Genomic DNA, 115,343 nt, shown 5'->3' with positions numbered 1-115,343 from the left:
GCCGTGGTGCGGGTGCGGCTGGTGCCCGGCACCGGCAAGTTCGACCTGGACGGTCGCACCCTGGAGAACTACTTCCCCAACAAGGTGCACCAACAGCTGATCAAGGCGCCGCTGGTGCTGGTGGACCGGCTGGAGAGCTTCGACATCTTCGCCCACCTCGACGGCGGTGGCCCCTCCGGGCAGGCCGGCGCGCTGCGTCTGGCGATCGCGCGGGCGTTGATCGTCGCGCAGCCCGAGGACCGGCCGCCGCTGAAGAAGGCGGGCTTCTTGACCCGTGACCCGCGTGCGACCGAGCGCAAGAAGTACGGTCTGAAGAAGGCCCGCAAGGCGCCGCAGTACAGCAAGCGCTGATCGGCGGTTACGTTCTGGCCGCGAGCGTGCACCGTTGTGCGCATCGTCCGGCGTGTCGGCGTATCAACGCGCACGCTCGCGGCAGATAAAGGATTGTTATGGGTCGACTTTTCGGCACCGACGGTGTGCGTGGGGTGGCGAACCGCGAACTGACCGCGGAACTGGCGCTCGCGCTGGGGGCGGCGGCCGCGGCTTGCCTCACCTACACCGGCCGGACCGGTCGACGCATCGCCGTGGTGGGCCGCGATCCGCGGGCCAGCAGCGAGATGCTGGAAGCGGCGGTGATCGCCGGGCTGACCAGCGCCGGCATCGACGCGCTGCGGGTCGGTGTCCTGCCTACCCCGGCGGTCGCCCACCTGACCAGCGCGTATGACGCTGACTTCGGGGTGATGATCTCCGCGTCGCACAACCCGATGCCCGACAACGGCATCAAGATCTTCGGGCCGGGCGGGCACAAGCTCGACGACGCCACCGAGGACCAGATCGAAGACCTGGTCGCCGCCGGACCCGGGCTGCGGCCCGTCGGAGCCGAGATCGGGCGCGTCGTCGACGCACCCGACGCCCTGGACCGCTATCTGAGCCAGGTCGCGAAGGCCACCACGGCGCGGCTGGACGGCCTGACCGTGGTGGTCGACTGCGCCCACGGTGCCGCATCGGCGGCTGCGCCGCGCGCCTACGAAGCAGCCGGGGCGCGGGTCATCACGCTCAACGCCGACCCGGACGGGCTCAACATCAACGACGGCTGCGGCTCGACCCACCTGGAACCGCTGCGGGCCGCGGTGCTTGCCCACGGCGCGGACCTGGGCCTGGCGCACGACGGTGACGCCGACCGGTGCCTGGCCGTCGACGCCGACGGTGGCGTCATCGACGGCGACGCCATCATGGTGGTGCTGGCGCTGGCCATGAAGGAGTCCGGTGAGCTCGCCGACAACACCCTGGTGGCCACCGTGATGAGCAATCTCGGACTGCATCTGGCGATGCGCGCGGCCGGGGTCACGGTGCGCACCACGGGAGTCGGTGACCGTTACGTGCTCGAGGAGCTGCGATCCGGCGGCTACGCGCTGGGCGGCGAGCAATCCGGCCACATCGTGCTGCCGGAGCTGGCCACCACCGGCGACGGAGTCATCACCGGTCTGCGGCTGATGGCGCGCATGGCGCAGACCGGTCAGTCGTTGGCCGGTCTGGCGTCGGCGATGCGCACCCTGCCGCAGGTACTGATCAACGTTGAAGTCGCCGACAAAGCCACCGTCGCCGAGGCGCCGGCGGTGCGTGCCGCGGTCGCCGAGGCTGAGGCCGAGCTCGGAGACACCGGCCGAATCCTGCTGCGTCCCTCCGGGACTGAACAGATGGTCCGCGTCATGGTGGAAGCCGCCGATGAGGACACCGCGCGTCAGCTGGCGGCGCGGGTGGCGGACTCGGTCAGCACCGCGGACTAAAAACCTTCTCGCCCCGGATTTCCAGCCGCGACCGTGCACACAATGCCAGTCTTCTGGCCGTAAATGCGTACATTTGCGCACCCTCGCGGGGTGATTGGGGACGCCGCGGGAACCGTGCGGTGCGCCACCGCGTCGAAGTGGGTGTGGGACAAGACGACGTCACCCGGATAAACATGGCGGCGATGCGGACGGCCGCCGACCAATTCGACGCCGGTAGCGACATCCTGGACAACGCGGTACGTGCGCAGCTGGCCCGGCTGGAGTTCGACGGGGCCAGCGCCGGACGTGACCATGTCGCCGACGGCGACGCGGTGCGCCACACGCTGGACCGGCTGGCGGGGGAGCTGACCCGGTGGGCACGTGCCAGCGCCGAAATCGCCGCCGCGTTGCGGGCCGGCGCGCAGCGCTACGCCGACGCCGAGATGTGCGGCGCCACCCGGATCGGCTGACCTGTGGCGGTCCGCCTCGATGTGCCCGCCCGGTTCGATGAAGGCCGAGAAGCCCTGCGGCACATCCAGACCTACGTGTCGGCGTGCCGGATGCTGGGCTATCGGCATCCCGACCTGACGTCGTATGACAGGCAGGTCGACGACGCCTATGACCGGGAAGCCGGACTGGACCTGCGGATGCTTGACGAGGACTGCGGGCGGCTGCGGGCCGGGCTGGCCGCGGCCGAGGAAGCGCTGCGGATGCAGCGCGGGCAGATCGGCGAGCTTGCAGCGGCCTGGACCGGACCGGGAGCCGACCGCGCGGTCGGGTTCATCCAGCGGCACTGCGATTCGGCGGCCACCACCGTCGCCGCGGTCCGTACGGCCGTCGAACGGTGCGCGACCCTCACCGACGCGCTGTGGCAGCTCATCGACGAGAAGGTCGCCGCGACCGTCGATATCGATGACCGTGTGGCTGCACCGCGCGATCAGTGGCTGGCCGCCGCGCGGACCGTGACGGCCGGTCTGGGGGACCGGGCAACCGCCGCGGATATCGTCGAACAGCAGATAACGCCGTACGTGGACAACGACATCCGCACCGATTGGCTCGCCGTGATCCACTCCACCCGCAGCGCAGTGGCCGCCGCCTACGCCGCGGCAACCGATGGGTGGGCGCCCACTGCGCGTTTCGAGATACCCGGGGAATTCGGTGTGCGCTACCAGTCCTTCGCGCCGGCCCCGGTGCCGGAGATCCCGGCTGCCCCGATCGCCGCACACCGGGAAAAGGCGGCGGGCGAGCCACCGTTGGGTGCCGGCCCCGCACCGGAGACGCCGGTCGCACCGGTCGATGCACCGCTGCCGGTCGGCGCGCCGGAACCGGCACTCGGTGCCGCGCCCGCAGGATCGCCCATCGATACCGGATCGTCCACCGACGCCGGTGATCTCAGCGGACTGCTGCACCAGTTCGTCGAGGCGATCGACGGTTTGCGGGGCGTCCCAGAGGATGAACTCGACGACGCTGAACTCGACCCGGAACCCGACGATGAGGAACCCGGAGACGACGGGTCGCTCACCGCGATCCCCGATCCGCAGCCACCCCCAGACACGGCAGCCGACCCCGACGCCGAACCGGTCTCGGAGCCCGAGACGCCGGCCGCCCAGCCGGCTGAGCAGCCCGAACCACAAGACGCTGCCCCCGCGCCCAGCCCGTGTGAGATCGCAGCGGATGAACTACCGCAGGTCGGGGAGTGATCAGCGGGCTCAGACTTGGCGGGATCCCCAGGCCTGCAACGCCGCGACGACCTTGGCTGCGGCCTCCAGCTGCTCCAACGACAACTCGTCGGCGGGTGCGCGCCATTCAGCGACCACGGCAAGAGAGCCGTCGACGAACTGCTGGCGGGTTTGGCCGCGCTGAATCTTGCCGCTCGAGGTGGTGGGCATCGACACATGGTGCACCAGGACCACGGCGTCGGCAGCGATCCCGTGGTGCGTGGCGACCGCGGTCCGGATCTTGTCGATGACCTCCTCCAGGTCGGTGTCCCCGGCGCGTGCGCCGTCCACCTCGTGGACGACAACCAACTGCTCGATGCCACCGGGCGGTGCGTCCGTCGCGAAGACCGCGCCCCGGCCCGACACCAGCACCGGATCGCACTGCTGCACGGTGAACTCGATGTCGTTGGGGTAGTAGCGGTGGCCGTCGACCACCACGAGGTCCTTGCAGCGTCCGGTGACGTACAGCTCACCGGCACACAGGAACCCGAGGTCGCCGGTGCGCAGGAACGGCCCCCGGTTCGGGTCGCCCGGCTCCGCCAAGACCGCCCCGAACGTCTGGGCGGTTTCCTCGGGCCGTCGCCAATAGCCTGGGGCGACATTGGGTCCGGCGACCCAGATCTCACCGATCTCATCGGTGCCGCAGGGCTGACGGGTCACCGGGTCGACGATGGCGACATCTGTTTCACGGGGCTGACCGCAACCCACGAACGTCGCGGCGGCGGGATCCTCCGGCGCGACGTCGACGGCGCGGTCCTCGGCCAGGGCGACACGATCGAGGTAGCGCACCCCCGGCATGCCCTCCACGCATCCGGCCGACACACACAGCGTGGCCTCGGCCAGCCCGTACACCGGATAGCAGGACGAAATCTGGAAGCCCGCCGGGGCAAAGGCATCAGCGAAGGCGGCCAGGCTGGTGGCGCGGATCGCCTCGGCGCCGTTCATGGCGACGGTCAGGCAGGACAGATCCAGCGCGGCGCGCTCGGCCGGTGTGCTGGTTTCCACGCACCGGTCGTAGGCGAAGTTCGGCGCGGCGGTGATCACCCCGCGGTGCCGGGACACCAGTTCCAGCCAGCGCATCGGGCGCTTGATGAACGCGGTCGGTGACATCAGCGCCGTGCTGGCCCCGATGTAGACCATGGACAGGATGCCGCCGATGAGACCCAGGTCGTGATGCGGTGGCAGCCAGAAGACCCCCTTGGCGTTCTCGTCGCCGTTCCACGCCTGCCGGATGGCGTCCACGTTGTGCAGCACATTGCCGTGGGACAGCAGCACGCCCTTGGGTGAGCGGGTCGATCCCGAGGTGTACTGGATGGCGGCCGGGGAGTCGGTGTCGATGTCGGGGGCCACCCAGGTGTCCGGGTCGGCACCGGCGTCGGTGAAGAACCAATGCTCGGGTTCCCCGGGGATCCTGGCGACCGCGGATCGGGTGGCCTGTTGGGATTCCATGGCGGTGAGCGCGAACCGGGCTTGCGCGTCCGGGACGACCACCGCCAGGCGCGGTGCCAGCTTCTGGTGTACCGGGACGGCGATGGCACCGGCGTAAAGGCAGCCGAAGAATCCCGCGATGAAGTCCAGACCTGGGCGCACCAGAACCAGGACTCGCTCGCCGGCGACGTCTCGGCGCTGCAGATCCGCCGCGATCGCGCGAGCCCGCCGGTCCAACTCGCGGAAACTCAGTTCACTACGGCCTTCGTCGTCCCCGTTGTAGGAGAAGCTGAATGCCACCTTGTCGCAATACCGTTCGGCTTGCCGTTGCAGCAGGTCTACCAGGGTTTGCGCGGTGGGCACTGTCGTCGTGGGGGTGAAGGCCATGGCCCTATCTTGGCCCCCGCCGTGTCGTGGATCACAATCGGGTCCCGCTGATGTCAGGCGGGCAGCAGGCCGCGCAATTCCTCGACGTAGCGCAACGCTTCGCCGGGATCGGTGGCCAGCGGGCCGACCAACAGCGTGGTCACCCCGGCCTGCGAAAACGCGGCCAGCCGTTCGGCGACCAACCCGCGCGGGCCGATCAGCGATACCTGGCGCACCAACTCGTCGGGAACGGCGTTGATCGCCTCGGCTTTTCGGCCGGACAGGTACAGCTCCTGGATGTGGTTGGCGACATCGCCGAACCCGTACCGGGTGGCCAGGTTGTGGTAGAAGTTGCGGCCCTTGGCGCCCATTCCGCCGATGTACAGCGCCAATTGCGGTTTGACCCACCCCAACCGGTCGTCGACGTCGTCGCCGATCGCCAGCGACGCACCCACCATCACGTCCAGCGGACCCAGTGCCGGATCCCGTTTGGCCGCACCGGCGTCCAGCGCCGCCCCCCACACGTCAGCGGCCTTCTCCGGATAGAAGAACACCGGCTGCCAGCCGTCGGCGATCTCCGCGGTCAGTTCCACGTTCTTGGGCCCCAGTGCCGCAATCGAAATCGGAATGCGTTCGCGGACCGGGTGATTGATCAACTGCAGCGGCTTGCCCAGACCGGTGCCGCGGTCCGCCGGCAGCGGCAGCTGATAGTGCTTGCCATCATAGCTGACCCGCTCGCGTCGCCACACCTGCCGGCAGATCTCCACCACCTCGCGGGTCCGGCCCATCGGGGCGTCGAACGCCACACCGTGAAAGCCCTCCACCACCTGGGGGCCCGAGGTGCCCAGGCCCAGGATGAACCGTCCGTCGGACACGTAGTCCAGACCCGCGGCGGTCATGGCCAGCAAGGCCGGGGTCCGGGTGTAGATCGGCAGGATCCCGGTCGCCAGCTCGATGGTCGAGGTCTTGGCGGCCAGGTAGCCGAGCTGGCTAACTGCGTCGAACGAGTACGCCTCGGCGACGACCGCGACGTCGACGCCGACCTTCTCGAACTCGACGACCTGCTCAACGGCCTCTTTGAACCCGCCTGAATACGCCAGTTGCACGCCGATTCGCATAGACGACAGATACCACGTCGGGCCGGCCGCGGAAGGGTCGGGGAACGGCCGGATTAGAGGAACGCGTGCGGCTACTAAATTTTCGTTTCCGCAGAAGACTCAGGGTTAACACATAGAAAATTGCATAACGGGCTGGTTACGGCCTTCTGGCCTGTGGGATCGGGAAAGAATTATTTGACGTGAGTGCTTGTATCTCAGGTGACTCTCAAGTAGTGTTACAGATCACAGCGGTGTGTAAGGAATGTCACAGTCGCAGCACGGTGGCCTCCGAACCGCTTCAGCACAGGGCAGCACCGAAAACGAGGAGATGGCTGTGCAGCAAACCCTTCGCCCCTACGTCACCGCTGGCATCGCGATTGTCGGGTCCGGCGTCATCGCCGTCACCCCGGTGGCGGCACCGCTGCCCGAGCTGCCCGTCCTCCGCGACGTCGCGCTCACCGCGGGCGGCACGTTGCCCGATGCGCTGGCGCCGTGGACCGATGTGTTCAACACCGCCTCGGACAACGCCACGCAGCTCGCCAACAACTTCTTCCTGGCACCCGGCGTGGGGCTGCAGCAGTTCCTCGCCAATCAAAGTCAGTTCTGGACGCAGATTCTCAACGACCCGTCGTCCATTCCCACCGTGATGAACGAGTTCCAGGAGCATCTCAAAGCGGTCAACGACGCCTACACACTGCTCAACGCGGATCCCGACGTCATCGCGGCGACCACGCTGCACACGCTCAACCCCGGATTCGACACCGTCTTGAACCCTGACGGAAGTATCGGCATCGACGCCGGCCACGCCGCGCTGTTCCAGCTGCTGCCGAACTTCCTGCCGGCCGATCAAGCCGACACGCTGACCCCGATCATCAATTTCTTGGCGTCGCCGGCGAGCGCCATTATGATCGGCGGGCTGGGGCCGCTCATCAGCCCGTTGGTCGCGATGATGAACAGCATCACCGACCACGACAGCTTCGGCGACACCATCGCAAACATGTACGGCGCCTTCTTGAATGGTGCCACCTTGAACCTCGACGGGTTGATCCCGATGATCGAGCAATCGGGCCTGCTGCCGTTGCCGGCCGGCACCACCCTGAACAGTCTGAGCTTCGCGTTCGGCGGGCTGCTCAGCGGCGGCGAGGTCAGTGCCGGCCCGTACAACCTCTACGACGGTGCCGGCGACATCACGACCTCGATCCCCGCCGTCGGCGGCTCGATCTTCAACAGCCTCGGGCTGAACATCACGGCGAACCTGTTGGGGCAGCAACTGCCGCTCAACGTCGACCCGGTCGCGGTCGGCCCGATCGGTGCCTGGGAAGCCTGGTCGCAGACCGTCGCCGGACTGCTGGGCGCGCCCGCCTGGGGCTGGGACGCCAAGAGCAACCCGGGCGACTCACCCCCCGCGGACCCGCCGTTGGGTGGGTTCAGCTTCCCGACCATTCCGGACGACTTCTTCGACGACGGCGGCAGCAGCAGCGCAGCCGCAGACGCCCTGGGTGCGACGGCCGGAGCGGCCGACCTCAGCTGGCTGACCGACATTCTCGCCTCGCTGGGCGCCTGAACCACCATCACATCCAGTTCCATCGGCAAATTTCCACTCCGCAGCAAGGCTGTTCACAGGGAAGGTGTTCGCAAATGAGCCGTCGTCACACCAGCAGCCAAGGTGGCCGTCACGGTACGAACGGATCTCGGCGCCGTCGGCGGGTAGTCGGCGCCGGTAGTGCGGCGGCCGCGTTCCTCGCGTTCGGGATGACTCCGCTGACGGCCGCGCCGCCGGCGCATGCCGACGACCTCGGACTCGGTGATCTGCTTGCCGACCTGCTCGGCAGTGTGACCGCAAGCGCCGGTGATGCGGGCACGCTGGCCGCCCTGGATGCGGGCAGCCAAGGCTTCGATGGCGCGCTGGACGGGTTGTCCACCGCTCCGCTGCTGGCGGCCGGAGACCCGAGCGACTTCTGGACCGGGCTGATCGACCAGTGGTTCTACGAGCCGCTGCATGCCGGGCTGCAGGCGTGGATCACCAGCCCGTTCGGTGAACAGATCGACGACATGATCAACCAGATGTCCGGGCTGTATCTGATCGGCAACGGTGTCGACGGAACTGCGCTCGATCCCGACGGCGGCAACGGTGGGCTCTGGTTCGGCGATGGCGGGGACGGCTGGGACAGCGACGCGGCCGGCGTTAACGGCGGTGACGGCGGCGACGCGCTCGGCATGTTCGGTAACGGCGGGGCGGGCGGCGACGGCGGCGCCGGTGCCGACGGCGGCGCCGGTGGGGCCAGCGCCTGGTGGATGGGCAACGGCGGTGAGGGCGGCGCCGGCGGGGCCGGCTTGGGCCCGGGCCTGACCGGCGGCGACGGCGGTGACGGCGGTGCCTCGGTTGCGCTGTTCTTCGGCAACGGCGGGGCCGGTGGGGTCGGCGGCGCCGGCGTCAACGGTGCGGCCGGCAGCTTCGCCTCGGGAGGCACGGGTATCGGCGGCTCCGGCAGCGCCGGCGGCACCGGCGGCGACGGTGGCCGCAGCGGCTACACCTTCGGAAACGGCGGCAACGGCGGTGCCGGAGGCGCAGCAGGCACTGGCGGCGCGGGCGCGGCGGGTGACGCCGCCAACGTCGACGGTGGTAATGGCGGCCAAGGCGGTAGTGGCGGTGGCGGCGGTAACGGCGGCGTGAAGTTCAACGGCACCTTTGGGTCGGCCGGCCAGGACGGCGTCGGCGCCGCTGGCGGGGTCGGTGGCGTCGGTGGCGACGCGGCCACCGACGCCAACGGCGACTTCCTCGGCGACGGCGGCAACGGCGGCTTGGGTGGGTCCGGCGGCGGATACCTGAACGCCAGTGCCATCGGGGGTGCAGGCGGCGCCGGAGGCGACGGCGGCGACGGCATCAACGGCGGCCTCGGTGCTTACGGAGGCCACGGCGGCAACTCCACCGGCGACGCCACCGGTGGTGTCGGTGGCGCCGGCGGTGGAGGCGGTGACGCCACCGGTGCTGCTGGCGTCACGGGCACCGCCGGCAACGGTGGTCTCGGCGGCCAGGGCGGCAGCAGCCAGACCGGTACCGGCGGCGCCGGTGGTGCAGGTGGTAACGGCGGCAACGGCGCCACCGATGACGACACCATCCAGACCATCGGCGGCCACGGTGGCTACGGCGGCACCGGTGGCACCAGCAACGGCACCGGGACGGCTACCGCCGGGGCAGGCGGCGTGGGTGGTAACGGCGGGACCGGGACCTACACCGGTGGCGGCGGCGGTTTCGGTGGCGACGGCGGATTCAACTTCAACACCGGAATCGGTGGCGCCGGCGGCAACGGCGGTACCGGCGGCGACGCCACCGGCTGGGTGGTCAGTGGCACCGGCGGTCCGCTGGACGGCCAGACCGTCAGCATCGGCGGCGCCGGTGGTGACGGTGGCGGCGGCGGTGAAGGTGTCGCCCAAGGCGGTGTCGGCGGGGTTGGCGGGGCCGGCGGCAACGGCGCCGCGACCGGTATCAGCGTGGGCGGTGACGGCGGCAACGGTGGCGCCGGCTCCGAGACCGTCAACAACTTGTTCGGCCCGGGCAACGGTGGTGCCGGCGGTGTCGGCGGTGTCGGCGGCAACGGAACGGCCTCCGGTGGTGACGGTGGCGCCGGTGGTGCCGGTGGCCAGGGTGGCGGCGGCGGTGCCGGCGGTAATGGTGCTGCCGGCGGTGCCGGCGGCAACAGCGGCGGAGCGGTGATTCCGGCAGCCAACGACCTCGGTCTGGCGCCGAGCCATGCCGGCGCGGGCGGCGCCGGCGGCATCGGCGGTGCGAGCAACGGCGGGGCCGGTGTCGGCGGGAACGGTGGAGCCGGTGGTGCCGGCGGCACCGGTGCCGGGGCGGTCGACGGTGGTGCGGGTGGCGCGGGTGGCGACGGCGGCCTCGGCACGCCGGCCGGAACCGGCGGCGTCGGCGGTGTCGGTGGCGCGGCAACCGGCAGCGGTAACGGCGGTGCTGGCGGCGACGGTGGCGCCGGAGGGGCCGGTGGTACCGGCAGCGCCGGCAGCCACTCCGCAACTGCAGCCGGTGGCACCGGCGGCAACGGCGCCGTCGGTGGCACCGGCGGGCAAGGCGGGGCTGGGGGCGCCGCGAACACCGGCACCGGTGGAGTCGGCGGTAGCGGCGGCGTCGGTGGCGGTGGCGGCGACGGCGGTGTCGGCGGCAAGGGCGGCACCGACGCGACCGGCAACGGCTTGGCTGGCGGTAACGGCGGCACCGGCGGCGCCGGTGGCACTGGCGGGGCGGCCGGCGCCGGTGGTGCGAGCACCAGCGGAACCGCGGGCGGTGCCGGCACCGCTGGACTCGACGGTGACGGCGGCGACGGCGGGGCTGGCGGCGCCGGTGGAATCGGGGCCGCCGGGACGGCGGGCGCGGACTCGGCGACGGCGGCCGGCGGCAACGGGACCGATGGCGGCAACGGCGGGCTCGGCGGCAACGGCGGCGCCGGTGGCACCTCCGGTACCGGGGCTGCCGGCAACGGCGGTGTCGGCGGAATGGGCGGGTCTGGTGGCGGCGGTGGCGTCGGCGGCAATGGCGGCACCAATGCGGCCGGCGTCGGTCAGAGCGGTGGCAACGGTGGCAACGGCGGCACCGGTGGCGCGGCCGGCACCGGTGGCGCGGCCGGTACCAGCACCAGCGGTGCTGCCGGCACGGTCGGCGCCGACGGCAATGGCGGCGCCGGTGGCGCGGCCGGCAATGGCGGCAACGGCGGCAACGGAACCAACGGCACCAGCCCGGCGAACGCGGCCGGCGGCAACGGCAATGCCGGCGGGAACGCGGGCAGCGGCGGTAACGGCGGCGCCGGCGGCACCTCGGTCGGCGGCACCGGTGGAACCGGCGGGGCCGGCGGCGTCGGTGGACAAGGCGGGACCGGCGGCAACGGCGGGACCGGCGGAACCAATGCCACCGGCGATGGCTTCGACGGCGGGAACGGCGCGATCGGCGGTAACGGTGGTGCCGGCGGCACCGCCGGTGCCGGCGGCACGAGCACCAGTGGCACCGCCGGCACTGCGGGCGCCGATGGCGCCGGCGGAGACGGTGGCGCCGGCGGCAACGGTGGCAGCGGCGGCACCGCGCAGGGAGCTGGAAACACCGGTGGCGATGGCGGCGACGGCGCCGACGGCGGCAACGGCGGCGACGGCACGGGCACCGCGACCGGTGGCGACGGCGGAGCCGGTGGACAAGCCGGGCCCGGCGGCATCGGCACCGGTGGTGCCACCAATGGCAGCCCCGGCGCTCCTGGGAACGACGGCCAGCCGGGAACCTAAACCCGACCGGTTCATTCAGATCGCGGTCGCCGGGGACAAACGGACCCGGCGACCGCGATCTATGGTCGGCGGGCCGGGTAACCGGGTATCTGAGCAAACCTGGCGGCGGTGCCGCCGGTGGGCGCGGCGCCGCTGGCAGCGACCGGGCCGACAGCCGCCAGAACCACTGGTCGGCGGACGACCGAAGGCTCAAACCCAGCGGAAAAGCCGCGGCGGCTAAATTTGCGTTCCCGCAGAAGGCTCAGGGTAAGCACATGGTAAGCCGCATAACGGCCAGATAACAGCACCCTGGCCTGCGGGCCCGCATGAGAATTATTTGACGTACATGCTTGTGTCTTAGCTGACTCTCAAGTAGTGTCCAGAATCACAGCGGTGTGTAAGGAACGCCACAGTCACTGCACAGTGGATTTGCAGCCGCTTCAGCACAGGGCAGCACCGACAACGAGGAGATCGCTGTGCAGCAAACCCTTCGTCCCTATATCACCGCCGGCGTTGCGCTCGTCGGGTCGAGCCTCATCGCCGTCACTCCGGTCTCGGCGCCGCTGGCGGGTCTCCCGAGAATCAGCGACATCGCGCTAACCGCGACCGACACCTTGCCCGAGCTGATGGCGCCGTGGACCGAGGTGTTCAACCAGGCGTCGGCCAACCTCACCACGCTGACCCAGAACTTCTTGCTGGCGCCCGGGGTCGGCTTGCAGCAGATGCTGGCCAACCAGTCCCAGTTCTGGCAGGAGATCCTCGACGACCCGTCGAAGTTCCCGGAAGTGATGCAGCAGATCCAGCACAACCTGGACTCCGTGCTGACCGGGTACACGCTGCAAAACGCCACCGGCAGCCTCGGGCTGGATGGCTTGGTCGGCACCATCGGCACCGTGGGGGTACATACCCTCAGCGGATCGGACCTGAGCACTTTCGCCCTGGGCCATGACGCGCTGTTCGGGCTGCTGCCGTCGTTCTTGCCGGCCGATCAGGCTGACCTGGCGACACCGATCGTCAACTTCCTGGCCTCGCCGATGAGCGCCATCATCATCGGCCAGTTGGGCCCGATGTTCAGCCCATTGGTGGCGCTGATGAACAGCATCAGCGACGGTGACGACTTCAACACCATGATGGCCAACATGGTCGACGGCTACCTCAACGGCGCCACCCTGAACCTGGACGGCCTGATACCGCTGATCGCCAGCACCGGCTTGTTGCCGGAGGGCACCAACATCACCCACCTGGAGTTCGCGCTGGGCGGTCTGCTGACTCCCGGCGACGTGGCCGTCGGCCCTTACCAGGTGACGGACGCCGCCGGCAACCTCATCGAGGTCCCCGCGGTTGGTGGGTCGATCTTCAACAGCCTCGGCATCACCCTGGAGACCGGCATCCTGCCCGGGGTGCCGATCGCGATCGAAGGCCAGGGCGTCGGCCCGATCGCGGCGATGGAGGCCTGGGGACAGACCGTCGGGGCGTTGCTCGGCTCCGGCTGGACCGGCAAGGACCCGATCGAAGTCACCCCGCCGTGGCCTGGGATCGATTTCCCGACCATCCCCACGGACTTGTTCGACGACGGCGGCACAGCACCGGCCGCAGCCGACGCTACGGCCGAGGCGCTGCAAGCCCTCCTCGGGGCGTTGGGCTGAGCAGGCCCGCCCGCTGACCCGCTGATCCCTGACAACCTGCAACTTTCATAGAACCGCTTCACAGGAGAGGTGTTCGCAAATGAGTCGTCGCCACAGCAGCAGCCAGCCTGGCAACTCCGGGGCCCGGCGCCGCAACCGGGTGATCGGCGCCACCACTGCGGTGGGCGCGTTCCTGGCTTTCGGGATGACCCCGTTGTCGGCTGCGCCGCCCGCGCGCGCCGACGCTGAGTTCGACTGGATCCTCGACATGATCACCCCGCTGTTCGGGGTGGACGCCGGCGATGCCACGGCAGGGCTGGACCTGGGCGCCCTGCTGGACGCCCCGGCGGCAAGTGCGCTGGATGCGTCGGCGCTGGCCGGTGACCCGAGCGACATCTGGACCGGCCTGCTCGACCAGTGGTTCTACGAGCCGATGCACGCCGGCATGCAGGCGTGGATCACCAGCCCGTTCGGCGAGCAGGTGGATGGCTGGATCAACGATTGGTCGGGTCTGTACCTGATCGGCAACGGCGTTGCGGGCACCGCTGACAACCCCGACGGCGGCGACGGCGGGCTGTGGTTTGGTGACGGTGGCGCCGGCTGGGACAGCGACGTGGCCGGTACGGCCGGCGGCAATGGCGGCGACGCGATCGGCATGTTCGGCAACGGCGGTGCCGGCGGTGACGGCGGGGCCGGCGCGGACGGAGGTGCTGGCGGCACCGGTGCCTGGGTGATGGGTATCGGCGGCGCGGGCGGTGCCGGTGGTGCCGCGACCGTGGCCGGCGGGGCCGGCGGCGACGGGGGCGAAGGCGGCGCGGCCGCCGCCTGGTTCTTCGGTAACGGCGGCGCCGGCGGGGTGGGCGGTGCCGGAATGAGCGGCGCCGCGGGCACCGCGGTTTCAGCCGGCGGCACGGGTGCCGGTGGTGCCGGCGGATCCGGCGGCAATGGTGGCGCCGGCGGACGCAGCGGCTTCATGTTCGGCGACGGCGGTAAGGGCGGCGACGGCGGGGCGGCCGGCGACGGCGGCAACAGCGCGCAGAGCGACGCGACCGGCGTGACCGGTGGCGCCGGCGGCAACGGCGGTAACGGTGGCGCCGGTGGCGCTCGCGGATCCGCCTACTACGCCGGCTCGTTCTACGGCAGCGCCGGGCAGGCTGGCGACGGCGCGGACGGCGGCAACGGCGGCGCCGGCGGCGACGCGGTCAAGGACGCGGCCGGCGACTACATCGGCCAGGGCGGAGTTGGTGGCGCGGGCGGCGCGGGCGGTAGCGGCGAGCACGGCGGCAACGGCGGCACCGGTGGCAACGGCGGCGACGGAACCGGCGTCAGCACGACCGGTCCGACCTACCCCTGGAACTCCGGCGGCAATGGCGGCACCGGCGGCGGGGGCGGCGCTTCGCTGGGCGCCAACACCGGCGGCGCCGGCGGTGACGGCGGCCAGGGTGGTCTGGGCACCCTGGGCTTCGGCGGCCAGGGCGGCATGGGCGGCCAGGGCGGCAACAGCGACAGCGGCACCGGCGGCACCGGCGGCAACGGCGGTGTGGCCGGTAACGGTGCCACCGACGACAACACCGTCGCGACCAGCGGCGGCCAGGGCGGCTACGGCGGCCAGGGTGGCAACAGCAACAGCGGTACCAGTGGCGCCGGCGGCAACGGCGCGGCCGGTGGCGACGGCACGCTGCGCGGCGGCACCGGCGGCGGCGGCGGTCAGGGCGGCTACAGCACCACCGGCGACGGCGGCGCCGGAGGCAATGGTGGCGCCGCCGGCAAGGGTGTGGGCTGGAACGACGGCACCACCACCTGGAGCGCGGGCGGTTACGGCGGCGCCGGCGGCATCGGCGGATCCAGCGGAGGCGGCGGTACCGGTGGCGACGGCGGTGTCGGTGCCGCGGGCGCCGACGGCGCGACCGGCGACAACGTCGTCAGCATCGGCGGCAACGGCGGCGCCGGCGGCCAGGGCGGCACCAGCAGCGGCGGGGCCACCGGTACGGGCGGCAACGGTGGCACCGGTGGCAATGGCACCGCGTCCGGCGGCGACGGAGGCCAGGGCGGCAAGGGTGGCGACGGCTTCTCGGGCCTGTCCACCAGGAGTGACGGCGGTGCCGGTGGCAACGGCGGTGCCGGTGGTGCCAGCGGTGGCGTCGCGACGCCGACCACTGGCGCCCCCGACGGCTTCGGTACCAGCCACGCCGGCACCGGCGGCGCCGGCGGTGACGGCGGCCACGCCTACGGTGCCGGGGCTGCCGGCGGCAACGGCGGTGCCGGCGGTGTCGGTGGTGACGCAACGGGCACCGTCGACGGCGGCACCGGTGGGGCGGGTGGCGCCGGCGGTGGCGGTAGCACCGCGGGTAACGGCGGCACCGGCGGCGCCGGCGGCACCGCGACGGCGGGTGATGGCGGCGACGGTGGGGCCGGCGGTGCCGGTGGCACGGCCGAACAAGGTGCCGCCGGCACCAGCGGAATCCCGTTGCTCCCAGGCGGAGCCAACACCGCGGGCGGCGACGGCGGTAACGGAAACGCCGGTGGTACGGGCGGCAACGGTGGCATCGGCGGTGCCTCCCAGACCGGGACCGGTGGTGACGGTGGTGCCGGTGGTGCCGGTGGCGACGGCGGCCACGGCGGCGGCGGTGGTGCCGGTGGCACCGACCCCGTCACCGGCAACGGCTTCGACGGCGGCAACGGTGGCAACGGCGGTAACGGCGGGACCGGCGGCAATGGCGGCAACCACGGTGTGGGCGGTGCCGGCAACGGCACCGGCGGTGCCGGCGGCGCCGCGGGCAACGCCGGTGCGGCCGGCGCGGCTGGCACCGGAGGTGCCGCGACCGGTACCGGCACGCCTGGTACCGACGGCACCGCGGGCGAGGCCGGTGGGCCTGGAACTGCCGGCCAGCCGGGTACCTAGCCGACGGCTGCAAACGACCACGGCCGCCGCGCCCCAATGGGGCACGGCGGCCGTGGTCGTTTTCAGCAAATAAGAGCCGGGCGCGTTCCGCGGCGCCGTCAGCAATCAACCTGAAACGTTCTCAAGGTCTCTCAGCTCGAACATAAGCGTTACATTCAATGTTCAACTGTAAAGTACCTGTGAGCTGGGGTTATGAGTCGTCGTTTACATAGCGGTAACGCTTGCGTCTAAGGTAAAACACAGTTAATGTTCGGGCTCACAGTTCAGGGTGAGCCACCGAAGTCCGCACCAACCACAGCACCAACCAAAGGAGATGGCCGTGCATCAAACCATCCGCCCCTACGCCACCGCAGGTGTCGCGATCGTGGGCGCCAGCCTGATCGCGGTCACTCCGGCAGTGACGCCGCTGCCCGCCTTCCCCGCTGTGCCCGACGTGGCGTTGACCGCCGACAGCAGTCCGTTGGGTGATCTGCTTGCGCCCTGGATCGACGCCTACAACCAAGCGGCCAACAACATCTCCAACATGCTCAACAGCTATTACGCGGCGCCCAACATCGGGTTCCAGCAGGGCGCGGATCGCCTGTCGGATTACCTGCAGAACATGATCAACGACCCGTCGACCATCCCGGCGATGACGACCGCCATCCAGACGGACTTCAAAAACGCCTGGTCGGCAATGACGCTGATGAATGCTGATGAGGACACCATCAACGACGTGGTGCGTCACACCATGGACAGCGCATACACGGTCGGCAACCTCAGCGGTGGGCACGAGATCCTCTTCAATCAGATTCCGGGCTTCCTGCCGGCGGATCAGGCCGACACGATCGGCCCGATCATCAACTTCCTGGGCTCGCCGATGAGCGCGATCATGCTGGCCTCGATCAGCCCGTTCATCGCCCCCGGGGTCGCGTTCGGCAACAGCCTGCAGGACGCGTTCGGCAACATGGAGAACGGTGACTGGTCGGCCGCATTCCAGGACTTCATGAACATGCCGGCGGCCATGTTCAACGCCTCTCTCAATGGCGCCACCCTCAACCTGGACAGCCTGCTGCCCGCGATCAACGGCTCCGGGCTCCTCCCGGCGCCGCTGGAGCTGACCCACCTGGACTTCGCCTTCGGCGGGTGGCTCAGCATGGGTGGGCACGTCACCTCCGGCCCGATGCACATCACGACCGACGGCACCGTAGATGGCACCGAGCTCGGCCTGGTGCCGGCTGTCGGCGGGTCGATCTTCAACAGCATCGGCCTCAACCTCAACACCGGTGTGGCGCTGTCGCCCACCATCGATGCACCCAGCGACGCGATCGGCCCGATCGGGGCCTGGCTGGGCCTCTCGCAGGTGATCGGTTCACAACTGGGTTGGGGTACGTGGGACGGGAAGACCCCGACGTTCTACATTCCGGCCGTCAACTCTGGGACCGACATCGAGATACCCACTATCCCCACCGACTTCTTCGACGACGGCGGCGCCAGCAGCACCGCAGCGGACAGCTGGGGCAGCCTTCTGGGAGACCTCTTCGGACTGGCCGGCTGATCCCACGCCCACCGACAACTTCCACTACTAGCCAAGCTTTTCATCAGGAGAGGTGTTCGCAATGAGTCGTCATCACAGCAGCAGCCAGCCCGGCAACCCCGGAGCGCGGCGGCGCAAGCGAGTGATCGGCGCCACCAGCGCGGTGGGCGCGTTCCTGGCCTTCGGGATGGCGCCGCTGGCAAGTGCGCCGCCGGCCCAGGCTGACGAGTTCAGTTGGTTGCTGGATCTGTTCGACCCCTCCACGTGGGCGGTCGCCGACCCCAGTGCCGATCTGGATGTCAGCCAATGGTTCGACCCGTCGGCATGGGATGCACTGCTGTCCGGTGCCGGTGACCACAGCACCGATGCGCTGCCGCTGAGCGCGGAGCCGCTGGCCGCCGGCGGGTTCGACATGACGAGCTTCATCGACCAATGGATCTACGCGCCCATGCACAGCGGGATGGAAGCCTGGATCAACAGCAGCTTCGGTCAGACGATCGACAACGCGATCAACGAGTGGTCCGGGCTCTACCTGATCGGCAACGGCGCCGACGGGACAGAGCTGAACCCCGACGGCGGCAACGGCGGCCTGTGGTTCGGCGACGGCGGCGACGGCTGGAGCAGCGATGTGGACGGCCAGGCCGGCGGTGACGGTGGCGATGCGCTCGGCTTCTTCGGTAACGGTGGCGACGGCGGAGCGGGTGGTCTCGGAGCCGACGGCGGCGCCGGCGGCGCCGGCGGCACCATGATGGGGCTCGGCGGCCTCGGTGGTGCCGGCGGTGCCAGCGACGGCGTCAACGTTGGTGCCGGTGGTGCCGGCGGTGACGGGGTGGGCTGGTTCTTCGGCAATGGGGGCGCCGGCGGCAACGGTGGCAACGGCCTCGCCGGTACCTGGGCCAACGGCGGCTCCGGCAACGGCAGCGCCGGGGGTAACGGCGGTGCGGGCGGCCGCGGCGGCTTCACCTACGGCAACGGGGGCGACGGCGGCCAGGCCGGTGCCGGCGGCAACGGCGCAGCCGGCACGGCAGATCACGTCAACGGCGGCAACGGCGCCGCTGGCGGCAGGGGCGGTGCGGCCGGAGCCAACTTCTGGGAGGGCGGCAGCGCCGGCACGGGCGCTAATGGTGGTGCGGCTGGCAACGGTGGTGACGCATTCAAGGACGACGACGGCAACTTCCTCGGTAATGGCGGCACCGGCGGTGCCGGTGGTGCCGGTGGTGGCGACGGTTCGCCCACCAGCAGCTCGTCGGGCGGAACCGCTGGCAGCGGTGCCGACGGTGGTTACGGCGGTGACGGCCTCAAGGGCGGTAACGGTGGTGTCGGTGGTGCCGGCGCCAACGCCGCGGACGGCACCGGTGGCACCGGAGGCGCCGGTGGCGCCGGTGGCGACGGTGTCACCAACGGCGGTAACGGTGGCGTCGGTGGTGCCGGTGGGTCCACCACGGGCTACAACGACGGCGCCGACGGCGGTGTCGGCGGTCGCGGCGGCGATGCCAGCGGCGCGGCGGGTGTCCAGGGTGTCGCCGGCAACGGCGGTAACGGCGGCACCGGTGGTGCCGGCGCCAGCGGACATGCCGGTAACGGTGGTGCCGGTGGCGCGGGCGGTAACGGCGCCACCGATGACGACACCATCCAGACCTTCGGCGGTAACGGCGGTAACGGCGGTACCGGCGGTACACCCGGCGCCGGTATCGGCGGCACCGGCGGTGACGGCGGTGCGGGCGGCAACGGCACCGTCGGCGCCGGCGGCGGACTACTTGCGGGCAACCATGCTCAAGGCGGTAACGGCGGCGGCGGTGGCGGCACCGGGCTGGCGGGCGCCGGAACTGCCGGTAACGGCGGTAACGGCGGCGACGGCGGCAGCGGCACCGGGTGGAGAGACGTGAACGGCACCGTCTTCACCAACAACCCGGGCACCGTCTACAGCGCAGGAGGCAACGGCGGAAACGGCGGTGCCGGACCCAGCTCGACGGCAGGAACCGGGGCCAGCGGCGGCAACGGCGGCGACGGCGGCGCCGGCGCCACCACCGGGGTCAGCGTCGGCGGCAACGGCGGCACCGGCGGCTCCAGCGCGCTCGGGGTCGGCGGTCACGGCGGCAACGGCGGCGACGGCACGGCCACCGGCGGCAATGGTGGCAACGGCGGTGGCGGCGGGTCCAAGGGTGACGGTGTCGGCGGCGCCGGCGGTGACGGCGGCGACAGCGCCGGCACCGCGATGCCCACCAACACCGCGGGAATCGCGGCCAGCCACGCCGGCAACGGTGGCAACGGCGGCCTCGGCGGCAACGGGAATGCCGGTGGTGCGGGCGGTAACGGCGGTAACGGCCACCTGGGAGTCAACGGCGGCAACGGCGGCAACGGCGGAGGCGGCGCCTCCGGCGGCGGCACCGGTGGTGCCGGCGGTAACGGCGGCAGCGCCGAGGCCGGTAACGGCGGCAATGGTGGTGCCGGCGGTAACGGTGGCGTCGGTGTCAGCGGCGGCACCGGCACTGCCGGGGCCACCGCCTCCGGCGACACCGCGGGCACGGCCGGCGGCAACGGCGGCAACGGTGAGACCGGCGGCACCGGTGGAGCCGGTGGTCATGGCGGCAGCTCCGCCACCGGCAACGGCGGCACCGGCGGCAACGCCGGCCGGGGCGGCAACGGTGGCTCCGGTGGTGTTGGCGGGGTTGGCGGGGTCGACAGCAACGGCAACGGCCTGGCCGGCGGCAACGGTGGCGTCGGCGGGGCAGGCGGAACGGCCGGGACGGCGGGCGCCGGCGGCACCAGCACCAGCGGCACCGCAGGCAACACCGGTGCGAGCGCCCTCGACGGCAACGGCGGCGCCGGTGGCCGCGGCGGCGCCGGCGGAGCCGGGGCTACCGGCACGGCCGGTACGGCCGGCAACGGCGCCACGCCCGCGGCCGGCGGCAACGGCACGGCCGGCGGCAACGGCGGAGTGGGCGGCCTGGGCGGTGACGGCGGCACGTCGGGCACCGGCAACGGCGGCGCGGCGGGTGCCGGCGGCAATGGTGGTGCTGGTGGTGGCGGTGGCGTCGGTGGCATCGGCGGCACCGACGCGGCTGGCAACGGCCTGGACGGCGGCAGCGGCGGGCTCGGCGGCAACGGCGGCACGGCCGGTGTCGGTGGCCACGGCGGCGCCAGCACCTCAGGCACCAACGGTGCGGCGGGTGCCGGTGGCACCGGTGGCGCCGGTGGCCGGGGTGGTGTTGGCGGTGCCGGAGGCGCGGCGGACGGTGCCGGCAACACCGGTGGCGACGGTGGTAGCGCCGGTGACAGCGGCAACGGTGGTACCGGCGGTGCAGGCACCGACGGCTCGGCCGGTGGCCGTGGCGGGGCCGGCGGGGCCGGCGTGGCTGGCGGTGCCGGTGGAGCCGGCACTAACGGTGCCGGTGGCGGCAACGGTGGCGACGGCGGCGACGGCGGCGACGGTGGTACCGGCGGCGCGAGCACCGGCACACCGGGCCAGGGTGGCGCTCTCGGAGCCGGCGGCGCGGGCGGCGCGGCCGGAACCGGCACACCCCCGGGCACCGGCGGCACGCCCGGTGACCCCGGAACCGCTGGCGCATCCGGCTAGACACCAACACAAGACGGCGACGGCCGTCGGGTCCACTCGGGCTCGGCGGCCGTCGCCGTATCCGAAGTGGGGATTGGCTGGGTTCGCCGGGGTGGGTGCCCCGGCCGGGAAGGTCCACACCACGCCGCCAGCGGCGGACTTGGTGGTCACGGCAGCCTGTCATGGGAGGCACTCGCGACCAGCGGCGAAGCCGCCGCGGATTGCTACCGGCAGGTCCTCGACGACGACATCGCAATGGTATTCGCGGGTCGCATGTCAATCTTTGACCGCGATGCCGTCATCGAATCCATGGGCGGCGAGCCATGGTCGTCATTCGACCTCAGTGACATCCACGTGCTGATGCCCGTCTCCGATGTCGGCATCGTCACGCATCGCTCGACATCCCAACGTCGAGATCAGCCCACCTACGTTGCCCTCATCACCAGCGTGTACACCTGGCGAGGCGACGCCCGGAGGCTGACGCTTCACCAGCAGACCGCCGTCTGACAGCGACGACACCCGGCCCGTGGCAGCACCCGCGCGGTGGGGTCAACAGCGCCCCACCCGCGGCGTGAAGCTGCCGTGGAAGGTCAGCGGGAGGTGGTGGCGCAGCCTGCCGGTGTAGACGGGGCCGGCCTCGACGTGTCGGGCGTCGAGCACTTCTAAACTCGCGACGTTGTTCACCCCGTCCTGGGTCGCCACCAGCAGCCAGCCGTCGTCCTCATCGGTAGCGCCGGGGCGAGAGGCGAACACGGCCTCATGCGGTTGGTGCCCGTACGGCAGCTGGTAGGTGGTGACGCCGCCGGTGCTGTTGTCGACCTTGGCGACCGCATTCGGATAAGCGCTGCCGTCGGCGTCCGCCGACAGGTAGGTGTAACGGTTGGGTTTGCTGGTCCGGGTGATGTTGAACGACGGGAACTCTCCGGGAAGATCGGTGAGCGGTTCGTGAATAACCTTGTCGGAAGCGGTGATCCGCAGTCGAAGTAGCGTCCCGCCGTAAAAGCTGACCTCACTGGCCTTGTCGGTGCTCAGCGAGGACAGCGCACCGTTGAGCTCCTCCCAGGATGCGCGGTAATGCACCAACTCCACCACGGTGTCCGAACCGTCCTCGTAGGTGTTGGCCAGGTGCAGGTGCAGCAGCGGATCGGTGTGCAGCACCCGAGGTTTTCCGCCGTCGCGCGGTACCAGCCCGATCATGGTGCCCCGGCTGGCGTCATAGGAGATGGCGTCGATGAAGTTGATCATCCCGAATCCGGCGCCCAGCAACTTCGAGGTCGGGAAAACCAGCGGTGGTATCACGAAAACCATGTGCTTGCTGGTCAACCCGACGTCGTGGTTGAACATCGCGACCGGAAGGTCCAGCTGTCCCAGCCGGTGCAGCTTGCCGGCCCGGTCGACGCGGTAGCAGATCAGTTTGGGAAACGGCACCATCGCCAAACCGAAGTTGAACATCTCTCGGGTGTCGGGATCGCACTTTGGGTGAGCGGAGAATGCGCCCAGCCACTTCAGTTCGCCGTCGAAGTTGTGCACCCCGACGGTGTCCAGGGTGTCGGGATCGATTTCGGTGGGTGGTCCACCTTCCCACAGCGCCAACAGTTTTCCGGCGTGCATCACGACGCCGGTATTGGCGACGTTGGCGGGGAACCGCAGCGCATTGGTGAGGATTCCGCCGGGCCGCATGGTGCCCAGCGCCCGGTACGGCGCACCGTGGGAGGTCAACGATTTGCGGTAGTGCTTGGTGCGTACGTAGCGGTTGCGGTAGTGGACACAGCCCTCGGACATGGCGAACATCGACAGCATCCCGTCGCCGTCGAACAGGTGACCCAACGGTTGGCCGCCGGCGTCGAGCTTGCCGGCGCCGTTGCGGTACAAGGTGCCCTGCAACCCGTCCGGCAGCGCGCCGGTGACGTCGTCGATGGTGTAGTCGTATTCGTCGTAGAGCGGGGTGTAGGCGGCGAAGTCGCCGGCCGTACTCGAGTTGGTCACATCGGCTCCTAGGACGGTGTGCGGGGCTTCGGGTTCCATGCTGGACCGAGGAATGGTGTCGATCAAGAAGCCTCGAGGTTGTCCCGCGGCCGACGGGCCCGGACCGCGGCCCGAAAATTGGTGTCCGTGGGTCCCGGTGGGCCCCGTTAGGTTGGATCCGGGCGATCGCCCGCAGCAGGCTCTGGCAGGAGGACCATGACGAATCTGGCATCGATGTATGTCTCCGCGCGGGGCGCTGGCCTGGGGTTTATCTTCGCGCGGATGGACTGGCGGATCTCGTTGGGCCTCGCGGTGATCTGCCTGATCATCTGGGGCATCAGCAAAGCCGTCGGATCCCAGCGGCAACAACCGCAGCAGCCTCCGCAACAGGCCCAACAGCCCTATCCGCCGCAGCAACCCGGCGCGGGTCAACCGCCCTGCCCGCCGCAGCAGGGGCAGCCGCCCTACCCACCGGCAGCCACCGGGTAGCGGCCTACTTCAACAGGGCGGCGATCTTTTCCTCCGGCGTAACCGGCAGGTCGTCGGGCGTCGATGTCCCCGGTAGTTCCTCGTCAGGGTCGGCGAACATCCGGTAGGTCTTGTCGCCGGTGAGCGTGGCCAGCAGGTATCCGGTCAGCAGCCCGCGCACCGCGCGCTGGGTGCGGCGATCCGACCCGGGCAACCCGAGCGCCTTGGCCAACCGACGTTTCTCCGCCAGACCCGCGGCATCGGCCTTGTTGATCGTGCGCAGCACCGCCGCGTCCCAGGCCCGAGACAACTCGAGTGCATTCGACCGCAGCGTGGTCTCGTCCCCGGGGGCACTGAACACCACACCGGGGATTCGCAACGTGGCGGCGGGCTCTTGCGCGGGGGGACTGGTGACCGACGGGAAGACGGCGGCGACAGCGGCCGGTTTCGCGGGCATTCCGGCGGCGGCGAACACCGCGGCCGAACCGCCGAACCCGTGGCCGACCACGCCGACCTTGGCCGGGTGCACGCTGATCTGGCCGGAACCCAGCCGGACCCCGGTGGCGATGTCGAGGGCGGTGCCCAAGTCGAAAGCCAGGTTCAGCACCGAGGGCGCCAGCCCGCGCTCGGTGTCCGGAGCGGCCGCCACGATGCCCCACGACGCCAGATGCTCCAGCAGCCGCGAATAGCGGTCGACACCGGTCAGCCAGTCGTGGCCGAACGCGATCGCCGGCAGACCCATGCCCGATTCCGGCGTGTACACCACCCCGGGTAGACCGGCAAAGGCCAGGTCACCGCGCAGAACGCGGTGGGGGCCGGGCCGGGTCAACGCGGCGAGAAGCTTCTTGGTGCTGGCCACCCGATGACCGTAGCTCACCGGGATGCGTTCGGCGGCTGCACTACCCTGGGAACTTATGTGCGGAATCGTCGGGTACGTCGGGCATCGGCCTGCGTGTGACGTGGTGATCGACGGGTTGCGTCGCATGGAGTACCGCGGCTACGACTCGGCGGGCCTGGCGGTGGTCGACGGGACCGGCGGGCTGACCGTGTGCCGCCGCGCCGGCCGCTTGGCCAATCTGGAGGCCGCGGTCGCCGAGATGGACCCGGCGACGCTGACCGGCACCACCGGCATCGGCCACACCCGCTGGGCCACCCACGGGCGCCCCACCGATCGCAACGCCCACCCGCATCGCGACGCGACCGGCAAGATCGCCGTCATCCACAACGGCATCATCGAGAACTTCACCGTGCTGCGCCGCGAGCTGGAGATCGCCGGGGTGGAGCTGGCCAGCGACACCGACACCGAAGTCGCCGTCCACCTGGTGTCGCAGGCCTACCGGGAGGGCGTGACCGCCGGCGACTTCACCGCCTCGGTGCTGGCCGTGCTGCGCCGGTTGGAGGGGCACTTCACCCTGGTGTTCGCCAACGCCGACGAGCCCGGCACCGTCATCGCCGCCCGCCGATCGACCCCGCTGGTCGTCGGCATCGGCCAGCAGGAGATGTTCGTCGGCTCCGATGTGGCGGCATTCATCGAGCACACCCGCGACGCCATCGAACTCGGCCAGGACCAGGCGGTGGTGATCACCGCCGACAGCTACCGGATCACCGACTTCGACGGCAACGACATGACCGCCGCGGCCCGGCACTTTCACATCGACTGGGACCTGAGTGCCGCCGAAAAGGGCGGCTACGAGTACTTCATGCTCAAGGAGATCGCCGAGCAACCCGACGCGGTCGCCGACACCCTGCTCGGCCACTTCGTCGACGGCCGCATCGTGCTGGACGAACAACGGCTCTCCGACCAGGAGCTGCGTGAGATCGACAAGGTGTTCGTGGTGGCCTGCGGCACGGCGTACCACTCGGGGATGCTGGCCAAATACGCCATCGAGCACTGGACGCGGCTGCCGGTGGAGGTCGAGCTGGCCAGCGAATTCCGCTACCGCGACCCGGTGCTGGACCGCAGCACCCTGGTGGTGGCGATCAGCCAGTCCGGGGAGACCGCCGACACCCTGGAGGCGGTGCGCCACGCCAAGGAGCAGAAGGCCAAGGTGCTGGCGATCTGCAACACCAACGGCAGCCAGATCCCGCGGGAATGCGATGCGGTGCTCTACACCCGGGCCGGACCCGAGATCGGGGTGGCGTCGACCAAGACGTTCCTGGCCCAGATCGCCGCCAACTATCTCGTCGGCCTGGCGCTGGCGCAGGCGCGCGGCACCAAATACCCCGACGAGGTCGAGTACGAGTACCGGCAGCTGGAGGCGATGCCCGAACTGGTGGCCCGGGTGCTGACCGGCATGGAACCCGTCGCCGAGGTGGCGCGCCGGTTCGCCCAGTCCCCGACGGTGCTGTTCCTGGGCCGCCACGTCGGCTACCCGGTGGCACTGGAAGGCGCGTTGAAGCTCAAGGAATTGGCCTACATGCACGCCGAGGGGTTCGCGGCCGGCGAGCTCAAGCACGGGCCGATCGCGTTGATCGAAGACGACCTGCCGGTCATCGTGGTGATGCCGTCCCCGAAGAACGCCGCCACCTTGCATTCCAAGCTGGTGTCCAACATCCGCGAGATCCAGACCCGCGGCGCGATCACCATCGTGATCGCCGAAGAGGGCGACGACACCGTGCGGCCCTTCGCCGATCACCTCATCGAAATCCCCGCGGTGTCAACGCTGTACCAGCCACTGCTGTCGACGGTTCCGCTGCAGGTGTTCGCCGCGTCGGTGGCCCAGGCCCGCGGCTATGACGTAGACAAACCACGCAACCTGGCCAAGTCGGTCACCGTCGAGTAGGACTTCTTCGCCGAGATTGCATACAGGTACCACTTTTTCGGGTCGAGCTATACCTCGTTGCAATCTCGCGCATCGGATTCGCTGCGCGGGTTTCGCCCCGGCATGCAAAGCTGGCTGTAATGCGCCACTACTACACCGTTGAGCAGATCCGCGACGCCGAGGCGCCGCTGCTGGCCAGCATGCCGGACGGGGCGCTGATGCGCCGAGCGGCCTACGGGCTGGCCAACGCCGTCATCCGGGAGTTGCGGGCCCGCACCGGCGGGGTCACCGGCAGGCGGATCTGTGCGGTCGTCGGCTCCGGCGACAACGGCGGCGACGCACTGTGGGCGGCCACCTTCCTGCGGCGCCGCGGGGCGGCCGCTGACGCGATCCTGCTCAAGCTGGAACGGGCACATCGCGCCGGTCTGGCGGCGTTCACCAAGGCCGGCGGCAGGATCGTCGACACTGTTTCGTCCGCAACGGATTTGGTGATCGACGGCGTCGTCGGCATCTCCGGAAAAGGTGCGCTGCGGCCCGACGCGGCCGCGGTATTCGCCGCGGCCGCCGGCATCCCGGTCATCGCCGTCGACATCCCCAGCGGCCTGGACCCGCACACCGGCGCCGCCGACGGCCCCGCCGTGCAGGCCGCGCTGACGGTGACCTTCGGCGGGCTCAAGCCGGTGCACGCCCTGGCCGACTGCGGGCGCGTCGAACTCATCGACATCGGGTTGGAGCTGCCCCACACCGACCTGCTCGGGTTCACCGCCGCCGACGCGACGGCGCGCTGGCCGGTGCCCGGGCGCTTCGACGACAAGTACACCCAGGGCGTCACCGGCATCCTGGCCGGATCGGCAACCTACCCCGGCGCGGCCATCCTGTGCGCCGGGGCCGCGGTCGCCGCCACCTCCGGCATGGTCCGCTACGCCGGGACGGCCGCTGCCGAGGTGCTCGCGCACTGGCCCGAAGTCGTCGCCGCGCCCAGCGCCGCGGCCGCCGGACGGGTGCAGGCCTGGGTCGTCGGACCGGGGCTGGGCACCGACCAAACCGGCGCCGCCGCCCTGTGGTTCGCGCTGAACACCGACCTGCCGGTGATCGTCGACGCCGACGCGCTGACCATCCTGGCCGCCCACCCCGACCTGCTCACCGATCGCACGGCACCGACCGTGCTCACCCCGCACGCCGGGGAGTTCGCCCGGCTGGCCGGCCACCCGCCGGGCCCCGACCGGGTCGGCGCCGCCCGGGCGCTCGCCGACAAGATGAACGCGACGGTGCTGCTGAAAGGCCACGTCACCGTCGTCGCCGACCCCGCGGGACCGGTCTACCTCAACCCGGCCGGTGAATCCTGGGCGGCCACCGCCGGCTCCGGGGACGTGCTGTCCGGGATGATCGGGGCGCTGCTGGCGTCCGGGCTGCCCGCCGCCGAAGCCGCCGCCGCTGCCGCATACGTGCACACCCGGGCCGCCGCAGCCGCCGCCGCGGATCCCGGGCCCGGTGATGCCCCCACGTCGGCGTCGCGCATCCTGCACCACATCCGCACCGCCCTGGCCAGCCTGTAACACCGGAGAAAGGACCCGCCGTGCCGTCCCACCCGTCTGTGCCCGCGCATTCCATCGCCCCGGCCTACACCGGCCGGATGTTCACCGCGCCGGTGCCGGCGCTGCGCCTGCCCGACGAGACGATGGACCCCGAGGCCGCCTACCGCTTCATCCACGACGAGTTGATGCTCGACGGCAGTTCCCGGCTGAACCTGGCCACCTTCGTCACCACCTGGATGGACCCCGAAGCCGGCAAGCTGATGGCCGAGTCGTTCGACAAGAACATGATCGACAAGGACGAATACCCGGCGACCGCGGCCATCGAGCAGCGCTGCGTGTGCATGGTCGCCGACCTGTTCCACGCCGAGGGCCTGCGCGACGACGACCCGTCCAGTGCCGTCGGCGTCTCCACCGTCGGCTCCTCCGAAGCGGTCATGCTGGGCGGGCTGGCGCTGAAATGGCGGTGGCGGCAACGGGTCGGCAAATCCTGGCGCACCCGCACCCCCAACCTGGTGATGGGTTCCAACGTGCAGGTGGTGTGGGAGAAGTTCTGCCGATACTTCGACGTCGAACCCCGCTACCTGCCGATGGAGGAGGGCCGCTACGTCATCACCCCCGAACAGGTGATCAACGCCGTCGACGAGGACACCATCGGCGTGGTGGCGATCCTGGGCACCACCTACACCGGCGAGTTGGAGCCGGTCGCAGAGATCTGCGCGGCCCTGGACAAACTCGCGGCGACCGGCGGGGTAGACGTGCCGGTGCACGTCGACGCGGCCAGCGGCGGTTTCGTGGTGCCGTTCTTGCACCCCGATCTGAAGTGGGACTTCCGGCTGCCGCGGGTGGTGTCGATCAACGTCAGCGGCCACAAGTACGGTCTGACCTACCCGGGTATCGGGTTCGTGGTGTGGCGCAGCCCCGAGCACCTGCCCGAAGACCTGGTCTTCCGGGTCAACTATCTGGGCGGGGACATGCCGACGTTCACGCTGAACTTCTCCCGGTCCGGCAACCAGGTCGTCGGCCAGTACTACAACTTCCTGCGGCTGGGGCGCGACGGCTACACCCAGGTCATGCGGTCGCTGTCGGACACCGCCCAGTGGCTGGGCCGCCGGCTGGCCGCCAGCGAACACTTCGAGTTGATCACCGACGGATCGGCCATCCCGGTGCTGGCCGCCCGGCTGGCCGGGGACCGGGGCTACTCCGAGTTCGACGTGTCACACGAGCTGCGGACCTACGGCTGGCAGGTGCCCGCCTACACCATGCCCGACAATGCGACGAACGTCTCGGTGCTGCGCATTGTGGTCCGCGAGGGGTTGTCGGCGGATCTCGCCCGGGCCCTCTACGACGACACCGCCAAGACGGTGGCGAGCCTGGACAAGCTCAAGCCCGGCGGCCATTTCGCCGAACAGCACTTCGCGCACTGAGACGTCCCGAATGTCGGATTGTGTTACCTAAGTCTCGCTGACAGCGTGCATCAAGCCGACATTCGCGGCGTTCTGGGACAATGGCGGAGATGACTGCGACATCCCAGACCGCCGGCCTGCTCGCCGAGGCGGTGGTGGACCTTGGGGCCATCGCGCACAATGTCCGGGTGCTGCGCGAGCACGCCGGATCCGCGCAGGTCATGGCCGTTGTCAAGGCCGACGGATACGGGCATGGCGCGGTGCGGGTGGCGCAGACCGTGCTGGCGGCCGGGGCCGCTGAACTCGGGGTCGCCACCGTCGGTGAAGCCCTGCAGCTGCGGGCGGCCGGCATCACCGCCCCGGTGTTGGCGTGGCTGCACCGCCCCGGCACCGACTTCGCACCGGCGCTGCAGGCCGATGTCCAGATCGCGGTGTCCTCGCTGCGCCAGGTCGACGAGGTGCTCGACGCGGTGCACCGCACCGGCCAGACCGCCACGGTGACCATCAAAGCCGACACCGGGCTCAACCGGAACGGGGTGGGCGCGGCCGGTTACCCGGCACTGCTGGCCGCGGTCGGTCGTGCCGTCGCCGACGACGCCATCCGGTTGCGCGGGCTGATGTCGCACCTGGTGCACGCCGATCAGCCCGATCATCCGATCAACGCCGTGCAGGCCGGGCGCTTCGCCGACATGCTGACGCTGGCTCGGGAGCAGGGACTGCGGTTCGAGGTGGCGCACCTGTCGAACTCCTCGGCCACGATGGCCCGCCCGGACCTGGCGTTCGACATGGTGCGGCCCGGCATCGCGGTCTACGGGCTCAGCCCGATACCCGAGCGCGGCGACCTGGGCCTGACACCGGCGATGACATTGAAATGCACTGTCGCGCTGGTCCGGTCGATTCAGGCGGGGGAGGGGGTGTCCTACGGGCACACCTGGACCGCCGACCGGGACACCACGGTGGCGCTGCTGCCGATCGGTTACGCCGACGGCGTGTTCCGCCCGCTCAGTGGACGTTTCGAGGTGCTGATCAACGGCCGGCGCCGTCCCAACGTCGGGCGGGTGTGTATGGACCAATTCGTCGTCGACCTGGGTCCCGGGCCCGTCGACGTCAGCGAAGGAGATCAGGCGATCCTGTTCGGGCCCGGCCACCAGGGCGAACCGACCGCCCAGGACTGGGCCGACACGCTGGGCACCATCCACTACGAGGTGGTGACCAGCCCACGCGGCCGGGTCAGCAGAACCTACCGTGAGGCCCAAACCCGGTGAGCGACACCCTGCAAGCCCGCAGTAAACGGCGGCGCACCCGGTGGCTGGCCGGCGCCGCCGGAGTGGCAGCGGTCGGCAGCATCGCCGGCGCATCGGTCGCTCAATCGGTCACCCGGCGCACCACCAGTGAGGACCCCTACGCGGACGAGGATTTCTACCTGTTCGACGGTGACCGCAGCACCGAGGTCACCACCGACGACGGGATGGTGTTGACGGTCCGCGACGCGGGTCCGGCTGACGCACGGTTGACGGTGGTATTCGCCCACGGATTCTGTCTGGACATGGGCTCCTTTCACTTTCAGCGAGCCCGGCTGCAGCAGGAATGGGGCCCGCAGGTGCGGATGGTGTTCTACGACCAGCGCGGACACGGCTGGTCGCAGGAAGCGGATCCGGACACCTACACGGTTCCGCAACTCGGCCGCGACCTGGAGGCGGTGCTGCAGGCGATGGTGCCCCGCGGCCCGATCGTGCTGGTCGGGCATTCCATGGGCGGGATGACGGTGCTGTCGCATGCCCGACAGTTTCCCCAGCATTACGGCAGCCGGATCGTCGGCGCCGCGGTAATCGCCTCCGCGGCAAAAGGTGTGGCGCGATCACCGCTGGGCGAGGTGCTGAAGAACCCGGCGCTGGAAGCCGTCCAGTTCTCCGTGCGATATGCGCCGAAACTGGTGCACCGCGGCCGTGGCGCCGCCCGCGCGGTGATCGGGCCGATCCTGCGGGCCGCGTCGTACGGCAACGAGAAGATCAGCCCCAGCGTGGTGGCGTTCTCCGAGCGGATGATGCACGACACCCCGATCGCCACCCTGGTGGGCTTCCTGCACGCGTTGGAGGTGCACGACGAGGGCGCGGCGATACCGGTGCTGTCGGCGATCCCGACGTTGATCGCCTGCGGTGATCACGACCTGCTGACCCCGGACGGATATTCGCGGGCGCTGGCGGCCGCGCTGTGGGACGCGGAGTTGGTGGTGGTTCCCGGCGCCGGACACCTGGTGCAGTTGGAGGAGCCCGAGGTCATCAACGACGGGTTGGTGCGCCTCGTCGAGCGGGCCACCCCCAAACGGCTGGCCAGGGTGACCCGGCGGCTGCGGGAGCGGACCCGCCGTGTGTGAGCCGCACTCGGCGACGCTGAACAGCATGGCCGACACCGTCGCGCTGGGCTCCCGGCTGGGGGAGCAGTTGCGTGCCGGCGACGTGGTGGTGCTCTCGGGGCCGCTCGGTGCCGGAAAAACCGTGTTGACCAAGGGAATCGCAACCGCGATGAACGTCGACGGGCCGGTCACCTCACCCACCTACGTGCTGGCCCGGGTGCATCCGGCACGCCAGGCCGGTGCGCCGTCGCTGATTCATGTCGACTTCTACCGGTTGCTGGATCAACACGGCGCCGATCTGTTGGCCGAACTGGACTCGTTGGATTTGGATACCGACCTCGAAGACGCCGTGGTGGTCGTGGAATGGGGCGAGGGCCTGGCCGAGCGACTCTCCGAACGTCATCTCGACGTCCGGCTCGAGCGGGCCGCTGACTCCGAGGTGCGCACCGCGACATGGCAGTGGAGCCGGCCGTGAGCGGCGTGGTGTTGGCCCTGGATACCGCGACCCCGGCGGTCACCGCGGGCCTGGTACGTGTGTCTGATACGAGTGCGGTGCTGGCCGAGCGGGTCACGCTGGACGCCCGGGCGCACGCCGAACGACTGACTCCCAACGTGCTTGCCGCACTGGGGGATGCGGGTTTGACGATGGGCGACATCGACGCGGTCGTGGTGGGCTGCGGGCCCGGCCCGTTCACCGGGCTGCGGGTGGGGATGGCCACCGCGGCGGCCTACGGGCACGCCCTGGGGATCCCCGTGCACGGGGTGTGCAGCCTGGACGCCATCGCAGCGATGATCCGGCAGGAAGCGCCGAGCGAGGTGTTGGTGGTCACCGACGCACGGCGCCGCGAGGTGTACTGGGCGCGCTACCGCGACGGTCAGCGGGTACACGGGCCGGGCGTGAGTGCACCGCCTGCCGTCGACGTCGGTGCGGCGCTGGCGGTGGCCGGTTCACCCGAGCACGCCGCGCTGTTCGGCCTGCCGGTGCTCGACGTCAGCTACCCGACGGCGGCCGGACTGGTTGCGGCGGTGAGCGACTGGGACGCCGAGCCGCAACCGCTGGTGCCGTTGTATCTGCGCCGCCCCGACGCCAAGCCGTCCGTCGGCAGCCCGGTGAGCATCGACCGACTGGGCCCCCGCGACGCGGCCCGGTGCGCGGAGCTGGAAGCCCTGCTGTTCGACGGCGACGACCCGTGGCCGGAGGCGGCGTTCATCCGCGAACTCGACGGCCCGCACACCCATTACGCGGCCGCGCGGATCGCCGGGAGGCTGGTCGGCTACGCCGGCGTCATGCGGCTCGGCCGCAGCGCACCCTATGAGTACGAGGTGCACACCATCGGGGTGGACCCGGCCCATCAGGGCCGCGGAATTGGGCGCCGGCTGCTGGCCGACCTGCTGGACTTTGCCGACGGCGGCGACGTCTACCTCGAGGTCCGGACCGACAATGCGGCGGCAATCGCGCTGTATCGGTCCGCGGGCTTCGAACAGGTCGGGCTGCGCAAACGGTACTACCGGATCAGCGGCGCCGACGCGTACACCATGCGGCGAGTGGGAGCACCTCCCGCTTGCGGGGGAGGAACATCGTGACCACAACTGTGCTGGCCATCGAAAGCTCGTGTGACGAAACGGGTGTCGGCATCGCCCGACTCGACGCCGACGGCTCGGTGACCCTGCTGGCCGACGAGGTGGCGTCCAGCGTCGACGAGCACGCCCGGTTCGGCGGGGTCGTTCCCGAGATCGCGTCGCGGGCCCACCTGGAAGCGTTGGGGCCCACCATGCGCCGTGCCTTAGCGACCGCGGGAGTCCAACGCCCCGATGCGGTCGCCGCGACCATCGGACCCGGCCTTGCCGGTGCGCTGCTGGTGGGGGTCGCGGCGGCCAAGGCCTACGCGGCGGCCTGGGGGGTGCCGTTCTACGCGGTCAACCACCTCGGCGGGCATCTGGCCGCCGACATCTACCAGCACGGACCGCTGCCGGAGTGTGTCGCCCTGCTGGTGTCCGGCGGCCACACGCACCTGCTGCACGTCCGCTCGCTGGGCGAGCCGATCATCGAACTGGGCAGCACCGTCGACGATGCGGCCGGAGAGGCCTACGACAAGGTGGCCCGCCTGCTGGGGCTGGGCTACCCGGGTGGTCGGGTGCTCGACGAGTTGGCCCGAACCGGCGACCGCGACGCCATCGTGTTCCCGCGAGGCATGACCGGGCCCCGCGACGAACGGCATGCATTCAGCTTCTCCGGACTGAAAACCGCGGTGGCACGCCACATCGAGAAGAATGCGGCCGATCCCGAGTTCTCGCCCGCCGACGTGGCGGCCGGTTTTCAAGAAGCGGTCGCCGACGTGCTGACGATGAAGGCGGTGCGCGCCGCGACCGAACTCGGGGTGTCCACGCTGCTGATCGCCGGCGGTGTGGCGGCCAACTCCCGGCTCCGCGAGCTGGCCGAATCACGCTGCGCGGCGGCAGGAGTGACGCTGCGGATCCCGGCGCCCCGGCTGTGTACCGACAACGGCGGCATGATCGCCGCCTTCGCCACCCAACTGCTCGCGGCGGGCGCCTCGCCGTCCCCGCTGGAGGCCGCCACCGATCCGGGTCTACCCATCGTGCGGGGGCAGGTGGCATGACCGCGATCGCCCGGGTCGCCGACCGACTCGCCATCACCGACCTGCTGTACCGCTACGCGGAGCTGATCGACGCCGGGGATTTCGACGGGGTGGGACAGCTGCTGGGGCGGGCCAGTTTTGCCGGCACGCGGTCACCTCAGACGTCGAGCGCTCAGGCGATCGCGCAACTGTTCGCCAAGTCCACCCGCCGTTACCCCGACCAGGCGAACACGCCGCGCACCCGTCACCTGGTACTCAATCCCATCGTCGTGATCGAATCCGATCGGGCCGCCGCCGCGCGATCCACCTTCTGCGTCGTTCAAGCCACCGAGGCATTACCACTGCAGCCCATCGTCGTCGGGCGCTATTTCGACACCTTCGGCTGCGACGACGACGGTTGGTACTTCACCGAACGCCGGGTTGACGTCGAAATGGTCGGAGACGTCTCGGCGCACCTGATGTTCGACCCGGAGCAGTTCAAGAACCGCTGAGCTGCATCACTTGCTGGTCAGCATCAGATACTGCGCCGCGACCAGCTGGTGGGCCGCCTGCTCCTGGGCCGCGGCCACCTCGATCGCGTACCGGTCGGCACTCGCCACGCAGTAGTGAATGGTGGTCCCGGTGTTGTGATCCTCATGGCTCAGGCATTGGGCGGCGGGCATCCCCGCGATACCGGCCGCCTTGAGGTACTTGCCGTTACCCAGCCCTTCCTGGGCGGCCTGGGTGGCGAACGCGTCGACGATCTTCTGGGCCGAGGCAGGGTCCGGGGTCTGGTACACACTGGCCCGGCCCGAAGTGACCAGCTGCAGATGCGCGGCGTCGAAGGTGCTCTGGGAGCGGATCGGGTTGGCGTGGAAATGCAGTTCGCCGTGCGGTTGGTAGGCGCCGTTGTTGACCGTCATCTGCTCCGGCTCCGGCGCCACGGTGCGAACCAACAGCCCGTCGGGATCGACCGGCAGTTCTTGGAGCTGATCGACGGGGGTGGGCTTGAACCGGTCGATCAGCGGGCCCTGCTTGTCCAGTGTGGTGGCGACCAGTTCGGCGGCCGCATCGGCGCCGTCCTTCGAATATGCCTGCTGGCAAAGCACATAAGTGCCGTGCGCGGTATAGGCGAGTACTTTGGCGCCGGCCAGCGCATCGAAGCTCACCGCCGAGGTCGCTGGCGAGCGCGGGATGGGGATCGGCCGCGTCGCCTGCGGGGCGATCGCCGCGAACCCCTGCACACTGGCGCTGGCCGCCGTCATTTCGGCGGCGGCAGCGCTGGCTTCGTCGGGGCTCGGGAACCGTAAGACGAGATTTACCAGAGACTTCTGGTCGTTCTCCGCCTTCTGGGGGCCCTGGTAGTGGTGCCGGCTGCTGCTGAAACCGACCACGAAATTGCGTGCGCCGGCGGCGGCGCCGATCGGCTCGCCGTCGCCCAGGATGGCGTTGAGAGCATTGGTGTCCTTGACGACTCCGCTCAAGCCCATGACCTGTTCGGAGTCGATCAGCGTGGGGTCGACCTCCCACGGCCCGACGACGTTGGTGGCCATCCGCCGCGCCTCGATCCATGCGCCTTTACGGGGATCCCCGACGGCGCCCAGGGCGGGCTGCGGTTTGGTGGGATAGTTTCCCGGATCCAGCTGTGCGACATCAACGGCTCCGTTTTGGGCGCTGGTGGTGGTGGCGGGCGAACCGGTGACCGTCTTGCCGCATCCGGACAGCAACGCGACCATCGCGACGACTACGCCGAGTGTTCCGACTACCCTCATCGCACTCTCACTTCCCGGTCAACATCAGGTACTGGGCTGAAATCTTTTGGTGGGTATCGCGTTCCTGCTGGCTGGCTACCTCGATGGCGTATCGGTCGGCGACGACCAGGCAGTAGTACGGCGTGGCGCCGGATTCCGCCGGCTTGAAACACCTGCCGCCGGGCAGACCGCCGATACCGGCGGCCGGAACGAATTTGTGGCCGTCCAAGCCGACTTCGGCGACATCCGCGGCGAACCCGTCGACGATCTTCTGCGCAGAACCGACATCGGGGGTCTGGTAGACGGTTGCGGCGCCATGGCTGACCTGTTGCAGATGCGCACTGTCGAATACCGGCTTGGTGCGGGTCGGATCGTTGTCGCGGTGCAGTTGTGCGCGCGGCTCGCTGACCCAGCCGTCACCGGTGCCAGATGGGATGGTGCGCGCCAGCAGGCCGTCGGGGTCGATCGGCAGGTCTTTGAGCTGATCGGTCGGGGTGGGCTGGAACTGGTCGATCAGCGGCGCCTGCCGGTCCAGCACGGTGGCGACGAGGTTGGTGGCGGGATCGGTGCTGTCCCTCGAACTCGAAAACTGCCCCAGCACATACGGGCCGTGTGCGGTGAAGGCCATGGTCGACCAGTGCCCCTTGTCGTCCCAGAGGTGCGACATCGCGGAGGTTTCCGGATGGCGGGGTATCGGAGTGGGTTGATAGGGGACCGGGTCGCCGCCGGGTGTCGCCGGCGTATTGGCGCCTTTGCCGGCCATGTCGATGGCCGCTGTGGCAGCATCCGCGGCAGCAGGGAACCGCAACACCACGTGGATCAGGCTTTTCCCCTGAACGGGCGAGGTGCGTTGGGTGGCAAAGCCCGCGATCAGACGGTGCGCGACGGCGACGCCGCCGACACCGACGCCGAAGATCTGGTCCAGCAGTTTCGCGTTCACCGTGTCGGCCATGGAGCCCGGCACCAGGGCAGGGTCCACCTCCCACGGGCCCACCACATAGTTGGCCATCCGCAGCGCTTCAAGTACTTGACCGTGCTGGGCGTCGGTGGCCTTGCCCAGCGGCGGGCCCGCCGTGGTCGGATAGTTGCCGGGATCGAGCTGAACCAGATCGACCTCGCCGGCTGGGGCCGGCACGGTCGTCAACGCCGGCGAGCCGGGCACGGTGCTGCTGCAGCCCGCCAGGACAGCCGCTATCGCAGCAGCGGCGCTCGCGGCCTTGATCATTTTCCGGTCAACATCAGGTACTGGGCCGAAACTTGTTGGTGGGTATCGCGTTCCTGAGTCGCCATCACCTCGATCGCGTAGCGGTCGGCGACGGCCAGGCAGTACGACATTGTGGCAAGCCCGGGAGATCCGCTGTTCGACAGGCATTTCGATCCGGCTAGGCCGTCGATGTCGGCGGCCGCGACGAACTTTCCGAAGCCGAAGTCTGATTCGGCGACCGAAGCGGCGAAGGCGTCGACGATCTTCTGTGCGGAGGCCGCGCCGGCGGTCTGATAGACCGTTGTCCGGCCCTTTGCCACCTCCTGCAGGTGGGCGTCGTTGAACAGCTTCTGGGAGCCGATCGGGTCGTTGTCGAAGTGCAGTTGGGCCTGCGGCTGATAGATCGCGCCGTTGTCTTTGTCGGGGGGCAGGGTGCGGGCCAGCAACCCGTCCGGGTCGATCGGCAGGTCTTTGAGCTGATCGACCGGGGTGGGCTTGAACCGATCGATCAACGGCCCTTGCCCGTCCAGGGTGGCGGCGACGAGGTCGGCGGCGGCGTCGGCGCTGTCCTGCGCACTGGCGAACTGCGCCAACACAAACGGTCCGTGAGCGGTGAACGCCGCGACGTACCAGCGCCCGATCGGGTCCGAGAAGTGGGTCAGCCCGGAGGTGTCCGGGTAGCGGGGAATGGGAATGGGTTGGCTGGTGATGGTGGCCCCCAACGCGCCCTCGTCGGCACTGGCGGCGGTCATATCGGTGACGGCGGCGGCGGCGTTCGCGGGGTTGGGAAATCGCAGCACGGCGTTGACCAGACTCTTGTGTTCCACGCCGCTGGAGCGGCCCGAGGTGAACACGGCCAGCAGGTTGTGATTCTGGGCTGCCGCGGTGGTGGGTCCGCCGAACGTCAACTCGAACATGCCGGGCCATTCGCCGGCGTTGGCGGCGTCGACCAGCGTCGGATCGACCTGCCACGGCCCCAGCACGTTGTTCGCGAGCCGCGCGCCCTCCAAGCCCGCTGCTTTGCCGGTGTCGCCGGCCCGGCCGAGTGGCCCCCGCGGTGTGGTCGGGTAGTTACCCGGATCGAGCAGGGTCAGGTCGACGTCGCCGGCTGCCGCCGGAATCGTCGTTTTGGCGACCGAGCCCTCGACGGTGCTGTTGCAGCCTGCCAGGAGCACCGCTGCGACTGCGGCGGCGGCCCCGGCTCGGGCTGCCTTCATGGCGTGCTCACTTCCCGGTCAGCATCAAGTACTGGGCCGAAACTTGTTGGTGGATATCGCGTTCTTGAGCGGCGGACACCTCGACGGCGTAGCGGTCGACGACCGCCAGGCAGTAGAAGGAGGTGTCGCCCGCCGTGGTTCCCTTGCGCGTCAAGCACTTGGAGCTGGGCAGTCCTTTGACACCGGCAGCCGGGACGAACTTGGCCGTCCCCGCCCCGGTTTTGGAGACGTAGGCGATGAAGCCGTCGGCGATCTTCTGCGCGGACCCGGCATCCGGCGTCTGGTAGACGTTGACCCGGCCCTTGGCCACCTCTTGCAAGTGGGCATCGTTGAACAGCTGCTGGGAGCCGACCGGATCGGTGTCGAAGTGCAGCTGTGTTTGCGGCTGGTAGACCACACCGTTGTCGCTGTCGGGAGGCAGGGTGCGGGCCAGCAGCCCGTCGGGGTCGATCGGCAGGTCCTTGAGCTGCTCGGTCGGGGTGGGCTTGAACTGATCGATCACCGGCCCCTGCTTGTCCAGGGTGGCGGCCACGAGTTCGGTCGCGGCCTCGGCGTTCTCCTTCGAATCCGCGTACTGGGAAAGCACATACGGGCCGTGCGCGGTGAATGCCTGCACCGCCCATTTGTTCAGGGTGTCCCAGAAGTGGACCAGCCCCGAGCTTGCCGGATACCGGGGAATCGGGATCGGGTCATAGGGAACCACATCACCGAACACCTCGGCGTTGGCGCTCGCGGCGGCCATCTCGGTGGCTGCCGCGGCGGCGTCTTCGGGGCTGGGGAACCGCATCACCGCGTTGACCAGACTCTTCTCATCGGTGCTGCTAGAGCGGCCCGTCGTGAATACGGCGACCAGCTGATGGTTCTGGGCGGCCTTGACCGCGGCCACACTGAACGGCATGGCGAAGTTGCTCGGCTTCTCCCCGGCCTGGGGGTAGGCGACCAGCGTCGGATCCACCTGCCAGGGACCCAGCACGTTGGCGCCCATTCGCGCACCCTCGAGGAACGCTCCGGTGTGCGCGTCACCGGCCGCACCCAGCGGGCCGCGTGGTTTGGTCGGGTAGTTGCCCGGATCCAGCAGTGCCAAATCGACCTCGCCGGCCGGTGCGGGCACCGTCGTCATCACCACCGAGCCCGACACCGAAGTGCTGCAGCTCGCCAGGACCGCTACCGCGGCGGCGGCGATACCCGCCCGCGCCCCCCTCATCATTTGCTGGTCAACATCAAGTATTGGGCCGAAACCAGTTGGTGGGCAGCGCGTTCCTGGCTGGCAGCGACCTCGACGGCGAACCGGTCGGCTACCGCAACGCAGTAGAACGACGCCTCGGTCGCCGACGGGGCCTTCTGGGTCAGGCATTTCGCGTCGGGCAGCCCCTTGACTCCGGCAGCCGCGACGAAGCCGTGTTGAGCGGATTCACCGGCGAACCCGTCGACGATCTTCTTCGCCGATGCGCCGTCCGGCGTTTGGTACACCTGGACCTTGCCGGAGGCGACCTGCTGCAGATGGGCGTCGTCGAATAACGTCTTGGTGCGGATCGGGTCGTTGTCGAAGTGCAGCTGGGCGACGGGCCCGAACACCGTGCCGTTGCCCTTGTCGAGGGGCAAGGTGCGCGCCAGCAGCCCGTCGGGGTCGATCGGGAGGTCCTTGAGCTGATCGGCCGGGGTGGGCTTGAACTGGTCGACCAGTGGTCCCTGCTTGTCCAGTGTGGTGGCGATGAGTTCGGCGGCGGCTGCCGCGCTCTCCTTGGAGCTCGAGTACTGCGAGAGCACATAGGACCCGTGCACGGTAAACGCCTCGACGGACCATTTCCCGAGCGTGTCCCAGAAATGCGACATCCCCGAGGTGGCGGGGTAGCGGGGAATGGGCAGCGGGTCATAGACGATCGGGTCGCCGAGCACCTCGGAGGTGGAACTCGCCGCGGCCATCTCGGTGGCTGCGGCGGCGGCCTCCTCGGGGCTGGGGAACCGCATCACCGCATTGATCAGGTTCTTGTCTTCTGCGGCCGTTGAGCGGTTCGTCTTGAAAACGGCCAGCAGCTGATGCGCCAGGGCGGCCTTGGTGGCGGCGACGCTGAACGAGGAGGCGAAGTCGCTGGGCCGCTCGCCGGCATGCGGGTTGGTGATCAGCGTCGGATCCACCTCCCAGGGGCCGACGACGTTGTTGGCCAGGCGGGCGCCCTCCAGAAAGGTGCCGTTGTGCGCGTCGCCGGCCGTGCCCAGCGGCTGCAGCGGTTTGGTGGGGTAGTTGCCGGGGTCCAGCAGCGCCAGGTCGACGGCCCCCGGCGGCGCGGGCACGGTTGTCTTTGCCACCGAGCCCGCGACCGTGGTGCTGCATCCCGCCAGTGCCGCCGCCAGCGCGGCGAAAAACAGGCCGGTGGACAGCCGGCGCATGGTGCTGGGCATGACGGTGAGCCTACCTGCGTGGCGCGGCCCGTCTGGGCGGCGAAATCAGTTGCCGGTTTCGCGGGTCACGACGAGCAGATTGTTGCCCGTTTCCCAGGCCTGCGTGAACGTTGCCAGCGGGATTTGCTCATCACGGCCGTTGGGGGTGCCGCTGTCGTTGAGGTGGACCACATCGTCTCGGGTGTCCACGCCGGTCACCACCACCGCGTGGTCGGCCGCGGTCCGGTCCCCCTGGCCCTGCGGGTAGTTCCAGATGGTTTCGGCGTTGAGCCCGGCGATCACCTTGTGGCCGCTCGCCAAGTCCTGTTCCAGGCCCTCCATGGTGTTGCCGGTGGTCAGGTCCGAGGTGATGCCGTAGTGCGTCAGCAACTGGACCATGTCCTCGGGTGAGGTGCCGTCGAACTCATAGATCTGGCCCTGGTGGGATCCGCTCTTGGTGAAAAAGCCCCGCATCTCGATACCCATCTGCGAGGGTTCGTGGCCGGTGAGCTGGCCGACCACGTCGGCGACGGCCATCAGGCCGCAGTCCTGCTGATGTTGGTAGCGCCAGTAGGGGGCGGCGGCCCCGGGATCGCCGTACATCTGGCCGTTCGGGTCGGCCTGGGACAAACCGGGCAGGAGCAGGGCGGTTGCGGCGATCAGGGTCGCCGTGGTGGCGACGCGGGCCGCCGTGAGGAAACGGACCAACATGTCTGAAGAGTATTCGCCGACCACCGGCTTGTGCGCCATACCGCGAGCAGCACAAGCCCGACCTTGAGTGCTAGCACTCGCGTGTATAGAGTGCTAGGTGGCAGTCGTGCAGTCCCCGCGCCGGCACCCGCGACGACGGTGCGAGGACCCGGACGAATGCCACAGCATCTGGTAATTCCGACGGGTCCGGGGAACAGCCCCGGGCCCATACCCTGATCAAGTGGAGGGCTCCAATCGTGGCGAGCGTGAACATCAAGCCACTCGAGGACAAGATCCTCGTACAGGCCAACGAGGCCGAGACCACGACCGCATCCGGTCTGGTCATCCCGGACACCGCCAAGGAGAAGCCGCAAGAAGGCACCGTCGTCGCCGTCGGCCCCGGCCGTTGGGACGAGGACGGCGAGAAGCGGATTCCGCTGGACGTGTCCGAGGGTGACGTCGTCATCTACAGCAAGTACGGCGGCACCGAGATCAAGTACAACGGCGAGGAGTACCTGATCCTGTCGGCCCGCGACGTGCTGGCCGTCGTCTCCAAGTAATTCGCCGAATAATCACCGTGTTCCGCCCCGGAGATCCCCGTGAGCCAGTCTGGTTCGGGGGCGATCTCCGGGGCGGGATGCGTCAGGAGTCAGGAAATACCAAATGAGCAAGCTGATTGAATTCAACGAATCCGCGCGCCGCGCCATGGAGGCCGGGGTCAACAAGCTCGCCGACGCCGTGCGCGTGACGCTGGGTCCGCGCGGGCGCACCGTGGTGCTGGCCAAGGCGTTCGGCGGCCCGACGGTGACCATCGACGGCGTCTCGGTTGCCCGCGAGATCGACCTGGAAGACCCGTTCGAGAACCTGGGTGCCCAGCTGGTGAAGTCGGTGGCCACCAAGACCAACGACGTCGCCGGCGACGGCACCACCACCGCCACGGTGCTGGCGCAGGCGCTGATCAAGGGCGGGCTGCGCAACGTCGCCGCCGGCGCCAACCCGATCGCGCTGGGCGCGGGAATCGCCAAGGCGGCCGAGGCCGTCTCCGAGGCGCTGCTGGCCGCGGCCATCCCGGTCTCCGGCAAGGAGTCCATCGCGCAGGTGGCCACCGTGTCCTCGCGTGACCCCGAGGTCGGCGAAATGGTCGGTGAGGCCATGACCAAGGTCGGCGGCGACGGGGTCGTCAGCGTCGAGGAGTCCTCCACGCTGAACACCGAGCTGGAGATCACCGACGGCGTCGGCTTCGACAAGGGCTTCCTGTCGGCCTACTTCGTCACCGACTTCGACTCGCAGGAAGCGGTGCTCGAGGACGCCCTGATCCTGCTGCACCGCGACAAGATCAGCTCGCTGCCCGACGTGCTGCCGCTGCTGGAGAAGGTGGCCGAGTCGGGCAAGCCGCTGCTGATCGTGGCCGAGGACGTCGACGGCGAGGCATTGTCGACGCTGGTCGTCAACGCCATCCGCAAGACGCTGAAGGCCGTCGCGGTCAAGGCGCCGTTCTTCGGTGACCGGCGCAAGGCGTTCCTGGAGGACCTTGCCGTCGTCACCGGCGGGCAGGTGGTCAACCCGGATGTGGGCCTGCTGTTGCGTGAGGTCGGGCTCGACGTGCTGGGCTCGGCGCGTCGGGTGGTGGTCAGCAAGGACGACACCGTCATCATTGACGGGGCCGGCGGCGAGGCAGCGATCACCGGTCGCGCCAAGCAGCTGCGCGCCGAGATCGAGGCCACCGACTCCGACTGGGACCGCGAGAAGCTCGAGGAGCGGCTGGCCAAGCTGGCCGGCGGGGTGGCCGTGATCAAGGTCGGGGCCGCCACCGAGACCGCTTTGAAGGAGCGCAAGCACCGCGTCGAGGACGCCGTGCACGCCGCCAAGGCGGCGGTCGAGGAGGGCATCGTGGCCGGCGGCGGCACCGCGCTGGTGCATGCCCGCGCGGCGCTGTCGGGGCTGGCTTCCTCGTTGAGCGGTGACGAAGCCCTGGGCGTGGAGGTGTTCTCCGCCGCGCTGAGCGCGCCGCTGTACTGGATCGCCACCAACGCCGGTCTGGATGGCGCGGTGGTGAGCGCCAAGGTGGCCGAGCTGCCGGCCGGGCATGGCCTGAACGCGGCCACGCTGACCTACGGCGATCTGGCCGGCGGCGGCGTCATCGACCCGGTCAAGGTGACCCGTTCGGCGGTGCTCAACGCGGCGTCGGTGGCCCGGATGGTGCTGACCACCGAGACCGCTGTCGTCGAGAAGCCCGCCGAGGAGGCCGACGACGGCCACGGCCACCACGGCCACGCCCACTAGGCAGCGCGAGCAGACGCAAATGTGCCCATTTCCCGCAGGAAATGGGCACATTTGCGTCTGCTCAGCGGAACAGCAGCCGGCTGGGATCAGTACGAGTTGGTGAACAGCATCACCAGCGAGTCCCACAGGCTCGTGAATGGATCGCTGTTGGCGACGCCGTGCTCGAGCAGCGCGCTGAGCCAGGCGTCGAACGGATTGATGTCGTCGTCGTTGATGTCGACGTAGGTCAGCATGCCGTCGGTCGTGGTGGTGGCGTCGGCGATCTGCTCCGGGGTCAGCCCCAGGTACTCCACATGCGAGCCGAAGATGTTCCCTAGCGCGCCCCAGAAACCGTTGGCGGCGTAGGAATCCACCCAGTTCGCGACCGGATCGGTGGGCAGGCTGTAAATGGTGGTCGGGTACAGGTCATTCGGTGTCGAGCTGCCGAGGCTGGCATCCATACCGGTGAAGCTGAGTATCTGATCCGTCAACTTGGTGCCGAGAGTGGCGTCCATCGCCGCTTCCAGGTGTTGCCACACGCCGTCCGGGTTGGAAGGATTGCCGATGAACACGAAATGCAATGCTTCGGAGGGGATTCCGTACTCCGCGAGTCGTTCCATGGCCATCGACTCAGCGGTGGCGCTCTGTGAGTATCCGAAGATGGTCAGCGGATGATCGGCGTCGAAAGCACCTGGGAATGCTCTGAATTCGTTCTCCACGGCGAGGACGATGGCGGTCGCGTCGGCCTGGTTACTCTGCTGGAACAGCTCGGGCGTGGTCAGCACCTGCAGCGGGGCACTGCACGGATCGGTGCCGTCCATGTGACAGACCATCGAATCGGTCGAGCCGCCGTTGAAGCCCAGCGCGTTCAGGTACAGCGCTTCGGCAGAGCGGGCGTAATCCAGCGACGGCGTCGGCTGGCCGGTTCCGCCGAGGATCAATGCCGTGACGCTGCCCGACAGCGGGCCAGTGCTGGCCAGCAGTGCCGCCGCGGAGAGCAGCGGACCGACGGGTTGACTGGTCGCGGCACCGGTCGTGGCAACGACCACACCGACCGCGGCTATAGCGGCTATCGCTGCGAACCGCATCGGTCGGCGCTTGAACCGCATCACGTGAGCCATGAGGACCTCTCCGCTGTGTCTCACATGTGATTATCACATTCTCATTTTTGAGTCCAGCGTTCTCCTAAGGTCGGCGCGCTATTCGAGTGACGCCCCGAGGATGCCGGTCATGCGGATGACTTCCGCGGTTGTCGTCGGTGGAGTGCTCGCGCTGGTGTTGGGGTCGTCTTCTCGCCCTCCCTGCGGCCGATTCGCGACCTGGCCGAAGGGACCGAGCGCGTTGCGGCTGGGGATTACAGTCAGCGTCTGCCGGTGGTTCAGGACGACGATCTCGGTGCGCTGGCGGCGTCGTTTAACCGCATGCAGGCGGGTTTGGCCGAGCGGCAACGACTTCAGGCCGCATTCGGAACGTATGTGGATCCCGGCGCTGGCGGCGCGGCTGCTGGAGCAGGGTGACGATGTCTTCACCGGGGAGCGTCGCGAGGTGACGGTGATGTTCGTCGATGTGCGTGACTTCACCCCGTTCGCGGAAGCGAACAGCGCCGAGGACACCGTCGCCCGGCTCAATGCGCTGTTCGAGATCGTCGTACCTGCTGTCGTCGACGCCGGTGGCCATGTCAACAAGTTCCTCGGCGATGGTGCGCTGGCGGTTTTCGGTGCGCCCAATGATCTGCCGGGTCACGCCGACGCCGCCGTGGCCGGCGCTGTGCTGATTCATCGCCTGGTCGCCGAGCGTTTCAGCGGGGAGCTTCGGATCGGCATCGGGATCAACACCGGCGTGGTGATCGCCGGCACGATCGGTGGGGGAGGCGAGCTGGAGTTCACGCTGATCGGTGACGCGGTCAACGTCGCCTCCCGCGTCGAGCAGCTCACCAAGGCCACCCGCGACGCGATCCTGTTGACCGGCCAGACCGTGGACGCCATGGCCACCCGGCCAGCCACGCTTGTCGACCGGGGATCGCATGAGCTCAAAGGCAAGTCGGCTGCGGTGAAGGTCTACGGCCTCGACCCCACAGTGAGAAACTGACGGCCTAGATCCGGGGATCTTCGAGACGTAAACCTCTGCGACCCCGTACGGTGTGTCGTCGCACAGGTTTAGGTGTCGCAGCCGCTCAGAACACGTTGGTGAAAAACAGTTCCAGGGAGTCCCACAGGCTCTGGAACAGTCCGCTGTTGGCCGCCCCGCCGAAGAACACCGCATCGATCCAGGCGTCGAAGCCGTTGATGTCGGCATCGGAGATGTCGATGTAGGTCAGGGCGCCGTCGAGCGAGGTGGTTGCGTCGGCGACCTGCTCGGGTGTCAACCCCAGGTACTCCACGTGCGGGCCCAAGATGCTCAGCAGGGCGCCCCATAGGCCCTCGGAGGCGTAGACGTCTGCGAAGTTGGGGACCGGATCGCCGGGCAAACCGTAAATGGTCGCCGGGTACAGGTCAGTCGGTGTCAGGGAGCCCAGGACCTCGGTCATGCCGAACGTCTTGAGCGCCCAGTTCGTCAGGTCGGGGCCCAGCGTCGCGTCCATGGCCGCTTCCACGTGTTGCCAGATGCCGTCCGGGGTGGAGGGATCGCCGATGAACACGAAATGCAGAGCGTCGCTGGGGATGCCGGCGTCGGCGAGCCGGGTCATGGCGATCGACTCGGCGGTGGCACTCTGCGAGTAGCCGAAGATCGTCAGCGGGTGCTCGGCGTCGAATGCGCCCGGGTTCGCATGGAACTCGTTCTGCACGGCCAAAACGATGGCCGACGCGGCGGTCAGGCTGCTCGGGCCCTGCTGGATCAGTTCCGGTGTGGTCAGCACCTGCAGGGGGGCGCTGCACGGGTCGGTGCCGTCCATGTAGCAGACCGTCGAGTCGGTCGCGCCGGCGTCGAAACCCAGCGGGTTCAAGAACAAGTCCTCGGCGGACCGCGCGAATTCGGGCGACGGCGTCGGCTCGGTGGTTCCACCGAGGATGAGCGCCGTCTCGCTGCCCCACAGCGGGCCCTCGGCCGCCAGCAGCGTCGCCTCGATACGCACGGCCGGGCTGGTCGCCGCGACGGCCGCGGCAACCACGACGCCGACGGCGGCAACCCGGGCGACCGCGTGCCGGGTTATCGACCGCACCAGCACGTCGTCATGGCGCGCCCCCTGGACCATCGCCCTTGCTTATCACATTCTGGGGACGCGCTCAGGGTTTTGCGTTTGCTGGGCCGCTTCAGCCGCCGGGAGGAACGTAGGCAGGGGAGCTGGGCGGCGCCGTCGTCGTGACCGCCGTGGTGGGCGCGGTCGTGACGCTCGGGGCGCTGGTGACCGTGACGGTACTGGTGCTGGTGGTCGGTGGGGGCACGACGACGGTGGTGGTCACCGTGCTGACCGAAGGTGAGGTGGTGGAGGGGGCTGTCGTCGTGGCCGCCGCGGCGATCACACCGCAGGCCACCCGCGCCCCCGAATCACCGGTGGCTTCGGTCTCCTGATCTGGACCCGGCGCACCGTTCTCTTGGGTGTAGCGGGCGGTCGGGATATTGCCGAAGTTATCCGGGTCCCGGTGAATGATCAGCGCGCTACCCGAGCTGTTTCTGAGATCCGCCGCGGTGAACGACTTGGTCGTGGTGACGAGTTTCGCCGAGCCGTCGGGGCGCACTTCCAATGAGGTCAGGTCCCCGCTGGCCGGATAACCGGTGTGGCCGGGCGCCTGGTAGTGGCCCCCAGCAGAGTTGAAGTCCCCGGCCGCACCGCCCGTCGGGGCAACCGAACCGGCCTCACAGGTTCCCACCGAGTGGACATGCAGGCCGTGGAAGCCCGGCGTCAGGATCTGGTTGGGGCCGGCTTCGACCGTCACCGTCACATAGTCGTTCGCGAAATCGAATGTGGCGGTGGCGACCTGGGTCCCGTCGGCGCTCTTCAACTGGGTGGTGATGTTCTCCGCACCGGGCGCGGCGGTGGCCGGTGACGTATCGGGCTGGCTGCTGTTGTGATCTGTGCATGCGCCTAACGGTGCGAAGGCCGCCGCCAACATCGCGACCGCAAAGGCTACGCCGCTTTTCATTGGCTGGAATTACCCGAATTCACGCAGGTCAAAACGGACCGGTGCCGGCACAACGCGGCGGCGGCGACGTTGCGTCGGTGCTAGCGTCCGGAGGACATCCATGTGCGGGATGCGGCTATCGAGTGAGGCCCATGCGATGCAAGAACTGCTGCTGCGTGAACACCGCGATGGCCGCGGTGTCGTCACACTGACACTCAACCGGCCCCAGGCGTTCAACGCCTTGTCCGAGGAGATGCTTGCCGCACTCGGTGACGTCCTCGACGCGCTGGCCAAGGATGACACCGTGCGCGTCGTCGTGCTCGCGGCGTCCGGCACGGCGTTCTGCGCCGGGCACGACCTCAAGGAGATGCGGGCCGAGCCGTCGCTGGGGTACTACCAGCGCCTGTTCGCACAGTGCACGGCCGTCATGCTGTCGATCCAGCGCCTGCCGGTCCCGGTGATCGCGCGGGTGCAGGGGCTGGCCACGGCCGCGGGCTGCCAACTCGTCGCGATGTGCGACCTCGCGGTGGCCAGCGATGACGCGCGCTTCGCGGTCAGCGGCATCAACGTCGGACTGTTCTGCGCGACGCCGGGGGTGGCGTTGTCCCGCAATGTGCCTCGCAAGGCCGCCTTCGAGATGCTGGTCACCGGCGAGTTCATCGCTGCCGATCAGGCCCGGGCATTGGGCCTGATCAACACGGTGACCTCAGCCGAGGCGCTCGACGCCGAGATCGAGTCGCTGGTCGCGCGCATCGTCGCGAAACCGGCGGTCGCCGTCGCGATGGGGAAGGCGCTGTTCTACCGCCAGATCGAGGCCGGCATCGAGGCCGCCTATGCGGACGCGGGCTCGACGATGGCCTGCAACATGATGGATCCCAGTGCGCTGGAGGGTGTCCAGGCCTTCATCGACAAGCGCCCTCCCGCCTGGTGAGCGGCGTCCGCTACTGCGGGTGGGTCGCCAGATAGTCCCCGACCGGGATCGGGGACGTGGCGGCGTAACCGATGGGCAGCAACACATCACCGGCGGTGGTCACGTAGTACACGTCCCACCGGTAATAGCCGGTGAACGCGGCGGGATCGGCGGCGAGCACCGCCGCGTACTGATTGACCGCCTGGACATACTGGTTCGAGTGGTTGTAGCGGTGGATGGCCCGATCATGGTCGGCGGCAAAGCCGTTCGCGGCGAGGTAGCGACCGGCCGCCATGATGCTGTCGTGAGGTGAATGGATATCGGTGCCTTCGCCGTAGGCGGCGAACGTCGAAGGCAAAAACTGCATGGGGCCCTGCGCGCCGGCCGAGCTGTCACCCTGGATGCTGCCGAAGCGGGTTTCCACCAGGTTGATCGCGGCCAGGAAGTTCCAGCCGACGCCGGAGGCCGACTCCGCTTCGTGGTAGTAGTTGAGCAGTTCGCCTGCCGGAGCAGGAGACTCGATGTGCCAGGGCGGCACGGTGTCCTTCGCGGGTGTCATCGCCTGCAGCTGACGGCGGGCATCGATATTGCGGGTGTAGACGTCTAATAGGGACGACGGGATACGCGGCTGGGTGACCGCATCCCATTCGGGGTGACGCCCGATTGCGCGGTAGGCGGCCTGCTGGCGACGCGCGGCCGCCGCCAGAGTCGGCTCGGTCGCCGACGGGTCGCGCAGCGCAAGTTCGTCGGCGACGAGGTCGTCGGCCAGCTGCGCGGGATCCGACGCCAGCTGCGGCTGTGCACCGGCGGGAACGATCACCGCCCTCGTCGACCCGGTGGCGGGCACGGCCGTCGCAGGCGTTGCCGCGGTGGGCGTGTCGCGCACGGCTCTTGGTGGTGCCGCGGACTGCCCGCAGCCCGCGAGCGCGAACGTGATCACGGCCAGAACCAGCAGCCAGCGGGTCATCACAGCCCCACCATAACGATGCCCACGCCGACGATGATCGCCACCGCGAGTGAGATCAGCAGAAAACCGACGAAGCGTTCCCTGCCCGCCGAAGCGTGGTGGTCGCCACTGGCGATCGGCGCGAATTTGCGCCCGGCGCCCCATGCCGCCGCCAGCAGCGTCGCCAGCCAGTTTGCGTAGGCGGCGTAGACGATCAACGCGGCCGCCGTCACCCCCCATGCGCGCGGCAAGTCGATGTGCGGCCAGAGCAGCCCGAGCAACGCGAGGAACATCCCGTTGAGTACTGCCTCGAGGTGGCTCGAGAGCCCCATTCGCGGGTTCTTCAGGAGAGGGACGACGAGTCCGGTGAGCAAGCCGAGCAGGAACAGCCCCAGCCCAAGCCGGAACAGCAAAGTCTCCATGCCGGCAACGGTATCGACCTGGCCGCGCCCGCGTGTCGAAACGCTGGCGCACCGCGCGGGTGGCCGCTAGGCGCTGCGGCGCACGCCGCGCATGTTGCGCTTGAGCATCAGGTCGCGTTCGCTTTCGGACAACCCGCCCCAGATCCCGTAGGGCTCGCCGACCTTGAGTGCGTGCGAACGGCACTGGGTGATCACCGGGCAGGTCCGGCACAGTTCTTTGGCGCGCCGTTCACGCTGCATGCGTGCGCGGCCCCGTTCACCGTCCGGATGAAAAAACACCGAGGAATCAACACCGCGGCACACGCCGTGTAGTTGCCAATCCCAAATATCGGCGTTGGGTCCGGGGAGTTGCTCTGGCATGGGCATGTCATACCCCTCTCAAGACGCGGAAGTGTGCAACCGATTTGCAAACGGTGTCGCCGATGACCACTCGTCGCACAAGCTATTGGAGCGCAGGAAATCTCGTCAACACGGTTGCCGCACCGCGGCGGCATAACCGCAGGCCAAGAATTTACATCGCGTTCATCGTTAGGACGTGGCCGCGATGTTTTGCGGACCGAAAGCGGCCATCAGAACAGGCTTGGAAATGAATATTCCCTGTTCGTCTTCGGGGCGTGCGGCCCGCCGAGCACCGGCTGCGCGAATTTATTAATATCGCCGTAACCCGAAAACCACAAACAATTAACTGATGTGTCTGTCACAGTTCGGGGTTGGTAGCGTCGCTAGCCGATGAACCCGCTGACCGCCGCCGCGTTCGGGGCACAACCCGCGGCTTGGCCGCTGCCGAGCGCGACGACGCCGCGGCAACGCTGGCTACGTGCCGTGGCGGCCGGCGGACAGGGCCGCTACGGCAGCGCACGAGCCGACCTCGCCGCCCTGTTGCGCGACACGTCCGCGGGGCCACTGGTCTCACTCGCACACAGCACCGAGGGCTCGTTTCTGCGTCAGCTCGGCTGGCACGACCTGGCCCGCGGCTGGGACGGGCGGGCCTTGGCGCTGGCCGGCGACGATCCGGAGGCGGCCGGCGACGCGCTGATCGGGCTGGCCGCCGACGCCCTCGGTGTCGGCCGGTTCGCCGTGTCCGCGGTGTTACTGAACCGGGCCGACGATGTGCTGGCGTCACCGGGTACGCCGGCCCGGTTGGCGGTTCGCCGGTCGTGGGTGGCAGGCGAACTGGCCATGGCCATGGGCGACGGAGTCACCGCGGTGCGCCACGCCGAGCGCGCGGTCGAGCTGGCCCAGGACACGGCCGGGGTGCGGCACCGGGTCAAAAGTGAGGTCGTGCTGGCCGCCGCGCTGTGCAGCAACGGTGCCCTGGATCGGGCGCGGGCCGTCGCCGACGCCGCACTGGACGCCACCGGTCAGTGGGGGCTGGTTCCGCTGCGCTGGGCACTGGCCTGTCTGCTGGCCGACATCGGCAGCGCAACCCGTGCAAAGAAGGACGTCGCAGAAATCCGGGACATCAGTGCAGCACAGGTGCGCGACGGCGGCGGCCGGTGGCGTGAGCGCTGACTCGCGCTGAAGGTCAGCGGTACCCGTCGGTTTCCGACGTCGCCTCGTTCAACGACGCATCGGCGTAGCCGCGGCAGTAATCCCAGGTGACGTAGGCGTCCGGTTCGGGGTCATAGGCCGGTTCGTGCGGGCGTACGGTGCCGTCGACCAGCAACTGCAGCAGGTTGGCGCGCAGCATGTCCCAATCGTGGTAGTGGTCCTGCTGGCATTCGTCGCAGCAGACGACCAGGCCGCGAATTCCCCTATGCGCCAACAACGCCTCGTAGACCGCCAAGTCCGCCAGGTCGGCCTCCACAGCCGTCCGCTCCTGCGGGTCCAGCGGTTGGCCCGGCTCGATCGCATCCAGCGCCGCGGACGGATCATGCGGGTCGTCAGCAAAGGGATCGGGCGGCAAACCCGGCGGGAGGTGGTCGCGCACGCTTCTACAGTACTCAGCGGTACAGGTTTAGCGCCAGCAGACAGGGGGTGTGGTGGCCTCCAACATGGATTCCCGCGCTGATTAAGATGGGGCATTCAGCCGCGTGTATGGAGGCAGCACCCGATGTCCCTTGAGGCCAGCATCCCGATGGTGATCCCGCACGCCGGTGTCGGTGGCAGTGTTAGTGGCGTGGCTCACGACCTGGTGCCGACCGGCGGCGACAATCCGGACAAGATCGCGATGCTCGGGTTGACCTTCGATGACGTGCTGCTGCTGCCCGCGGCCTCCGACGTGGTGCCGGCCGGCGCCGACACCTCCAGCCAGCTGACCCGCAAGATTCGGCTGCGGGTGCCGCTGGTCAGCTCGGCGATGGACACCGTCACCGAGGCGCGGATGGCGATCGCGATGGCACGGGCCGGCGGCATGGGGGTGTTGCACCGCAACCTGCCGGTCACCGAGCAGGCCGCCCAGGTCGAAACCGTCAAACGGTCCGAGGCGGGCATGGTGACCGACCCGGTGACCTGCACGCCGGAGAACACGCTGGCCGAGGTGGACGCGATGTGCGCGCGGTTCCGGATCTCCGGGCTGCCGGTGGTGGACAAGGATGGGCAACTCGTCGGGATTATTACCAACCGCGACATGCGCTTCGAGGTCGACCTGGACAAGCCGGTCGCGGAGGTGATGACCAAGGCCCCGCTGATCACCGCGCAGGAAGGCGTCACCGCGGACGCCGCCCTGGGACTGCTGCGCCGCCACAAGATCGAGAAGCTGCCGATCGTGGACGGCCACGGCAAGCTGACCGGGCTGATCACCGTCAAAGACTTCGTCAAGACCGAACAGCACCCCAACGCCACCAAGGACAGCGACGGCCGGCTGCTGGTCGGCGCGGCGGTCGGTGTCGGCGACGACGCCTGGGTGCGGGCGATGACCCTGGTCGACGCCGGGGTCGACGTGCTGATCGTGGACACCGCGCACGCCCACAACCGGCTGGTGCTCGACATGGTCGGCAAGCTCAAGGCCGAGGTCGGCGAGACGGTCGAGGTGGTCGGCGGCAACGTCGCCACCCGGGCCGGGGCTGCTGCCCTGGTCGAAGCCGGTGCCGACGCGGTCAAGGTCGGCGTCGGTCCCGGCTCGATCTGCACCACCCGCGTCGTCGCCGGGGTGGGCGCCCCGCAGATCACCGCCATCTTGGAAGCAGTGGCGGCGTGTCGCCCCTCGGGCGTGCCGGTGATCGCCGACGGCGGGCTGCAGTACTCCGGAGACATCGCCAAAGCGTTGGCCGCCGGCGCCTCCACCGCGATGTTGGGCTCGCTGCTGGCCGGCACCGCCGAGTCGCCGGGCGAACTGATCTTCGTCAACGGCAAACAGTTCAAGAGCTATCGGGGGATGGGCTCGCTGGGGGCCATGCAGAACAGGAGTGCGACTGGAGCTGGCAGGTCCTACTCCAAGGACCGCTACTTCCAGGACGACGTGCTGTCCGAGGACAAGCTGGTGCCGGAGGGCATCGAGGGCCGGGTGCCGTTCCGGGGTCCGCTGAACACCGTGATCCATCAGCTCACCGGCGGGCTGCGGGCCGCGATGGGCTACACCGGCGCGGCCAGTATCGAAGCGCTGCAACAGGCGCAGTTCGTCCGAATCACCGCCGCGGGGCTCAAGGAAAGCCATCCGCACGACATCACCATGACCGTCGAAGCGCCCAACTACTACGCGCGCTGACGTGATGCTTGTGCAGTTAGCCGCACCAAGCCGCTGCCAGTGTGCGGATTCATCCGCCGGCCGCGGCGTGTCGCGTATGAAATCGCACACTCGACGCTGATGTTCGAGGAGAAGTGAGGATGACCACCCATGCGTGACATGGTCGAAATCGGGATGGGCCGCACCGCGCGGCGCACCTACGAGCTGGACGACATCAACATCGTGCCGTCCCGGCGTACCCGTTCCTCGCAGGACGTGTCGACGGCCTGGCAGCTGGACGCCTACCGGTTCGAGATCCCGGTCGTCGCGCATCCCACCGACGCGCTGGTGTCACCCGAGTTCGCCGTCGAGATGGGCCGCCTCGGCGGGCTGGGCGTGCTCAACGGGGAAGGCCTGATCGGCAGGCACGCCGACTTCGCGGAGAAGGTGGCCCGAGTCGTCGAGGTCGCCGCCAAGGAACCCGACCCGTCGGCGGCGATCCGGCTGCTGCAGCAACTGCACGCCGAGCCGCTGGATCCCGACCTGCTCAGTGCCGCGGTGGCCCGGGTGCGGGAGGCGGGGGTGACCACGGCGGTGCGGGTCAGCCCGCAGAACGCGCAGGCCCTGACCCCGGCGCTGCTGGCGGCCGGCGTGGACCTGCTGATCGTCCAGGGCACCATCGTCTCCGCGGAGCGGGTGGTCAGCGACGGGGAGCCGCTCAACCTCAAGACGTTCATCGCCGAACTCGACATCCCGGTGGTCGTCGGCGGGGTGCTCGACCATCGCACCGCCCTGCACCTGATGCGCACCGGCGCGGCGGGCGTCATCGTCGGCTACGGCTCCACCTCCGGTGCCACCACCTCCGACGAGGTGCTGGGCATTTCGGTGCCGATGGCCACCGCCATCGCCGACGCCGCGGCTGCACGGCGTGAATACCTCGACGAGACCGGCGGGCGCTACGTGCATGTGCTGGCCGACGGCGACATCCACACCTCCGGCGAGCTGGCCAAGGCGATCGCCTGCGGCGCCGACGCGGTGATGCTGGGCACGCCGCTGGCTGCATCGGCCGAGGCGCTGGGCGATGGCTGGTTCTGGCCGGCCGCGGCCGCGCACCCGTCGTTGCCGCGCGGCGCCGTGCTGCAGATCGCCGTCGGTGAGCGCCCGTCGCTGGCCCAGGTGCTCAGCGGCCCCAGCGACGACCCGTTCGGCGCGCTGAATCTGGTCGGTGGTCTGCGCCGGTCGATGGCCAAGGCCGGCTATTGCGACCTCAAGGAGTTCCAGAAGGTCGGCCTGACCGTCGGCAGTTAGCTTCGTCCCCGCGAGCAGACACAAAATCGCACGTTTCGGGCCGAATTTGTGCGATTTTGCGTCTGCTCACGCAAGGAAGTTACCCCCCGGTAGGCTGCTGCCTATGGAGCCGGATTACGACGTTCTCATCATCGGTTCGGGGTTTGGGGGCAGCGTCAGCGCACTGCGGTTGACGGAGAAGGGGTACCGCGTCGGTGTGCTGGAGGCGGGCCGCCGCTTCGCCGACGCCGACTTCGCCAAGAACTCCTGGCATCTGCGGGACTTCCTGTGGGCGCCGAAGCTGGGCTGCTACGGCATCCAGCGCATTCATCTGCTCAACAACGTGATGATCCTGGCCGGGGCCGGTGTCGGCGGGGGCTCGCTGAACTACGCGAACACGCTGTACGTGCCGCCGGACCCGTTCTTCAACGACCCGCAATGGCGGCACATCACCGACTGGCGCGCCGAGCTGACCCCGCACTACCAGCAGGCGCAACGGATGCTGGGTGTGGTGCAGAATCCGACGTTCACCGACGCCGACCGCATCGTCAAGGAGGTCGCCGACGACATCGGCGTCGGCGACACCTGGGTGCCGACCCCGGTCGGGGTGTTCTTCGGGGTCGACGACGTCAAGATGCCGGGCCAGACGGTGCCCGACCCGTATTTCGGCGGGGCGGGCCCGGCGCGCACCGGCTGCATCGAGTGCGGTGAATGCATGACCGGTTGCCGGCACGGCGCCAAGAACACGCTGGTGAAGAACTACCTGGGCCTGGCGGAATCAGCTGGCGCACAAGTGCATCCGCTGACCACGGTGACCGGGTTCGAGCAGCGGCCGGACGGGCTGTGGCAGGTGCAGACGGTGCGCACCGGCCTGCGGGCGCGCCGGGGACGCAAGACCTTCACCGCGACGCATCTGATCCTGGCCGCCGGCACCTACAACACCCAGAAGCTGCTGTTCAAGATGCGTGATAGCGGAAAGCTGGCCAATCTTTCCAGCAAACTGGGCGTGCTGACCCGCACCAACTCCGAGTCCATCGTCGGCGCCGCCACGTTGACGGTCAGCCCGGATCTGGACCTGACCCACGGGGTGGCGATCACCTCCTCGATTCATCCCACCTCCGACACCCACGTCGAGCCCGTCCGCTACGGCAAGGGATCCAACGCCATGGGCCTGTTGCAGACCCTGATGACCGACGGCAGCGGTCCGCAAGGCACCGATGTGCCGCGCTGGCGCCAGCTGCTGAACCAGGGGCGGGAAGACCCGCGCAACATCCTGCGGCTGCTGAACCCGAAGGACTGGAGCGAGCGCACCGTCATCGCGCTGGTTATGCAACACCTGGACAACTCGATCACCACCTTCACCAAACGCACCAAGCTGGGCTTCCGCCGCTATTCGAGCAAGCAGGGGCACGGCGAGCCGAACCCGAGCTGGATCCCGGTCGGCAACGAGGTCACCCGCCGCATCGCCGCCAAGATCGACGGGGTGGCCGGCGGCACCTGGGGGGAGCTGTTCAACATCCCGCTCACCGCGCATTTCCTGGGCGGTGCGGCGATCGGGGCCGACGCGGAGCACGGCGTCATCGACCCCTACCAGCGGGTGTACGGCTACCCGACCCTGGCGGTGATGGACGGCGCGGCGGTCTCGGCCAACCTCGGCGTCAACCCGTCGCTGTCGATCACCGCGCAGGCCGAGCGGGCCGCGTCGCTGTGGCCCAACAAGGGCGAGGCCGACCTGCGGCCCGCCCAGGGCGAGGAGTACCGCCGGCTGGAGCCGATCGAGCCGAAGCACCCGGTGGTGCCCGCCTCGGCGCCCGGCGCCCTGCGGTGGGGGCGTAACGAGCCGGCCAGTTCCGCGGGCTGAGCCCACCGACGCCACGACTAGGATTCTCGCCGTGACATCAACCCCGCCCCGTCCGGTTTTGGTGATCGACTTCGGTGCGCAGTACGCCCAGTTGATCGCCCGACGTGTCCGGGAAGCTCAGGTCTTCTCCGAGGTGATCGGCCACACCACGACGGTCGAAGAGATCAAGGCCCGCAACCCGCTGGCCATCGTGTTGTCCGGCGGACCGGCCAGCGTGTATGCCGACGAGGCGCCCCAGCTGGATCCGGCGTTGTTCGACCTGGGGGTGCCGGTCTTCGGCATCTGCTACGGCTTCCAGGCGATGGCGCAGGCGCTGGGGGGCACGGTGGAGCGGACCGGCACCAGCGAGTACGGCCGCACCGAAATGAAGGTCCTTGGCGGACAGCTTCATTCGGGTCCCTCCGAGACCCGGCAGGTGTGGATGAGCCATGGTGACGCGGTCACCGTGGCACCCGATGGATTTCAGGTGGTGGCCGCTACCGACGGCGCGCCGGTGGCGGCGTTCGAGGACCCGGCCCGACGCCTCGCCGGGGTGCAGTATCACCCGGAGGTGGTCCACACCCCGCACGGTCAGCAGGTGCTCAGCCGGTTCCTGCACGAGTTCGCCGGGATCGGTGCGAGCTGGACGGCGGCCAACATCGCCGACGGCTTGGTCGCGCAGGTGCGCGAGCAGATCGGCGACGGCCACGCGATCTGTGGGCTCTCCGGTGGCGTGGACTCCGCGGTCGCCGCGGCGCTGGTGCAGCGCGCCATCGGCGATCGGCTGACCTGCGTGTTCGTCGACCACGGACTGCTGCGATCCGGCGAACGTGAGCAGGTGGAGCGCGATTTCGTCGCCGCGACCGGGGCAAATCTGGTCACCGTGGACGCTGCGGACACCTTCCTGCAGGCGCTGTTGGGAGTGAGTAATCCGGAGGGCAAACGCAAGATCATCGGGCGGCAGTTCATCCGGTCTTTCGAGGGTGCGGTGCGCGATGTCGTCGGAGACACCGCCGAGGGTGAGATCGAGTTCCTGGTGCAGGGCACGCTGTATCCGGATGTGGTCGAATCCGGCGGTGGGGTTGGCGCCGCGAACATCAAAAGCCACCACAATGTCGGCGGCCTGCCCGACGATCTGCAGTTCAAGCTCATCGAGCCGCTGCGGCTGTTGTTCAAAGACGAGGTGCGCGCGGTCGGGCGCGAGTTGGGTCTTCCGGAGAAAATCGTTGCCCGCCAACCCTTCCCGGGGCCAGGTCTGGGCATCCGGATCGTCGGCGAGGTCACCGCGGAGCGGTTGGAGACGCTGCGCAGCGCCGATGCCATCGTGCGCGAGGAGTTGACCGCGGCCGGTCTGGATCACCAGATCTGGCAGTGCCCGGTGGTGCTGCTGGCCGATGTCCGCTCGGTCGGTGTGCAGGGCGACGGCCGGACCTACGGGCATCCGATCGTGCTGCGACCGGTGTCCAGTGAAGACGCCATGACCGCGGACTGGACCCGGGTGCCCTACGAGGTTCTGGAACGCATCTCGACCCGGATCACCAATGAGGTGCGCGAGGTCAACCGTGTGGTGCTGGACGTCACCAGCAAGCCGCCCGGCACCATCGAATGGGAGTGAGTTTCTCCGCCCAGCGGGCGTGGTTGCTCCCCCGCAAGCGGGTGGTACCCCCGGCCCAGACGGCGGTGTAACTGGCATTCTGCGCACGCTGGCGCAAGCTGTTGCCGGGACGGATGCGACGTATGGGACGGGTGGTGAGCCGGCGGTCGGATCCGGTTGACGATGTCGGTGGGTGGGTGTTCACTGTGCGTATCGAACACAAGTTCGAATAACGTTCGGGCCCGGAGGACACCATGACGGCGGCTGCAGCTCTTGACCGGCGGCCAGATAACCGTGCTGAACAGCTGAAACAGCTGCGTCAACGGATGGCGGAAGTGTCCGGGAAGGTCGGTGCCAGCTGGCGGGGCCAAGCTGCGGCGCAGGACCCGATACCGGCCTCGGAAAGTTTGCTGCCGATCCCGGATTCGCTGGCTGAAGCCCTGCCTGCCGGGTTGCCACGGGGGACGGTGGCGGTGCTGTCGGGGGCGCGGTCGTTGGCGCTGAGCCTGGTGGCAGCGGTGACGGCCGGCGGGGGTAACGCCGCCATTGTCGGTCAGCCGGATGTCGGGTTGCTGGCCGCGGCGGAGATGGGTGCGGATCTGAGTCGGCTGGCGGTGATCGCCGATCCCGGCGCCGACCCGGTGGAGATCGCCGCGGTGCTGATGGACGGGATGGATCTGGTGGTGCTTGGCCTGGCCGGGCGCACGGTACCGATGACCAGGGCGCGGGCGGTGGTGGCCCGCGCCCGTCACCGCGGCTGCACCCTGTTGGTCACCGACGGCGACTGGCAGGGCGCGTCGCTGCGGTTGGCGGCCCGGGTTCACGGCTATGAGACGACGGCCGGAGACGTCCCCGGATTCGGGCGGATCACCAAGGTGCGGTTGGCGATTCATGCGGGAGCATCCCGCCGGCTCGCGGGCAGGTGAGTCCGGTGTCGGCCCGCGTGCTGGCGATCTGGTGCATGGACTGGCCCGCGGTCGCCGCGGCGGCAGCGGCGGATCTGCCGGTGACGGCTCCGGTCGCGGTCACCCTGGCCAACCGGGTGATCGCCTGCTCGGCGACGGCGCGTGCCGCGGGGGTGCGCCGCGGTTTGCGGCGCCGTGAAGCTCAGGCGCGCTGCCCGCAGCTGTATGTGGTGGCCGCCGACGCCGACCGCGACGCCCGACTCTTCGAGCCGGTGATCGCGGCGGTGGACGACGTGGTGCCGCGCGCCGAGGTGCTACGGGCCGGGCTGCTGGTGCTGCCGGTGCGGGGCCCGGCTAGGTTCTTCGGCTCCGAGCGGGTGGCGGCCGAGCGGCTGGTCGACGCGGTGGCGGTGGCCGGTGTCGAATGCCAGGTCGGGATCGCCGACTGCCTGTCCACCGCGGTCTTCGCCGCACGGGCGGGCCGGGTGGTGGAGCCCGGCGGTGATGCGCGATTTCTGTCGGGACTGTCGATCCGGAATCTGGCCGCCGAACCGGCGCTGTCTGGTCCGGAACGCGATGACCTGGCAGATCTGCTGTGGCGGATGGGGATTCGCAGCATCGGCCAATTCGCCGCGCTGTCGCGCACCGACGTGTCCTCACGGTTCGGCGCCGACGCGATCGTCGCGCACCGGTTCGCCTGCGGTGAACCGGAACGTCGGCCCTCCGGACGTGAGCCGTCGCCGGAACTCGATGCCGTCATGCGCTGCGATCCACCGATCGATCGGGTCGACGCCGCCGCGTTCGCCGGGCGGTCCCTGGCGGATGCCCTACACCGGACACTGATGAATGCCGGGGTGGGCTGCACCAGGCTGGCCATCCACGCCGTCACCGCCAACGGCGAGGAGCTGACCCGGGTATGGCGGTGTGCCGAGCCGCTGACCGAGGACGCCACCGCCGATCGGGTGCGCTGGCAACTGGACGGCTGGCTGCACACCCGAGCAGCGCGAGCGGACAAGCCCGCCGTGCCCTCAGGGCCGATAACGCTGCTGCGGCTGCAGCCGGTGGAGGTGGTGTCGGCCGGGGCGCTGCAGCTGCCGCTATGGGGACCGCTCGGCGCTGGGGAGGGAGTGGACCGGCTCCGGGCCCGCCGGGCGCTGGTGCGGGTACAGGGCCTGCTCGGGCCGGAGTCGGTGCAGGTGCCGGTGCTGTCCGGTGGTCGGGGACCGGCCGAACGCATCACCTTGACGCCGCTGGGGGACGAGCCGGTGCCGCGGGGCGACCCGCGGCAGCCGTGGCCCGGACAACTGCCCGAGCCGTCGCCGGCGGTACTGCTGGATGATCCGGTGGAATTGCTTGATGCCCAAGGTAACCCGATCCGGGTGACCAGTAGGGGGCTATTCTCCGCGGACCCGGCGCGGCTGGACGGTGCCGGGCACCGCGGCCGGCTGCGCTGGTGGACGGGCCCGTGGCCGGTCGACGAACGGTGGTGGGATCCGGAGCTGGGGAAGGGGCGCACCGCCCGTACCCAGGTGTTGCTGGACGGTGACCCCGGTTCGGCGCTGCTGCTGTGCTACCGCGGGCGTCGGTGGTATCTGGAAGGGGTGTACGAATGAGCTCGTACTCCACAGCCGTCACGGTTGCGTTCCCAATCCGCTTACACGCGTCGCCTTCAGCGGTGTTCCGAACCTGTCGGTGCCGCCTGGGAGGCTTGGTCCGCGAGCGAACCTGTGGGCAGGCGTAACCTGCTCTCAGCGGGTGACCTGGAGGCGAAGCGTGGCGGGCTTGGCGGAATTTCCCCGTGACCTGGTGACGCTCGAACAGTAGCGATTCCTCGCCCATATCCTCCGTGTGAACAGCTATCAGCGCGTCGAGGGCCCTGGCCGGCGACCAGGTACACACCGACGAACCGCTGGAGTTGGATTTCCCGCTTGACGAGCTCACCCAACCGTAAGCGAAAGCGTGCCGTCGCGGACGGCTAATCCGAACGAGCCCACATCGATCGGCGCGAAATTCGGGTTCTCACCGCCGTTTTGACGCCAGCGGTTCAGTCTTTCCCGGTGCATCGATCGAGCCGGCGGGCGAATGCCCCGACCCGGTCGATGAACCGGTCGAAGAACGCGTCCGGGTCGACGTCCACCCCGATCAGCGCGTCGGGTGTCCCGGCCCCGAGCCGCGTCACGCCCCGGCTGCCGGCCAGTTCGACGTCTACCTTCGCCGGTCGGGTGCTCACCAGGTCCGGGTCCAGCGCGACCGCCGCAGCGACCGGATCATGCAGATACGCCAGATACCCGTTGCCGCGCTCATCGTGGGCTTCGAAGGAGAACCGCACCGCCTCCCCGATCATCCGGACCAGCGGATTGGTATCCGAACCGGCCGCCGCCGCCAACCGCTGCAGGTGCGCGGGCGTCATCGCGATCTGCGCGGCGAGTTCCAGTCCGCACACGACCGGCAGTCGCCGCACGGCCCCGAACGCCGCGAACACCTCGGCGGCGGCTTCGGGATCGACACTGATGTTCCATTCGGCCACCGGGTTTTTGAAGGCGCCGCCCATGATCACCAGCTGCCGCACCAGCGACGCCAGCGCGGGCTCGGCGCGCAGCGCCAACGCCAGATTCGTCAGCGGGCCCGTGACCACCGCGGTCAACCGACCCGGATGCGCGCGCGCCGCGCGCACCCAGGCCGTGGCCGCGTCGTAGCCGGTGAGCTGCTGCTCACCGGGTGCCAGCTCGGCATGGCCGATGCCGGCCGGGCCGTGCGCGCTACGGGTGGGCAGCGGACCGTGCAGCGGCCCCTCCGCGCCCCGGGACACCGGCACATCAGTGGCACCGCACAGCCGCAGCAGACCGAGGTTGTTCCGGCAAACCTGCTCGACCGCAACGTTTCCGGCTGTTGAAGCGATCCCGACCAGCTCGGCCTCGGTGCTGGCCAGCAGGTACACCAGCGCCAGCGCATCGTCGATGCCGGTGTCGACATCGACGAAGACCGGGGTTTTCACCAATGCAGGCCGGGCACCAGCCGCACCGCTTTGCGAACCGGTCCGGGTGCCTTGATCGCCGCGACGGCCCGAACCGCCCGCTTGGGGCGCCGCCGCGACGACGGCCGTGGTGCAACCGGATCGGACTCCACCCCGCGCGCCGCCGCGGAATCGGGGTAACCCAGGTAGAGCTGGTGCAGGATCCGCCGCGAGAGCCGGGGCGTGAAGTAGTTGCCGGCTTCGGCCAGGGTGCCGGTCGGGGTGTCGATGCGGGACGGCTTCTCCACCAGCCCGCGCACCACCATCGCCGCTGCGTGCTCGGCGCTGATCGCCCGGACCGGGTTGAGCTGACGCGACGGCGTGATCATCGGGGTGGCCACCAGCGGCATGTGGATGTTGGTGAACGTGATGTGGTCCGACAGTGTCTCGGTAGACACCACGTCGGCGAATGCATCCAGCGCCGCCTTGCTCGGCAGGTACGCGCTGTACTTGGGGTTGCGGGCCTGCACGCCGGCGCTGGAGACGTTGACCACGTGACCGAACCGGCGCTCTCGCCAGTGCGGCAACAGCGCCAGCGTCATGCGCACGGCGCCGAAGTAGTTGACGGCCATCACCCGTTCGTAGTCGTGGAACCGGTCGGTGGAGTTGACCACCGACCGGCGGATCGACCGGCCCGCGTTGTTGACCAGATAGTCGACATGGCCGAAGCGGCCCAGGATGTCCTTGACGGTGTGTTCCACCGACGCCGAATCGGTGACGTCGCACCCGAATGCGTAGGCCTGCCCGCCCGCCGCCCGGATCTCGGCGACCAACTCGTCGAGGGCTTCGCCGTTGCGGGCCAGGGCGAACACCGTGGCGCCGCGTTCCGCGACGGCGATCGCCGATGCCCGCCCGATCCCGCTGGAGGCGCCGGTGATGATGACGTGCCGCCCGACCAACGGCCCGGCGGGGTCGTTGCGGCGGGCCCGCTCGGGATTGAGATTCCGAGCCCAGTACCGCCACAGCTTGGGGGCGTACGACGCGAACTCCGGAACTTTTATTCCGGTGCCCTGCAACGCCTTTTGCGTTTCATCGGAGATGAAGGTAGGTCGCAGGTCGACCACGTCGAGCACCTCTGCCGGAATGCCCAGCTGGGTGGCCACCATGTTGCGCCACACCCTGGCCCGGCCGCGGGCCCGCAAAACCGGGGTGGCGACCTGTCGCGGCAGCGCCCCGCGCAGCGGCGGCAGGCCGGCGGCACCGGCGATTCCGCGATAGATGCCGCGCAACCCGATCGTGTTCGGTGCGGTCAGGTGGAAGGTTCGCCCGTCCCAGGAGGCTGACTGGTCGGCGTGCATCAACGCCACCAGCGCGTCGACCACATAGTCGACCGGAACGATATTGGTGCGGGCCGCGTCGGGAAGCGCCATCGGCGTGAGCCGGGGCAGGGCCGCTAGCTTGGCGAAGACGGGAAAGAAGTAGTAGGGCCCGTCGACCTTGTCCATCTCTCCGGTGCGGGTATCGCCGACCACCACCGCCGGGCGGTAGATGCGGTAGCGCAGTCCCGGTGTCGAGCGCACCAGCAACTCGGCTTCGAATTTGGTCTGGTGATAGGGCGTCGGCAACTCCTGGCCGACGTCGAAGTCGTCTTCGGTGTATTCGCCGCAATAGTCGCCGGCGACGGCGATCGACGACACATGCTGCAACGTCGCGTCCAGTCGGCGGGTCAGGGCGATCACCGCGCGGGTGCCCTCGACGTTGGCCGCTCGCTGCGCCTCCTCATCGGCGGTGATGTCGTAGATCGCCGCGCAGTGCACCACGTGATCGACGTCGCCGAGCTCGGCGATCACCATGTCGGTCAAGCCGAGATCGGCTGCCGTGAGGTCACCGACCAGCGGTTTTACCTGTTCACCCCACTTGGTCGCCAGCTTCTCAAATCGGCCCAGGGAATCGCGGCGGACCAGAACCCACACTTCGGCGTCGGGGTCGGTGTCCAGCAGGCGGGTGACCACCCGCCTGCCAATAAACCCGGTACCGCCGGTAACGACATAGCGCATGGCAGTCATCGTGCGCCGCTTGTCGGCTCAGGTCAACCGGGTGTGACGTAGTAGTCCGCTAATTGAAGCTGCGGATGCCGTCCCAATCCACCAGCCGCCAGCCGGTGCCGGGATTGCCGGTGATCACGATGCGGCCGGTATTGGGCAGCGGGTGGTCGGTGGCCAGGGAATCCCTGGGGTTCTGCACATTCATCAACGTCCAGTACATGATCGCCCGATTGTGGGAGAAGACCACCGGGTTGTTCTTGCCGCTGTCATAGATCTGTTGAACCGCGGCGCCGAAATCGTCATTGAACTCGTTGCCGTCGATAGACCCGGGAACCGATACGGTCCGGTCGCCCCGCAGCCACGCGTTCGGGGCGACCAGATATGTCGCCTCGGCCAGCGCCACCGGTTCGTTCTCGTACCAGCCCGCGTCGATCTCCCGGAGACCGGGCAGCACCTCGACCTGTCGGCCCAGCTTCTTGGCCAGCGGTGCGGCGGTCTGCTGGGTGCGCACCACGGGGGAGGCGTACACCGCGTCGTAGCGGTTGCCGCCAAGTTGGTTGGCCAGTTGCTGGGCTTGGCCCTGGCCCTGCTCGGAAAGGCCCGGGCCCGGGGCCTCGGTGCTGATGGTCCCGGCCGCGTTCGCCTCTGATTGGCCGTGCCGCACGAACGTCACGGTGATGCTGCGCACCTTGTGGTTCGACGAGCATCCGCTCACCAGTCCGGCGGCCAGGCCGACCGCGATCAGGGCCGCCGTGATCCGGCGGAGGTTCTGACGAGTAACTCCACGCATCTGACCAAGCCCTCCCGGTAGCGTTCGGTTGACACGGTACATATGACGATGGCCGTCGCGAGCAACTTTGAGGGGAGAGCTTCATGCCGATCGATCCGACCGCCATCGGTGCGACCACCGAGCCAACGGTGTTCGAGTGGACCGACCGCGACACCATGCTGTACGCACTCGGCGTCGGCGCCGGCGTCGACGATTTGGCGTACACCACCGACAACAGCCACGACATCAGCCAGCAGGTGCTGCCCACCTATGCGGTCATCTGCTGCATCGGGTTTGCGGCCGCCACCAAGATCGGACAGTTCGACTTCAGCAAGCTGTTGCACGGTTCGCAGGAGATTCGGCTGTTCGCGCCGCTGCCGCCGGCCGGCAAGTTGAGCGTGGTCGCCGAGGTCGCCGACATCCAGGACAAGGGGGAAGGCAAGAACGCGATCGTGATGCTGCGCGCCCGCGGGACCAACCCGGCCACCGGGGATCTCGTCGCCGAGACCTTGACGACGGCCGTCATCCGCGGGGCCGGCGGCTTCGGAGGACAGCCCGGTGCGCGGGCGGCGGCCCCGGAGATTCCCGACCGCGAGCCCGACCACCGGGTCGCCTATGTCACCCGGGAGGACCAGGCGCTGCTCTATCGGCTGTCCGGGGACCGCAATCCGCTGCACAGTGACCCGTGGTTCGCGCAGACCCTGGCCGGTTTCCCCAAGCCGATCCTGCACGGGCTGTGCAGCTATGGGTTCGCCGGGCGCGCGCTGCTCGCCGAGTTGGCCGGTGGTGACGCCGCCAAAATCGGCGCTATCGCAGCACGTTTCAGCTCCCCGGTGTTTCCGGGCGAGACGCTGACAACGTCGATCTGGCGTACCGAGGCGGGACGGGCGGTGTTCCGCACCGAGGCCGGTGGCGACGAGGGGGCGGCCCGCGTGGTGCTTGACGACGGTGCGGTGGAATTCCGCGACTGACGTCCCCCCGGCGAGCAGACGTAAATGTGCCCTATTTCCCGTGGAAATGGGCACATTTACGTCTGCTCGGCCGCGTTCTCGGTAGGCCGGTGGTGGAAGCCGGCGGTGACGTCAACCCGAAGCCGGGTCAGCTTGCGGTAGCTGATCAGCCACCGGCCGTCGACCTTGCGGTACTCCTCGTGGTAGTGGCCGTAGCCGTGGAGATGCTCCTCGGTGTCGCCGTTGGTCCACCACAGCATGTCCTCCATCGCCCACACGCCGCGCGCCGTCGTCTCCGAGGTGAGTTCGATTTCCGGTGTGTGCCCGTGATGTACCGAGGTGATGGGCACCGGGCCGTCAAGAAACGCCTCGATGGCCGCCGCCAGCGGCGCCCGGCCAACGACAACAGGGCTGCGCTCACCCGGTAGGTCCTGCCAGGTGTCGCTCACGACGTCCTCGGTGTGGAAGTCGCCGTAGCGGTTCCACTCTTTGGCGTCCATACACCGGAGGCGACCCGCGAACAGTCGCTTGATCTCTTCGATCGCCAGCAATTGCTCGACCGGTGTCATGGCACCTCCTGGGTCATTGCGTCATCTGTCCAAGCTGAGCCGCCAGCCGCCGCGTGAACGCACAGACCTGCGTGGGTCCGTCCAACGCGAACCGTGCGGTGGTGGCACGGTCGCCATCATCGTTGTGCCGTACCAGGATTCCTATGCCGTCTGAGTCCACCGCGTCGAACGCGTCTTCGTCGGTGATGTCGTCGCCGACATACATCGGCAACGGTGACTCGGCTGCATGGTCGCGCTGCCTCATCTGATCGAGGATCCAGCGCAGCGTGGTTCCCTTGTCCCAGTCGATATCCGGGCGCAGTTCGATCACCTCACGGCCGGTGGTCACCCGCAGCGCGTGGCGCCGGCCCGCGGCCCGCACCGCGGCGGTGACGTCGCCGATGTCCTCGCGTGCCGCATTGCGGTAGTGCACCGCCACAGCAAACCGCTTGTGCTCCACCACAACCCCGGCGATGCTTCCGAGCCGGTCGCGCAGCTGCTCGGCCGCCTCGGCCAGCACCGGCACCGCCGCTGCGGCGGCGTCGTTCTGCTGGTGCGCACCGTCGGGGCTGGTCAGCTCGAAACCGTGGCTGCCGGCATACCAGATTCCCGGCACGCCGACGCGCTCGCGGACGTCGGCGAGGTCGCGGCCGGACAACACCGCCACCGGGCACCGGGCCGCCAACTGCCGCAATGCCTCCGGGGCGTCGGCCACCAGAGTTGCGGTGTCGGGATCGTTGACGATCTCCGAGAGCGTCCCGTCGAAATCGAAGAACACCGCCAGCCGGCGGGAGCTGATCGCGCCGTCGGGCGCGGTGAACAGCGACATGGCATCGGGCAGTTCGGACATCCGTCGATCCCCGGTGCGCACGGCGATCTCGCTCAGGTCGGTGACCACGGCGTCGGCGTCCGACAGATCTCCGACGCCGATCACCAGTGCGAAGCCGTCCGCTCGGGCGGCAGCGACGCCGGTGGCGGTCGTGGTTACGACAACACACCTGCCCGGGGCCGCCCGTCGGCCCGCGGCCTCGATCAGCAGGGCGGGGCCGGCAACCCGGTCGACGCCGACGCGACCGGCCCGCAGACGATCCAGCAATGCGGCGTCGATGGCTGCGGTGTCGATGTCGAACAGCACCGCGTCGTGGCGGCGCGGGTCGATGGTGACCGGCACAGTGACCATCTTGCTGTCGACCATCCTTCCGTCCCGATCCCGCCGTTCACCGTAGCCGTGACCGGGTCCGCGCCGCGCCCAATGAGACACTTGTGCGTCCGTGTCTCACGCATTACAGTGCGATCAGAAGAGCTCTCGGCTAACGCACATGGTGGCTTAAGGCCATTCTTATTGGGGTACGGAGACGCGATGTTCAACCAGGTCATCCCGAGCAAGCGGTTCCGCGGCCTTGTCGCCGGTGCTGCCGCCGTCGCTGCCGTCGTTGCTGTCGCGCCGGTGACGGGCCCGCCGTCACTGCGGCATTCCCCGCTGGCCGATATCCAGCTCACCGCCGCCGACGCGTCCTGGCTGCCGGCGATGGATCAACTCCTGGATGCCATGCATCAGGCGCAAGCCTATGACCTGGCGCTGCCGTACGCCTCGCCCGGCGATGCCGGCACGCTGCTGACGATGCTGCAGAACACCAACTACGAACTGCTGATGAGCGGGCTGTCCCGGGTCACCGAGCTGTTCAACGGCGTCTTCTTCCAATCCCCGGAGGTGGTGGCCGGCGATGCCGCCGATCCTCGTCAGTACTTCGACTACTTCACCCCCGACATCTACTACCACGTGACCGCCGGGCTGGCGCCGGGCGCGACCTACGTGCTCAGCGGCTCCCTCGGCGGGGGGACCGAGCACTTCACGATCAGCACCGAGGCCATCACCGGCGGGTCGGCCCAGACGGTGGAGAATCTGGAACTCGGACACGGCCTGGTGGTCAATCCCGACGGCACGTTCACCGTGGTCATCGGCCCCGACCAGCCCTGGTGGGCAGGCAATCTCAACTTCATGGACGACAGCGACGCCACCGTTGGCGGCGCGGCCTCGCTGCTGATCCGCGACATGCTGGGCGACTGGGCGCAAGGGCCCGGCAACGTCAGCATCCGCTGCGTGGCCGACTGCCCACCGTTCTTCTCCATCCCCGAGGGCGGGTTCTTCCCCACCGACGGCGACGGCGGCGCGGCCGAATCGGCGGCGGGGTCATCGGGCATCGGCTCGATCGACTCGATGCTGACCACCTTGTTCAGCGCCTTCGCCCAGATCGTCGGCCCGTTCAACGAGCGCAGCATCGCCGGCGGCGCGTCGGTCGGCATGGAGGTGCCGGCCAACACCATGATGACGCTGGGCCCGGAGACCAGTTACGGTGCCGGCCTGGAGAGCGCGGTGGTCACCGGCGGGAACTTCGACCTGGATCCCGGTGAGGCACTGATCGTCAAGGTGCCCAACGTCGCCGCGTCCTACAGCGGCATCGAGCTGATGAACGTCTACGGCGGTGCCCTTCCCTACACCCTGTCGCAGACCACCCTCAACCACACCACGACGTTCCACGATGCCGACGGCTACACCTACTACGTGGTCAGCGCCACCAACCCCGGTGTGGCCAACTGGCTGGACAGCAGCGACGTCACCCGCGGTGAGATCTTCGCCCGCTTCGAGAACGTCACCGACCCCGACAGTGCGCTGGGACTGCCGGTGACGGCGCAGGTGGTGCCGGTCTCCGATGTCGCCAACTATCTGCCCGATGACACCCCGACCGTCAGCCCCGCCGAGTACGCCGCCGACATGGCCCAGCGCGTCTTGTCCTACGACTACGCCCTGGACGTGTCCCGCATGCACGCCCAACCCGACTGGGTGACACAGGAATTGCTGCTCTACGGCTTCAAGGGGCTGATGGGTGCCGACAACTTCGCCTCGGTATTCGGCGAGGAGCCGGTTACCCCGCTGGCGCTGCGGTTCACCGACGCGCTGAGCCCGGACTGGGACGCCGTGTGGCACGGGGTCAGCACCGACCCGTTCGGCAGCCTGACCGCGGTAGTCAACAACCTGCAGCTGCTGTGGAGCGACATCAGCCTGCCGTTCCAGTTGGCCGCCGGGCAGTCCCTGCTGTCGCTGTTCTTGCCCGGGCAGTCCGGCTCCCTGCTCAACGACGCGCTGTTCGACCCGAACAGCGGCATCATCGCCGGGTTCCTCAACGCCCGCGACGACCTGGCCACCTCGATTCTGGCGGCCACCGGCGGCTTCCCGACCGAACTGGGTACGCAGGCGGCGACGGAATGGGCGAACATGTCGGATCTGATCGCCGCCGCCCCCGAGCTGTCGCTGAACAACCTGGGCCAGCTGTTCGACCTCGCATTCGGGTGACACCGGCACTTCCGTAGTCGAACGTGTGTTCGATATCCTTGGTGGGTGGGCTGGGGCAACGGGCCGCCGAGCTGGGCGGAGATGGAGCGGGTGCTCGACGGCAAACCGCGCCGATCCGGTCTGCCGCTTGGCAGTGAGCCGGCCGAGGAGGGCCCGCAGTCCCGCAGGCGGGAGGCCTACCGGCCGCCCGACGGCAGCCGGACGGCGCCTCCGACGGTCGCCTACGCCGAATTGCACGCGCATTCGGCGTACAGCTTCCTCGACGGGGCCAGCACCCCCGAGGAACTGGTCGAGGAGGCCGTGCGGCTGGGCCTGCGGGCCATCGCACTGACCGACCACAACGGCCTGTACGGGGTGGTGCGGTTCGCCGAAGCCGCCAAGGAACTGGGCATGGCCACCGTGTTCGGGGCCGAGCTGTCGTTGGACCCGGTAGCGCGCACCGACGCCCCGGACCCGCCGGGCCCGCATCTGCTGGTGCTGGCCCGCGGTCCGGAAGGCTATCGGCGGTTGTCGCGGCAGTTGGCCGCCGCGCACCTGGCCGGTGGCGAGAAAGGTCGGCTGCGCTATAGCTTGGATGCGCTCTCGGATGCGGCCGGCGGACATTGGCACATCCTGACCGGCTGCCGCAAAGGCCATGTGCGCCAAGCGCTCACCGATGGCGGGCCGGAGGCCGCGGAGGCGGCGCTGGCCGATCTGGTGGACCGGTTCGGCGCCGGGCGGGTCAGCGTGGAGCTGACCTGTCACGGCCACCCGCTCGACGACGAACGCAACGCCGCGCTGGCCGCACTGGCCCCCCGGTTCGGCCTGTCGGTGGTCGCCACCACCGGCGCACATTTCGCGGCACCGTCTCGAGCCCGGCTGGCGATGGCGATGGGCGCGATCCGGGCCCGGCAATCCCTGGATTCGGCCGCCGGCTGGCTGGCCCCGCTGGGCGGCTCGCATCTGCGGTCCGGCGCGGAGATGGCCCGGCTGTTCGCGCGGCATCCCGCGGCGGTGACCGCCGCCGCCGAACTCGGCGAGCAGTGCGCCTTCGCCCTGCAGCTCATCGCCCCGCAACTGCCGCCGTTTGGCGTCCCGGCCGGGCACACCGAGGACAGCTGGCTGCGGGAACTGACGATGACCGGCGCCGCACGACGCTACGGACCGCGCGATCGGGCGCCGAAAGCTTACGCACAGATCGAACACGAACTGAAAATCATTGCCCAGCTGAAATTTCCGGGCTACTTTCTGGTCGTCCAGGACATCACCCGGTTCTGTCGCGACAACGACATCCTGTGCCAGGGCAGGGGATCGGCGGCCAACTCGGCGGTCTGCTACGCCCTCGGCGTCACCGCCGTCGACCCGGTGGCCAACGAGCTGTTGTTCGAACGGTTCTTGTCGCCGGCCCGCGACGGGCCGCCGGACATCGACATCGACATCGAGTCGGATCAGCGGGAAAAGGTCATCCAGTACGTCTACGACAAATACGGACGGGACTACGCCGCGCAGGTCGCCAACGTCATCACCTACCGCGGACGCAGCGCGGTCCGGGACATGGCCCGGGCCCTGGGATTCTCCCAAGGCCAGCAGGACGCGTGGAGCAAGCAGATCAGCCGGTGGAGTTCGGCGGGGCCGCCCGAGGTGGACGGCATCCCGCAACCGGTCATCGACCTGGCCACCCAGATCACCAACCTGCCACGGCATCTGGGAATCCACTCGGGAGGGATGGTGATCTGCGACCGGCCGATCGCCGATGTGTGCCCGGTGGAGTGGGCGCGCATGCCCGGGCGCAGCGTGCTGCAGTGGGACAAAGACGACTGTGCGGCCATCGGTTTGGTGAAGTTCGACCTGCTCGGATTGGGCATGCTCTCGGCGCTGCACTACGCGAAAGATCTGCTCGCCGAACACAAGGGTATCGAGGTGGACCTGGCCCGCATCGATCTGTCCGAGCCGGCGGTCTATGAGATGCTGGCCCGCGCCGATTCCGTCGGAGTGTTTCAGGTGGAGTCCCGCGCCCAGATGGCCACCCTGCCGCGGCTGCGCCCGCGGGAGTTCTACGACCTGGTGGTGGAGGTGGCGCTGATCCGTCCCGGGCCGATCCAGGGCGGCTCGGTGCACCCCTACATTCGGCGCCGCAACGAGATCGACCCGGTCGTCTACGACCATCCGTCGATGGAGCCGGCGCTGAAGAAGACGTTGGGGGTGCCGCTGTTTCAGGAACAGCTGATGCAGCTCGCGGTCGACTGCGCCGGGTTTTCCGCCGCCGAAGCCGACCAGCTGCGCCGGGCGATGGGATCCAAGCGGTCGCCGGAGCGGATGCGGCGGCTGCGCGCCCGGTTCTACGACGGTATGCGTGAACTGCACGGCATCACCGGGGAGGTGGCCGAGCGGATCTACGAAAAGCTGGAAGCCTTCGCCAATTTCGGTTTCCCGGAAAGCCACGCGCTGTCCTTCGCCTCATTGGTGTTCTACTCGGCGTGGTTCAAGCTGCACCACCCGGCAGCGTTCTGCGCGGCGCTGCTGCGCGCGCAGCCGATGGGTTTCTACTCGCCGCAATCGCTGGTGGCCGACGCCCGCCGGCACGGCGTGCTGGTGCACGGCCCGTGCGTCAACGCCAGCCTGACGTACGCCACGTTGGAGGCCGGTGGCACCCAGGTCCGGCTGGGATTGGGCAGCGTGCGTCACATCGGCGAGGACTTGGCCGAACAGCTGGTGGGGGAGCGAAACAGCCACGGCGCGTTCCGTTCCCTGCTGGACCTGACCGCCCGGATACAGCTGTCGGTGCCGCAGACCGAGGCGCTGGCCACCGCCGGGGCGTTGGGGTGTTTCGGCATCTCCCGTCGTGAGGGGCTGTGGGCGGCCGGCGCCGCGGCCACCCAGCGGCCGGACCGGCTGCCGGGAGTGGGCTCGAGCTCACACGTCCCGGCATTGCCCGGGATGAGCGAACTCGAGTTGGCCGCCGCCGATGTGTGGGCCACCGGGGTGTCCCCGGACAGCTACCCGACCCAGTTCCTGCGCGCCGACCTCGATGCGCTCGGGGTGATCCCCGCCGACCGGCTGCTGAGCGTGCCCGACGGCACCCGGGTGCTGATCGCCGGGGCGGTGACGCATCGGCAGCGGCCGGCGACCGCGCAGGGGGTGACGTTTGTGAACCTGGAGGACGAGACCGGGATGGTCAACGTGTTGTGCACGCCGGGGGTGTGGACACGGCACCGCAAGCTGGCGCAGACGGCGTCGGCGCTGCTGATCCGCGGTCAGGTCCAAAACGCCAGCGGCGCGGTCACCGTCATCGCCGAGCGACTGGGCCGGATCACCTTGGGGGCCGGATCGAAATCCCGCGACTTCCGCTGAGCCCAGATCTCTCGGCGAGCGTGCGCAGAATGCCAGATTTCGCGACTCCGAGCGTGCAACTGCGCACGCTCGCGGGTGCCCGGCATACTCTCGCTACATGACCCTCAACTTGTCTGTCGACGAACTTCTGACCACCACCCGCTCGGTCCGCAAGCGCCTCGACCTGGACAAGCCGGTGCCGCGGCAGGTGATCATGGAGTGCCTGGACCTGGCGCTGCAGGCGCCCACCGGATCCAACGCCCAGGGCTGGCAGTGGATGTTCATCGAAGACCCCGTCAAGAAGCAGGCCCTGGCCGACATCTACCGCACCAACGCAACCCCGTATCTGACCCAGCCCAAGCCGGAGTACGGCGACGCCCGCGACGAGCGCCGGCCCAAGGTGTTCGACTCCGCCAGCTACCTCAACGAGCACTTCCATGACGTGCCGGTGCTGATGATCCCGTGCATCGAGGGCCGGGTGGACGGCGCGTCCTCGGGGCGCAGCGCATCGTTTTGGGGATCGCTGCTGCCGGCGGTCTGGAGTTTCATGCTGGCGCTGCGGTCGCGCGGCCTGGGTTCGGCATGGACCACGCTGCACCTGATGGGCGAGGGCGAGCGGCAGGCCGCCGAGGTGCTCGGCATCCCCTACGACGACTACAGCCAGGGCGGATTGTTCCCGATCGCCTACACCCAGGGCACCGACTTCAAGAAGGCGCAACGGCTACCCGCCGAGCAGCTGACCCACTGGGACACCTGGTAAGCCTGATACCCCGCCGAGTGTCGGGTTATGACACGGTCTACGGCGAATCACGTGCGATAACCTGACATTCGGCACCAATCACACCGCCCCGGAGAACCCGTGCTGGCGCCATGCCTCATATACCGCGACGGCGGCGGCGTTGGACAGGTTCAGCGACCGCCGCCCCGCCAGCATCGGGATGCGGACCTGATCGGTGATGTGCGCATCGGCCAGGACGGACTCGTCGAGTCCGGTCGGCTCCGGGCCGAACAGCAGCACGTCACCGGCGCGGTAGCGCACGTCGGCGAACGACGTGGCGGCGTGCGCGGTGAACGCGAACACCCGATCCGGGGCCAGCGCCGCCCAGGCGGCCGGCAATGACGGGTGCACGGTGACCGACGCCAGGTCGTGATAGTCCAGTCCGGCGCGCCGCAGTTTGGGTTCGGACAGATCGAAGCCCAGGGGCTCGACCAGGTGCAATTCCGCGCCGGTGCCGGCCACCATCCGGATCGCGTTGCCGGTATTGGGCGCGATGCGAGGTGAGTAGAACATCAGCCGGAACATGGTCTCGATCATGGCAAGTTTCGGTAAGAGGTGTGGTAGGGCAGGCCGCAGGCTGTCATACTCGTCAAATTCCGGGGGACCAGCTACGAACGAGGCGCCAACAGTGAAACCCAGCGCAGCGGCGGGCGAGATGGCCGTGGTCCGGTGACGCTATTCGACCAGCCCACCGGGCTACCCCCGGCTGCCGAAGACCACGATCCGGTGGAGGCCGCGCCGGTCAAGCGTCCGCCGAGATGGGCGGTCGGCAACTGGCCGGTCCGCTGGAAGGTATTGGCGATCGCGCTGGTGCCGATGGTGTTGGCGATGGTCTTCGGCGCCTTGCGCATCTCCAGTGCGACAACCGAGGCCGGCCAGTTGCGGCGGACCGCCGACCGCGCCGAGCTGGTTCCCGCGATCACCGACTACATGGCGGCATTGGGTGCGGCGCTGGTAGCCAGCTCCTCCGACGCTGATGCCGAAGGTGCCGAGGACGCCCAGAAGGACTTCGACAGCCACAAGCAAGATCTCCAGTCGCGGCTGGCGGCCATCGATGCGGCATCCGACGTCCGGTCCGGCGTCAAGACGTTGATCGGCGGTGGCCAGGCGTTATTGGACAAGGTCACCTCGCACAGCATCGAGTTGCGAGACCTGGTGACCGGCTATGCGCCGATCCTGCTCACCGCCGAGGACGCCATCAACGGGTCGGTGCGCATCGACAACGTCGGGATCCGGGCACAGACCGAAGGCCTGAGCCGTGCGGTGGGCGCCCGCGGCCAGATGATGATGCAGCAACTGCTGGTCAACCGGGGCGGCGAGCTGCCCGAGCCGATGTTGCGCACCTCGATGATCACCCTGGCCGGCACCGAGCCGTCCACCCTGTTCGGCATGAGCGAGGTGCTCGGTGTCGACACACCGGAAGCCAAGAAGCTGCAGCAACAGCTGGTGACCCGCCTGACGATCATGTCCAATCCGGAGTCGCCACTCGCCGGCAACCCCGAACTGCTGAACTCAATTCAGGCCACCGACAAGATCGCCAGCCAGGTAATCGCGGGCACCACCAGCACCGTGACCCGGTCGGTCGAGGACCTGGCCGCTGAGCGGCGCACCGCCGCCGTCCGCGACACCGTGTTGGTGCTGGTCGCCCTGGCGGTCGCGCTGGCCGTCGTGCTGCTGGTCGCCAGGTCCTTGGTGGCGCCGCTGCGGACCCTGCGCGACGGCGCGCTGAAGGTCGCGCACACCGATCTTGAGGACGAGATCGCCCGGGTACGGGCCGGCGACGAGCGGGAACCCTCGCCGCTGCCGGTGTACACCACCGAGGAAGTCGGCCAAGTCGCCCACGCCGTCGACCAGCTGCACGCCCAGGCGCTGCTGCTGGCCGGCGACGAGGCCCGGCTGCGGCTGCTGGTCAACGACATGTTCGAGACGATGTCGCGGCGCAACCGCTCACTGGTGGACCAGCAGCTCGCGCTCATCGATCGGTTGGAGCGCGACGAGCACGACCCCGACCGGCTCGACAGCCTGTTCCGGCTCGACCACCTGGCTGCCCGGATGCGTCGCAACGGCGCCAACCTGCTGGTGCTGGCCGGGGCGCAGACCGCTCAGGACAAGGGCCGGCCGGTGCCGTTGTCGACGGTGGTCGACGCCGCCACCTCCGAGGTCGAGGATTATCAGCGGGTCGACACCGCGATGGTTCCCGACGTCACGCTGATCGGTCCGGCGGCCGGCGATGTCGTGCACCTGTTCGCCGAACTGATCGACAACGCGCTGCGCTACTCCCCGCCGGAGTCGCTGGTACGGGTCTCCGCCGCGGCGACCGAGGACGGCGGGGTCGGCGTCCAGATCATCGACACCGGGCTGGGCATGACCGACACCGATCTACGGATCGCCAACATGCGGTTGGTCGCCGACAGCGAAGTCAGTCCCGACAACGCCCGGCACATGGGTCTCTTCGTGGTCAGCCGACTGGCCCAGCGACACGGAATCTGGGTCCGGTTGACGGCGAGTGCGGGCGGTAACGGCATCATCGCCGAGGCGTCCCTGCCGCCCAGCCTGCTGGTCGGCGCGGCCGATGATCTTCCGCAGCGCCGCCAATACTCGGAACCTGCACGGCCGATCCCCACCCGCAGCGAGCAGGCCCCAACCGTCGCGCCGTTGGCCTCGCTGTTGCCGCAGCGCACTCCCGGACGCAGCGGTGTCACCGGCGTACCGGTCGAGCCGCCGCCGCAACAGCCGGTCGAGCAACCGCCGCGTGAACAGCCGTCGCCGGTCGCCGCCGCAGCCGGTGACGACCTGATCTACCAGCGGATGCTCTCGGAGTGGCTGGTCGACCCGCACGAGCTGGCCCGCAGCGCCGACCTGGATTGGAAGTCGGTGTGGGACCACGGCTGGACGGTGGCGGGCGAAGTGGAGAATGTAGCGGTGGTCGACCACACCGAGGGAGGGCTGCCGGTGCGCGATCCGGGCGCCCGGCTGGTGCCCGGCGCGGCGGACGACACCGCGGACACCGAGGTCGACGAGCCGTACCCGGTAACATCGAGACACCAGGCCCGAGAGCGTGACCCCGACGCGATCCGTGCCTCCATCAGCAGTCATTTCGGCGGGGTGCGGGCTGGACGATCCCATGCCCAGCGAACGAATGAAGGATGGGATCAGCAATGACGCGTGCTGTGGCCGCAGTACGCGGTGACGACTTGGGGGCACCTCCCGCTTGCGGGGGAGAGTGGCGTCGATGAGCAGCCCAGCTGGCCCGTCGAACAGCTCGCTGGATTGGCTGGTCTCCAACTTCGCGCGTGAGGTTCCCGGAGTGGCCCACGCGCTGCTGGTCTCGGTGGACGGGCTGCGGGTCGCGGCCAGTGAACACCTGCCACCCGATCGCGCGGATCAGCTGGCCGCGGTCGCATCTGGGCTGGCCAGCCTGGCCACCGGCGCCGCGCAGCTGTTCGAGGGCGGCGGGGTGCTGCAGACGGTGGTGGAGATGGAGAACGGCTATCTGCTGCTGATGCGGGTCGGTGACGGATCGCATCTGGCGACCCTGGCCTCGACGTCGTGTGACATCGGCCAGATCGCCTATGAGATGGCGGTTCTCGTCGAGCGGGTCGGCTCCGTGGTGCAGTCCTCCCGGCGTGCGCCGCTGCGTGGCTGAGGTCGTGGTGAGCTGGCATGGACAATCGTGAGCCGGACGAAGCCGAACCCGAGGTGCGCCTGGTCCGCCCGTACACGCTGACCGCCGGCCGCACCAGCACCAGCGTGGATCTGCCGCTGGAAGCGCCGGTCGAGACGCTGCAGTCGGCGCTGTCGCACCGCTGGCCGCCGAACGACACCCGCGCCAGGATCATCGAGCTGTGTGTCCGAAGGCTGTCGGTCGCCGAGATTTCGGCCAGGCTGGATGTGCCGCTGGGTGTTGCGCGTGTGCTGGTCGGCGATCTGATCACATCGGGTTACCTTCGGGTGTACGCGACGCTGGATCGCGCCAGCAGCGACGAACGCCGTGACCTGATAGGAAGGACGCTCCGTGGCCTACGAGCACTCCGATAGGCGTGGCGCCGCGTCGACGAAGATCGTCGTCGCCGGCGGTTTCGGAGCGGGCAAGACCACCTTCGTGGGAGCGGTTTCGGAAATCCTGCCGTTGCGCACCGAGGCGATCGTCACCGACGCCTCCGCGGGTGTGGACGCGTTGGAGGCCACCCCGGACAAGCGGACGACGACGGTCGCGATGGACTTCGGCCGGATCACCCTGGCCGAGGATCTGGTGCTGTACCTGTTCGGCACCCCGGGGCAGCGACGGTTCTGGTTCATGTGGGACGACCTGGTACGCGGCGCGATCGGCGCCGTCGTTCTGGTCGACTGTCGGCGGCTGCAGGACAGCTTCGCCGCGGTCGACTTCTTCGAGCACCGCAACCTGCCGTTCCTGGTCGCGGTCAACGAGTTCGACGGCGCGCCACGCTATCCGCTCACCGAGGTGCGCAAGGCGCTGGCGCTGCCCGACCACATTCCGGTGATCAACGTCGATGCGCGCGACCGCAGATCCGCGACCGACACCCTGATCGCGATCAGCGAGTACGCGCTGGCCAGCCTGACGCCGACGCCGCATTGACCGAACCACTGCGCTGGACCGACCGTGAGTTCGTCGGCCACGACTTCCGTGACGAGGATCTGTCCGGGTTGCACACCGAGCGGGTGGTATTCGACGAGTGTGATTTCAGCGGGGTCAACTTCGCCGAGTCCCACCATCGCGGATCGGCCTTCCGCAACTGCCGGTTCGAGCGGGCATCGCTGTGGCACAGCGAGTTTCACCAGTGCAGCCTGCTGGGCTCGACGTTCGTCCAGTGCCGGCTTCGGCCGTGGACCCTCGACGAGGTGGACCTCACGCTGGCCGTGCTCGGTGGCAGCGATCTACGTGGCGTGGACCTCGGCGGCTGTCGGCTGCGTGAGGCCGGTCTGGTGGAGGCCGACCTGCGCAAGGCCGTGCTGCGCGGCGCCGATCTGACCGGGGCCCGCACCAACGGGATACGTCTGGACGAGGCCGACCTGCGTGGCGCCCGCGTCGATCCCACACTGTGGACCACGGCCTCGCTGACCGCTGCCCGGATCGACATCACCCAGGCGTTGGCCTACGCCGCCGCACACGGGCTGCGGCTGGACGGCGAACCCGGCGGGCCGTGAGCGAATCACCACAGTGAGCTGAGTTCGGCGAACGCCGCGTTCAGCAGCGAGCCGAGGTCGGCTGATGTCGTCTCCGCGCCCAGCTGGGTCAATTGCGGCATGAGTGCCCACTCCAGGGTTCCCAGCAGATCCGCGTGGGTGGGGAAGCCGTCGTTGGCGGCCAGCACCGCGGTCGCCAGATCGTCGCGGGCGTTGAGGATTCCGGCGGTGATACTGGTATTCGGATCGAACAGCGCCTCGCCCAGGATTGAACCCAGCTGCTGTCCTCCGGTCTGCAGGTCCGTCCACGCCTGCGTCCAGTTGCCGGAAGTCAGGTCACCCTGCAGCGCATGGAACGTTTCGGTGGCGTTCTGCTGCAACAGCTCCTGCGCCAACAGCAGGGGCAATTTGATGTCATTCCCCGCCAGGGTCAAGGCGTTCGTGAACGCCGCTAGGCTGCCGGACGGATTGGTGAGGAAGTCGTGGGTGACGGCAGCCCAATCGGGGCTGAGGGCCGGGGTCAGCCGCAGCCACATCGGGGTGAACGGATCGGCGCCGAACATCGCGGTGAACTGGTCGGCGCCCATCGCGTCGCGCAGGTCGTGCATCCACAACTGTTCGGTGACCCAACTGGTGTTGGAGGTCCTGGCGACATCCATCGCGTAGTCGTAGGTCAGGACGCGTTCGTTCATCATGGCCGCGTACTCGGCAGCGCTGACCGTGGGTGTGTCGGCCGGCAGGTACTGGCTCACGTCGGCCACCGGAACCACCTGGGTGGTCACGGGCAGACCCGTGAGGTCGGTGCCTTCGGGCAGGTTCAGATAGCGTGCGTAGACGGCGCCGTTTTCCAGGCCGCCGGTGTCCAGCCAATTCGCCACACCCGGGTTCTGCGCGCTGACCACGTAGTAGGTGTAGCCGTCCGCATCGTGAAACGCCTGGGTGTCGTTGTAGCTGTTGATCGCCAACGGGTAGGGCAGCGTTTGGCCCCACGCGGTGTAGAGGTTGATCCCGCCGTACTTGGCGACGTCGACATCGGGCACCTTGACGATCAGCGCCTCGTCGGGGCTGAGGTTGAAACTTCCGGCCGAGTTGTACTGGGCTGCCGCGGCCCCGATGACGCCGGTGCTCGCGTTGGCGAACGGGCTCATCGTATTGTCGGGGACGGTGATGCCGCCCTGCTGAGCCAGCGCGAGCATGGTGCCGTTGGTTCTGGGCAACCCGTCGAGCAGGCTCTGCAGCGCCGACTGTATTGCGCCGGGGGACAGTTCGGTGTCGGTCACGCCGGGGGCGGCGGCCGGGCAGTTGGCGACGCATTCGATGCTGACTGTCGACGGGCCGGCCGCCCAATCGCCCATCGTGGAACGCACCAGGAGGTAGTTGGCGCCGGCATCGTTGACGTAGTTGATCGAGCCGTCAGGTCTGGTCGGAGCGATGTCGATGGTGTAGGTGCCGTCGGGATTGATCTTCAAACCGGTCTCGAGTTCCAGCGATCCGATGGTCGTGCTTCCGGTCGGGCCGATCGCATTGGTGTTCACGCTGAGTTCTGCGGAGCCGTCACTGAAGGTCCCGCTGATGACGTAGCTCGCCTTCGGGTCGAGGCCCTGCGTGATGTTGTAGAAGACATCGGGGTTGTCCAGTAATGCCCATTGCCGGACGTCGGCGGCATTCCCGTTCAGCACATCGGGTATCTGCCCGAACAGCTGGCTTGGGAGTTGGGCGTGCAGCGCCAGCATCAGTTGCTGTAATTCCAGGTTTTGCAGCAGGTTTGGCAGAAGTGCGTTGTTGCCCGGCGTGCTCCACGGCATCAGGCTGTCGGTGTCCACCCAATGCTGTTGCGCCGCCAGGATATCGTCGATCAGCGGCTGCAACGCCGCATCGGCCGAGGCCAGCGACACCGAAAGCGACACTTCGGTGGCGGCCTGCGGGGTGGCGAGTGCGATCGCCAGCACCGCCGTCGCGATCCCGGCCGATTTCACACCGCGGGTGGGCTTGGTGCGTGCCATGAGCATTCCCTTCGATCCGGCGCCCAACGGGGTAGTTACAGACTGTAATGACAAAATGTTGCGGCAAAAGTAGCAGCGGGCGCCGCCGGGGTCAAGAGTTGGTTTGCGCCGATGTCAGGGCGACAGGATGCCGTTCAGCAACGCATCCGTTAACGACTCGGCGTAGGCGTCGAGGTCGGTGACGTTGCGTATGCACAGCGCCTGCATCGCCGCACCGACGATCAGGTCGAGGACGGTGTCGGCGTCTACCGGGCGCAACACATCGCTGTTGCGGGCGAACAGTTCTCGCAGATCGGCGCTGAACACGGCGCTGTGCCGTTCGTTGAGGCTGGCCTGCAACGCGGGATCGGAGCGCATGTCCACCATCAGGCCGGGCAGAGCGGCGGCCGCCGCGGGGTTGCCCAGCCAGCCGATGATGTTGCGGATCAGCGTCTTGAGTTCGGTCACCGCGTCATCGGAGGTGTGTACACGGGTGGCGTCAGCGGGAAATGCGGCGTCGTAGATGACGTGCGCTTTCGACGGCCATCGCCGATAGATGGTCGGCCGGCTCACCCCGGCGCCTTCGGCGATGGCGTCGATCGAGGTGTCGCGATAGCCGCGCTCGACCAGCAGTCGCCGGGTGCTGTCGAGAACCGCGGCATCCACGTTCGGGTCGCGGAATGGGCCGAGGCGATGCTGGCCGCCGCCACGTGTCATCACATCTCCACAGGTGAGCGGCCGGCGGACCCGCCGGCCTTGCAGGGGGAGCCCAGCATAGCGAACAGCGGCCAACCGCCGCTCTTGACTGTAGTTACAAGCTGTAATTACTATTCGTATCCACAATGACGAAGGAGGCGGCCATGACGGTCATGATCGACGGCGCGAGCATCGACTTCGGCACCGATGAGCTCCCTGATCTGCATGGCGTGCTCCGGGAGCTGCGGGCCCGCGCCCCCTATGCCGCGACCACCTATCGCGGCATGCCCGCGATCATCCTGCTCACCAACGACCTGGTCGCCGCCGCGTTCAAAGACGATGAGACGTTTCCGGCCGCAGACATGTACAACCTGACCACCCGCCCGGTGATGGGCCAGACGATTCAGTGCATGAGCGGCACCGAACACCGCACGAATCGAGCCCTGGTGTCGGGGGCGTTTCGGCGCGCGCTGATCCAGACCTATACCGCCGAGCTTCTGGAACCGATCGCGCACCGCCTGGTCGACGACTTCGCCGACCGGGGGACGGCTGACCTGACGGTGGAGTTCACCAGACAGTTCCCGCTTCAGGTCACCAGCGCGATGCTCGGCCTGCCGATGGAGGACTGGCCGAAGTTCGCCGAATGGGCGCACGACCTGTTTTTGTTCCCGAACGATCCCGATGCGGCACTGCGGGCATCGGCGGCGTTCACCGAGTACCTTGAGCCGTTCGTGGCCGAGAAGCGCAGGTGTCCCGGCGATGACCTGGTGTCCAAGCTGGTGACCGCGGAGATTGACGGTGTGCGGCTCACCGATGAGGAGATCTACGTCTTTACCCGGCTGCTGTTTCCCGCCGGTGTCGATACCACCTATCCCAGCATGGGAAATCTGCTGTATGCCTTGCTGACCCATCCCGAACAGCTCGAGCGGTTGCGCGAGAATCCGGACGGTGTCCGCTGGGCTGTCGAGGAAGCAATCCGGTGGGAGCCGGGACCGGCCATGGTGCCCCGGATCGCCACCACCGACCGCGTGTGGCGCGGCATCGAAATACCTGCCGGCACATGGTTGTTGCTGGCGATCGCTGCCGCGAACCGCGATCCGCAGGTGTACCCCGACCCGGACCGCTTCGACATCGACCGACGCGCGGTGGCATCGGTGAGCTTCGGTGGCGGACCCCACGTGTGCCTGGGCCAGTTCCTGGCACTCGCCCAGCTGCAGACAGCGGTACGCGTCCTACTCGAACGGCTGCCCGGGCTGCGACTGGTCGAACCCGATCAGGTCCGCATCGCCGGCCTGCTCGGCGTGGAACTGCGCGGCCCCTCGCAGCTGCGGGTCCGCTTCGACGCTTAGCGCTTGAGGCGGATCTTCCACCACACCACGGTGCTGTAGAGCACCGACAGCAGCACGAGCATCGCCATGTCGAGGAACCAGATGCCCTTGGTGTGTTTCCAGAGGCCGTCCTGCGGGATCTGCGTGACCTGGATCTTCGGGGTACAACCCGCAGGCGCGACCGGCTCCGGGTTCTGCGGAGTCGGCAGCGGCATGCAGTCCTTGGGGATCGAGTCATGGTGCAGCAACGTGTTGAAATCGATCGTCGACGCACCCGCGGCGTAACCCCATCGGCTGGGCGTAATCCACGACACCTGATCCAGCCCGATCCGACCGGTCACCGGGATCATGCCGCCGCCGAGCACCAGCTGCGACATGATCGACACCACCAGCATCGGCATGATCTGCTCGTTGGAGTTCGCGAACGACGACAGCGCCAACCCGAGGATCGCCGATGCCACACAGGTGCCGGCCACGGTGAGGAACAGCGAGAAGCTGGCGCTGCCGAACATCGGGTCCGGCGGGTTGGGCGCCTTCTTGCCGATCAACACGATGATCGTCGCGATCGCCGACTGGCCGATGGCGAACCCACAGAACACCGCGATCTTGGCCAGCAGATAGGCCATGGTGGACAGGCCCACGGCCTGTTCTCGTTTGAAGATCGGGCGCTCGCCCACCAGATCTCGGATCGTCAGCGCGGTGCCCATGAAGACCGCCCCGAGATTGAGCAGCACCATGATGTATTGGGGTTCGGTGGGCGCATCCAGCCCGGGCATCTGCAGCCCGTGTTTACCCTTGACCGTCAATGACAGCGCGCCGACCAGGAACGGCAGTATTCCCAGGAAGACCGAATACCCGCGGTCGGAGACGATCAGCCGGACCTGGCGGCGCGCGACCGTCGACAACTGTTTGAGGATGTTGGAGGCGGGTGGCGCGCCGAGGTCGGCCGGCGGTGTCGTGGAGACCGCAACAGAGGAGGAGCGCTGGCCGCCCTTCCGCTGTTGATAGGTCTGGTTGGCGACCTCGGCCTTCTCCACGGTGCTGACCGAGTCGAAGATCTCGGCCCAGTTGGTGGTACCGAACCAGGAGCCGACCTGATCGGGCTTGTCGCAGAACGCCGTCCGGCCACCGGTCCCCAACAGCAGGATCTGATCGCAGACGTCGAGGTAGGAAATCGAGTGGGTGACCACCAACACCACGCGGCCGGCGTCGGCCAGCCCGCGCAGCATCAACATGACCTGGCGGTCCAGTGCCGGGTCCAGACCTGACGTCGGCTCGTCGAGCACCAGCAGCGACGGCCCGGTCAGCAGCTCCAGGGCAACCGAGGCGCGTTTGCGCTGGCCGCCGGATAGTTTCTCCACCCGGGTCTCGGCGTGCCGCGTCATCTCCAGCTCTTCGAGCACCTGCGCCACCGCCTGGCCGCGGTCGGCCTTGGTGCTGTCCGGCGGAAGACGCAGCTCGGCGGCGTAGCCCAGGGCCTGGTTCACCGTCAGCTGGCGGTGCACCACGTCGTCCTGCGGGACCATCCCGATCCGGCTGCGCAGCGAGGCGTATTCGTTGTGGATGTTGTGGCCCTCGAAGATGGTCGCGCCGGTGCTGGGGTTGGTGTATCCGGCGATCAACCGGGACAGCGTCGACTTGCCGGCGCCGGACGGGCCGATGACGGCGGTCAGGGTGCCCGGGCGGGCGGTCAGCGTGATGTTGTGCAGCAGCCGCTTTTTTCCGTCCTCGACGTCGAAGCACACGTCCTGGACTTCGAGGCCGCCGGCGCGGGACTCGGCTTCACTGCGGCGCACCAGGGTGCCGCCGGTGAACGTCAGGTCGACGTTACCGATGGTGACTACGTCACCCTCGTTCAGAATCGCCGACCCGATCCGGGTGCCGTTGACGAACGTCCCGTTGATGCTGCGGTTGTCCCGGATCTCGGTGCCCAGCGGAGTCGAGATCAGCATGGCGTGGTGTCGCGAGGCCAGCACGTCGGCGATGACGATGTCGTTGTCGGTGGCACGGCCGAGCGTCAACGCCCCCGACGGCGCGTCCGGGGCGGCGCCCGGACGCAGGATGTCCATCATCTTGGTCGCGAAGTTGCCCGCTTCCGGCGGTTTGGCGGCCGCGGGAGCCATCCGGGTGGCGGCTTGCCCGCTGGGCTGCGGCGCGCTGACCGGGTAGCTCGGCGGCGGCGCCTGCTGGGGCGGATACGACGGCCCCGGGTTGAGGTGCGGACGCTGGTAGGGGCCGGGCCGTTGTTGCCGCGGAGCGCTCGGCGGCGGAGGCGGGGGGATGTGCGGAGCCGGCCGGGGGGCTCCCATCGTCATCGTTTGGGGCGGCCGGCCGGCAGCGCCGTGGTGGCGCCCGACCTCGAAGTGCAGCGGCGGCCCGTCGGGGTTGCCCAGGTTGATGTTCTGGCCGTCGCGGATGTCGACCATCGGCACCCGGTGGCCGTTGACGAAGATGCCGTTCAGCGATCCGTTGTCGACCGCGATCCACCGGCCCTGGTCGAAGCGCAGCAGCAGGTGCGCGCGCGACACCAAGGGGTGCGCGACGCGCATATCGGCGCGAAGATCGCGTCCGACGACCACGTCGTGGCCTGGTGCGAAGGTACGTTGATTCCCGTCGTAACGGACGGTCAGCGCAGGCGGGGCTGATTGACTCATCGGGACAACTGTAGCCGTTCGGATACCGGTCGCCTGCACTAACCGCGCGGGCAAGGGCCAGTCGCGGCTCTTATCGCGCCAGCGCGTCAGGGGCGCCGGTGACCGCGCACTGGGTCCGGCTGTAGATCGACGGCATGCACAGATTGCAGTGTGTGCATGCCGACGTCGTCGCCGCGTCGGCCGCGATCCGGTTGATCAGGTCGGGCTCGGCGAGCAGCGCCCGACCCATCGCGACGAACTCGAAGCCCTCCGCCATCGCCAGATCCATGCTCGCCCGGTTGGTGATACCGCCGAGCAGGATCAGCGGCAGCGACAGTTCGGCGCGGAACAGTTTGGCGTCGCGTAGCAGGAACGCGTCCTGGTAGGGGTAGGCACGCAGAAACTTGTTGCCGGTCATCCGCACGCCCCAGCGCATCGGCGGCTTGAAGGCGCGGGAGAACTCCTTGACCGGGGCGTCGCCGCGGAACAGGTACATCGGGTTGACCAGCGAGCTGCCGGCGGTCAGTTCGAGCGCGTCCAGCCCGCCGTCGTCCTGCAGCCATTTGGCCGTGGTCAGCGCCTCCTCGATCGGGATACCGCCGCGCACCCCGTCGCTCATGGTGAGCTTGGCGGTCACCGCGATCTGGTCCTGCACCGCCTGGCGCACCGCGGTCACCAGCCCGCGTGCCACCTTGGCCCGGTTGGCCAACGAGCCGCCGAACTCGTCGGTGCGGCGGTTGATCAGCGGAGAAAGAAAGGAGCTGGCCAAATAGTTGTGGCCCAGGTGGATCTCCACGGCGTCGAAGCCGGAGTCGACCGCCAGCTTGGCGGCGTTGGCGTGCGCGGCGGTGACCTCCGCGATGTCGTCGCGGGTGGCCTTCTTGGCGAACCGCATCCCGATCGGATTGAAGAACCGCACCGGGGCCAACGCACGCGCCTTGTTGGAGCGGGCGTCGGCCACCGGGCCGGCGTGACCGATCTGAGCGCTGACCGCGGCCCCCTCGGCGTGCACGGCGTCGGTGAGCCGACGCAATCCGGCGACCGCCTCCGGGCGCATCCAGATCTGCTCGCCGGAAGTGCGCCCGCCGGGGGCGACCGCGCAGTAGGCGACGGTGGTCATCGCGACCCCGCCGGCCGCCGGCAGCCGGTGATACTCAATGAGGTCGTCGGTGACCAGGGCGTGGGGGGTGCGCGCTTCGAAGGTCGCCGCCTTGATGGTCCGGTTGCGCAGGGTGAGCGGGCCGAGTTTGGCGGGGCTGAAGATGTCGGGCGGGGCTGCCATACCGGCAGCTTATAAGCCGGCTGTCGAGTGTCGACTTGATGCACGCATCCAGTGCCCATGGCGTGCCACAACCCGACACTCGGCGAGCATGAAAGGATGCTGTCCGTGGGTGCGATCACGTTGGACGGCAAGGCCACGCGCGACGAGATTTTCGTCGACCTCAAAACTCGGGTGGCCGCGTTGGCCGCCGCGGGCCGCACGCCCGGGCTGGGCACCATCCTGGTCGGCGACGACCCCGGCTCACAGGCCTACGTGCGCGGCAAGCACGCCGACTGCGCCAAGGTCGGCATCACCTCCATCCGCCGCGACCTGCCGGCCGACATCAGCACCGCCGAACTCAACGCCACCATCGACGAGCTCAACGCCAACCCCGAGTGCACCGGCTACATCGTGCAGCTGCCGCTGCCCAAACACCTGGACGAGAACGCGGCGCTGGAACGGGTGGACCCGGCCAAGGATGCCGACGGCCTGCACCCGACCAACCTGGGCCGGCTGGTGCTGGGCAAGTCGGCGCCGCTGCCCTGCACGCCGCGCGGCATCGTGCACCTGCTGCGCCGATACGACGTGCCGATCGCCGGCGCCCACGTGGTGGTCATCGGCCGCGGCGTCACCGTCGGACGGCCGCTGGGGCTGCTGCTGACCCGACGTTCGGAGAACGCCACCGTGACGTTGTGCCACACCGGCACCCGCGACCTGCCCGCGCTGACCCGCCAGGCCGACATCATCGTGGCCGCCGTCGGGGTACCGCATCTGCTGACCGCCGACATGGTGCGGCCCGGTGCTGCGGTGCTCGATGTCGGGGTCAGCCGCACCGACGACGGGCTGGTCGGCGATGTGCACCCCGACGTGTGGGAGGTTGCCGGTCACGTCTCGCCGAACCCCGGCGGGGTGGGTCCGTTGACCCGGGCGCTGCTGCTGACCAACGTCGTCGAATTGGCGGAGGGCGCCGTGTGATTCGTGTCGCCGAGGTGCGCCGGGCGGTGGGGGGCCAGTGGCCCATCCTGGTGGTCGGGCTCATCTTCATCGCGGCGTTGACGCTGGTGGCGCTGAACTTCTGGCGCCGCGGCGCGCTGCTGATCGGCATCGGTGTGGGAGTGGCGGCCGGGCTGCGGCTGCTGCTGCCCGACGAGCGGGCCGGGCTATTGGTGGTGCGCACCAAAGGGATTGATTTCGCCACGACGGCAGCGGTGTGCACGGTGATGCTCTACACCGCCTCGACGATCGACCCGTTAGGGACGGCCGTTTAGACGGGTCGCCTCGCGTCCCGTGCCCCTGAGATCGACGCTGGCGCGGTGTCCTCTCGCACTTTTTCGCGCGGGCGTCGACCTCGTGCGTTTACAGCCCCGGAATCCCCGGGATCTGCGGCAGGTTGGGAATCTGGCCGCTGGCCAGCGAACTCATCATCGACGGGCAGTACATGGAGATCGCGATGCTGGTGAACAGCTGCGCCATGGCCGGGGACATGCCCCCGCTGTTGCCGGTCAGGCTGGATGCGGCCGAGGCGACCGAGCCACCCGGTTGGGCCAGCTGCGGACAGATGGACTGACCGAGCGAGACCGCGCTGCTGGGGTCGCCGTAGTTGACCCCCGCGCCCTCGAGGGCCGACAGAAACGAGTCGTCGATCGCATCGGCGCGCGCCGGGACCGCGAACAATGCTGCCGTCGCGACCAGCACCACAACCGAAATCAGCGCCCGTCGAAGGCCCCTACTGCCAGTCCGTAACTTCGCCACCGCGTGCTCCCCCCGCTAGTCCTGTAGAAACAGTGGGCTACCGCGGTCACATTGGCGACACGACACGGTCACGCTTCGACGGCTATGCGGCGTCGCGACGTCAGTCGGGCAGCGACAGCGGCAGCCCGAACGGGGTGAGCAGGTTGTTGTCGAATCGGGTCAGCGCACTGATCCGTGGGCCGGTCAGCGTCAGGACGAGCAGACCGGCGCCGTGCCGGATCCCGCCGGCGGGTGCGTGCAGGTACGCCCCGAACGCGGGTTGGCCGTTCGCGCGGGTCGGCACCAGGTCATATACCCGCCCGGCACCAAAGATGGCGCGGTAGAAGCGTGCCACGGTGTCGCGGCCGTGGTACTCCAGCGGAATCGGGGGCATCGAGACGATGACGTCGGCGGTGAGCAGGTCGACCAACGCATCGACATCACCGCGCTGATAGGCGCGGACGAAGTTCGCCACCAAGGTCTGCTCGGCCGGTGAGCCGGCCGGTAGCGCAGAGTCCGGGCGGCGACCGTGCATGGTGGCGCGGGCGCGTTTGAGGGCGCTGGTCACCGAATGGATGCTCGCGTCGAGCAGATCCGCGACTTCCTCGGCGTGATAACCCAGCACGTCACGCAGGATGAGCACGGCGCGCTGCCGGGCCGGCAGCAGTTGCAGGGCCGTCACGAACGCCAGCGAAATGGCTTCGGCTTCTTCGTAACGCGCCTCCGGGCCCAGCGGCGCGCTCACCGCCCCCTCCAGCAGAGTGTCGGGATAGGGCTCAAGCCAGGTGATTTCACCGAGCCGACTCGGTTCGGGCGGTTCAAACCCGGAGAAGTCCCACTGCGTGGCCGGCTTTCGCTTGACCGCGCGCAGCGCGCTCAGACATTGATTGGTGGCGATGCGGTAGAGCCAGGTGCGCATCGAGGCCCGCCCTTCGAAACCGTCGAGACCCTGCCAGGCCGCGAGCAGGGTGTTCTGCAGTGCGTCCTCGGCGTCGTGCAGGGAGCCCAACATCCGATAACAGTGCGCCTGCAGCTCACGACGGTGCGGCTCGACCAGCCTCCGAAACGCCTCGCCGTCGCCGGCCCGCGCCTTGGCGATCAGCCCGGTTGCGTCCACCGTGCACCCCCCGTTGTCCTCACGCCTGAAAGTACTGACGCCGGCGGACCCGAGAACTGGGCGCACCGTGAGCGACCAGTTTCGGCGCCGGGTCGTCTCTACATCTTTGACAGTTACCGATCCGTCGTCGAGGAGGACACATGAGCGTTGCCGGACAAACCGTATTGGTGACCGGCGCCAACCGAGGAATCGGGCGGGCGCTGGTCGAGGAGGCCCTGAACCGAGGCGCTCGCCGGGTGTACGCCACCGCGCGCCGACCGGTCACGCACCCCGACGACCGGGTCAGACCGCTGATCTTTGATGTCACCGACCGCGCCCAGATCCACCAAGCCGCCGAGGACGTCGAATCGCTGGACCTGCTGATCAACAATGCCGGCGTCGCCCGCTACGACGACCTGGGGGATCGTGCCGTGTTGGACGAGCACCTGGCCGTCAACCTGTTCGGCATCTACAACGTGGTCCGGGCGTTCCTGCCGCAGCTGATGCGTTCCGGCGGCGCGATCGTCAACAACCTGTCGATCAACGCGCTGGCCCCGTTGCCGCTGATCCCGGCCTACTCGATCTCCAAGGCCGCCGCGTTCAGCTTGACCCAGTCGCAGCGTGCCCTGCTCGCCGGACACGGGGTACGTGTACACGCCGTGCTGACCGGTCCGGTCGACACCGACATGAACGCGGGATTCGACATTCCCAAGGCCGCACCGGCATCCGCCGCGCGCGCCATCTTCGACGGGGTGGAACGGGGATGCGAGGACATCTTCCCCGACCCGATGTCGCAGTCGCTGGAGCCGGGCTGGCCCCACGGCGCGATCAAGACGCTGCAGCGCCAATACGCGGCGCTGCCGGACCCGCAACCCACCGCCTAGTCACAGGAGAAGACCATGGATACACAATCGGCAAAGACCGTCCTGGTGGTCGGCGCCAGCCGCGGCCTGGGGCATGGCATCGCGTCGCGGTTCGCCGAAGCCGGGGCCCGGGTGGTCGCAGTTGCACGCACCGGTCCGGCCCTGGCCGAATTGGCGGCCACGCACCCCAACATCCACGCTGAGATCGGCGACGCCGCCGATCCCGGGGTGGCGTGGAACCTGCTGGACATTCACCGCCCGCAGGTGCTGATCGTGGTCGCCGGCGCTACCCCGGTGATGGGGCCGTTGCAGCACCAGACCTGGGAAACGTTCTCGGTCAACTGGAATGCCGATGTCAAGATCGCCTTCAACTGGTTGCGTCCGGCACTGCTGCAGCCGCTGGCACCGGGCAGCCGGGTGGTGTTGATCAGCAGCGGCGCTGCCATCGCGGGATCACCGGCCAGCGGCGGATATGCCGGGGCAAAGGCCACCCAGCGGTTCATCGCGGCCTACGCCCAAGAGGAGGCGCACCGCGCCGGCCTGGATCTCACCGTCACCACCGTGCTGCCCCGGATCACCCCGTTCGGCGACGTGGGCCGCCGGGGAATCCGCGCCTACGCCGCCCGCACCGGCCAAACCGAAGACGCCTACACGCAGCAGCTCGGAAAACCGTTGACACCCGAGCTGGCCGGCGCCGCCCTCGTCGACCTGGTGGCGGCCGACCCCGACACCACCGCCGCCGAGTACCTGCTGACCGGGGCCGGCCTGCAGAAGCTGCCCGCAACGCAGGGATGACGCTGCGGCTATGGCGACAAAGTCCGCCTCACCCGCGTCCTGGACGCAGGGTCAACCGGCGGCGGATTCCAGCGTCGCCCGCATGCTGACGGTGATGTACGGCAACGCCAGCCCGGTCGCGTTGACCAGCGCCGGGTGGGTGGCCAGCAGCTGGCGGACCTGATCGAGGGTCTTGGCGCGCACCTCGGTGGGGGAGGTGATGCAGTAACTGCGGGAGGCCACCAGGTCGACGAGTGCCTGCGGGGTCAGGTAATTCGTCCACTGAAAAGAGAACTGTTCGATGTCGGTGAACGGCGCCGGCAGCACCACACCGTCGTCGATCGCGTCGCGGGAATCCTCGCGGCCGATGATGTGGCCCAATTCCTTGACCCAGCCCAGCCGTTCGTCGCGGGTGTTCCACACCAACCCCAGCCGCCCACCGGGCCGCAGCACCCGCACCAGCTCGGGGATCGCCCGTTCCGGGTCGAACCAATGCCACGCCTGCGCGACCAGGACGGCGTCAACGCTGTTGTCGGGCAACGGGATGTCCTCGGCGGTGCCGAGCAGTGCGGGGGTGTCCGGCAGTGCCGTGCTGAGTACTTCCAGCATCTCGGCGATCGGGTCGACGGCCACCACGTCCAGGCCGCGTTCGACCAGGCGGGTGGTCAGCTTCCCGGTACCGGCCCCCAGATCGAGCACGTCGCGCGCCCCCGCGGGCAGCAGCCAGTCGATGGCCTCCGGCGGGTATGACGGTCGGCCCCGCTCGTAGGCGGCGGCCTGGGAGCCGAAGGACAGCGAACGATCGTGCCGGGCGCCGGTGCTCACTTCCTGGCGCCTTGGCTGGCCAGGGTGAGTGTGTGGCGGATCAGCTCGCCCACCGGCTCGGTCTCCACCAGGAATCCGTCGTGCCCGCAGACGGAGTCGACGATCTGCAGGCCGTCGCATCCGGGCAGCAGGTCGGCCAGTTCTTGCTGCTGGCGCAGCGGATACAACCGGTCGGTGGTGATGCCGCCGACCACCGCGGGGACGGCGCAGCCACGCAGCGCGGCCGCGACACCGCCGCGCCCGCGGCCGACGTCGTGGCCGCTCAACGCCTCGGTCAGGGCGACATAGCTGCCGGCGTCGAACCGCGACACCAGCTTGGCCCCTTGATGTTCCAGGTAGCTCTGCACCGCGTAACGGCCAGGTTCTTTGTCGTCTTGAGCGCGGTTGGCGAACCGGGTGTCGAGTTCGGTCTCGCCGCGATAGGTCAGGTGCGCGATGCGGCGGGCGATGGCCAGCCCACTGTCGGGGCTGCTCCCGGTGTCGTGGTAATCGCCGCCCTGCCAGTTCGGATCGGCTTTGATCGCCGCGATCTGAGTGGACTGGGTGCCGATCTGATCGGCGCTGGCCCGGGCGCCGACCGCGAGCAGCAGACCTGCGCGCACCCGCTCGGGATGGCCGATCATCCACTCCAGCGCGCGCGCACCGCCCAGCGATCCGCCCACCACCGCGGCCACCTCGCTGATGCCCAGCGCGGCCAGCGCGGCAACGTCGGCTTCCACCTGGTCCCGCACCGAGACCGTCGGAAAGCGTGAACCCCAGGGCTTTCCGTCCCGGGCCCGCGAGCTTGGCCCGGTCGAGCCCCGGCAGCCGCCGAGCACGTTGGTGGCCACCGCGCACCAGCGGTCGGTGTCGATCGGCGCGCCCGGTCCGGCCACACCGTCCCACCAGCCCGGCGTCGGATGCCCGGGTCCGGCCGGACCGGTGATGTGTGAATCCCCGGTCAACGCATGCAGCACCAGCACGACGTTGTCCCGTGCCGGTGACAGCGCGCCCCAGCGCTGCACGGCGATGCTGACGTCGTCGATGACCGCGCCGTTCTCCAGACGCAACGCACCGATGTCAACCAGCCCGATCTCGCCTTCGGCGGGCAGGGTCTGGGTCGGCACGTCGGAAATGGTCATCACACCGCCGCCGCCGCCGAATCCTTTGAGGCGCTGTGTTGTTGGGCCGCGGCGAAGCCGAGCTCCAGGTCGGCCAGGATGTCGTCGATACCCTCGATGCCGACGGCCAGCCGCACCAGGCCCGGGGTGACCCCGCTGGCCAGCTGCTCTTCCGGGCTGAGCTGGGCGTGCGTCGTCGACGCCGGGTGAATCACCAGCGACCGCACGTCGCCGATGTTGGCGACGTGGCTGTGCAGGCTCAGCGCGTTGACGAAGGCCTTGCCGGCCTCCGCTCCGCCGGCCAGCTCGAAGGACAACACCGCGCCGGTTCCCTTCGGCGCCAACTTCTGTGCCCGCTCGAACCACGGCGAGCTGGGCAGCCCGGCGTAGTTGACCGACAGCACTTCGTCACGGCTGTCCAGGAACTCGGCCACCCGCTGCGCGTTGGCCACATGGCGCTCCACCCGCAGGCTGAGCGTCTCCAGGCCCTGGGCGACCAGGAACGCGTTGAACGGCGAAGCCGCCGCGCCCAGGTCGCGCAGCAGCTGCACGCGGGCCTTGAGCGCGAACGCCGGTGCTCCCAGGTCAGCGAACACCACGCCGTGGTAGCTCGGGTCGGGGGTGGTGAAGCCGGGATGGCGGCCCTGCGTCCAGTCGAAGGTGCCGCCGTCGACGATGACGCCGGCGATCGCCGAACCGTGCCCACCCAGATACTTGGTGGCCGAATGCACCACGATGTCGGCGCCCTGCGACAGCGGTTGGATCAGGTACGGGGTGGCCACCGTGTTGTCGACGATCAGCGGCACGCCGTTGGCATGGGCGACGGCCGAGACCCCCGGGGTGTCCAGGATGTCGATTTTCGGGTTGGAGATGGTCTCGGCGAAGAACGCCTTGGTGTTGGGCCGCACCGCGGCCTGCCACGAGTCGAGGTCGTCGGGGTCCTCGACGAAGGTGACCTCGATACCGAGCTTGGCCAGCGAGTAGTGCAGCAGGTTGTAGGTGCCGCCGTAGAGCCGCGGGCTGGACACGATGTGATCACCGGCACCGGCCAGGTTCAGGATCGCGAAGGTCTCGGCGGCCTGCCCGGACGCCACGAACAGCGCCGCGACCCCGCCTTCCAATGCGGCGATGCGCTTCTCGACGACATCGGTGGTCGGGTTCATCAGCCGGGTGTAGATGTTGCCCGGAATCTCCAGCCCGAACAGCGCCGCGGCGTGGCTGGTGTCGTTGAAGGTGTAGGACGTCGTCTGGTAGATCGGCAGGGCACGGGCATTGGTGGTCGGGTCGGGCTCCTGCCCGGCGTGGACCTGCTTGGTTTCGAACGACCAGCTCGCGCTCGGATCGCTGTTGTTGTCGGCGGTCATGTATCGATGCTTTCTATGAGTGGCGTGGACGCAGGTTTCAGCGCCAGCAACTTAGAATCGGTCGGAATCGGTATGAGGCACGCATCAGGTTCCCCTGTTCTACTCGGGGGGCCCGTTATGGCGGACCCGCGCTTGCCGCGTAGCCGACGGCGGCTACTCAACCTGGTCATCACCCGGGGCACCCCACCGCGGTTGGAGGGTTGCCGGCCAGCAAGCCGGGGCTTGACGCTGGCGCTCATGACCGTTTTAAAGCCTAGCGCATGTCGCCGATCACGTGCCACCAACCGGGGGCCGGGCACTCGACCCAGGCCGCGCCGAGTGGGATATCCCCGACGCTCGCCCGGCGTGTCACGTCGTGAGGATGCCACTCGGCGTGGTCAAGCCGATCAGTGTGGCCTCCGGTAGGACGTCAGGTAGTGCGGCAGCGCGATGGCCGGGTCCAGGTCGTCGGCCGGTTCGGGCGGGCCGGCCACCAGCGTCAATGGCACGACGCCCGCCCAGTGCGGCAGCCCCAGGTCTTCGGCGTCGTCGGCCGGGCCACCAGCGCGCACCTTGGCGGACACCTCGACGAGATCGACGGCGAGCACCGCGGTCGCCGCCAGCTCGCGGGGGTTGGCCGGCCGGGTATCGGCGGCCCGGCCCGCAACGACGTGATCGAGCAGTGCATCGAGCGCGCGACGCTTCTCGCGCTGGTCGTCGACGAGACGCGCGGCGCCGAGGACCACCACCGAGCGGTAGGACATCGAATGGTGCAGCGCCGAGCGGGCCAGCACCAGACCGTCGACCAGGGTGGCGGTGACACAGACCGGCAGGCCCGCGGGGCCGGCGGCCAGCACCGGACCACTGCCGGTGGAACCGTGCAGGTACAGCGTGTCGTCGATGCGGGCGTGGGTGGTCGGCAGCACCACCGGGTAATCCCCGCGGATGTAGGCCACATGACAGATGAGTGCCTCGTCGAGGATGCCGTGCACGGTTTCGCGGTCGTAGCGTGCCCGTTCCCGATACCGGGTGGGGGTGGTCGTCGAGGTCGGTGCATAGGTCTCGGTCATGGGATTGCCCTTAATTACGTACTAGTACATAATGATGTTCGTGCCAGTACAATACACGATCGGTGGTTCCGGTGCGGAGGCCATCGCGGCGAGCATCGAGGACGGCATCTCCCGAGGAGCATTGGTGCCCGGCGCCGCGCTGCCGCCGATCCGAGCGCTGGCCACCCACCTGCAGGTGAATCCCAACACCGTTGCCGCCGCCTACCGGCTGCTGCGTGATCGTGGTGCCGTTGAAAGCTCGGGCCGACGCGGCACCCGGGTGCGGGACCGGCCTGCGACCACGCCACGGTCATTGCTCGGGCTGGCGGTGCCGCCGGGGGTGCGCGACCTGTCCACCGGCAATCCGGACCCCGCGCTACTGCCGATCCTCGAGGCCCCGCCGCGACAGCCCGGGGCGCCGGTGCTCTACGGGCATCCGCCGATCGCACCGGAACTGGCGGCACACGCCCGCGCCGCGCTCGGCGGCGACGGCGTCGCCGCCGAGCATCTCGCGGTGACCTACGGGGCACTGGACGGAATCGAGCGGGTGCTCGCCGCCCACCTGCGCCCGGGAGACCGGGTGGCGGTGGAGGATCCGGGCTGGGCCAATCTGCTGGATCTGCTGGGTGCGCTGGGGCTTTCGCCGGAACCGGTCGGCGTCGACGATGACGGACCGCTGCCCGCGGATCTGGCCGGCGCGCTGCAGCGCGGTGTGCGCGCGGTGGTGGTGACCAGCCGTGCCCAAAACCCCACCGGCGCAGCTGTATCCGCGCCCCGGGCCGAGGTGCTGCGAAACCTGTTGGCGACCCGGTCAGATGAGGTGTTGCTCATCGAGGACGACCACTGCGCCGGCATCGCCGGTGTGGGGCTGCACCCGCTGGCCGGATCGACGCGGCACTGGGCATTCGTCCGGTCGGCGGCCAAGGCATACGGCCCGGACCTGCGGCTGGCCGTGCTGGCCGGGGACCGGCGCACCGTGGAGCGGGTGCACGGCCGCCAGCAGCTGGGGCCGGGATGGGTCAGCCACCTGCTGCAGGATCTGGCCGTCGATTTGTGGCGCGACGAGACAACTACCGGACTGGTCGGCCAGGCCGAAACGGCCTACGCGCACCGCCGTTCGCTGCTTTGCGGAGCGCTGGCCGACCGTGGTCTGGTTGCGCATGGCCGCTCCGGGCTCAACGTCTGGATTCCGGTGCCCGACGAGACGGCGGCGATGACCCGGCTACTCGCGGCGGGGTGGGCGGCGGCGCCGGGCAGCCGATACCGGATCGGCAGCGCCCCGGGGATCCGGGTGACGATCGCCGGGCTGCACGATGCCGATGTCGATCCGCTGGCCGATGCGCTCGCCGAAGCGGTGCACGGCGCCGGTCCGGTGAGCGTGTGACCGGCTGGATTCGGGTCATGCAATAATTCCGCAGGTAAGGCGATGACGTTGCAGGAAGCCGGTGTGAATCCGGCGCGGTCCCGCCACTGTCATCGGGGAGCGACCCTCAACCGCCACGGCTCTTTGCGGAGTTGGAAGGCGAGGCGAGCTGTGATCCGAGAGCCAGGATACTGGCGTCATCGCGTCCTGCGACCCGGGGCGGTGTACCCCGAGAGAGCTGACGAACACCCATGTTTCGCTTTTCTCGGGTGGCTGCCGGCGGTCTGCGATGACCGCGCCGATCTGGATGGCCGCCCCACCGGAAGTACATTCAACGTTATTGTCCGCCGGACCCGGGCCGGGGCCGCTGTTGGCATCGGCAGCCGCCTGGACTGCGCTGTCCGCCGAGTACGCCGCCGTCGCCGATGAGCTGACCGCGCTGTTGGGGGCGGTGCAGTCGGGCGTGTGGGAGGGACCGTCGGCCGAGGTGTACGCGGCAGCTCATGCCCCGTACCTCGGGTGGCTGCTGCGTGCTGGGGCCGATGCGACGGCGGCGGCCGCCCAACAACAGGCGGCGGCCGCCGCCTACAGCAGCGCGCTGGCGGCGATGCCGACAACGGCCGAATTGGTCGCCAACCATGCCACCCATGCCGTGCTGATCGGTACAAACTTCTTTGGGATCAACACGATCCCGATCGCACTCAACGAGGCCGACTACGCCCGGATGTGGGTGCAGGCCGCAACCGTGATGACGGCCTACGAGGCGACCGCCACCTCCGCCGTGGCGGCCGCGCCCCAGCTCGAGCCGGCGCCACCGGTGCTCAAGGCGCACTCGACGGCGGCCCAATCCGCAGACGCCACACCGCCGGAGCCACCGCAATGGTTCCTCGACTTCGCGAAGTGGCTGGAAGGACTCGTCCCTCAGCCGCCCTACCCCGACAGCGGCGAGTACCCGCTGTACGCGGAGCTGCTGGAGTTCTTCGACAAGATCGGGTTCGGCGACATCTCCGACCCGCTGGCGCAGTGGTTCGCCAGTCTCGGGGGTTCATCGTGGTTGCCGCCGGCCGGGGTGCCCGGATCGTGGCTGGGCTGGACCGGCAACCCGCTGAGCTATCTCAACCCGGCCTACCTGGCCTACATCCTCTCGGTGCCGCTGGACCCGGGGTCTTACATCGCGTTCACCAGCATCGTGATCATCGACGATCTGTTGGCGATCATGTACACCGCGTTGTTCAATCCCCAAGCCCTGGTCCTGGTCGCACCGCTGGCGTTCATTGAGATCGTCGGGTCGACGATCGGCAACACCGTGCAGGCGCTCAACTACCTGATCACCCAGACGGTGCTGTTGCCGGCGCTGTTGCCGCTGTTGGCCGGTTCGGCTGTGCTGGCGCCGGCGGGGGTGCTCGGCGGTCTCGGCATCGGAGCCTTGGCGCACCTGGCACCCGCCGTTCCCGCCGTGGGCTCATCCGTCCCGCCGTCGCTGGGGGCGACTCTGGCCCAGCCGGTTTCGGCACCGGCGCCGACACCCACATCGGCACCGGCCCCCGCGCCGCCGCCGGCGCCGGCACCGGCCCCCACCCCGCCGAGCGGTGCCCCGCCGCCGACTCCGGCAGGGCCGCCGTCGGTGAGCATGCCGGCCGCGATGTACATGGTCGGCGACTTGGGCCTGGGTGCCCGACGCGCGGCGGGCACCAGCGCCCGCAAGAGGCCGCTGCCGGATCCGGACAGTGCCGATATCGCTGTGGCCGAACCGGCTTCGGGGCAGGCGAGTCCGCAACGGCGCCGGCGCCGGGTGAAGACCGGCATGCTCGGACGCGGGTACGAGTACATGGATCTAGAGCCCGATCCCGCACCGGAGCCGGCGTTGGTGACGGCGTCGGATCGCGGTGCTGGACGGCACGGTTTCGCCGGCACGCATCAGATAGCCACCGTCCGGCCGGCGGGGCTCACCACGCTGGTCGAGGACAGGTTCGGCGGCGGCGCGGTGAGCCCGATGATGCCCAACACCTGGACGGCGGACGAGCCCTAACCGCCGCAGCGGATCCGATTCCCGCTGCGGTCCAACGGGTCCGATCCCAATCCCAGGTACTTGTCGCGCAGCTTGTCCCACAACTCGAGCTGGGTCCAGTCGGGTTCGTCGCGCATCTGCTGGTCGTTGGTGAGGAATGGATTCGGCAGCATGACCGTCATCATCTGCTCATCGCGCCCGTTGTAGAGACGCACGCCCCAGGACATCGGGTGGCCGTCCTTGCCGATCCGGCGATACAACTCGGCGCGGGTGCAGCGGCGAATGCGGCCCAGCTCGGTACCGCTGGCGCGGTGCTTGCCGATGCACAGGTGAAAGTGCCAACGGCCGAAATCGACGGTGGCGTAGCCGTCGAGCATCGAGATCCGCTTGGGTGCGTTGGGTGCGGCCACTTCCCAGGCGGCGCCCTGCATGATGATGCCGAACCAGATGTCGTCCCAGTATTCGTCGAAACACAGGTGCAGCAGTTCCAGCAGGCTGTTCTGGTCGGTGGGCAGCGGCCAGAGTTGTTCGCGGCCGCGGTCTTCGGTGTCGACGATCGGGGGATCGGCGATGACGCTCGCGGTGTCGGCTGCTGTGACAGTGTTCTCGGTCATGAGGTTCCCTTCCTGTTTCGGTCCTGGCGAACCTGGGGTTTGCGAGTGAGCACGCAGTCGCCGCACAACCCGCCGCCGGGCGTGCGGTAGAACAGGCAGCAGGTTGTGCGCCGGTAGCCGGTGCCGGATGCGGCGAAACGCACGGCGCCGGTGAGCCGTTCGTCTGCGCACAGGGTGCGCGCGAGTTCCCAGCCCGGCTCGGTTGCCAGGGTGCGGGCGGCTCCGAGAACCGCGGACGCGGCGTTGCCGCGCAGCAGCAGCTCCGAGATCGGGCCGAGCCGGCGCACCGCGTCGGCCAGCGGCGCCAGATGCCGGTCCAGGATCATGTCGGCCAATCGTGGCTGCAGGTTTTCCCCCTGCCAGGCCAACGGATTCGGCAGGTGCAGCCGAGCGGTGCCGTCGGATTCGCGGTACCACAATTGTTCGGGAGCCAGATCCACCAACAGTCCGTGCTGGGCGAGCGCACCCAATCCGATCGACCAGAGCCGCGCCGCGTGCCCCAGGAACAACGTTGACACCGCCACCCGGCGATCCGCGGACCCGAGGCGCTGCGCGACGTCATCGACCGCCTGCGACAGCAGCCGCTGGTCGGTGTAGAGCCGGGTTACCGCGTGCCAGCAGGCACCATCGGCCGGCCCGGTCGAGACCGCGAAATAGGGGCTGACGGCCGACAACTCGCCCAGCGCCGAAACCGTGTGGGCTTCGGGCGCGCAGCGCAGTGAACTCGGTGCCCGCCCGCGCAGCAGCTGCGGCAGATCACGCAGTGCGACAGTGTCGGCATCAGCGCCGGAACGCACCGTGACAGCGTCAGGATCGGCGGCGGTGACGATAGCTTCGGAGGTTTCGGTGGGCGTCGCCGCATGCCACCCCTCTCGTGACAGCACCCGGATCAGTGCGGCACGCAACGGCTCCGGGGCGTCGACGCGAGCGGTCCGAGCGCCAGTTCCGGTGCCGAATGCGAACATGCCGCTGGCCGAGTCGAAGCGCAACGTGTCGGTGTCGAACATCGCGCCGATGCGCCCCGCCAGCATCAATTCCTCACCGACGGTATCGGTCAGGGTGCCGGCCGGATCCAGCAGCCAGACCCGATCGGCCACCCGCAACGCCAGCTCCAGGTCGTGGGTGCTCAGTATCACCGCCAACTGCTGGTCGCGGGCCAGCTCGCGCAGCAACCCGAAAAGACCGGCCCGCGAAGACACATCGAGGAAGGCGGTCGGCTCGTCGAGCACCAGCAGCCCCGGCCGCTGGGCCAACGCCCGCGCGGTCAGTACCCGCTGGCATTCACCGTCGGAGAGCTCCGCCGCCGGCCGATCGGCCAGATGCTGCGCGCCGGTGGCCGCCAGCGCCCAGTCCACGATCTGCTCGTCGGCCGGACGCAGCCGGGCAGCCAATCCCAGGTGCGGAATGCGGCCGAGCCCGACCAGTTCCCGGGCCGACAGCAGCCCCGGTTCGATCCGCTCGGTCAGCACCACCGCGACCCGGCGGGCCAGCTCGTCACGGGGCAGCCCGGTGAGGTTGGCGCCGTCGAGCAAGACACGGCCGTCGAGCGCGGGCTGCAGCCCGGCCAACGTGCGGATCAGGGTGGACTTGCCGGCGCCGTTGGGGCCGATCAGCACGGTGAGTTCGCCGCGGCGGGCCCGTGCCCCCAGCCCGGTTGCCACCGTCACCGACCGGCGCCGGGTGCGGTAGCCGATTGCCAGATCAACAAGTTCAACCGCCGGCGTCATGCGGGCAACCCCGATCCGCGACGGGTCCGCAGCAGCACGGTGATCACAACCGGGGCTCCGACCAGCGCCGTGACCGCGTTGACCGGAATCACCAGGTTGCTACCCGGCACCTGGCTGACGATGCCGCACCCGAGCGCGGCCGTCGCACCCAGCAACGTCACCGCCGGTACCACCACACGATGATCGGAGGTGCCGACGGCGATGCGGGCCACATGCGGTACCACCAGGCCGAGGAAGGCGATCGGCCCGCAGAACGCGGTCGTCACACCGGCCAGCAGCGACGCCGAGCCGACCGTGATGACCCGCGCCCGGCGCACGTTGATACCCATCGTCGCCGCGTAACTCTCGCCGAGCAGCAAGGCGTTGAGCGGCCGGATCGTCAGCGTCGCGGCGACCAGCCCGACCGTCACCAGCGGTAGCAGTAGCCGCAGATCGGCCCAGCCGGTTCCGGCGAAGCTGCCCAGCCCCCACAGCAGAAACTGCTGCACCCGCTGCGGGTCGGCGTAGACCATCGCCAGACTCACCAACGCGGTGCTGGCCGCGCCCAACATCACCCCGATCAGCAGCAGCGTCGCCGCCGAACGGGTCCAGCGGGACAGCGTCAGCACCAGGGTCAGCATCGCCGCGGCACCCAGCGCTGCCGCGATGACCCCACCGGCGCGGCTGGCCCCGGCCATACCGGCGGCGAATCCAGCGCCGGCCGCCCCACCGAGCAGCACCACCAGCGCCACGCCGAGGCTGGCGCCGGAACTGACGCCGAGAATGTAGGGGTCGGCCAGGGTGTTGCGGAACAGCGTCTGCAGTTGCAGGCCGGCAACCCCGAGCGCGGCCCCGGCGGCCAGCGCGGTGAGCACCCGGGGCAGCCGCATGTTCGCCACGATCACCTGCCAGCGGGGATCGGAGGGTTGCATGCCCAACAGCACCCGGACGGTGTCGGCCAGCGGCACGCGCACCGGACCGAGCACCAGCCCCAGCAGCGCCAGCGCCAGCACTGCGGCGGCGAGGCCGGCCAACACCAGCGTGGTGCGCGTCGGTGTTCTCATCGGGCCACTCGTTGGTAGAACTCGAATGCATGGCCGGGGGCCAGCTCGGGGTGCAGGATCGCAACCAGGTCGCCGAGCAGCAGATCCGGTCGCGCCGTCCCGCGTTCCCAGTAGGTGTTGTGACCTTGCGTCCCGACGGCCTTGGTCGCCGACCACACCTGTCCGCTGCGGACCGCGGCGAGCTCGCCGTACCGACTGTCCTGGGACACCGCGTCGCCCACCGTTTTCCAATCGTCGGTGACCAGCCACAGGGGTGCGCTTCCGGCGCGGGCGTACACCGACTCGAAGTTCAACTGCCGGTTCTCGGCGCCGGTGTCCGCCAGCCACGGGTAGACACCGCCGGCATCGGCGACCAGGCGGCCGGAGTAGCTGCCGCCGGTGGGCATCGACCAGCTGCCCGAATACATGGTGCCGACCAGCACGTCGACCGGCGTGGCCGACGCGGCCTGTGCGGCCAGGGCGCGGTAGCGGTCGCGGATGGCCTGATACGCGTGCCCGGCCTGCCGCTCGGTTCCGGTCAGCGCGGCGAACATCTTGACCCATTCGGCCCGGCCCAGCGGCGTGGGCTCCAGCCATTCGGCGTCGGCGACCACCGGGACGCCTGCTTCGCGCAGCTTGGGATAGCCGGGGTCGTCCATGCCCGGGGTGACCAAGACGTCGGGGCCGGCGTGCAGCACGGTCTCGACGTTGATCTGGCCGCCCGGTGCGTAGCCGACGATCTGGCCGGCGTCGATGCGTCGGCGGATCTGCGGATCAGCGACCGTGGCCGGGCTGGCCACTCCGGTCACCACGTCGGCGGCGCTGAGCTCGGTGATCATCGCGAGATGCGTCGTCGAACCCGAATACAGGCCGCGTACCGGGATCGTGATCTGTTGGGCGTGGGCGAGCTCGCCGGCCGGCGCCGGTGCAGGCGCACCGCAGCGCACCAACACATAGGACACCGGTTCGCCGCCGAGATAGGGGCGCTTGACGGTCAGGACCTGGTAGCTGTTGTGGTAGTCGATCGAGAAGTTGGTGGCCTCCGACAGTGTCGATTTGTCCGGGAAGTAGTCGGCGGCCGGATCGAAGTCGGTGATGCAGCCCGGCCGCGTATCCGTTGCGGGGGAGGCGTGTTCGGCAGAGCAGCCGGCCATCGAGATGGCCAGCGCTATGGCTAGCGTGCGGGCTACCCGCAGCGCACCGGGCATGGGCGTGCATCAGCTTCCTCGGGGTACACCGCCCCGGTACGCAGGACGCGATGACGTGAGTCTCCTGGCTCTCGGATCACTGTTCGCCTCGCCTTCCAGCCCCACACGTGGCGGGCCGTGGCTGTTGAGGGTCACTCCCCGATGACAGTGGCGGGACCGCTCCGGAATTGCACCGGCTTCCTCATGTCGTCATCGCCTTACCGGCGACATTCTCGCATGTTCGCTGCGTTAGGCTGGCCGCCGTCTCGTGGCAAACAGGAACCCGGTGGAAATCCGGGACGGTTCCGCCACTGTGAGGGGCGCGTGTTGGGGGCGTGTTCCAAGTCAGATACTGGCCGCGGGCATCCGACGACAAGGGGCGCGAACCCCTCGGGAGGACCCTCGTTATGCGACGCATCGCCCTGCTGTCCACCTCGGACACCGACCTGCTGTCCGCACGCGCCAGTGGCGCGACATTCCGGCTCGGCAACCCGGCCCGCCAACCGATCGAACCGGTGCTGGACGGCGCCGACGTCGTGGTGCTGCGGGTGCTCGGATCATCCGCCGAGATCGAAAGCGAACTCGCGGTGGTCCGCGAACGCGGGCTGCCGCTGGTGGTGCTCGGAGGCGAGCGCGCACCCAACGCCGAGCTGATGGAGTGTTCGACGGTCCCGATCGGTGTGGCCGCGCAGGCGCACGCCTACCTGGCCGAGGGCGGGCCGGCCAACCTCGCCCAGCTACATGCGTTCCTGTGCGACACAGTGCTGCTGACCGGGGAGGGTTTCCACGAGCCGGTGGTGATCCCGGAATGGGGATACGCCCAGCGGGAAAGGGGCGAGCCGGCCGAGGCTGCGGACGCGGTGCGGGTGGGGGTGCTGTACTACCGGGCCCACGAGGTCAGCGGCAACGCGGGCTTCGCCCACGCGCTGGCCGACGCCATCGATGCGGTCGGCGCAGCGGCCGGTATACCCATCTTCGCGGCGTCACTGCGCAACGCCCCCGACGAGCTGTTCGACGCGCTGGCCACGCTGGACGCCGTGGTGGTGTGCATGCTGGCCGCCGGCGGCGCGATGAACGCCACCGCCACGGTCGGCGCCGGGGACGACGACGGCGCCTGGGACGTCGAGCGGATCGCCGCGCTGAATATCCCGGTGTTCCAGGGGTTGTGCCTGGCGTCGTCGCGGACGGATTGGGAAAGCAACGACGACGGGGTGTCCCCGCTGGATTCGGCGACCCAGATCGCCATCCCCGAATTCGATGGCCGCATCATCACGGTGCCGTTCTCGTTCAAGGAGATCGACGACGACGGGCTGCCGCACTATGTCGCCGATCCGGAGCGCTGCGGTCGCGTCGCCGGCGTGGCGGTCAAGCACGCCCGGCTGCAGCGGGTGCCGAACGCACAGAAGAAGCTGGCGCTGGTGCTGTCGGCGTATCCCACCAAGCATTCCCGGGTTGGCAACGCGGTCGGCTTGGACACCCCGGCGTCGGCGGTGCGGCTGCTGCACCGGCTGGCCGCCGCCGGCTACGACGTCGGCGACGGATTCGGGGTGCTGGACATCGATGACGAAACGCTGGCCGGGGACCGGCTGATTCACACCCTGATCGAGGCGGGCGGGCAGGACGAGGACTGGCTGAGCGCCGTGCAGTTGTCCGACGCGCAGGTGCGCGTGAGCACAGCGCAGTACGCCGAGTGGACCGCCGAACTTCCGGCGGAACTGCGCGATGCGATGACCCAGGCGTGGGGTCCGGCGCCCGGCAGGCTTTTCGTCAACGACGACGGTGAGATCGTGTTGGCCGCAATGCGATCCGGCAACATCGTGCTGATGATCCAGCCGCCGCGTGGATTCGGCGAGAACCCGGTGGCGATCTACCACGACCCGGATCTGCCGCCGAGTCACCACTATCTGGCCGCGTACCGTTGGCTGGGCAGGGGTTTCGGTGCGCACGCGGTGATACACCTGGGCAAGCACGGCTCGATGGAATGGCTGCCCGGCAAAACCGCGGCGCTGTCTTCCGCCTGTGCGACCGACGCCATGATCGCCGACCTGCCGCTGATCTACCCGTTTTTGGTCAATGATCCCGGCGAGGGCGCCCAAGCCAAGCGGCGGGCGCACGCCACCATCGTCGATCACCTGATTCCGCCGATGGCGCGGGCGGAATCCTACGGTGACATCGCCCGGCTGGAACAGCTGCTCGACGAGTACGGCAACATCGCGACGATGGACCCGGCGAAGCTGCCGGCGATCCGCGGCGAGATCTGGAACCTGATGCGCGCCGCGGAGATGCACCGCGATCTGGGGCTCGACGAGCGGCCCGAAGATGAAGAGTTCGACGACTTCCTGCTGCACGTCGACGGCTGGCTCTGCGAGATCAAAGACGCCCAGATCCGCGACGGGCTGCATGTACTCGGCGGCGCGCCGGTCGGCCCCGAGCGGGTGAACCTGGTGCTGGCGATCCTGCGCGCGCCGCAGGTGTGGGGCGGGGTCGACCACGCGGTGCCCGGGCTGCGGGCCGCGCTGGGACTGAAAGACGACGCTCCTGCGGCGGCGGTGGACGAGATCGAGGGCCGGGCACGCGAACTGGTGGAAGCCATGGAGGCCGCGGACTGGGCGGTGGGCGCAGCCGACGCGCTGCATACCGATCCCGAAGTGTCGCGCGTACTGAGATTCGCTGCCACCGAAGTAGTTCCGCGGCTGGCCGGCACCGCCGCCGAACTGGATGCGGTGCTGCAGGCGCTGGCCGGCGGGTTCGTGCGACCGGGCCCCTCCGGGTCGCCGCTGCGCGGCCTGGTCAACGTGCTGCCGACCGGACGCAACTTCTACACCGTCGACCCGCGCGCCGTGCCGTCCCGGCTGGCGTGGCAGACCGGGCAGGCGATGGCCGACTCGCTGGTGCGGCGCTACCTCGACGACACCGGCACCTACCCGGAATCGGTGGGCCTGTCGGTGTGGGGAACTTCGGCGATGCGCACCTCCGGCGACGACATCGCCGAAGTGCTGGCCCTGCTCGGGGTGCGACCGGAATGGGACGAGGCGTCCCGACGGGTGTCGCGGCTCGAGGTGATCTCATGCGAGGAGCTCGGCCGCCCCAGAATCGATGTGACGGTGCGGATCTCAGGATTCTTCCGGGACGCCTTCCCGCACGTGGTCACGATGCTCGACGACGCGGTGCAGATGGTGGCGACTCTCGACGAGCCCGACGAGGCGAACTTCGTGGCCGCCCACGCCCGCGCCGACCTGGCCGATCACGGCGACCTGCGCCGGGCTACCACCCGGGTCTTCGGCTCCGCGCCCGGCTCCTACGGAGCCGGGATCCTGCAGGTGATCGAGGCCGGTACCTGGCGCGACGACAAGGACCTCGCCGAGGTCTACACCGCCTGGGGCGGGTTCGCCTACGGCCGCGGATTGGACGGCGCCGCGGCCGGCGACGACATGCGCACCAACTACCGGCGGATCAAGGTCGCGGCCAAGAACATCGACACCCGAGAGCATGACATCGCCGATTCCGACGACTATTTCGTCTATCACGGCGGCATGATCGCCACCATCCGGGCGTTGACCGGCGCCGACCCGAAGGCCTACGTGGGCGATTCGACCGCACCGGACGCGGTCCGCACCCGCACCCTGGCCGAGGAGACCGCGCGGGTGTTCCGTGCCCGGGTGGTCAACCCGCGCTGGATTTCCGCGATGCGCCGGCACGGCTACAAGGGTGCGTTCGAACTGGCCGCCACTGTCGACTACCTGTTCGGCTTCGACGCCACCGCCGGAGTCGTGCATGACTGGATGTACGAAAAACTCGCACAGGAATACGTGCTGGACCCGGCCACCCGCGAGTTCCTCGACAAGTCCAACCCGTGGGCATTGCACGGCATCGTGGAGCGCCTCACCGAAGCCGCGGACCGGGGCCTGTGGGCACAGCCGGATCCGGCGACGATGGCTGCCCTGCAGCGGGCCTACCTGGACGTCGAAGGCGACCTGGAGGACCGCTGATGGGTATGCAGGTTTGGATCCTCGGCGTCGGAATGGGGCCGCAGCAGGTCACGGCCGAGGTCGCCGAGGCGCTGCGGTCGGTCGACTACGTGCTGGCTGCCGACAAAGGGGCCAAAGGCGACCAGGACGGGCTATTGGCATTGCGGCGCAGCATCGTCGATACGTACGCCGGCTCAGTCCCGATCATCACCGTCGCCGACTCGCCCCGTGACCGGTCCGCGGAATTGACGACGACCGGCTACCAGAGCGCTGTCGAGGACTGGCACGCAGCCCGGGCGGCGCGCTACGCGGAGGTGCTGCGCCAGCGGGGCGGGACCGCCGCATTCCTGGTCTGGGGTGATCCGTCGCTCTACGATTCCACCATCCGGATCGTGCAGCGGGTGAAAGACCTTGGCGTGGAATTGGATTTCGACGTGCTCCCCGGAATCAGCGCGCCACAGTTGCTGGCCGCCCGGCACCGGATCGTGCTGCACGAGGTCGGCCGCCCGGTGCACATCACCACCGGCCGGCGGCTGGGGGAGGCCGTCGCCGCCGGCCAGGACAACATCGTCGCGATGCTCAACCCGGAGGGGCTCCACCTGACCGGGCTGGACGACTGGACGATCTGGTGGGGCGCCAACCTGGGTGCGGCAGGCGAGCGGCTGGTGCATGGCCGGGTCGCCGACGTGGTCGACGAGATCGCGACTGCCCGTCGCGCGGCGAAAGCGGACGCGGGCTGGGTGATGGACGTGTTTCTGGTGCGGAAGCCATCGTGTCAGGGCTGCTGATCGCCGGCACTACCAGCGACGCCGGCAAGACCGTCGTCACCACCGGGCTGTGTCGGGCGTTGGCCCGCCGGGGGATCCGGGTGGCGCCGTACAAGGCGCAGAACATGTCGAACAACTCGATGGTGTGCGTCGGGGCGGACGGCACGTATGCCGAAATCGGCCGGGCGCAATGGATTCAGGCACTGGCGGCCCGAGCTGCCCCCGAGCCGTCGATGAACCCGGTGCTGCTGAAACCTGGCAGTGATCAGCGCAGCCACGTGGTGCTGATGGGACGGCCGTGGGGTGAGCTGTCCTCCTCGAACTGGATGCACGGCCGCGCGGAGTTGGCCGCGGCCGCGCACCGTGCCTATGACGATCTCGCCGGAAGGTACGACGTGATCGTCGCCGAGGGCGCCGGCAGCCCTACCGAGATCAACCTGCGCGCCGGCGATTACGTCAACATGGGCCTGGCGCGGCACGCCGGCCTGCCGGTGGTGGTCGTCGGCGATGTGGACCGCGGCGGGGTGTTCGCCGCGTTCTTCGGCACCGTCGCGCTGCTCGCGCCGGAGGACCAGGCGCTGGTGGCCGGGTTCATCGTCAACAAGTTCCGCGGGCAGCAGCGATTATTGGAGCCGGGCCTGGCCGACCTGGAACGCGTCACCGGCCGACGGGTCTTCGGCACCCTGCCGTGGCATCCCGACCTGTGGCTGGACTCCGAGGATGCGCTCGACCTGGCCGGCCGACGCTCATCGCGCGCCGGAGCGCGGCGGGTGGCGGTGATCCGGCTACCCCGGATCAGTAACTTCACCGACGTCGACGCCCTGGGTCTGGAACCGGATATCGATGTGGTGTTCGTCTCCGATCCGCGCGGACTGGGCGACGCCGACCTGGTGGTGCTGCCCGGCACCCGCGCCACGATCAGCGATCTGGCCTGGCTGCGTTCGTGCGGGCTGGATGCGGCCGTCGCGGCACACGCGGCAGCCGGCAAACCCGTGTTGGGGATCTGCGGGGGCTTCCAGATGCTGGGCCGGATGATCCGCGACCCGGAGGGCATCGAGGGCCCGCCGGGTGAGGTCGCCGGGATGGGCCTGCTGGATACCGAAACATGTTTCGGCACAGACAAGGTGCTGCAAATTCCGCGCGCGGGCTACGAGATACACCACGGCCGGATCACCCGCGGCGACGGTGTCGAGGAGTTCCTTGGCGGCGCCCGGGCCGGTCAGGTGTTCGGCACCATGTGGCACGGGGCTTTTGAAGACGACGCGGTGCGTACGGCGTTCCTCGCCGAAACCGTCGGCCTGGAGCCCTCAGCTGTGTCGTTTCCTGCGGCACGGGAACGCCGACTCGACGTGTTGGCCGACCTGATCGAGGAGCACGTGGACGTGGCAGCACTATCGAAGTTGGCACATGGTGGGCCGCCGAGCGGACTGCCGTTCTTGGCGCCGGGGGCGCCATGACACGCGTGCTGCTGCTCGGCGGCACCGCCGAGGCCCGGGCGCTGGCCGAGCATCTGGTGGCGGCGGGTGTCGAGGTGACCACATCGCTGGCCGGCCGAGTGACCAATCCCCGGCTTCCGGTGGGGGAGGTCCGCATCGGCGGATTCGGCGGAATCGACGGTCTGCGTGCGGCATTGGCCGACTATGACGCCGTCGTCGACGCCACCCACCCGTTCGCGACGACGATGTCGGCCAACGCGGCCGCGGCCTGTGCCGCCGCCGAGCGTCCACTGCTGCGGCTGGAACGGCCCGGCTGGGGCGGCCGGGCCCGGCCGTCCTGGCACTGGGCGGACTCCCACGAACAGGCCGCGACGATCGCGGCCCGGCTGGGTCAGCGTCCCGTCCTGACCATCGGGCGCCAGCAACTGGCCTGCTATGTCCCGGTGCTGTACGAGCGTGCGGTGCTGGCGCGCGTCGTCGAACCGCCCTCAATCAGCCTGCCGCGTACCTGGACTGTGGTGACCGATCGCGGCCCCTACGGACTTCCGGGCGAACGCACGCTACTGCAAGACCACCGCGCCGACGTCGTCATCACCAAGGACTCCGGCGGTGAATACACCTGGCCGAAGATGCTCGCCGCCGACGAACTTGGCCTGCCGGCGGTTATCGTGCGCCGGCCCGCACGAGCAGCGTGGGTGGCCACCGTGCATGACGCCGAGGATGCGCTGGTTTGGGTGCTGGGGCTGGACTAACGCCCGGCGAGCGGAGGGCAGCTCGGCCTTCAGGCACAATTGTCGGCGTGATTCTGGAACACGGTGTGCTGTCGGTACGGCCCGGTGAAGAAGTTCCGTTCGAAGCGGCGTTCGCCAAGGCGCGGCCGTTGATCAGTTGCCAGCCTGGATTCCGGCGGCTGACCCTGTCCCGGTCGATCGAGTCGCCGAACCTCTACCTGCTGCTAGTCGAATGGGAGACCGTCGAGGCGCACACCGAGGGCTTCCGGGCCTCGCCGGAATTCGAGCAGTGGCGGGAGTTGCTGCACGGGTTCTATGAACCAAAGCCGGTCATCGAGCACTTCGTCGCGATCGACTGACCGAACCGGGCCCTATCCGGTGCTGGCCTTGCGTTCCAATGGCATCACGACGCCCTCCTCGGCAGGATCCTCCAGCTCCTGGTATGCCGACTCGAGACTGGTGGGCACCGCCTCCAGATCGTGATATACGCCCATCAATTGTTCCAACACCTTGATGCGTCGCTGCGTCGCCTCGTGCATCGCCTCGTGGGCCTGCGTGCGGTACTCGTCGGCGTTCTGCTTTGCCTCGGCCAGGAGCTGCTCGCGCTCCCGCTGAGCGCTCTGGCGCGCCGCGTCGATCTCCGATTCAGCGTCAGTGCGCAGGTCGGTCAGCTCGGCGTCGAGCTTCTTCTTGGCTTCCTCGTACTCGGCTTCCATGGCTTCGCGTTGCGTGGCCAGGTCCGCGAGGAACTCCCGGTGCTTTTGTTGCTCGGCATCGACCTCCGCCTCGGCGGCCGCGATCAGTGCAGCTGCCTCGGTCTGCGCTTCCGCGCGCATCTCGGAAATCTCGTCGACCGCACGCTGCAGCATCTTCGCCATCCGCTGCTGCATGGCATGAGGAGAGCCTGAAGTCTCGGTGAGGGAGGCGACCTCCTTGCGCAACGCGGCTGTCTCGTCGCCAGCTTCCTTCAATCTGGCCCGCAGGCTTTCGACGTCGTCGAGCAGCAGTTGTTGCTTGGCGGTCAGCATCTCGATGTGGGTATCAACCGCGTTCGGGTCGTAGCCCATGAACTTGCGTGAGAACGTCTTGACGGGTTCGGTTACCACTGCTAATTCACCCTCCTGGAGACACCTGTATCCGCGGACGGCCATCCGCTGGGACGGTGCGGCCGTCCATCCGCGGTTGCGGCTCGACGCACCGCCGAGAATGCCGATTCGTTCGGCTGCTCTCAGCCCCTACCGATGGCCATGCGTGGACGCGTACCACCGTTCTCACCCTAGGCCGCCGGACTTCAGCTGGCCACCGCTGGAGGGGCTGGATCGAGAAAGCTCGAGAAGCGCCGGGTCGCCGGCGCGCCTCACTGGTGGCGTGCGCTGGATCAACCTGCCGGTCCACGGACGAGATTCGCGGCGCTGCAATGGTTCTACTCCGGTGGCGCCGTGTCGGAGTACCGCAGCACGGGACCGAGCTTCTCGCCTACGCGGAGAGCAGCATCGCCCGGTTTGCTGGGGACGTCGCTGGGGAGCATCGACGGCAGCGCTTCCAGCTAGAAGGGTGGTGGGTCCTCGTCGGTGTTCGGTGGTGGCAGGTTGGCGTTGCTTGGGGTGGCCGCTGGGCGGGTGTGGCGTTGGTCGCGGTTGGCGCGGCGTTCTGCGGCGACGCGGTGCGCTCGGTCGGTTGCCCGGGTGCGGCGGCGTTTGGGCATCATCGCGGTCCGCTCGCCGCAGTACTGTGCCGGTATGTCGGCTTCTACGGCGGGTATGCCGCCGGTGGCCCAGCACAGGCTGGGGAACAGCAGCGCGCTGCCCGGTGTGGTGACGTAGGTTTGGCCCGACGGAGAGGTCAGGATCACGGTGCCGTCGGCCAGCTGCTGGTCGTGCCAGCCCCAGAAGGTCTTCACCAGATGGTGTGTGCGGCAATAGCATTTCAGGTTCGACGCGTGCGTTTTGCCGCCGTTGGCGAAGGGGATCGTATGGTCCAAATCGCAGTTGACGGCGGGCTGGTCGCACCCGGGCCAGCGGCAGGTCAGGTCCCGGCAGCGGACAAAGTCGGCCAGCATCTTCGACGGTACGTATCCCGGCTCGGGCGGGGCGTCGCCGGGATGGACCAGCGGCACCAGCGTCGCCGAGCGGGCCAGTTCGGCCAGTGTCTGCGGCGAGATGAGCCCGTCAGCGCCGATCTCTGATCCGGGCGCCAGGCCGGTGCCGGCGAGCGTGGCGCGCTCGGCGAGCACGTGGATCAACACCGGCGAGGCGGCCGGCCGCTGCCGGGCAGCACAGTCGGGCCGCCCGCAGCGACAGCCCAGCCGATCCGCCCCGGCCGCCAGCGCCCCCAACGCATCGGCGCGGCGTTGTGCGCGGCTGCGGGGATCGTGGGCGCAGACCGTGGCCGCCAGCGCGTCGAGTCGCTTGTCCAGGGCATGCGCGTCGGGGGTGAGCAGGCTGCCGCTGATGGCACAGGTGCCATCGACCAGGTCGTCGATGCGGATCTCGCGGTCATGGTGCTGCTTGTTGCCTCGCCGTACCGCGTCCGCGTCGGCCTTGGCCACGATCTTGTCGATTTGCGCGCCAAGCCGCCCCCGCGTCATCGACGGCCAGCGGGTCACGTTGACCGCCAGCCGCGCATCGACGGCGGCCAGCACGTCGCGGTCGGTGATCAGGTCGGTGCGAAACACGATGGTGGCGAACATCGTAAAGTCAATGTCGCCGGTCTTGAATACCTTGGCCACCTCGGGCAACCGCTCCCGCATGGCCCGGGCATACCGCAGCTTGCTGGCGGCCAGGCCCTGACTGATCCGCAACGCCGCACCGACTTCGGCGCTGACCGCAGCCTCGGTGTCGATCGCCCACTGCTCGGTGTCCGAACACCGCGACAACCGGTAGGCGAACAGTTCACCGATCGCACCCAGCTGCTGGGCGGCCGCACAGTTCTCGGCACGCGACAACGCGCAGATCTGGTCCACCAGCGCACCCGACACCGGTGTCGTCGACGGATACTTACGCTGAAAGAGCTCGTCGAAGCGCGCGATCACCTCCGGTGACGACACCCGCTCCGACCGCTCGCACATACATTCGATTGTAGTACAGTGCCCCGACACATGCTGCCCAAACTTGTTGTCAGGGTCACGTTGTGGATAACGCGGCTAGCCCATGGTCCGATCACGACGAACGAAGGTGCCTGCCGAGGAGAAAGGCAGGTGTCCACTGACAAATGCTTGTGTTATCTCGCCATCACGCCGCCGCCATCTTGTGCGACCCCGTCGCTCAGCTGCCGGCGAACCCGTGCACCGCGTCGGCGAACCGCTGGGCCAGCTGCGGATGCCCGGCCCAGTGGGTGTGCAGGTAGGACGCATGCAGGGCCGGTCCGGCGAACCCGTCCGACGCAGCCGAAAACTCCCAGGCGGGGCTGACACGTGCATCGAAAGTGACCCTGGTGCGGTGAAATTCGTGCCCGGTGACCCGTTCGCCGGTGCGCGCCAACAGGGTGTCGGCCGGACTGACCGCGTTGCGGTAGCCCAGCGTGAGCCGCGGCGTCATCGCTGCCGCGGCGGCCAGCACGCCAACACCGGGAACGCCGTCGACTCTGCGGCACAGGTAGGCGAACCCCGCACACTCGGCGACGGTGGGCACGCCCGCGGCGATCGCCGTGCGCAGCTCGGCAAGCAGCGCGCTGTTGGCGGCCAGCTGTGTCGCGTACACCTGCGGAAAGCCCCCGCCGAGGTAGATACCGGCAGTATTCGGCGGTAGCGCGGGGTCGGTGAGCGGATCGAAGTCCACCACATCGCAGCCCGCGGCGCGCAGCAACTCCTCGGTTTCGGTGTAGCGGAAGGTGAATGCCGAACCGCCGGCTATGGCGACGACCGGCCGCGCCGGCGAGGCGGCGTGCACCTCGGCGGCCGGGTTCCAGGCCCGGCCCGCCAGCGCAGGCGCTTGTCGTGCGATGGCCAGCGCTGCGTCGAGGTCGACGTGCTCCTCGACCAGGCGGGTCAAGCGGTCCAAGACCGCCCGGGACTCGACGCGCTCGGCAGCCGGCACCAACCCCAGGTGCCGCGACGGCGCCTCGATCCCGGCGTCGCGGGGCAGCACCCCGAGCACCGGAATGCCGGAGGGCCGCAACGCGTCAACGACCTCGTCGGCATGCCGGGCACTGCCGGACCGGTTCAGCACCACACCGGCCACCGGTACCGCCGGGTCGAATCCGGCCAGGCCGGCGATGACGGCGGCGTGGGTGCGGGCAGCGTGTGAGATGTCGACCACCAGCACGACCGGTGTGCCGGTCAGCGCTGCGACGTGGGCGGTGGAGGCCTCGCCGTTCGTCCCGAGGCGGCCGTCGAAAAGGCCCATCACCCCCTCGATCACCGCGACGTCCGCGCCGGCCGCACCGTGTAGCAGCAGCGGAACGATCCGCTCGGCACCCACCAGATAGGGGTCGAGATTGCGGGCGGGCCGACCGGTGGCCAACGCGTGGTAGCCGGCATCGATGTAGTCGGGACCGACCTTGTGACCGCTGACCCGGCTGCCGCGTGCGGCCAGCGCCGCCATCAACCCGATCGCCACCGTCGTCTTGCCGTGTCCGGAGGCGGGTGCCGCCACCATCAGACGCGGGACTAGAGGAACCATG

The 115,343-nt window shown here is 69.1% G+C and carries 92 protein-coding genes, 2 pseudogenes and 4 riboswitches (1 of these 98 running past the window's edge); of the genes and pseudogenes, 54 read left to right on the top strand and 40 right to left on the bottom strand.

The window, feature by feature from the left end; all coding sequences use genetic code 11:
- The 4 genes from rpsI to AC5Y36_RS12280 form a co-directional block, all read left to right on the top strand.
- A protein-coding gene (gene rpsI, locus AC5Y36_RS12295; RefSeq protein WP_500041181.1) for a 30S ribosomal protein S9 crosses the window boundary here: on the top strand, positions 1-351 show its 3' portion. Its footprint begins 117 nt before the window's first position; 351 of the gene's 468 nt are visible here — the last part of the coding sequence; its start codon lies off the left edge, out of view; it ends in the stop codon at positions 349-351.
- 98 nt (positions 352-449) lie between these two features.
- Positions 450-1,787 (top strand): phosphoglucosamine mutase, encoded by a 1,338-nt coding sequence (glmM, locus tag AC5Y36_RS12290; RefSeq protein ID WP_500041180.1) that lies wholly within the window; start codon positions 450-452, stop codon positions 1,785-1,787.
- 173 nt (positions 1,788-1,960) lie between these two features.
- Positions 1,961-2,236: a type VII secretion target gene (locus AC5Y36_RS12285; protein WP_500041199.1), complete on the top strand. Its 276-nt coding sequence runs from the start codon at positions 1,961-1,963 to the stop codon at positions 2,234-2,236.
- Positions 2,237-2,239: 3 nt separating this feature from the next.
- Positions 2,240-3,466: a hypothetical protein gene (locus AC5Y36_RS12280; RefSeq protein WP_500041179.1), complete on the top strand. Its 1,227-nt coding sequence runs from the start codon at positions 2,240-2,242 to the stop codon at positions 3,464-3,466.
- A gap of 9 nt (positions 3,467-3,475) precedes the next feature.
- Here the strand turns inward: AC5Y36_RS12280 and AC5Y36_RS12275 are convergent, their stop codons facing one another.
- Both AC5Y36_RS12275 and AC5Y36_RS12270 read right to left on the bottom strand, forming a co-directional pair.
- A complete protein-coding gene (locus tag AC5Y36_RS12275; protein ID WP_500041178.1) occupies positions 3,476-5,299 on the bottom strand; it encodes a fatty acyl-AMP ligase in 1,824 nt (607 codons plus the stop codon).
- A 53-nt stretch (positions 5,300-5,352) separates the two neighbouring features.
- Positions 5,353-6,396, bottom strand: coding sequence for an LLM class F420-dependent oxidoreductase (locus AC5Y36_RS12270; RefSeq protein WP_500041177.1), 1,044 nt, complete (start codon positions 6,394-6,396; stop codon positions 5,353-5,355).
- Positions 6,397-6,703: 307 nt separating this feature from the next.
- On the opposite strand from AC5Y36_RS12270, the gene gjpA (AC5Y36_RS12265) reads away from it, so the two are divergent.
- From gjpA (AC5Y36_RS12265) to AC5Y36_RS12235, 7 genes are all read left to right on the top strand, one after another.
- Complete coding sequence (gene gjpA / locus AC5Y36_RS12265) at positions 6,704-7,939, top strand: outer membrane porin GjpA (protein WP_500041176.1); 1,236 nt, start codon at positions 6,704-6,706, stop codon at positions 7,937-7,939.
- A gap of 74 nt (positions 7,940-8,013) precedes the next feature.
- Positions 8,014-11,658, top strand: a complete 3,645-nt coding sequence (locus tag AC5Y36_RS12260) for a PGRS repeat-containing protein (protein WP_500041175.1) — start codon at positions 8,014-8,016, stop codon at positions 11,656-11,658.
- Between the two features lie 455 nt (positions 11,659-12,113).
- Positions 12,114-13,283 (top strand): outer membrane porin GjpA, encoded by a 1,170-nt coding sequence (gene gjpA / locus AC5Y36_RS12255; RefSeq protein WP_500041174.1) that lies wholly within the window; start codon positions 12,114-12,116, stop codon positions 13,281-13,283.
- 79 nt (positions 13,284-13,362) lie between these two features.
- Positions 13,363-16,164, top strand: coding sequence for a PGRS repeat-containing protein (locus AC5Y36_RS12250; protein ID WP_500041173.1), 2,802 nt, complete (start codon positions 13,363-13,365; stop codon positions 16,162-16,164).
- A 319-nt stretch (positions 16,165-16,483) separates the two neighbouring features.
- Complete coding sequence (gene gjpA, locus AC5Y36_RS12245; protein WP_500041172.1) at positions 16,484-17,701, top strand: outer membrane porin GjpA; 1,218 nt, start codon at positions 16,484-16,486, stop codon at positions 17,699-17,701.
- A gap of 61 nt (positions 17,702-17,762) precedes the next feature.
- Complete coding sequence (locus AC5Y36_RS12240) at positions 17,763-21,257, top strand: PGRS repeat-containing protein (protein WP_500041171.1); 3,495 nt, start codon at positions 17,763-17,765, stop codon at positions 21,255-21,257.
- Positions 21,258-21,323: 66 nt separating this feature from the next.
- A complete protein-coding gene (locus tag AC5Y36_RS12235; RefSeq protein ID WP_500041170.1) occupies positions 21,324-21,743 on the top strand; it encodes a hypothetical protein in 420 nt (139 codons plus the stop codon).
- 42 nt (positions 21,744-21,785) lie between these two features.
- Here the strand turns inward: AC5Y36_RS12235 and AC5Y36_RS12230 are convergent, their stop codons facing one another.
- The gene (locus tag AC5Y36_RS12230) at positions 21,786-23,222 is read right to left on the bottom strand and encodes a carotenoid oxygenase family protein (RefSeq protein ID WP_500041169.1); all 1,437 of its coding nucleotides are present in this window, start codon (positions 23,220-23,222) and stop codon (positions 21,786-21,788) included.
- Between the two features lie 195 nt (positions 23,223-23,417).
- On the opposite strand from AC5Y36_RS12230, the gene AC5Y36_RS12225 reads away from it, so the two are divergent.
- A complete protein-coding gene (locus AC5Y36_RS12225) occupies positions 23,418-23,690 on the top strand; it encodes a hypothetical protein (protein ID WP_500041168.1) in 273 nt (90 codons plus the stop codon).
- A 4-nt stretch (positions 23,691-23,694) separates the two neighbouring features.
- Here the strand turns inward: AC5Y36_RS12225 and AC5Y36_RS12220 are convergent, their stop codons facing one another.
- Positions 23,695-24,528 carry a dienelactone hydrolase family protein gene (locus AC5Y36_RS12220; RefSeq protein ID WP_500041167.1) on the bottom strand — a complete coding sequence of 278 codons (834 nt, stop codon included), beginning with the start codon at positions 24,526-24,528 and terminating at the stop codon, positions 23,695-23,697.
- Between the two features lie 55 nt (positions 24,529-24,583).
- On the opposite strand from AC5Y36_RS12220, the gene glmS reads away from it, so the two are divergent.
- The 10 genes and pseudogenes from glmS to AC5Y36_RS12170 all read left to right on the top strand — a co-directional run bounded on the left by glmS (position 24,584) and on the right by AC5Y36_RS12170 (position 34,810).
- Complete coding sequence (glmS, locus tag AC5Y36_RS12215) at positions 24,584-26,452, top strand: glutamine--fructose-6-phosphate transaminase (isomerizing) (protein WP_500041166.1); 1,869 nt, start codon at positions 24,584-24,586, stop codon at positions 26,450-26,452.
- A gap of 119 nt (positions 26,453-26,571) precedes the next feature.
- On the top strand, positions 26,572-27,987 hold the full coding sequence (locus AC5Y36_RS12210) for an NAD(P)H-hydrate dehydratase (RefSeq protein WP_500041165.1): 1,416 nt from the start codon (positions 26,572-26,574) through the stop codon (positions 27,985-27,987).
- A 20-nt stretch (positions 27,988-28,007) separates the two neighbouring features.
- Entirely contained in the window at positions 28,008-29,390 is a 1,383-nt protein-coding gene (gene gad / locus AC5Y36_RS12205) for a glutamate decarboxylase (RefSeq protein ID WP_500041164.1), read from the top strand.
- Between the two features lie 89 nt (positions 29,391-29,479).
- Positions 29,480-30,634, top strand: a complete 1,155-nt coding sequence (gene alr, locus AC5Y36_RS12200) for an alanine racemase (RefSeq protein ID WP_500041163.1) — start codon at positions 29,480-29,482, stop codon at positions 30,632-30,634.
- Positions 30,631-31,743, top strand: a complete 1,113-nt coding sequence (locus AC5Y36_RS12195; protein ID WP_500041162.1) for an alpha/beta fold hydrolase — start codon at positions 30,631-30,633, stop codon at positions 31,741-31,743. Before alr ends, AC5Y36_RS12195 begins: the two co-directional genes overlap by 4 nt.
- 25 nt (positions 31,744-31,768) lie before the next feature.
- Complete coding sequence (gene tsaE, locus AC5Y36_RS12190; protein WP_500041161.1) at positions 31,769-32,197, top strand: tRNA (adenosine(37)-N6)-threonylcarbamoyltransferase complex ATPase subunit type 1 TsaE; 429 nt, start codon at positions 31,769-31,771, stop codon at positions 32,195-32,197.
- Positions 32,176-32,817 (top strand): annotated as a pseudogene (gene tsaB, locus AC5Y36_RS12185) (tRNA (adenosine(37)-N6)-threonylcarbamoyltransferase complex dimerization subunit type 1 TsaB); the annotation flags it as partial. The gene tsaE and the pseudogene tsaB, both read left to right, overlap by 22 nt.
- Positions 32,818-32,832: 15 nt before the next feature.
- Positions 32,833-33,306, top strand: a complete 474-nt coding sequence (gene rimI / locus AC5Y36_RS12180) for a ribosomal protein S18-alanine N-acetyltransferase (RefSeq protein ID WP_500041198.1) — start codon at positions 32,833-32,835, stop codon at positions 33,304-33,306.
- Positions 33,303-34,340, top strand: coding sequence for a tRNA (adenosine(37)-N6)-threonylcarbamoyltransferase complex transferase subunit TsaD (gene tsaD, locus AC5Y36_RS12175; protein ID WP_500041160.1), 1,038 nt, complete (start codon positions 33,303-33,305; stop codon positions 34,338-34,340). The genes rimI and tsaD overlap by 4 nt, the downstream gene beginning before the upstream one ends.
- Positions 34,337-34,810 carry a nuclear transport factor 2 family protein gene (locus tag AC5Y36_RS12170; RefSeq protein WP_500041159.1) on the top strand — a complete coding sequence of 158 codons (474 nt, stop codon included), beginning with the start codon at positions 34,337-34,339 and terminating at the stop codon, positions 34,808-34,810. The genes tsaD and AC5Y36_RS12170 overlap by 4 nt, the downstream gene beginning before the upstream one ends.
- A gap of 6 nt (positions 34,811-34,816) precedes the next feature.
- On the opposite strand, the gene AC5Y36_RS12165 is transcribed toward AC5Y36_RS12170, so the two are convergent.
- Genes AC5Y36_RS12165 through AC5Y36_RS12140 form a run of 6 tightly spaced genes read right to left on the bottom strand, consistent with a single transcriptional unit; the run spans position 34,817 to position 41,560 of the window.
- On the bottom strand, positions 34,817-36,070 hold the full coding sequence (locus AC5Y36_RS12165) for a DUF7373 family lipoprotein (RefSeq protein ID WP_500041158.1): 1,254 nt from the start codon (positions 36,068-36,070) through the stop codon (positions 34,817-34,819).
- A 7-nt stretch (positions 36,071-36,077) separates the two neighbouring features.
- Positions 36,078-37,274 carry a DUF7373 family lipoprotein gene (locus AC5Y36_RS12160; RefSeq protein ID WP_500041157.1) on the bottom strand — a complete coding sequence of 399 codons (1,197 nt, stop codon included), beginning with the start codon at positions 37,272-37,274 and terminating at the stop codon, positions 36,078-36,080.
- Entirely contained in the window at positions 37,271-38,470 is a 1,200-nt protein-coding gene (locus AC5Y36_RS12155) for a DUF7373 family lipoprotein (protein WP_500041156.1), read from the bottom strand. The genes AC5Y36_RS12160 and AC5Y36_RS12155 overlap by 4 nt, the downstream gene beginning before the upstream one ends.
- A gap of 7 nt (positions 38,471-38,477) precedes the next feature.
- On the bottom strand, positions 38,478-39,674 hold the full coding sequence (locus AC5Y36_RS12150) for a DUF7373 family lipoprotein (RefSeq protein WP_500041155.1): 1,197 nt from the start codon (positions 39,672-39,674) through the stop codon (positions 38,478-38,480).
- Positions 39,674-40,870 carry a DUF7373 family lipoprotein gene (locus AC5Y36_RS12145; protein ID WP_500041154.1) on the bottom strand — a complete coding sequence of 399 codons (1,197 nt, stop codon included), beginning with the start codon at positions 40,868-40,870 and terminating at the stop codon, positions 39,674-39,676. The genes AC5Y36_RS12150 and AC5Y36_RS12145 overlap by 1 nt, the downstream gene beginning before the upstream one ends.
- Positions 40,871-40,915: 45 nt before the next feature.
- A complete protein-coding gene (locus AC5Y36_RS12140; RefSeq protein ID WP_500041153.1) occupies positions 40,916-41,560 on the bottom strand; it encodes a C39 family peptidase in 645 nt (214 codons plus the stop codon).
- 236 nt (positions 41,561-41,796) lie between these two features.
- Here AC5Y36_RS12140 and groES point away from each other — a divergent pair, with 236 nt between their 5' ends.
- Together groES and groL are read left to right on the top strand one after the other, a co-directional pair.
- Complete coding sequence (groES, locus tag AC5Y36_RS12135; protein WP_003929249.1) at positions 41,797-42,099, top strand: co-chaperone GroES; 303 nt, start codon at positions 41,797-41,799, stop codon at positions 42,097-42,099.
- Between the two features lie 103 nt (positions 42,100-42,202).
- Complete coding sequence (groL, locus tag AC5Y36_RS12130) at positions 42,203-43,822, top strand: chaperonin GroEL (protein ID WP_500041152.1); 1,620 nt, start codon at positions 42,203-42,205, stop codon at positions 43,820-43,822.
- A gap of 86 nt (positions 43,823-43,908) precedes the next feature.
- Here the strand turns inward: groL and AC5Y36_RS12125 are convergent, their stop codons facing one another.
- A complete protein-coding gene (locus AC5Y36_RS12125) occupies positions 43,909-44,922 on the bottom strand; it encodes a PE-PPE domain-containing protein (RefSeq protein WP_500041151.1) in 1,014 nt (337 codons plus the stop codon).
- Between the two features lie 156 nt (positions 44,923-45,078).
- Between AC5Y36_RS12125 and AC5Y36_RS12120 the strand changes: the two are divergent.
- Positions 45,079-45,889: pseudogene (locus AC5Y36_RS12120) on the top strand (adenylate/guanylate cyclase domain-containing protein); the annotation flags it as partial.
- Positions 45,890-45,974: 85 nt separating this feature from the next.
- Here AC5Y36_RS12120 and AC5Y36_RS12115 read toward each other — a convergent pair.
- Positions 45,975-46,994, bottom strand: a complete 1,020-nt coding sequence (locus AC5Y36_RS12115) for a PE-PPE domain-containing protein (RefSeq protein WP_500041150.1) — start codon at positions 46,992-46,994, stop codon at positions 45,975-45,977.
- A gap of 58 nt (positions 46,995-47,052) precedes the next feature.
- The gene (gene sodC / locus AC5Y36_RS12110; protein ID WP_500041149.1) at positions 47,053-47,883 is read right to left on the bottom strand and encodes a superoxide dismutase[Cu-Zn]; all 831 of its coding nucleotides are present in this window, start codon (positions 47,881-47,883) and stop codon (positions 47,053-47,055) included.
- A 136-nt stretch (positions 47,884-48,019) separates the two neighbouring features.
- On the opposite strand from sodC, the gene AC5Y36_RS12105 reads away from it, so the two are divergent.
- Complete coding sequence (locus tag AC5Y36_RS12105) at positions 48,020-48,793, top strand: enoyl-CoA hydratase (RefSeq protein WP_500041148.1); 774 nt, start codon at positions 48,020-48,022, stop codon at positions 48,791-48,793.
- 10 nt (positions 48,794-48,803) lie between these two features.
- Here AC5Y36_RS12105 and AC5Y36_RS12100 read toward each other — a convergent pair whose 3' ends face one another.
- From AC5Y36_RS12100 to AC5Y36_RS12090, 3 genes are all read right to left on the bottom strand, one after another.
- Entirely contained in the window at positions 48,804-49,739 is a 936-nt protein-coding gene (locus AC5Y36_RS12100) for a lytic transglycosylase domain-containing protein (RefSeq protein ID WP_500041147.1), read from the bottom strand.
- Entirely contained in the window at positions 49,739-50,140 is a 402-nt protein-coding gene (locus tag AC5Y36_RS12095) for a styrene oxide isomerase (RefSeq protein ID WP_500041146.1), read from the bottom strand. The genes AC5Y36_RS12100 and AC5Y36_RS12095 overlap by 1 nt, the downstream gene beginning before the upstream one ends.
- A 66-nt stretch (positions 50,141-50,206) precedes the next feature.
- Positions 50,207-50,506 carry a WhiB family transcriptional regulator gene (locus AC5Y36_RS12090; RefSeq protein WP_500041145.1) on the bottom strand — a complete coding sequence of 100 codons (300 nt, stop codon included), beginning with the start codon at positions 50,504-50,506 and terminating at the stop codon, positions 50,207-50,209.
- Positions 50,507-50,869: 363 nt separating this feature from the next.
- On the opposite strand from AC5Y36_RS12090, the gene AC5Y36_RS12085 reads away from it, so the two are divergent.
- Positions 50,870-51,652, top strand: a complete 783-nt coding sequence (locus AC5Y36_RS12085) for a hypothetical protein (protein ID WP_500041144.1) — start codon at positions 50,870-50,872, stop codon at positions 51,650-51,652.
- A 13-nt stretch (positions 51,653-51,665) separates the two neighbouring features.
- Here the strand turns inward: AC5Y36_RS12085 and AC5Y36_RS12080 are convergent, their stop codons facing one another.
- Positions 51,666-52,070 (bottom strand): DUF5319 domain-containing protein, encoded by a 405-nt coding sequence (locus AC5Y36_RS12080; RefSeq protein WP_500041143.1) that lies wholly within the window; start codon positions 52,068-52,070, stop codon positions 51,666-51,668.
- 123 nt (positions 52,071-52,193) lie between these two features.
- Between AC5Y36_RS12080 and guaB the strand changes: the two genes are divergently transcribed.
- From guaB to AC5Y36_RS12050, 6 genes are all read left to right on the top strand, one after another.
- On the top strand, positions 52,194-53,786 hold the full coding sequence (gene guaB, locus AC5Y36_RS12075) for an IMP dehydrogenase (RefSeq protein WP_500041142.1): 1,593 nt from the start codon (positions 52,194-52,196) through the stop codon (positions 53,784-53,786).
- Between the two features lie 138 nt (positions 53,787-53,924).
- Positions 53,925-55,052, top strand: a complete 1,128-nt coding sequence (locus AC5Y36_RS12070) for a GuaB3 family IMP dehydrogenase-related protein (RefSeq protein WP_500041197.1) — start codon at positions 53,925-53,927, stop codon at positions 55,050-55,052.
- A gap of 103 nt (positions 55,053-55,155) precedes the next feature.
- Positions 55,156-56,892, top strand: coding sequence for a GMC oxidoreductase (locus AC5Y36_RS12065; RefSeq protein ID WP_500041141.1), 1,737 nt, complete (start codon positions 55,156-55,158; stop codon positions 56,890-56,892).
- Between the two features lie 31 nt (positions 56,893-56,923).
- On the top strand, positions 56,924-58,486 hold the full coding sequence (guaA, locus tag AC5Y36_RS12060; protein ID WP_500041140.1) for a glutamine-hydrolyzing GMP synthase: 1,563 nt from the start codon (positions 56,924-56,926) through the stop codon (positions 58,484-58,486).
- Between the two features lie 233 nt (positions 58,487-58,719).
- Entirely contained in the window at positions 58,720-59,391 is a 672-nt protein-coding gene (gene imuA' / locus AC5Y36_RS12055; protein ID WP_500041139.1) for a DnaE2-dependent mutagenesis accessory factor ImuA', read from the top strand.
- Between the two features lie 35 nt (positions 59,392-59,426).
- Entirely contained in the window at positions 59,427-60,983 is a 1,557-nt protein-coding gene (locus AC5Y36_RS12050) for a DNA polymerase Y family protein (protein ID WP_500041196.1), read from the top strand.
- Positions 60,984-61,414: 431 nt separating this feature from the next.
- Here AC5Y36_RS12050 and AC5Y36_RS12045 read toward each other — a convergent pair whose 3' ends face one another.
- Genes AC5Y36_RS12045 through AC5Y36_RS12035 form a run of 3 tightly spaced genes read right to left on the bottom strand, consistent with a single transcriptional unit; the run spans position 61,415 to position 65,158 of the window.
- On the bottom strand, positions 61,415-62,365 hold the full coding sequence (locus tag AC5Y36_RS12045; RefSeq protein WP_500041138.1) for a nucleoside hydrolase: 951 nt from the start codon (positions 62,363-62,365) through the stop codon (positions 61,415-61,417).
- A complete protein-coding gene (locus tag AC5Y36_RS12040; protein ID WP_500041195.1) occupies positions 62,362-64,380 on the bottom strand; it encodes an SDR family oxidoreductase in 2,019 nt (672 codons plus the stop codon). Before AC5Y36_RS12040 ends, AC5Y36_RS12045 begins: the two co-directional genes overlap by 4 nt.
- A gap of 58 nt (positions 64,381-64,438) precedes the next feature.
- A complete protein-coding gene (locus AC5Y36_RS12035; RefSeq protein ID WP_500041137.1) occupies positions 64,439-65,158 on the bottom strand; it encodes a histidine phosphatase family protein in 720 nt (239 codons plus the stop codon).
- Between the two features lie 83 nt (positions 65,159-65,241).
- Between AC5Y36_RS12035 and AC5Y36_RS12030 the strand changes: the two genes are divergently transcribed.
- On the top strand, positions 65,242-66,108 hold the full coding sequence (locus AC5Y36_RS12030; protein WP_500041136.1) for a MaoC/PaaZ C-terminal domain-containing protein: 867 nt from the start codon (positions 65,242-65,244) through the stop codon (positions 66,106-66,108).
- Between the two features lie 56 nt (positions 66,109-66,164).
- On the opposite strand, the gene AC5Y36_RS12025 is transcribed toward AC5Y36_RS12030, so the two are convergent.
- Both AC5Y36_RS12025 and otsB read right to left on the bottom strand, forming a co-directional pair.
- Positions 66,165-66,656 carry a nuclear transport factor 2 family protein gene (locus AC5Y36_RS12025; protein ID WP_500041135.1) on the bottom strand — a complete coding sequence of 164 codons (492 nt, stop codon included), beginning with the start codon at positions 66,654-66,656 and terminating at the stop codon, positions 66,165-66,167.
- 13 nt (positions 66,657-66,669) lie between these two features.
- On the bottom strand, positions 66,670-67,830 hold the full coding sequence (gene otsB / locus AC5Y36_RS12020) for a trehalose-phosphatase (RefSeq protein WP_500041134.1): 1,161 nt from the start codon (positions 67,828-67,830) through the stop codon (positions 66,670-66,672).
- Between the two features lie 165 nt (positions 67,831-67,995).
- Here otsB and AC5Y36_RS12015 point away from each other — a divergent pair, with 165 nt between their 5' ends.
- The 3 genes from AC5Y36_RS12015 to AC5Y36_RS12005 all read left to right on the top strand — a co-directional run bounded on the left by AC5Y36_RS12015 (position 67,996) and on the right by AC5Y36_RS12005 (position 74,056).
- Positions 67,996-69,987 carry a hypothetical protein gene (locus tag AC5Y36_RS12015; protein ID WP_500041133.1) on the top strand — a complete coding sequence of 664 codons (1,992 nt, stop codon included), beginning with the start codon at positions 67,996-67,998 and terminating at the stop codon, positions 69,985-69,987.
- A 45-nt stretch (positions 69,988-70,032) separates the two neighbouring features.
- Positions 70,033-73,317: an error-prone DNA polymerase gene (locus AC5Y36_RS12010; RefSeq protein WP_500041132.1), complete on the top strand. Its 3,285-nt coding sequence runs from the start codon at positions 70,033-70,035 to the stop codon at positions 73,315-73,317.
- A 97-nt stretch (positions 73,318-73,414) separates the two neighbouring features.
- Positions 73,415-74,056 carry a nitroreductase family protein gene (locus AC5Y36_RS12005; protein WP_500041131.1) on the top strand — a complete coding sequence of 214 codons (642 nt, stop codon included), beginning with the start codon at positions 73,415-73,417 and terminating at the stop codon, positions 74,054-74,056.
- A 78-nt stretch (positions 74,057-74,134) separates the two neighbouring features.
- On the opposite strand, the gene AC5Y36_RS12000 is transcribed toward AC5Y36_RS12005, so the two are convergent.
- Positions 74,135-74,599 carry a tRNA (cytidine(34)-2'-O)-methyltransferase gene (locus AC5Y36_RS12000; protein ID WP_500041194.1) on the bottom strand — a complete coding sequence of 155 codons (465 nt, stop codon included), beginning with the start codon at positions 74,597-74,599 and terminating at the stop codon, positions 74,135-74,137.
- A gap of 144 nt (positions 74,600-74,743) precedes the next feature.
- On the opposite strand from AC5Y36_RS12000, the gene AC5Y36_RS11995 reads away from it, so the two are divergent.
- The 5 genes from AC5Y36_RS11995 (at position 74,744) to AC5Y36_RS11975 (ending at position 79,240) form a co-directional block, all read left to right on the top strand.
- A complete protein-coding gene (locus AC5Y36_RS11995) occupies positions 74,744-77,236 on the top strand; it encodes a sensor histidine kinase (protein ID WP_500041130.1) in 2,493 nt (830 codons plus the stop codon).
- A 70-nt stretch (positions 77,237-77,306) separates the two neighbouring features.
- Positions 77,307-77,720 carry a serine protease inhibitor gene (locus AC5Y36_RS11990; RefSeq protein WP_500041129.1) on the top strand — a complete coding sequence of 138 codons (414 nt, stop codon included), beginning with the start codon at positions 77,307-77,309 and terminating at the stop codon, positions 77,718-77,720.
- Between the two features lie 17 nt (positions 77,721-77,737).
- On the top strand, positions 77,738-78,112 hold the full coding sequence (locus AC5Y36_RS11985) for a DUF742 domain-containing protein (RefSeq protein ID WP_500041128.1): 375 nt from the start codon (positions 77,738-77,740) through the stop codon (positions 78,110-78,112).
- On the top strand, positions 78,090-78,671 hold the full coding sequence (locus AC5Y36_RS11980) for a GTP-binding protein (protein ID WP_500041127.1): 582 nt from the start codon (positions 78,090-78,092) through the stop codon (positions 78,669-78,671). The genes AC5Y36_RS11985 and AC5Y36_RS11980 overlap by 23 nt, the downstream gene beginning before the upstream one ends.
- Positions 78,668-79,240 carry a pentapeptide repeat-containing protein gene (locus AC5Y36_RS11975; protein WP_500041126.1) on the top strand — a complete coding sequence of 191 codons (573 nt, stop codon included), beginning with the start codon at positions 78,668-78,670 and terminating at the stop codon, positions 79,238-79,240. The genes AC5Y36_RS11980 and AC5Y36_RS11975 overlap by 4 nt, the downstream gene beginning before the upstream one ends.
- Positions 79,241-79,245: 5 nt before the next feature.
- Here AC5Y36_RS11975 and AC5Y36_RS11970 read toward each other — a convergent pair whose 3' ends face one another.
- Both AC5Y36_RS11970 and AC5Y36_RS11965 read right to left on the bottom strand, forming a co-directional pair.
- Positions 79,246-81,222, bottom strand: coding sequence for a hypothetical protein (locus AC5Y36_RS11970; protein WP_500041125.1), 1,977 nt, complete (start codon positions 81,220-81,222; stop codon positions 79,246-79,248).
- A gap of 114 nt (positions 81,223-81,336) precedes the next feature.
- On the bottom strand, positions 81,337-81,918 hold the full coding sequence (locus AC5Y36_RS11965; protein WP_500041124.1) for a TetR/AcrR family transcriptional regulator: 582 nt from the start codon (positions 81,916-81,918) through the stop codon (positions 81,337-81,339).
- A 143-nt stretch (positions 81,919-82,061) separates the two neighbouring features.
- Between AC5Y36_RS11965 and AC5Y36_RS11960 the strand changes: the two genes are divergently transcribed.
- The gene (locus AC5Y36_RS11960; protein WP_500041123.1) at positions 82,062-83,246 is read left to right on the top strand and encodes a cytochrome P450; all 1,185 of its coding nucleotides are present in this window, start codon (positions 82,062-82,064) and stop codon (positions 83,244-83,246) included.
- Here the strand turns inward: AC5Y36_RS11960 and AC5Y36_RS11955 are convergent.
- Entirely contained in the window at positions 83,243-85,879 is a 2,637-nt protein-coding gene (locus AC5Y36_RS11955; RefSeq protein WP_500041122.1) for an FHA domain-containing protein, read from the bottom strand. The genes AC5Y36_RS11960 and AC5Y36_RS11955 overlap by 4 nt on opposite strands.
- 70 nt (positions 85,880-85,949) lie before the next feature.
- Complete coding sequence (locus AC5Y36_RS11950) at positions 85,950-87,140, bottom strand: NADH:flavin oxidoreductase (RefSeq protein ID WP_500041121.1); 1,191 nt, start codon at positions 87,138-87,140, stop codon at positions 85,950-85,952.
- Between the two features lie 105 nt (positions 87,141-87,245).
- Between AC5Y36_RS11950 and AC5Y36_RS11945 the strand changes: the two genes are divergently transcribed.
- Positions 87,246-88,094 carry a bifunctional methylenetetrahydrofolate dehydrogenase/methenyltetrahydrofolate cyclohydrolase gene (locus AC5Y36_RS11945; protein ID WP_500041120.1) on the top strand — a complete coding sequence of 283 codons (849 nt, stop codon included), beginning with the start codon at positions 87,246-87,248 and terminating at the stop codon, positions 88,092-88,094.
- A complete protein-coding gene (locus tag AC5Y36_RS11940; RefSeq protein ID WP_500041193.1) occupies positions 88,094-88,387 on the top strand; it encodes a DUF3017 domain-containing protein in 294 nt (97 codons plus the stop codon). Before AC5Y36_RS11945 ends, AC5Y36_RS11940 begins: the two co-directional genes overlap by 1 nt.
- Positions 88,388-88,475: 88 nt before the next feature.
- Here AC5Y36_RS11940 and AC5Y36_RS11935 read toward each other — a convergent pair whose 3' ends face one another.
- A complete protein-coding gene (locus tag AC5Y36_RS11935) occupies positions 88,476-88,829 on the bottom strand; it encodes a DUF732 domain-containing protein (protein ID WP_500041192.1) in 354 nt (117 codons plus the stop codon).
- Positions 88,830-88,971: 142 nt separating this feature from the next.
- Positions 88,972-89,967: a sigma-70 family RNA polymerase sigma factor gene (locus tag AC5Y36_RS11930; protein WP_500041119.1), complete on the bottom strand. Its 996-nt coding sequence runs from the start codon at positions 89,965-89,967 to the stop codon at positions 88,972-88,974.
- 140 nt (positions 89,968-90,107) lie between these two features.
- Between AC5Y36_RS11930 and AC5Y36_RS11925 the strand changes: the two genes are divergently transcribed.
- Both AC5Y36_RS11925 and AC5Y36_RS11920 read left to right on the top strand, forming a co-directional pair.
- Positions 90,108-90,830: an SDR family NAD(P)-dependent oxidoreductase gene (locus AC5Y36_RS11925; protein WP_500041118.1), complete on the top strand. Its 723-nt coding sequence runs from the start codon at positions 90,108-90,110 to the stop codon at positions 90,828-90,830.
- A gap of 15 nt (positions 90,831-90,845) precedes the next feature.
- A complete protein-coding gene (locus AC5Y36_RS11920) occupies positions 90,846-91,604 on the top strand; it encodes an SDR family NAD(P)-dependent oxidoreductase (RefSeq protein WP_500041117.1) in 759 nt (252 codons plus the stop codon).
- Between the two features lie 51 nt (positions 91,605-91,655).
- On the opposite strand, the gene AC5Y36_RS11915 is transcribed toward AC5Y36_RS11920, so the two are convergent.
- From AC5Y36_RS11915 to AC5Y36_RS11900, 4 genes are all read right to left on the bottom strand, one after another.
- Positions 91,656-92,408, bottom strand: a complete 753-nt coding sequence (locus AC5Y36_RS11915) for a class I SAM-dependent methyltransferase (RefSeq protein ID WP_500041116.1) — start codon at positions 92,406-92,408, stop codon at positions 91,656-91,658.
- Positions 92,405-93,529 (bottom strand): homoserine O-acetyltransferase MetX, encoded by a 1,125-nt coding sequence (gene metX, locus AC5Y36_RS11910; protein ID WP_500041115.1) that lies wholly within the window; start codon positions 93,527-93,529, stop codon positions 92,405-92,407. The genes AC5Y36_RS11915 and metX overlap by 4 nt, the downstream gene beginning before the upstream one ends.
- Positions 93,529-94,872, bottom strand: a complete 1,344-nt coding sequence (locus AC5Y36_RS11905) for a bifunctional o-acetylhomoserine/o-acetylserine sulfhydrylase (protein ID WP_500041114.1) — start codon at positions 94,870-94,872, stop codon at positions 93,529-93,531. The genes metX and AC5Y36_RS11905 overlap by 1 nt, the downstream gene beginning before the upstream one ends.
- 123 nt (positions 94,873-94,995) lie before the next feature.
- Positions 94,996-95,115: riboswitch (SAM riboswitch) on the bottom strand.
- Positions 95,116-95,258: 143 nt separating this feature from the next.
- Positions 95,259-95,921, bottom strand: coding sequence for a pyridoxamine 5'-phosphate oxidase family protein (locus AC5Y36_RS11900; RefSeq protein ID WP_500041113.1), 663 nt, complete (start codon positions 95,919-95,921; stop codon positions 95,259-95,261).
- 40 nt (positions 95,922-95,961) lie between these two features.
- Here AC5Y36_RS11900 and AC5Y36_RS11895 point away from each other — a divergent pair, with 40 nt between their 5' ends.
- Together AC5Y36_RS11895 and AC5Y36_RS11890 are read left to right on the top strand one after the other, a co-directional pair.
- Positions 95,962-97,284: an aminotransferase class I/II-fold pyridoxal phosphate-dependent enzyme gene (locus tag AC5Y36_RS11895; protein WP_500041112.1), complete on the top strand. Its 1,323-nt coding sequence runs from the start codon at positions 95,962-95,964 to the stop codon at positions 97,282-97,284.
- 28 nt (positions 97,285-97,312) lie between these two features.
- Positions 97,313-97,477: riboswitch (cobalamin riboswitch) on the top strand.
- 75 nt (positions 97,478-97,552) lie between these two features.
- The gene (locus AC5Y36_RS11890) at positions 97,553-99,292 is read left to right on the top strand and encodes a PPE family protein (protein WP_500041111.1); all 1,740 of its coding nucleotides are present in this window, start codon (positions 97,553-97,555) and stop codon (positions 99,290-99,292) included.
- On the opposite strand, the gene AC5Y36_RS11885 is transcribed toward AC5Y36_RS11890, so the two are convergent.
- From AC5Y36_RS11885 to AC5Y36_RS11870, 4 genes are read right to left on the bottom strand one after another with little or no spacing between them, the layout of a single operon-like run.
- Positions 99,289-99,885, bottom strand: coding sequence for a DUF7676 family protein (locus tag AC5Y36_RS11885; protein WP_500041110.1), 597 nt, complete (start codon positions 99,883-99,885; stop codon positions 99,289-99,291). The two genes, AC5Y36_RS11890 and AC5Y36_RS11885, sit on opposite strands and share 4 nt — an antisense overlap.
- Entirely contained in the window at positions 99,882-101,612 is a 1,731-nt protein-coding gene (locus tag AC5Y36_RS11880; RefSeq protein WP_500041109.1) for an ATP-binding cassette domain-containing protein, read from the bottom strand. Before AC5Y36_RS11880 ends, AC5Y36_RS11885 begins: the two co-directional genes overlap by 4 nt.
- Positions 101,609-102,655, bottom strand: a complete 1,047-nt coding sequence (locus AC5Y36_RS11875) for a FecCD family ABC transporter permease (protein WP_500041108.1) — start codon at positions 102,653-102,655, stop codon at positions 101,609-101,611. Before AC5Y36_RS11875 ends, AC5Y36_RS11880 begins: the two co-directional genes overlap by 4 nt.
- The gene (locus AC5Y36_RS11870; RefSeq protein WP_500041107.1) at positions 102,652-103,842 is read right to left on the bottom strand and encodes an ABC transporter substrate-binding protein; all 1,191 of its coding nucleotides are present in this window, start codon (positions 103,840-103,842) and stop codon (positions 102,652-102,654) included. The genes AC5Y36_RS11875 and AC5Y36_RS11870 overlap by 4 nt, the downstream gene beginning before the upstream one ends.
- 37 nt (positions 103,843-103,879) lie before the next feature.
- Positions 103,880-104,069, bottom strand: a riboswitch (cobalamin riboswitch).
- Positions 104,066-104,196: riboswitch (cobalamin riboswitch) on the top strand. Its footprint overlaps the riboswitch before it by 4 nt.
- A gap of 32 nt (positions 104,197-104,228) precedes the next feature.
- Here AC5Y36_RS11870 and cobN point away from each other — a divergent pair.
- From cobN to AC5Y36_RS11845, 5 genes are read left to right on the top strand one after another with little or no spacing between them, the layout of a single operon-like run.
- Positions 104,229-107,810 (top strand): cobaltochelatase subunit CobN, encoded by a 3,582-nt coding sequence (gene cobN, locus AC5Y36_RS11865; RefSeq protein WP_500041106.1) that lies wholly within the window; start codon positions 104,229-104,231, stop codon positions 107,808-107,810.
- A complete protein-coding gene (gene cobF / locus AC5Y36_RS11860) occupies positions 107,810-108,577 on the top strand; it encodes a precorrin-6A synthase (deacetylating) (RefSeq protein ID WP_500041105.1) in 768 nt (255 codons plus the stop codon). Before cobN ends, cobF begins: the two co-directional genes overlap by 1 nt.
- A complete protein-coding gene (locus AC5Y36_RS11855) occupies positions 108,562-110,013 on the top strand; it encodes a cobyric acid synthase (RefSeq protein WP_500041104.1) in 1,452 nt (483 codons plus the stop codon). The genes cobF and AC5Y36_RS11855 overlap by 16 nt, the downstream gene beginning before the upstream one ends.
- A complete protein-coding gene (locus AC5Y36_RS11850) occupies positions 110,010-110,744 on the top strand; it encodes a cobalt-precorrin-6A reductase (protein ID WP_500041103.1) in 735 nt (244 codons plus the stop codon). Before AC5Y36_RS11855 ends, AC5Y36_RS11850 begins: the two co-directional genes overlap by 4 nt.
- A gap of 47 nt (positions 110,745-110,791) precedes the next feature.
- Positions 110,792-111,082, top strand: a complete 291-nt coding sequence (locus tag AC5Y36_RS11845; RefSeq protein ID WP_500041102.1) for an antibiotic biosynthesis monooxygenase family protein — start codon at positions 110,792-110,794, stop codon at positions 111,080-111,082.
- Positions 111,083-111,094: 12 nt separating this feature from the next.
- Here AC5Y36_RS11845 and AC5Y36_RS11840 read toward each other — a convergent pair whose 3' ends face one another.
- The 3 genes from AC5Y36_RS11840 to AC5Y36_RS11830 form a co-directional block, all read right to left on the bottom strand.
- Positions 111,095-111,829 carry a cell division protein DivIVA gene (locus AC5Y36_RS11840; RefSeq protein WP_500041101.1) on the bottom strand — a complete coding sequence of 245 codons (735 nt, stop codon included), beginning with the start codon at positions 111,827-111,829 and terminating at the stop codon, positions 111,095-111,097.
- Between the two features lie 440 nt (positions 111,830-112,269).
- Positions 112,270-113,790 carry an HNH endonuclease signature motif containing protein gene (locus AC5Y36_RS11835; protein ID WP_500041100.1) on the bottom strand — a complete coding sequence of 507 codons (1,521 nt, stop codon included), beginning with the start codon at positions 113,788-113,790 and terminating at the stop codon, positions 112,270-112,272.
- A gap of 196 nt (positions 113,791-113,986) precedes the next feature.
- Positions 113,987-115,342, bottom strand: a complete 1,356-nt coding sequence (locus AC5Y36_RS11830; protein ID WP_500041099.1) for a cobyrinic acid a,c-diamide synthase CobB — start codon at positions 115,340-115,342, stop codon at positions 113,987-113,989.
- Position 115,343: the final 1 nt, after the last annotated feature.

It is taken from the genome of Mycobacterium sp. NGS50 (assembly GCF_059812545.1).
Note: the sequence above shows the minus strand (reverse complement) of the source record. Positions and strands in the feature narration are given on the sequence as shown.

Excerpts from the sequence above, each read along its gene's own strand:
- AC5Y36_RS12210 (WP_500041165.1), top strand. The coding sequence starts at position 26,572 with ATGCGCCACTACTACACCGTTGAGCAGATCCGCGACGCCGAGGCGCCG.
- AC5Y36_RS11965 (WP_500041124.1), bottom strand. The coding sequence starts at position 81,918 with ATGACACGTGGCGGCGGCCAGCATCGCCTCGGCCCATTCCGCGACCCG.
- sodC (WP_500041149.1), bottom strand. The coding sequence starts at position 47,883 with ATGAAAAGCGGCGTAGCCTTTGCGGTCGCGATGTTGGCGGCGGCCTTC.
- AC5Y36_RS11835 (WP_500041100.1), bottom strand. The coding sequence starts at position 113,790 with ATGTGCGAGCGGTCGGAGCGGGTGTCGTCACCGGAGGTGATCGCGCGC.
- AC5Y36_RS12275 (WP_500041178.1), bottom strand. The coding sequence starts at position 5,299 with ATGGCCTTCACCCCCACGACGACAGTGCCCACCGCGCAAACCCTGGTA.
- AC5Y36_RS12160 (WP_500041157.1), bottom strand. The coding sequence starts at position 37,274 with ATGATCAAGGCCGCGAGCGCCGCTGCTGCGATAGCGGCTGTCCTGGCG.
- AC5Y36_RS11850 (WP_500041103.1), top strand. The coding sequence starts at position 110,010 with ATGACACGCGTGCTGCTGCTCGGCGGCACCGCCGAGGCCCGGGCGCTG.
- AC5Y36_RS12140 (WP_500041153.1), bottom strand. The coding sequence starts at position 41,560 with ATGTTGGTCCGTTTCCTCACGGCGGCCCGCGTCGCCACCACGGCGACC.
- AC5Y36_RS11870 (WP_500041107.1), bottom strand. The coding sequence starts at position 103,842 with ATGCCCGGTGCGCTGCGGGTAGCCCGCACGCTAGCCATAGCGCTGGCC.
- AC5Y36_RS12100 (WP_500041147.1), bottom strand. The coding sequence starts at position 49,739 with ATGACCCGCTGGCTGCTGGTTCTGGCCGTGATCACGTTCGCGCTCGCG.
- AC5Y36_RS12250 (WP_500041173.1), top strand. The coding sequence starts at position 13,363 with ATGAGTCGTCGCCACAGCAGCAGCCAGCCTGGCAACTCCGGGGCCCGG.
- AC5Y36_RS11990 (WP_500041129.1), top strand. The coding sequence starts at position 77,307 with ATGAGCAGCCCAGCTGGCCCGTCGAACAGCTCGCTGGATTGGCTGGTC.
- AC5Y36_RS12070 (WP_500041197.1), top strand. The coding sequence starts at position 53,925 with ATGGTCGAAATCGGGATGGGCCGCACCGCGCGGCGCACCTACGAGCTG.
- AC5Y36_RS12105 (WP_500041148.1), top strand. The coding sequence starts at position 48,020 with ATGCAAGAACTGCTGCTGCGTGAACACCGCGATGGCCGCGGTGTCGTC.
- otsB (WP_500041134.1), bottom strand. The coding sequence starts at position 67,830 with ATGGTCGACAGCAAGATGGTCACTGTGCCGGTCACCATCGACCCGCGC.
- AC5Y36_RS11920 (WP_500041117.1), top strand. The coding sequence starts at position 90,846 with ATGGATACACAATCGGCAAAGACCGTCCTGGTGGTCGGCGCCAGCCGC.
- AC5Y36_RS12040 (WP_500041195.1), bottom strand. The coding sequence starts at position 64,380 with ATGCGCTATGTCGTTACCGGCGGTACCGGGTTTATTGGCAGGCGGGTG.
- AC5Y36_RS12225 (WP_500041168.1), top strand. The coding sequence starts at position 23,418 with ATGACGAATCTGGCATCGATGTATGTCTCCGCGCGGGGCGCTGGCCTG.
- AC5Y36_RS11985 (WP_500041128.1), top strand. The coding sequence starts at position 77,738 with ATGGACAATCGTGAGCCGGACGAAGCCGAACCCGAGGTGCGCCTGGTC.
- guaB (WP_500041142.1), top strand. The coding sequence starts at position 52,194 with ATGTCCCTTGAGGCCAGCATCCCGATGGTGATCCCGCACGCCGGTGTC.
- glmM (WP_500041180.1), top strand. The coding sequence starts at position 450 with ATGGGTCGACTTTTCGGCACCGACGGTGTGCGTGGGGTGGCGAACCGC.
- AC5Y36_RS12150 (WP_500041155.1), bottom strand. The coding sequence starts at position 39,674 with ATGAGGGGGGCGCGGGCGGGTATCGCCGCCGCCGCGGTAGCGGTCCTG.
- AC5Y36_RS12025 (WP_500041135.1), bottom strand. The coding sequence starts at position 66,656 with ATGACACCGGTCGAGCAATTGCTGGCGATCGAAGAGATCAAGCGACTG.
- AC5Y36_RS12065 (WP_500041141.1), top strand. The coding sequence starts at position 55,156 with ATGGAGCCGGATTACGACGTTCTCATCATCGGTTCGGGGTTTGGGGGC.
- cobF (WP_500041105.1), top strand. The coding sequence starts at position 107,810 with ATGGGTATGCAGGTTTGGATCCTCGGCGTCGGAATGGGGCCGCAGCAG.
- AC5Y36_RS11885 (WP_500041110.1), bottom strand. The coding sequence starts at position 99,885 with ATGACCGAGAACACTGTCACAGCAGCCGACACCGCGAGCGTCATCGCC.
- metX (WP_500041115.1), bottom strand. The coding sequence starts at position 93,529 with ATGACCATTTCCGACGTGCCGACCCAGACCCTGCCCGCCGAAGGCGAG.
- AC5Y36_RS12090 (WP_500041145.1), bottom strand. The coding sequence starts at position 50,506 with ATGCCCATGCCAGAGCAACTCCCCGGACCCAACGCCGATATTTGGGAT.
- AC5Y36_RS12115 (WP_500041150.1), bottom strand. The coding sequence starts at position 46,994 with ATGGTCCAGGGGGCGCGCCATGACGACGTGCTGGTGCGGTCGATAACC.
- AC5Y36_RS11960 (WP_500041123.1), top strand. The coding sequence starts at position 82,062 with ATGACGGTCATGATCGACGGCGCGAGCATCGACTTCGGCACCGATGAG.
- cobN (WP_500041106.1), top strand. The coding sequence starts at position 104,229 with ATGCGACGCATCGCCCTGCTGTCCACCTCGGACACCGACCTGCTGTCC.
- tsaE (WP_500041161.1), top strand. The coding sequence starts at position 31,769 with ATGGCCGACACCGTCGCGCTGGGCTCCCGGCTGGGGGAGCAGTTGCGT.
- alr (WP_500041163.1), top strand. The coding sequence starts at position 29,480 with ATGACTGCGACATCCCAGACCGCCGGCCTGCTCGCCGAGGCGGTGGTG.
- AC5Y36_RS12005 (WP_500041131.1), top strand. The coding sequence starts at position 73,415 with ATGACCCTCAACTTGTCTGTCGACGAACTTCTGACCACCACCCGCTCG.
- AC5Y36_RS11875 (WP_500041108.1), bottom strand. The coding sequence starts at position 102,655 with ATGAGAACACCGACGCGCACCACGCTGGTGTTGGCCGGCCTCGCCGCC.
- AC5Y36_RS11830 (WP_500041099.1), bottom strand. The coding sequence starts at position 115,342 with ATGGTTCCTCTAGTCCCGCGTCTGATGGTGGCGGCACCCGCCTCCGGA.
- AC5Y36_RS12050 (WP_500041196.1), top strand. The coding sequence starts at position 59,427 with ATGGACTGGCCCGCGGTCGCCGCGGCGGCAGCGGCGGATCTGCCGGTG.
- AC5Y36_RS11950 (WP_500041121.1), bottom strand. The coding sequence starts at position 87,140 with ATGGCAGCCCCGCCCGACATCTTCAGCCCCGCCAAACTCGGCCCGCTC.
- AC5Y36_RS12165 (WP_500041158.1), bottom strand. The coding sequence starts at position 36,070 with ATGAGGGTAGTCGGAACACTCGGCGTAGTCGTCGCGATGGTCGCGTTG.
- gjpA (WP_500041176.1), top strand. The coding sequence starts at position 6,704 with ATGGCTGTGCAGCAAACCCTTCGCCCCTACGTCACCGCTGGCATCGCG.
- AC5Y36_RS11905 (WP_500041114.1), bottom strand. The coding sequence starts at position 94,872 with ATGACCGCCGACAACAACAGCGATCCGAGCGCGAGCTGGTCGTTCGAA.
- AC5Y36_RS11955 (WP_500041122.1), bottom strand. The coding sequence starts at position 85,879 with ATGAGTCAATCAGCCCCGCCTGCGCTGACCGTCCGTTACGACGGGAAT.
- AC5Y36_RS12085 (WP_500041144.1), top strand. The coding sequence starts at position 50,870 with ATGAACCCGCTGACCGCCGCCGCGTTCGGGGCACAACCCGCGGCTTGG.
- AC5Y36_RS11925 (WP_500041118.1), top strand. The coding sequence starts at position 90,108 with ATGAGCGTTGCCGGACAAACCGTATTGGTGACCGGCGCCAACCGAGGA.
- AC5Y36_RS12270 (WP_500041177.1), bottom strand. The coding sequence starts at position 6,396 with ATGCGAATCGGCGTGCAACTGGCGTATTCAGGCGGGTTCAAAGAGGCC.
- AC5Y36_RS12015 (WP_500041133.1), top strand. The coding sequence starts at position 67,996 with ATGTTCAACCAGGTCATCCCGAGCAAGCGGTTCCGCGGCCTTGTCGCC.
- AC5Y36_RS12260 (WP_500041175.1), top strand. The coding sequence starts at position 8,014 with ATGAGCCGTCGTCACACCAGCAGCCAAGGTGGCCGTCACGGTACGAAC.
- AC5Y36_RS12170 (WP_500041159.1), top strand. The coding sequence starts at position 34,337 with ATGACCGCGATCGCCCGGGTCGCCGACCGACTCGCCATCACCGACCTG.
- glmS (WP_500041166.1), top strand. The coding sequence starts at position 24,584 with ATGTGCGGAATCGTCGGGTACGTCGGGCATCGGCCTGCGTGTGACGTG.
- AC5Y36_RS11890 (WP_500041111.1), top strand. The coding sequence starts at position 97,553 with ATGACCGCGCCGATCTGGATGGCCGCCCCACCGGAAGTACATTCAACG.
- AC5Y36_RS12000 (WP_500041194.1), bottom strand. The coding sequence starts at position 74,599 with ATGTTCCGGCTGATGTTCTACTCACCTCGCATCGCGCCCAATACCGGC.
- AC5Y36_RS12155 (WP_500041156.1), bottom strand. The coding sequence starts at position 38,470 with ATGAAGGCAGCCCGAGCCGGGGCCGCCGCCGCAGTCGCAGCGGTGCTC.
- AC5Y36_RS12030 (WP_500041136.1), top strand. The coding sequence starts at position 65,242 with ATGCCGATCGATCCGACCGCCATCGGTGCGACCACCGAGCCAACGGTG.
- groL (WP_500041152.1), top strand. The coding sequence starts at position 42,203 with ATGAGCAAGCTGATTGAATTCAACGAATCCGCGCGCCGCGCCATGGAG.
- AC5Y36_RS12145 (WP_500041154.1), bottom strand. The coding sequence starts at position 40,870 with ATGCCCAGCACCATGCGCCGGCTGTCCACCGGCCTGTTTTTCGCCGCG.
- AC5Y36_RS12095 (WP_500041146.1), bottom strand. The coding sequence starts at position 50,140 with ATGGAGACTTTGCTGTTCCGGCTTGGGCTGGGGCTGTTCCTGCTCGGC.
- AC5Y36_RS11900 (WP_500041113.1), bottom strand. The coding sequence starts at position 95,921 with ATGACCGAGACCTATGCACCGACCTCGACGACCACCCCCACCCGGTAT.
- AC5Y36_RS12035 (WP_500041137.1), bottom strand. The coding sequence starts at position 65,158 with ATGCGTGGAGTTACTCGTCAGAACCTCCGCCGGATCACGGCGGCCCTG.
- imuA' (WP_500041139.1), top strand. The coding sequence starts at position 58,720 with ATGACGGCGGCTGCAGCTCTTGACCGGCGGCCAGATAACCGTGCTGAA.
- AC5Y36_RS12240 (WP_500041171.1), top strand. The coding sequence starts at position 17,763 with ATGAGTCGTCATCACAGCAGCAGCCAGCCCGGCAACCCCGGAGCGCGG.
- AC5Y36_RS12125 (WP_500041151.1), bottom strand. The coding sequence starts at position 44,922 with ATGGCTCACGTGATGCGGTTCAAGCGCCGACCGATGCGGTTCGCAGCG.
- AC5Y36_RS11880 (WP_500041109.1), bottom strand. The coding sequence starts at position 101,612 with ATGACGCCGGCGGTTGAACTTGTTGATCTGGCAATCGGCTACCGCACC.
- AC5Y36_RS12285 (WP_500041199.1), top strand. The coding sequence starts at position 1,961 with ATGGCGGCGATGCGGACGGCCGCCGACCAATTCGACGCCGGTAGCGAC.
- AC5Y36_RS11970 (WP_500041125.1), bottom strand. The coding sequence starts at position 81,222 with ATGGCACGCACCAAGCCCACCCGCGGTGTGAAATCGGCCGGGATCGCG.